The organism is Lysinibacillus sp. BPa_S21, from assembly GCF_023337795.1.
Classification (GTDB): domain Bacteria; phylum Bacillota; class Bacilli; order Bacillales_A; family Planococcaceae; genus Lysinibacillus.
The window spans coordinates 461,372-562,467 of the sequence record NZ_JALIRS010000002.1 but is presented as its reverse complement, the minus strand read 5'-3'; the positions used below and the strand labels follow the sequence as shown (position 1 = coordinate 562,467).

Annotated in this window: 82 protein-coding genes, 12 tRNA genes, 1 riboswitch and 1 other annotated feature (1 of these 96 cut by a window edge); of the genes, 65 read left to right on the top strand and 29 right to left on the bottom strand. The window is 38.0% G+C overall.

The features are described 5' to 3' along the window. Nucleotide 1: 1 nt before the first annotated feature. The 12 genes from MOK21_RS05930 to MOK21_RS05875 all read left to right on the top strand — a co-directional run bounded on the left by MOK21_RS05930 (nt 2) and on the right by MOK21_RS05875 (nt 1,072). A tRNA-Ala gene (locus MOK21_RS05930) sits at nt 2–77 on the top strand. 26 nt (nt 78–103) lie between these two features. After that, nucleotides 104–177, top strand: a tRNA-Met gene (locus MOK21_RS05925). A 7-nt stretch (nt 178–184) separates the two neighbouring features. Beyond that, nucleotides 185–261, top strand: a tRNA-Ile gene (locus MOK21_RS05920). Nucleotides 262–273: 12 nt separating this feature from the next. Beyond that, nucleotides 274–366, top strand: a tRNA-Ser gene (locus MOK21_RS05915). A gap of 54 nt (nt 367–420) precedes the next feature. Continuing rightward, a tRNA-Met gene (locus MOK21_RS05910) sits at nt 421–495 on the top strand. 3 nt (nt 496–498) lie between these two features. Beyond that, a tRNA-Asp gene (locus MOK21_RS05905) sits at nt 499–574 on the top strand. A 13-nt stretch (nt 575–587) separates the two neighbouring features. Continuing rightward, nucleotides 588–663, top strand: a tRNA-Phe gene (locus MOK21_RS05900). Nucleotides 664–666: 3 nt separating this feature from the next. Further along, nucleotides 667–740 (top strand) — tRNA-Gly (locus MOK21_RS05895). Between the two features lies 1 nt (nt 741). After that, nucleotides 742–818, top strand: a tRNA-Ile gene (locus MOK21_RS05890). A 4-nt stretch (nt 819–822) separates the two neighbouring features. Next, nucleotides 823–899 (top strand) — tRNA-Asn (locus tag MOK21_RS05885). An 8-nt stretch (nt 900–907) separates the two neighbouring features. Beyond that, nucleotides 908–998 (top strand) — tRNA-Ser (locus MOK21_RS05880). 2 nt (nt 999–1,000) lie between these two features. Then, nucleotides 1,001–1,072: transfer RNA gene (locus MOK21_RS05875), tRNA-Glu, on the top strand. A gap of 149 nt (nt 1,073–1,221) precedes the next feature. Here MOK21_RS05875 and MOK21_RS05870 read toward each other — a convergent pair. Continuing rightward, the gene (locus MOK21_RS05870; RefSeq protein ID WP_249073021.1) at nt 1,222–1,860 is read right to left on the bottom strand and encodes an NAD(P)H-binding protein; all 639 of its coding nucleotides are present in this window, start codon (nt 1,858–1,860) and stop codon (nt 1,222–1,224) included. 157 nt (nt 1,861–2,017) lie between these two features. On the opposite strand from MOK21_RS05870, the gene MOK21_RS05865 reads away from it, so the two are divergent. The 4 genes from MOK21_RS05865 to MOK21_RS05850 all read left to right on the top strand — a co-directional run bounded on the left by MOK21_RS05865 (nt 2,018) and on the right by MOK21_RS05850 (nt 5,733). After that, nucleotides 2,018–3,229 carry a diaminopropionate ammonia-lyase gene (locus tag MOK21_RS05865; protein ID WP_249073020.1) on the top strand — a complete coding sequence of 404 codons (1,212 nt, stop codon included), beginning with the start codon at nt 2,018–2,020 and terminating at the stop codon, nt 3,227–3,229. Between the two features lie 178 nt (nt 3,230–3,407). Further along, nucleotides 3,408–4,169, top strand: a complete 762-nt coding sequence (locus MOK21_RS05860; protein WP_249073019.1) for a MerR family transcriptional regulator — start codon at nt 3,408–3,410, stop codon at nt 4,167–4,169. A 139-nt stretch (nt 4,170–4,308) separates the two neighbouring features. Beyond that, a complete protein-coding gene (locus tag MOK21_RS05855; RefSeq protein WP_249073018.1) occupies nt 4,309–4,758 on the top strand; it encodes a TraR/DksA C4-type zinc finger protein in 450 nt (149 codons plus the stop codon). Nucleotides 4,759–4,806: 48 nt separating this feature from the next. Next, nucleotides 4,807–5,733, top strand: a complete 927-nt coding sequence (locus tag MOK21_RS05850) for a dipeptidase (protein WP_249073017.1) — start codon at nt 4,807–4,809, stop codon at nt 5,731–5,733. A 13-nt stretch (nt 5,734–5,746) separates the two neighbouring features. On the opposite strand, the gene MOK21_RS05845 is transcribed toward MOK21_RS05850, so the two are convergent. Continuing rightward, on the bottom strand, nt 5,747–6,667 hold the full coding sequence (locus MOK21_RS05845) for a 1,4-dihydroxy-2-naphthoate polyprenyltransferase (RefSeq protein WP_249073016.1): 921 nt from the start codon (nt 6,665–6,667) through the stop codon (nt 5,747–5,749). Between the two features lie 834 nt (nt 6,668–7,501). Between MOK21_RS05845 and MOK21_RS05840 the strand changes: the two genes are divergently transcribed. The 7 genes from MOK21_RS05840 to MOK21_RS05810 all read left to right on the top strand — a co-directional run bounded on the left by MOK21_RS05840 (nt 7,502) and on the right by MOK21_RS05810 (nt 16,146). Next, nucleotides 7,502–8,887: an isochorismate synthase gene (locus MOK21_RS05840; RefSeq protein WP_249073015.1), complete on the top strand. Its 1,386-nt coding sequence runs from the start codon at nt 7,502–7,504 to the stop codon at nt 8,885–8,887. Continuing rightward, entirely contained in the window at nt 8,880–10,604 is a 1,725-nt protein-coding gene (menD, locus tag MOK21_RS05835; RefSeq protein ID WP_249073014.1) for a 2-succinyl-5-enolpyruvyl-6-hydroxy-3-cyclohexene-1-carboxylic-acid synthase, read from the top strand. Before MOK21_RS05840 ends, menD begins: the two co-directional genes overlap by 8 nt. Next, on the top strand, nt 10,592–11,416 hold the full coding sequence (gene menH / locus MOK21_RS05830; protein WP_249073013.1) for a 2-succinyl-6-hydroxy-2,4-cyclohexadiene-1-carboxylate synthase: 825 nt from the start codon (nt 10,592–10,594) through the stop codon (nt 11,414–11,416). Before menD ends, menH begins: the two co-directional genes overlap by 13 nt. A gap of 228 nt (nt 11,417–11,644) precedes the next feature. Next, nucleotides 11,645–12,463, top strand: a complete 819-nt coding sequence (gene menB, locus MOK21_RS05825) for a 1,4-dihydroxy-2-naphthoyl-CoA synthase (RefSeq protein WP_249073012.1) — start codon at nt 11,645–11,647, stop codon at nt 12,461–12,463. Between the two features lie 98 nt (nt 12,464–12,561). Beyond that, nucleotides 12,562–12,825, top strand: coding sequence for a hypothetical protein (locus tag MOK21_RS05820; RefSeq protein ID WP_249073011.1), 264 nt, complete (start codon nt 12,562–12,564; stop codon nt 12,823–12,825). 79 nt (nt 12,826–12,904) lie between these two features. Then, nucleotides 12,905–14,332, top strand: a complete 1,428-nt coding sequence (locus tag MOK21_RS05815) for an o-succinylbenzoate--CoA ligase (protein WP_249073010.1) — start codon at nt 12,905–12,907, stop codon at nt 14,330–14,332. 614 nt (nt 14,333–14,946) lie between these two features. Then, on the top strand, nt 14,947–16,146 hold the full coding sequence (locus MOK21_RS05810) for a transglutaminase domain-containing protein (RefSeq protein ID WP_249073009.1): 1,200 nt from the start codon (nt 14,947–14,949) through the stop codon (nt 16,144–16,146). Here the strand turns inward: MOK21_RS05810 and MOK21_RS05805 are convergent. The 4 genes from MOK21_RS05805 to ytzI all read right to left on the bottom strand — a co-directional run bounded on the left by MOK21_RS05805 (nt 16,109) and on the right by ytzI (nt 17,820). Continuing rightward, on the bottom strand, nt 16,109–17,104 hold the full coding sequence (locus tag MOK21_RS05805; RefSeq protein WP_249073008.1) for a metal ABC transporter solute-binding protein, Zn/Mn family: 996 nt from the start codon (nt 17,102–17,104) through the stop codon (nt 16,109–16,111). The two genes, MOK21_RS05810 and MOK21_RS05805, sit on opposite strands and share 38 nt — an antisense overlap. Before the next feature lie 107 nt (nt 17,105–17,211). Beyond that, entirely contained in the window at nt 17,212–17,445 is a 234-nt protein-coding gene (gene yidD, locus MOK21_RS05800) for a membrane protein insertion efficiency factor YidD (RefSeq protein WP_053485074.1), read from the bottom strand. Further along, nucleotides 17,442–17,603: a hypothetical protein gene (locus MOK21_RS05795; RefSeq protein ID WP_249073007.1), complete on the bottom strand. Its 162-nt coding sequence runs from the start codon at nt 17,601–17,603 to the stop codon at nt 17,442–17,444. Before MOK21_RS05795 ends, yidD begins: the two co-directional genes overlap by 4 nt. Before the next feature lie 70 nt (nt 17,604–17,673). After that, nucleotides 17,674–17,820, bottom strand: coding sequence for a YtzI protein (gene ytzI, locus MOK21_RS05790; RefSeq protein ID WP_249073006.1), 147 nt, complete (start codon nt 17,818–17,820; stop codon nt 17,674–17,676). Nucleotides 17,821–17,960: 140 nt separating this feature from the next. Between ytzI and MOK21_RS05785 the strand changes: the two genes are divergently transcribed. The 4 genes from MOK21_RS05785 (at nt 17,961) to MOK21_RS05770 (ending at nt 20,812) form a co-directional block, all read left to right on the top strand. Next, the gene (locus MOK21_RS05785; protein ID WP_249073005.1) at nt 17,961–18,278 is read left to right on the top strand and encodes a transposase; all 318 of its coding nucleotides are present in this window, start codon (nt 17,961–17,963) and stop codon (nt 18,276–18,278) included. 291 nt (nt 18,279–18,569) lie between these two features. Further along, a complete protein-coding gene (locus tag MOK21_RS05780; RefSeq protein WP_249073004.1) occupies nt 18,570–19,034 on the top strand; it encodes an NUDIX domain-containing protein in 465 nt (154 codons plus the stop codon). After that, nucleotides 19,018–19,794 (top strand): alpha/beta hydrolase family protein, encoded by a 777-nt coding sequence (locus MOK21_RS05775; protein ID WP_374110116.1) that lies wholly within the window; start codon nt 19,018–19,020, stop codon nt 19,792–19,794. Before MOK21_RS05780 ends, MOK21_RS05775 begins: the two co-directional genes overlap by 17 nt. A 70-nt stretch (nt 19,795–19,864) precedes the next feature. Then, on the top strand, nt 19,865–20,812 hold the full coding sequence (locus MOK21_RS05770; protein ID WP_283164631.1) for an MBL fold metallo-hydrolase: 948 nt from the start codon (nt 19,865–19,867) through the stop codon (nt 20,810–20,812). A gap of 84 nt (nt 20,813–20,896) precedes the next feature. Here the strand turns inward: MOK21_RS05770 and MOK21_RS05765 are convergent, their stop codons facing one another. After that, complete coding sequence (locus tag MOK21_RS05765; RefSeq protein ID WP_249073001.1) at nt 20,897–21,853, bottom strand: alpha/beta hydrolase; 957 nt, start codon at nt 21,851–21,853, stop codon at nt 20,897–20,899. 707 nt (nt 21,854–22,560) lie between these two features. Then, nucleotides 22,561–24,147 (bottom strand): phosphoenolpyruvate carboxykinase (ATP), encoded by a 1,587-nt coding sequence (gene pckA, locus MOK21_RS05760; protein WP_249073000.1) that lies wholly within the window; start codon nt 24,145–24,147, stop codon nt 22,561–22,563. Between the two features lie 659 nt (nt 24,148–24,806). Then, nucleotides 24,807–24,925: riboswitch (SAM riboswitch) on the top strand. 380 nt (nt 24,926–25,305) lie between these two features. Here pckA and metK point away from each other — a divergent pair. Beyond that, nucleotides 25,306–26,502 (top strand): methionine adenosyltransferase, encoded by a 1,197-nt coding sequence (gene metK, locus MOK21_RS05755; RefSeq protein WP_249072999.1) that lies wholly within the window; start codon nt 25,306–25,308, stop codon nt 26,500–26,502. Between the two features lie 183 nt (nt 26,503–26,685). On the opposite strand, the gene MOK21_RS05750 is transcribed toward metK, so the two are convergent. After that, the gene (locus MOK21_RS05750) at nt 26,686–27,204 is read right to left on the bottom strand and encodes a gamma carbonic anhydrase (protein WP_249072998.1); all 519 of its coding nucleotides are present in this window, start codon (nt 27,202–27,204) and stop codon (nt 26,686–26,688) included. A 135-nt stretch (nt 27,205–27,339) separates the two neighbouring features. Between MOK21_RS05750 and MOK21_RS05745 the strand changes: the two genes are divergently transcribed. The 3 genes from MOK21_RS05745 to MOK21_RS05735 all read left to right on the top strand — a co-directional run bounded on the left by MOK21_RS05745 (nt 27,340) and on the right by MOK21_RS05735 (nt 30,999). Further along, on the top strand, nt 27,340–28,146 hold the full coding sequence (locus MOK21_RS05745; protein ID WP_249072997.1) for an alpha/beta hydrolase: 807 nt from the start codon (nt 27,340–27,342) through the stop codon (nt 28,144–28,146). Nucleotides 28,147–28,272: 126 nt separating this feature from the next. Next, nucleotides 28,273–29,781 (top strand): alanine/glycine:cation symporter family protein, encoded by a 1,509-nt coding sequence (locus MOK21_RS05740; protein ID WP_249072996.1) that lies wholly within the window; start codon nt 28,273–28,275, stop codon nt 29,779–29,781. Between the two features lie 579 nt (nt 29,782–30,360). After that, nucleotides 30,361–30,999 carry a superoxide dismutase gene (locus MOK21_RS05735; protein ID WP_249072995.1) on the top strand — a complete coding sequence of 213 codons (639 nt, stop codon included), beginning with the start codon at nt 30,361–30,363 and terminating at the stop codon, nt 30,997–30,999. 291 nt (nt 31,000–31,290) lie between these two features. Here MOK21_RS05735 and mnmM read toward each other — a convergent pair whose 3' ends face one another. Both mnmM and mnmL read right to left on the bottom strand, forming a co-directional pair. Next, nucleotides 31,291–31,869 carry a tRNA 5-(aminomethyl)-2-thiouridylate-methyltransferase MnmM gene (mnmM, locus tag MOK21_RS05730; protein ID WP_249072994.1) on the bottom strand — a complete coding sequence of 193 codons (579 nt, stop codon included), beginning with the start codon at nt 31,867–31,869 and terminating at the stop codon, nt 31,291–31,293. Continuing rightward, on the bottom strand, nt 31,866–32,822 hold the full coding sequence (gene mnmL / locus MOK21_RS05725; RefSeq protein ID WP_223556943.1) for a tRNA modification radical SAM protein MnmL/YtqA: 957 nt from the start codon (nt 32,820–32,822) through the stop codon (nt 31,866–31,868). The genes mnmM and mnmL overlap by 4 nt, the downstream gene beginning before the upstream one ends. Before the next feature lie 215 nt (nt 32,823–33,037). On the opposite strand from mnmL, the gene MOK21_RS05720 reads away from it, so the two are divergent. From MOK21_RS05720 to MOK21_RS05695, 6 genes are all read left to right on the top strand, one after another. Next, on the top strand, nt 33,038–34,216 hold the full coding sequence (locus tag MOK21_RS05720) for an MDR family MFS transporter (protein ID WP_249072993.1): 1,179 nt from the start codon (nt 33,038–33,040) through the stop codon (nt 34,214–34,216). Between the two features lie 142 nt (nt 34,217–34,358). After that, nucleotides 34,359–34,736 carry an ArsR/SmtB family transcription factor gene (locus MOK21_RS05715; protein ID WP_283164619.1) on the top strand — a complete coding sequence of 126 codons (378 nt, stop codon included), beginning with the start codon at nt 34,359–34,361 and terminating at the stop codon, nt 34,734–34,736. Between the two features lie 50 nt (nt 34,737–34,786). After that, nucleotides 34,787–36,553 carry a SulP family inorganic anion transporter gene (locus MOK21_RS05710; protein ID WP_249072991.1) on the top strand — a complete coding sequence of 589 codons (1,767 nt, stop codon included), beginning with the start codon at nt 34,787–34,789 and terminating at the stop codon, nt 36,551–36,553. A 189-nt stretch (nt 36,554–36,742) separates the two neighbouring features. After that, nucleotides 36,743–36,954 (top strand) — a binding site (T-box leader). 93 nt (nt 36,955–37,047) lie between these two features. Next, nucleotides 37,048–39,465 carry a leucine--tRNA ligase gene (gene leuS, locus MOK21_RS05705; RefSeq protein ID WP_249072990.1) on the top strand — a complete coding sequence of 806 codons (2,418 nt, stop codon included), beginning with the start codon at nt 37,048–37,050 and terminating at the stop codon, nt 39,463–39,465. Nucleotides 39,466–39,568: 103 nt separating this feature from the next. Beyond that, nucleotides 39,569–40,090, top strand: a complete 522-nt coding sequence (locus tag MOK21_RS05700) for a sigma-70 family RNA polymerase sigma factor (RefSeq protein WP_249072989.1) — start codon at nt 39,569–39,571, stop codon at nt 40,088–40,090. After that, the gene (locus tag MOK21_RS05695; protein ID WP_249072988.1) at nt 40,077–41,012 is read left to right on the top strand and encodes a hypothetical protein; all 936 of its coding nucleotides are present in this window, start codon (nt 40,077–40,079) and stop codon (nt 41,010–41,012) included. Before MOK21_RS05700 ends, MOK21_RS05695 begins: the two co-directional genes overlap by 14 nt. 39 nt (nt 41,013–41,051) lie before the next feature. On the opposite strand, the gene MOK21_RS05690 is transcribed toward MOK21_RS05695, so the two are convergent. The 7 genes from MOK21_RS05690 to MOK21_RS05660 form a co-directional block, all read right to left on the bottom strand. Continuing rightward, complete coding sequence (locus MOK21_RS05690) at nt 41,052–42,248, bottom strand: MFS transporter (protein WP_249072987.1); 1,197 nt, start codon at nt 42,246–42,248, stop codon at nt 41,052–41,054. 10 nt (nt 42,249–42,258) lie between these two features. Beyond that, nucleotides 42,259–43,527 carry a TRAP transporter large permease gene (locus tag MOK21_RS05685; RefSeq protein ID WP_249072986.1) on the bottom strand — a complete coding sequence of 423 codons (1,269 nt, stop codon included), beginning with the start codon at nt 43,525–43,527 and terminating at the stop codon, nt 42,259–42,261. Continuing rightward, a complete protein-coding gene (locus MOK21_RS05680) occupies nt 43,508–44,005 on the bottom strand; it encodes a TRAP transporter small permease (protein ID WP_249072985.1) in 498 nt (165 codons plus the stop codon). The genes MOK21_RS05685 and MOK21_RS05680 overlap by 20 nt, the downstream gene beginning before the upstream one ends. A 237-nt stretch (nt 44,006–44,242) precedes the next feature. Further along, complete coding sequence (locus MOK21_RS05675; RefSeq protein WP_249072984.1) at nt 44,243–45,286, bottom strand: DctP family TRAP transporter solute-binding subunit; 1,044 nt, start codon at nt 45,284–45,286, stop codon at nt 44,243–44,245. Nucleotides 45,287–45,343: 57 nt separating this feature from the next. Further along, a complete protein-coding gene (locus MOK21_RS05670) occupies nt 45,344–46,330 on the bottom strand; it encodes a DctP family TRAP transporter solute-binding subunit (RefSeq protein ID WP_283164630.1) in 987 nt (328 codons plus the stop codon). A gap of 427 nt (nt 46,331–46,757) precedes the next feature. Beyond that, nucleotides 46,758–47,426 carry a response regulator gene (locus MOK21_RS05665; RefSeq protein WP_249072982.1) on the bottom strand — a complete coding sequence of 223 codons (669 nt, stop codon included), beginning with the start codon at nt 47,424–47,426 and terminating at the stop codon, nt 46,758–46,760. Beyond that, nucleotides 47,423–48,910 (bottom strand): ATP-binding protein, encoded by a 1,488-nt coding sequence (locus MOK21_RS05660; protein WP_249072981.1) that lies wholly within the window; start codon nt 48,908–48,910, stop codon nt 47,423–47,425. The genes MOK21_RS05665 and MOK21_RS05660 overlap by 4 nt, the downstream gene beginning before the upstream one ends. A 951-nt stretch (nt 48,911–49,861) precedes the next feature. On the opposite strand from MOK21_RS05660, the gene MOK21_RS05655 reads away from it, so the two are divergent. Both MOK21_RS05655 and MOK21_RS05650 read left to right on the top strand, forming a co-directional pair. Continuing rightward, nucleotides 49,862–51,133 (top strand): L-lactate MFS transporter, encoded by a 1,272-nt coding sequence (locus tag MOK21_RS05655; protein ID WP_249072980.1) that lies wholly within the window; start codon nt 49,862–49,864, stop codon nt 51,131–51,133. A gap of 435 nt (nt 51,134–51,568) precedes the next feature. Then, nucleotides 51,569–52,261, top strand: coding sequence for an AIM24 family protein (locus tag MOK21_RS05650; protein WP_249072979.1), 693 nt, complete (start codon nt 51,569–51,571; stop codon nt 52,259–52,261). Nucleotides 52,262–52,438: 177 nt separating this feature from the next. Here the strand turns inward: MOK21_RS05650 and MOK21_RS05645 are convergent, their stop codons facing one another. After that, nucleotides 52,439–53,689 (bottom strand): BaiN/RdsA family NAD(P)/FAD-dependent oxidoreductase, encoded by a 1,251-nt coding sequence (locus MOK21_RS05645; protein ID WP_249072978.1) that lies wholly within the window; start codon nt 53,687–53,689, stop codon nt 52,439–52,441. A 567-nt stretch (nt 53,690–54,256) separates the two neighbouring features. Between MOK21_RS05645 and asnB the strand changes: the two genes are divergently transcribed. The 4 genes from asnB to MOK21_RS05625 all read left to right on the top strand — a co-directional run bounded on the left by asnB (nt 54,257) and on the right by MOK21_RS05625 (nt 60,515). Beyond that, complete coding sequence (asnB, locus tag MOK21_RS05640) at nt 54,257–56,104, top strand: asparagine synthase (glutamine-hydrolyzing) (RefSeq protein WP_249072977.1); 1,848 nt, start codon at nt 54,257–54,259, stop codon at nt 56,102–56,104. A 406-nt stretch (nt 56,105–56,510) separates the two neighbouring features. Further along, nucleotides 56,511–58,124, top strand: coding sequence for a putative polysaccharide biosynthesis protein (locus MOK21_RS05635; RefSeq protein ID WP_249072976.1), 1,614 nt, complete (start codon nt 56,511–56,513; stop codon nt 58,122–58,124). Between the two features lie 9 nt (nt 58,125–58,133). Continuing rightward, nucleotides 58,134–58,847 carry a pseudouridine synthase gene (locus MOK21_RS05630; protein WP_249072975.1) on the top strand — a complete coding sequence of 238 codons (714 nt, stop codon included), beginning with the start codon at nt 58,134–58,136 and terminating at the stop codon, nt 58,845–58,847. Between the two features lie 153 nt (nt 58,848–59,000). Continuing rightward, nucleotides 59,001–60,515, top strand: coding sequence for a GGDEF domain-containing protein (locus MOK21_RS05625; protein ID WP_249072974.1), 1,515 nt, complete (start codon nt 59,001–59,003; stop codon nt 60,513–60,515). A gap of 140 nt (nt 60,516–60,655) precedes the next feature. Here the strand turns inward: MOK21_RS05625 and MOK21_RS05620 are convergent, their stop codons facing one another. Together MOK21_RS05620 and MOK21_RS05615 are read right to left on the bottom strand one after the other, a co-directional pair. Then, the gene (locus MOK21_RS05620) at nt 60,656–61,831 is read right to left on the bottom strand and encodes an MDR family MFS transporter (protein WP_249072973.1); all 1,176 of its coding nucleotides are present in this window, start codon (nt 61,829–61,831) and stop codon (nt 60,656–60,658) included. A gap of 772 nt (nt 61,832–62,603) precedes the next feature. Then, entirely contained in the window at nt 62,604–62,825 is a 222-nt protein-coding gene (locus MOK21_RS05615; RefSeq protein ID WP_049667439.1) for a DeoR family transcriptional regulator, read from the bottom strand. Between the two features lie 355 nt (nt 62,826–63,180). Here MOK21_RS05615 and pepV point away from each other — a divergent pair, with 355 nt between their 5' ends. The 7 genes from pepV (at nt 63,181) to MOK21_RS05580 (ending at nt 71,089) form a co-directional block, all read left to right on the top strand. Further along, nucleotides 63,181–64,587, top strand: a complete 1,407-nt coding sequence (gene pepV / locus MOK21_RS05610; RefSeq protein ID WP_249072972.1) for a dipeptidase PepV — start codon at nt 63,181–63,183, stop codon at nt 64,585–64,587. A gap of 28 nt (nt 64,588–64,615) precedes the next feature. Next, nucleotides 64,616–65,470, top strand: a complete 855-nt coding sequence (dat, locus tag MOK21_RS05605; RefSeq protein WP_249072971.1) for a D-amino-acid transaminase — start codon at nt 64,616–64,618, stop codon at nt 65,468–65,470. Nucleotides 65,471–65,773: 303 nt separating this feature from the next. Beyond that, nucleotides 65,774–66,778 (top strand): nuclease-related domain-containing protein, encoded by a 1,005-nt coding sequence (locus MOK21_RS05600; RefSeq protein ID WP_249072970.1) that lies wholly within the window; start codon nt 65,774–65,776, stop codon nt 66,776–66,778. 3 nt (nt 66,779–66,781) lie between these two features. Then, nucleotides 66,782–67,720, top strand: coding sequence for a diacylglycerol/lipid kinase family protein (locus tag MOK21_RS05595; RefSeq protein ID WP_249072969.1), 939 nt, complete (start codon nt 66,782–66,784; stop codon nt 67,718–67,720). A gap of 83 nt (nt 67,721–67,803) precedes the next feature. Then, the gene (gene trmB / locus MOK21_RS05590) at nt 67,804–68,451 is read left to right on the top strand and encodes a tRNA (guanosine(46)-N7)-methyltransferase TrmB (RefSeq protein WP_249072968.1); all 648 of its coding nucleotides are present in this window, start codon (nt 67,804–67,806) and stop codon (nt 68,449–68,451) included. 12 nt (nt 68,452–68,463) lie between these two features. Then, nucleotides 68,464–69,327 carry a YtnP family quorum-quenching lactonase gene (locus tag MOK21_RS05585; RefSeq protein WP_249072967.1) on the top strand — a complete coding sequence of 288 codons (864 nt, stop codon included), beginning with the start codon at nt 68,464–68,466 and terminating at the stop codon, nt 69,325–69,327. A gap of 535 nt (nt 69,328–69,862) precedes the next feature. Beyond that, nucleotides 69,863–71,089: a carboxylate--amine ligase gene (locus MOK21_RS05580; protein WP_249072966.1), complete on the top strand. Its 1,227-nt coding sequence runs from the start codon at nt 69,863–69,865 to the stop codon at nt 71,087–71,089. 880 nt (nt 71,090–71,969) lie between these two features. Here the strand turns inward: MOK21_RS05580 and MOK21_RS05575 are convergent. Further along, entirely contained in the window at nt 71,970–72,284 is a 315-nt protein-coding gene (locus MOK21_RS05575) for a hypothetical protein (protein WP_249072965.1), read from the bottom strand. A 312-nt stretch (nt 72,285–72,596) separates the two neighbouring features. Here MOK21_RS05575 and MOK21_RS05570 point away from each other — a divergent pair, with 312 nt between their 5' ends. From MOK21_RS05570 to MOK21_RS05535, 8 genes are all read left to right on the top strand, one after another. Next, entirely contained in the window at nt 72,597–73,673 is a 1,077-nt protein-coding gene (locus MOK21_RS05570; RefSeq protein ID WP_249072964.1) for a M42 family metallopeptidase, read from the top strand. A gap of 72 nt (nt 73,674–73,745) precedes the next feature. Continuing rightward, nucleotides 73,746–74,267: a DUF84 family protein gene (locus MOK21_RS05565; RefSeq protein WP_249072963.1), complete on the top strand. Its 522-nt coding sequence runs from the start codon at nt 73,746–73,748 to the stop codon at nt 74,265–74,267. 468 nt (nt 74,268–74,735) lie between these two features. Further along, a complete protein-coding gene (locus tag MOK21_RS05560) occupies nt 74,736–75,560 on the top strand; it encodes a DUF1444 domain-containing protein (protein ID WP_249072962.1) in 825 nt (274 codons plus the stop codon). Further along, complete coding sequence (gene ytpR, locus MOK21_RS05555; protein ID WP_249072961.1) at nt 75,557–76,171, top strand: YtpR family tRNA-binding protein; 615 nt, start codon at nt 75,557–75,559, stop codon at nt 76,169–76,171. Before MOK21_RS05560 ends, ytpR begins: the two co-directional genes overlap by 4 nt. A 412-nt stretch (nt 76,172–76,583) precedes the next feature. After that, nucleotides 76,584–79,925, top strand: coding sequence for a DNA translocase FtsK (locus MOK21_RS05550; protein ID WP_249072960.1), 3,342 nt, complete (start codon nt 76,584–76,586; stop codon nt 79,923–79,925). A gap of 227 nt (nt 79,926–80,152) precedes the next feature. After that, nucleotides 80,153–81,466, top strand: a complete 1,314-nt coding sequence (murC, locus tag MOK21_RS05545; protein WP_249072959.1) for a UDP-N-acetylmuramate--L-alanine ligase — start codon at nt 80,153–80,155, stop codon at nt 81,464–81,466. Nucleotides 81,467–81,575: 109 nt separating this feature from the next. Then, complete coding sequence (locus MOK21_RS05540) at nt 81,576–82,082, top strand: DUF948 domain-containing protein (RefSeq protein ID WP_249072958.1); 507 nt, start codon at nt 81,576–81,578, stop codon at nt 82,080–82,082. 133 nt (nt 82,083–82,215) lie between these two features. Further along, on the top strand, nt 82,216–82,716 hold the full coding sequence (locus MOK21_RS05535) for a YtxH domain-containing protein (RefSeq protein ID WP_249072957.1): 501 nt from the start codon (nt 82,216–82,218) through the stop codon (nt 82,714–82,716). A gap of 52 nt (nt 82,717–82,768) precedes the next feature. On the opposite strand, the gene MOK21_RS05530 is transcribed toward MOK21_RS05535, so the two are convergent. Beyond that, nucleotides 82,769–84,922 (bottom strand): cell division FtsA domain-containing protein, encoded by a 2,154-nt coding sequence (locus tag MOK21_RS05530; RefSeq protein ID WP_249072956.1) that lies wholly within the window; start codon nt 84,920–84,922, stop codon nt 82,769–82,771. Between the two features lie 181 nt (nt 84,923–85,103). Between MOK21_RS05530 and MOK21_RS05525 the strand changes: the two genes are divergently transcribed. Then, a complete protein-coding gene (locus MOK21_RS05525; protein WP_249072955.1) occupies nt 85,104–86,189 on the top strand; it encodes a bifunctional 3-deoxy-7-phosphoheptulonate synthase/chorismate mutase in 1,086 nt (361 codons plus the stop codon). 364 nt (nt 86,190–86,553) lie between these two features. Further along, nucleotides 86,554–87,558 (top strand): catabolite control protein A, encoded by a 1,005-nt coding sequence (ccpA, locus tag MOK21_RS05520; RefSeq protein WP_049667456.1) that lies wholly within the window; start codon nt 86,554–86,556, stop codon nt 87,556–87,558. A gap of 106 nt (nt 87,559–87,664) precedes the next feature. On the opposite strand, the gene MOK21_RS05515 is transcribed toward ccpA, so the two are convergent. From MOK21_RS05515 to MOK21_RS05505, 3 genes are read right to left on the bottom strand one after another with little or no spacing between them, the layout of a single operon-like run. After that, complete coding sequence (locus MOK21_RS05515; protein ID WP_249072954.1) at nt 87,665–88,825, bottom strand: acetoin utilization protein AcuC; 1,161 nt, start codon at nt 88,823–88,825, stop codon at nt 87,665–87,667. Beyond that, entirely contained in the window at nt 88,825–89,472 is a 648-nt protein-coding gene (locus MOK21_RS05510; RefSeq protein WP_249072953.1) for an acetoin utilization AcuB family protein, read from the bottom strand. The genes MOK21_RS05515 and MOK21_RS05510 overlap by 1 nt, the downstream gene beginning before the upstream one ends. Before the next feature lie 24 nt (nt 89,473–89,496). After that, entirely contained in the window at nt 89,497–90,129 is a 633-nt protein-coding gene (locus MOK21_RS05505; RefSeq protein ID WP_197144858.1) for a GNAT family N-acetyltransferase, read from the bottom strand. A gap of 343 nt (nt 90,130–90,472) precedes the next feature. Here MOK21_RS05505 and acsA point away from each other — a divergent pair, with 343 nt between their 5' ends. Then, nucleotides 90,473–92,200: an acetate--CoA ligase gene (gene acsA / locus MOK21_RS05500; protein ID WP_374110112.1), complete on the top strand. Its 1,728-nt coding sequence runs from the start codon at nt 90,473–90,475 to the stop codon at nt 92,198–92,200. Between the two features lie 80 nt (nt 92,201–92,280). Here acsA and MOK21_RS05495 read toward each other — a convergent pair whose 3' ends face one another. Beyond that, nucleotides 92,281–92,652 carry a hypothetical protein gene (locus MOK21_RS05495; protein WP_249072952.1) on the bottom strand — a complete coding sequence of 124 codons (372 nt, stop codon included), beginning with the start codon at nt 92,650–92,652 and terminating at the stop codon, nt 92,281–92,283. Between the two features lie 459 nt (nt 92,653–93,111). Here MOK21_RS05495 and argC point away from each other — a divergent pair, with 459 nt between their 5' ends. The 4 genes from argC to MOK21_RS05475 all read left to right on the top strand — a co-directional run bounded on the left by argC (nt 93,112) and on the right by MOK21_RS05475 (nt 97,338). Then, on the top strand, nt 93,112–94,146 hold the full coding sequence (gene argC / locus MOK21_RS05490) for an N-acetyl-gamma-glutamyl-phosphate reductase (RefSeq protein ID WP_249072951.1): 1,035 nt from the start codon (nt 93,112–93,114) through the stop codon (nt 94,144–94,146). 21 nt (nt 94,147–94,167) lie between these two features. Further along, the gene (argJ, locus tag MOK21_RS05485) at nt 94,168–95,400 is read left to right on the top strand and encodes a bifunctional ornithine acetyltransferase/N-acetylglutamate synthase (RefSeq protein ID WP_249072950.1); all 1,233 of its coding nucleotides are present in this window, start codon (nt 94,168–94,170) and stop codon (nt 95,398–95,400) included. Further along, the gene (gene argB / locus MOK21_RS05480; RefSeq protein WP_249072949.1) at nt 95,363–96,133 is read left to right on the top strand and encodes an acetylglutamate kinase; all 771 of its coding nucleotides are present in this window, start codon (nt 95,363–95,365) and stop codon (nt 96,131–96,133) included. The genes argJ and argB overlap by 38 nt, the downstream gene beginning before the upstream one ends. Before the next feature lie 74 nt (nt 96,134–96,207). Continuing rightward, nucleotides 96,208–97,338: an acetylornithine transaminase gene (locus MOK21_RS05475; RefSeq protein WP_249072948.1), complete on the top strand. Its 1,131-nt coding sequence runs from the start codon at nt 96,208–96,210 to the stop codon at nt 97,336–97,338. 472 nt (nt 97,339–97,810) lie between these two features. Here MOK21_RS05475 and MOK21_RS05470 read toward each other — a convergent pair whose 3' ends face one another. After that, the gene (locus tag MOK21_RS05470; protein WP_249072947.1) at nt 97,811–98,692 is read right to left on the bottom strand and encodes an NAD-dependent epimerase/dehydratase family protein; all 882 of its coding nucleotides are present in this window, start codon (nt 98,690–98,692) and stop codon (nt 97,811–97,813) included. A gap of 93 nt (nt 98,693–98,785) precedes the next feature. Further along, a protein-coding gene (locus tag MOK21_RS05465) for a transglycosylase domain-containing protein (protein WP_249072946.1) crosses the window boundary here: on the bottom strand, nt 98,786–101,096 show its 3' portion. Its footprint extends 779 nt past the window's final position; only the last 2,311 of its 3,090 coding nucleotides appear in the window; its start codon lies beyond the right edge, outside the window — the gene reads right to left on this strand; its stop codon occupies nt 98,786–98,788.

Here is a 101,096-nt window from a genome sequence, read left to right as displayed (position 1 = left end):
TGGGGCCTTAGCTCAGCTGGGAGAGCGCCTGCCTTGCACGCAGGAGGTCAGCGGTTCGATCCCGCTAGGCTCCACCATAAAAGATAACCAGTATAAAGATCCTGGCGGCGTAGCTCAGCTGGCTAGAGCGTACGGTTCATACCCGTAAGGTCGGGGGTTCGATCCCCTCTGCCGCCATCTTAAAGGACCTTTAGCTCAGTTGGTTAGAGCAGACGGCTCATAACCGTCCGGTCGCAGGTTCGAGTCCTGCAAGGTCCACCATTTATATAGTACGGAGGTATACCCAAGTCTGGCTGAAGGGATCGGTCTTGAAAACCGACAGGCGGGTAACACCGCGCGGGGGTTCGAATCCCTCTACCTCCTCCAGTTTATATTTTTTATAAAATGGTGCTTAAAAACTCGAAAAGAATATCTTATTAACGCGGGGTGGAGCAGTGGTAGCTCGTCGGGCTCATAACCCGAAGGTCGTTGGTTCAAATCCGGCCCCCGCAACCAAATGGTCCCGTGGTGTAGCGGTTAACATGCCTGCCTGTCACGCAGGAGATCGCCGGTTCGATCCCGGTCGGGACCGCCATTTTTAAAAATATGGGTCAGTAGCTCAGTTGGTAGAGCATTAGATTGAAGCTCTAAGTGTCGGCGGTTCGATTCCGTCCTGACCCACCATATGCGGGTGTAGTTTAATGGTAAAACCTCAGCCTTCCAAGCTGATGTCGTGGGTTCGATTCCCATCACCCGCTCCAAGGGCCTATAGCTCAGCTGGTTAGAGCGCACGCCTGATAAGCGTGAGGTCGATGGTTCGAGTCCATTTAGGCCCACCATTATTCCGAAGTAGCTCAGTTGGTAGTAGCACCTGACTGTTAATCAGGTTGTCGCAGGTTCGAGTCCTGCCTTCGGAGCCATTTTTTTTGGGGAAGTACTCAAGAGGCTGAAGAGGCGCCCCTGCTAAGGGTGTAGGTCGGGTAACCGGCGCGAGGGTTCAAATCCCTCCTTCTCCGCCATTGGCCCGTTGGTCAAGTGGTTAAGACACCGCCCTTTCACGGCGGTAACACGGGTTCGAATCCCGTACGGGTCATACTAAAATGCAGTAGATGGTAACTACATCTACTGCATTTTTTTTTGATACTTTATCAAACTATGTACTAAGGTGTTATTATATTTTCCACTAAAGGTATTTTTAGCATTCACAAAGAAAGCTTTTCTCATTTATCTCCCATAACACCACTAATGGGAGATAAACGGTGCTTTGTGCACATATTTTGAATGATCTATATGATCAATGATAAAGGTAGCTATATCTTGATTCGTTATTTTTGTACCAGGCATATCCGTGAGGTTTTCTTTTATCTGATTGGATGTTAAGCTATCTTTTACAAACGGCAATCTAATTAGTGTCCAGTTAATCTGTTTATTATTTAATAAAAATTCCCATTCCAATTTCTTATCTTGCAACATTTTCGAAAAGAAAACTTCAAACATCTTTGCGCCAAAACGATTCATCATGCTTTTTTTGTCCTCTTTAATCGTTAAAGAGCCTCCGGAAACTCCTATATAGCGACTAATGTTTTGATCTTCCATCACATTAAAGATAGTAGTAGTAACTTTGCTATAAATAGGATCCTCTTTAGATGGTTGTCCAAATGTATTAATAACAACTTGGCAATCTTTAAGTAGTTCTCGGATGTTTTCTATATCCTGTACTTGCCCTTTTACGATTTCAATTGCATCATTTTTATACAGTAACTTTTCCGGATTTCTAACAAGCATTCGAACGTGATATCCTTTTTGAATTGCTTGCGTTGCTATATGCCTTCCTACTTTTCCTGTTCCTCCAATGATCGCTATCTTATAGGGGTTATCCATTATATACCTCCGAATAAATATAATGGTATATATACGAGTGATCTCATCAAAAAGATTCAAATTTTTGCTTTTTACTAAAGTTTGTAATATTTGTGGTATTTTGTTTTGTGATTCTATAAGCTAAGATGAAAATAGAGCAAAAACTAGGGGGATATGGATGGGAAAATTATTATGGACGAACAACCAACAATATTTGTTACAGAAGAACGTGGAACAAGCAGTATCTTTACTACATAACTTTTCACTGGAACAAGTGAATTGTGTTGGTAGATTTCAGCGTACATATGAGAAATTTGAAAGCACACCATTACATAATTTAAATGCTTTTGCATCGCTTGTTGGAGTACAAGGTATGTTTGTTAAAGATGAATCTTATCGATTTGGTTTAAATGCATTTAAAGTATTAGGTGGCGTATATGCAATTGGTCAGTACGTAGCGAAAAAGTTAGATAGAAAAATTGATGAGCTATCGTTTGAGCAGCTTAAATCACCAGAAGTAAAGGAGCAGCTAGGGGACTTAACCTTTATTTCTACGACAGATGGTAATCATGGTCGTGGAGTAGCTTGGGCTGCTAGAGAGCTTGGTTTGAAAGCACGCATTTATATGCCAGCCGGTAGTGCAGAGGAGCGCCTCCAAAATATTAAAAATGAAGGTGCATATGCTGAAATAACGACAATGAATTATGATGATACAGTTCGTTATACTTCACAGTTAGCAGCAGAAAATGACTGGGTCATTATTCAGGATACGATGTGGGAAGGCTATGAGGAAATTCCGTTATGGATTATGCAAGGCTATACAACTCTAATAAAAGAAGCTACCCTGCAGTTGGAAAAAGCACCTACCCATGTATTTTTACAGGCTGGGGTTGGATCTTTTGCAGGGGCAGTTGTAGCTTTTTTACAACAGTATTATGAGCAAGAGATTACAGTTGTCTTGGTTGAGCCTTTTGTAGCGAATTGCTATTATGAGAGCTTTAAGGCAGGAACTGAGCATTTTGTAACGGTTGGTGGAGAGATGCAAACAATTATGGCAGGTCTTGCTTGTGGTGAGCCGAATCCACTTGCTTGGGATTTATTGAAGACTTATACGAAGGTGAGCATTTGCTGCGATGAGGAAGTTGCAGCTACAGGTATGCGCATTCTTGGAAATCCATTAGCAACAGACCCACGAATTATTGCTGGGGAATCGGGAGCTGCCCCGGTTGGATGTTTTTATGAATTGATGACAAATGAGCACTATACAGAGCTGAAGGATACACTACAATTAGATGAAAATTCTCGGGTATTGTTTATTAATACTGAAGGTGACACAGATGTAGGTAACTATAGAAATATTGTGTGGCATGGCAAGTATGCAAAAAGGTAATTGAAGAAATAGAGCAAACTAGTGATTTAAAACGCTCTAGTTTGCTTTTTTCATTCATTCCATAGGTGAGCACTTAGTCGGAATGGAATCAATTCAACAATGAGTCAATTTTTTTTATTTTTTTCTTGACCTTCACGTTGCGTAAAGATTTACAGTAGTTTTACTGGAGGTGAAAAGTATGGAATATACAATTCAAGAGCTCGCTCAATTATCCGGAGTTAGCACAAGAACACTTCGTTATTACGATGAAATTGGACTACTGAAACCGGCAAGAACCAATGAGGTAGGCTATCGTTTTTATGGACAGTTTGAAGTTGATATGCTTCAGCAAATTTTATTTTATAGAACATTAGATATGAAGTTAGCAAACATTAAGGAAATTATACAGGCACCTGATTTTCAACAAACTGAGGCACTCAAAACTCATCGTGTCGTTTTACTGAAACGCAAGGAGCAGCTGGAAAAAATTTTACAAACAGTGGAAAAAACTATTCAATCTATTGAGGAGGAACAACCAATGACAAACGAAGAGAAATTTAACGGTTTAAAAGAGAAACTAATCGAGGAAAATGAAAAGCAATATGGTCAAGAAATTCGTGCAAATTATGGTGACAAGACTGTTGATGCATCGAATGCTAAGTTGATGAATATGACCGAGGAACAGTATGAGGCTATGCAGCAGCTAGAACAGCAATTATTTGCCCGTTTAAAAGAGGCGATGGCAATCGGTGATACAACCAATGATGTGGCGATGGAGGTAGCAGAGCTTCATAAACGTTGGCTTAGCTTTTCATGGTCACAATATTCTAAGGAAGCGCATGCAGGTATAGCACAGATGTATGTAGCGGATGAACGTTTTTCAGCTTATTACGATGAACGTGTTACGAAAGGAGCAGCACAATTTTTACATGATGCCATTCTCAATTTCACGTTGGCCTAATGATAGCTCGCTTCGCTTTCGCTACAGAAAACATTTGTGAATAAATAATTATACAAAAAAATAAGTGATTCCTTCTCATGCTTTAATGTTTTAGAAATATTAATTTAGGAAAAAATGAAAGCATGAGGAGGAGATTTTTTTGGACCCACAAGTATTAGAAAAATTCAGAAGGCAATTAGAGCAAGAGCTAAAGGAAATAGAACAACAAATTGAAGAATCAGAGCGTCCAGTAGCGACAGAGCTTTCTAATTATGACAATCACCCAGCTGACAATGCAAGTGATTTAACGGATAAGCTTACGGAAATGGTGATTGATGAGCACCGCGGTGATCATGCTGAAGAAATAAAACATGCATTGCAGGCGATGGAGGATGGTACTTATGGCAAATGCGCTATATGTAGTGAAGAGATTCCTATTGGTCGCTTAGAAGCTAAGCCGGAAGCATTGACATGTGTTGAGCATGCAGAAAAAATGGATGACGATTTAAGGCCGGTTGAGGAAGATGTGTTGTCTTCTACGCCAAAATCAGATGATTTCATAGAACTTGAGGAGTTTGGCTCTTCTGATACACCTCAAGATAAAAGTTAGTAAGCATTTTCACTCACAGGCAGTATAATAGCTGTATGAGGTGAGAGTATGGATATAATTGATTTACACTGTGATGCGCTATTGAAATTAACAACTTTAGAAGCAGCGAAATTTGAAGATGATGCTCGATTGCAAGCTAATCGGGAGAGATTACAATTAGGGCTTGTGAAGGCACAAGTATTTGCTATTTTTATTAATCCTAAAACCCCGCAAAGTATGCAGTTTTTAGAGGCAGTGCGGCAAATTGAAGCCTTCCATACGCATGTATTACAAACTGAGGGTATGGTGCATATTACGGATTGGTCGCAATTAGATACTTTAGCACCGCATGAAATAGGTGCAATTTTAAGCTTAGAGGGCTGTGGTCCAATCGGAGAGGATTTAGCAAAGCTCTCTGCGATATTAGATGCAGGTGTGAAGCTTGTTGGTCTAACGTGGAATGAAGAAAATGCTGCGGCCCACGGTGCTGAACAGGATGCACGCCTTGGTTTAAAACCATTTGGTAAAGAGGTTATAAACTTGCTCAATGAGAGAGATATTATTATTGATGTCTCACATTTAAATGAGCAGAGCTTCTGGGATGTCTTGCCATTAGCGAAGCATATTATTGCGAGCCATAGTAATGCACGTGCAATTTGCGATCATCCAAGAAATTTAACGGATGCGCAGGCAAAAGCGCTTGTCGAGCATGGAGGGCATATTCATGTCGTTTACTACCCGCATTTTATCCATGACAATGCTACGATAGATGATTTAGTAGCGCATGTGAAACATCTAGCGAATATCGTAGGGGTAGAGCACCTAGGAGTAGGTTCTGACTTTGATGGAATAGATGCAACTGTAAAAGGATTAGCACACGCTGGAGAGGCACAGAATTTGTTAGAGGCATTACGTGAGCATTTTTCAAATGAAGAAGTTCTTGGTATTGCAAGTAATAATTTTCGACACTATGTAAAAAATGTAGCAACCTGTTAAGGTTGCTACATTTTTAATAAAAGAAATATTGAATTAACAAACCAATTCCTAAGAGGAAGCCGAAGAATGTATTTGTTTGCGCTGTAAATTTCATCGCAGGCATCACTTCTTTCGCTTCTTTTTTATCGCGGAAAATTTGAATCGCACGAAGTGGCTTTGGAATACTTAAGAAAATGATTAGAGCCCAAAAAGTAATACCATCAATGGCTACAAGAGCAATGACCCATAAGTACGAAACGATAAAAAAGCCAGATAGCACAGAAATGGCATTATCTCGGCCTACTAAGATAGCAAGCGTTTTTCGACCACCCTCTGTATCGCCAACGATATCTCGGATATTGTTGGACAGCATGATAGCCCCTACTAAAATCATACTTGGTATTGAAAGTAAAACAGCATCAAGTGTCACAGTAAGCGTTTGAATATAAAAGGCGATTAAGACAATACCCATTCCCATAACAGCGCCGGATACTAGTTCTCCGAATGGTGAATAGGCTATTGGATAAGGTCCTCCAGTATATAAAAAACCAATTAGCATACAAACAAGTCCGACAGCAGCAAGCCACCAAGAGGTTGAGGCACATATGTAAATGCCAAGTAGCATGGCAATTGCATAGAAGCTTAAGGCAATCATCATAATTGTTTTTGGTTGAACACCGTGACGTACAATCGTTCCGCCGATACCGACAGAATTTTCATTGTCTAATCCTAGTTTGTAATCGTAATATTCATTGAACATATTTGTTGCTGCTTGTATAAGCATACTCGCAATGAGCATAGCAAAAAATAGTCCAAAATCAATTGGTTGTTTTTCAATTGCTAGGGCAATTGCTGTTCCTAAAAATACTGGAACGAATGAAGCGGTTAAAGTATGTGGACGTGTTAAATGCCACCAAACTTTAAAACCCCTATCAGCTTCAATGACTTTGGTCATAAGGTCTTTCTCTCCTTCAAATGTTGTAGACTATTCTTATTTTATACGAAGAATGAGAAATTGGGTAGGTTCACAGCTTATTACATACAGTTCAAGTGAAAAAAATGATACAATAGAACATGCATTTATGAACTGAAAATAATAATTAAGATAATAGCAACAGTACGAAGAATAGGCTAGCAATAAAAAAATGACGGCTATATTAAGAAAAAAATATGATGTGAAAAAGTACAAATGCTTATGTCAATATGCAAAGTTTTGGTCAATTTGTTTTAAAGAAAAGGTTCATCACCAAAAGTTTGGATTAAAACGTCTACTTTGTAAATAAGTTGATCTTCGTTACGACTGGGCGCCCCCAGGAAGCTCTGCTTTGTGCGACAGCAACAAATGTTTTATCTGTAGCGAAAGCAAAGCGGCAGCAACAAATGTTTTAACTGTGCGAAAGCGAAGCGGCAGCAACAAATGTTTTAACTGTGCGAAAGCGAAGCGGCAGCAACAAATGTTTTAACTGTGCGAAAGCGAAGCGGCAGCAACAAATGTTTTAACTGTGCGAAAGCGAAGCGGCAGCAACAAATGTTTTAACTGTGCGAAAGCGAAGCGACAGCAACAAATGTTTTAACTGTGCGAAAGCGAAGCGACAGCAACAAATGTTTTAACTGTGCGAAAGCGAAGCGACAGCAACAAAGTGCCCAGTTGGAATGGAAATCAACACACGTTTTGGTGATGATCCAAAGAAAAGCCAAAGCAGTTGATATTTATGAGAAAGTGTAGAACGAGTACAAAACATAACGTGCGTCATTCATTATGTACATTGCAACAACGGAGGTAATTTTCATGCAACAGAAGTGGTACCAAGCCACAGAGGTAGAAGTGGACTCTTTGGGCCAAAGCCTTCATTTTTATATGGAAACTATTGAGGTAAGTCGCTTATCGGCGCTTGCATTTTATGCGGCGGGTGAGGAGCACTATAAAGGTGAACGATTTTATTGGCAAAATAGAGAAAAAACAATGACATTAGTCGGGCTAGGACATGCCTATACAATTCAACATAACGCCAAAAATGATCGCTTCGATGCAGTTGAAGCGGAATGGAAAAATTTAACGAAAAACTGTGTTAAGGGACAAAGTGAGCTACAACCGATTTTGTTTGGCGGATTTACATTCGATCCACAAAATGATGTAACTGGGGAGTGGACAGACTTTCCAGAGGCTTATTTTGCACTTGCAACCTATCAACTTGTCATCCGTGATGACAAAGCGTTTGTAAGTATTCACCTTATTTCAAAAGATGGGCAGGCAGAATCTCAATTTGAAGCGCTTCGTAAAGAGCGAGATCATTTAATTCATGCTGCTCAGGTAAAAGAAGTAAAAACATATTCAAAGCCTGAAATCACAAGTTATTTTGAGCCATATAAAGAGCCATATTTAGCTTCAATCGAACAAGTAACAGCATTGATTAAGCAAAAGAAGGCAGATAAAGTTGTAATTGCACGCTCACTAGCATTGCAATTTAAAGAACAAGTTTCTTCACCACAGGTACTATCACAAATTATTCACGAGCAGCCAGAGAGCTATTTATTTGGTTTAGAGCATCAAGAATTATTGTTCTTTGGTGCGTCCCCTGAACGTCTTGTAAAAGTAGAAAAGGGCCGCGCCTTTTCATCTTGTGTTGCAGGCTCTATTAAACGTGGTAAGACAGCAGAGGAAGATGAAGCTTATGGACAAAGCTTATTAAATGATTCGAAAAATGGCGGCGAGCATCAATATGTGGTCGATATGATTGCGGAAACTTTCCGTAAAAATTGTGTCGAGATGACAATACCGGATAGCCCTCGTCTACTAAAAATTAGAGATATACAACACTTATATACACCTGTTGAAGGTCAGTTAAATAGTGAGGCGACAATATTACAACTGACAAAATCTTTGCATCCAACACCAGCTTTAGGTGGTGTACCAAGAATAGAGGCAATGGCAGCTATACGTAAATACGAGCCTATGAATCGTGGGCTTTACGCTGCTCCAATTGGTTGGGTAGATGCTGAAGGTAATGGGGAATTTGCAGTGGCCATTCGTTCGGCTGCTTTACTTAATGATAAAGCTTATTTATATGCAGGTGGCGGTATTGTAGCATATTCAGAGCCACAATCTGAATATGAGGAAACATTAGTGAAATTCCGTCCAATGCTTCGTGCGCTAGGAGGACAATTACATGAGTGAACGAAAAATTTTAACGGACTATGTTTATAAAATGGTAGCATCGCTAGTGCAAGCTGGTGTTGAAAACGTTGTTGTCAGCCCTGGCTCACGTTCGACACCTTTAGCGTATGCATTTGCTTCAACAAAGCAGCTCAATATGTATCGCCAGGTTGATGAACGATCTGCTGCCTTTTTTGCGCTAGGGATTGCAAAGGCTACAGCAAAACCTGTTGTTCTTTTATGTACATCGGGAACTGCTGCTGCAAACTATTTCCCTGCTATTGTTGAGGCAAGCTATGCCCGTGTGCCGTTAATTGTCATGACAGCTGATCGTCCACATGAATTGCGAGAGGTGGGAGCACCACAGGCTATTAATCAACCGAATTTATATGGGTCACAAGTCAAATGGAGCGTGGATTTCCCGTTGGCAGATGGTGCAGCCCCAACATTGCCGTTTATCGAGCGCCATATTGCACGTGCAGTGGCAGTGGCAATGAGCGCACCATTTGGACCCGTGCATATTAATGTACCGTTCAGAGAACCTTTGTTGATTGATTTTCGAGAGGAACTTCCAGAAGCGACATTCAAGCATAGTAGTATGGGGCAGTTAATACCTTCAATGGAAACTCAACAAGAGTTATCGAAGATTTTAAGTTCAACCAAAAGAGGCTTTATTATTATTGGTGAGTTAGCACTCGGTACAGATTTAACCGTTATGTGGGAGTTTGTTCGTCAATTAAAATGGCCGGTCATTGTCGAGAGTTTATCCAATATGCGCTCAGCTGTCCCAGAGGATTGTCTGCCATATGTAATTACGACGTATGATGCCATTATGAAAAGTGAAGATTTTAAAAAATTAGTTGAACCAGAGACGGTACTACGTTTAGGAGCACAGCCCGTTTCTAAATTTATCATGCAATTTATTACTAAATCTCAGCCAAAAGCTTATATTGTTGTCGATGAGGATCCAATGTTCCGTGATGCTACAGGTGTGTCTACTCATTTTGTGCATGCAAGTATTGGGGAGTGGCTCACGCAATTAGAAATCTCTGAAACAGCTCTAGAATCGGAGTATTTAGCTGAGTGGCAGGATGCTAATGATATTGCACTTGAATATATTGAACATTATGCTGAGGGTGCGATTGATGAGGGAGCAATGGTAAGTCGATTACTAAAAATGATTCCTAATGGCAGTGATATTTTTGTTAGTAGCAGTATGCCAGTGCGTGATATTGATACGTTTTTAATGGCAACACCAAAAGATATTCGTATAATTGCGAATCGTGGAACGAATGGTATTGATGGTGTCGTATCAACTGCCATGGGCTTTAGTCAAGGAAATAACCGAGAAACCTACTTGCTGATTGGTGATTTAGCCTTTTTACATGATGTCAACGGTCTCATTGCTTCAAGATATCAGGAATGCAATTTGACAGTTATTGTTATGAATAATGATGGCGGCGGTATTTTCTCTTATTTACCACAATCTACAGTTGAGGCACATTATGAAGATTTGTTTGGTACGCCAACTGCCCTGAAATTCCATGATATTGCCAATATGTACGATATGGACTATCTACGCGTAGATGATATTTCAGAGCTATCAGTAAGATTCACTACTATGAAAAAACGACCAATGCGCTTAATTGAAATTTTCACGAATCGAGAGGAAAATGTGTATGCGCATCGGGCACTATGGAATCGAATTAATGCAGGGTTAAAAGCATGGCAAAGCTAAGGATTCGAGGGCTTGAAACATACGTAGAAATCTGGAATGAAGAAGCGGAGCAAACGCTCGTTGCATTGCATGGTTTTACAGGTAGTTCGGCTACATGGCGAAATTTGGCGAAAGCTCTACCTAGTGTACGGGTTATTGCTATTGATTTAATTGGGCATGGTCAAACTGCAATACCTCAGCAAATAAGCCGTTTCTCTATGCAAGAACAAATCCGAGATTTGGAAGAAGTTTTTTGCCAGCTGCAGCTCAAAAAATTTACGCTGCTAGGTTATTCGATGGGAGGAAGAGTGGCATTATCGTATGCAATTTCTTACCCTGAACGCATTGAAAAGTTAATTTTAGAAAGCGCTTCGCCAGGTTTACGAACTTCAAAGGAACGTTCTGAACGTTGTGAGAGGGATAACGCTCTAGCTGAAAAAATAATGAATAACGGTTTGTTATCATTTGTTCATGCATGGGAAAACATTCCTTTGTTTGAATCTCAAAAGCGTTTACCAAACAATGTACAAGAGGCGATTCGGTTAGAACGTCTTTCTCAGAAGGAGGAAGGCTTGGCAGGTAGCTTACAAGGGATTGGTACAGGCAGTCAGCCATCAAATTGGATGTCGTTGGAGAAGCTTGAATTTCCTGTTCTTTTAATAACAGGTTCACTGGATGCGAAATTTTGTAAAATCGCACAAGAAATGAAAGCGTTATTAAAAAATGCCAAGCATACGACAGTAATTGACGCAGGGCATGCAATTCATGTGGAAAATCCCGCTGAGTTTGCTACAATAGTAGAGGAGTATTTAACTTCTTTCAACAGTAGCTGAAAGGGGAACTCAGGCTAAGAACTTCACATCCTGTGAAAACGCCTGAGTGACCAGCATCATGCTGGCCTAAAGCCTCCGGCGGATGTCACGGAATCGGAAAGGAATTCTCTGTGCTTGAACAAAGCCGATTCCAGACGCAATTATGCCGAGGCATAATTGTTGTAATAAAATTTTTACGTTATCGCCTCGATTTAGAACGAGACGAATTTATGATTAGGGGGCAATTCAATGACACGTCAATGGACTAGTTTACATACTTATGAAGACATTAAGTATGAGTTCTTTAACGGTATCGCAAAAATTACGATTAACCGTCCAGAAGTGCGTAACGCATTCCGACCAAAAACGGTTATGGAAATGATCGACGCTTTTTCACGTGCACGTGATGACAAAAATGTTGGAGTTATCATTTTAACTGGTGAAGGTGAACATGCCTTCTGTTCAGGTGGAGACCAAAAAGTACGCGGTCATGGCGGCTATGTTGGTGAAGATGAAATTCCACGTTTAAACGTTCTTGATTTACAACGTTTAATCCGTGTTATTCCAAAACCTGTAGTAGCGATGGTAGCAGGTTATGCAATCGGTGGAGGACACGTATTACACGTTGTCTGTGACTTAACAATTGCAGCTGACAACGCTCGTTTTGGACAAACTGGACCAAAAGTTGGTTCATTCGATGCTGGGTATGGCTCAGGCTATCTTGCACGTATTATTGGTCACAAAAAGGCGCGTGAAATTTGGTACCTTTGCCGTCAATATGATGCACAGCAAGCACTTGATATGGGATTAGTTAATACAGTTGTTCCTTATGAGCAATTGGAAGATGAAACTGTACAATGGTGTGAAGAAATGCTACAAATGTCACCAACTGCCCTACGCTTCTTAAAAGCAGCAATGAATGCAGATACAGACGGTTTAGCAGGTCTTCAACAAATGGCTGGCGACGCAACTCTTCTTTACTACACAACAGATGAAGCTAAAGAAGGTCGTGACGCATTTAAAGAAAAACGTCAACCAGATTTCGGTCAATTCCCAAGATTCCCTTGATTATCTGAAACGTTCAACGGCTCGTATCTTAATGAGATACGAGCTTTTTGTATATCTAAAGGGGCGAGACGGATAGACTCTTTAGAGTGATGAACAGAATGTTTAAAGCGGCGGAACAACATGGTTTGGCGGCGGAAGAGTCTGCTTTAGCGGCGGAAGATCTTACTTTAGCGGCGGAAGAGTCTGCTTTAGCGGCGGAAGCACCGGCTTTAGCGGCGGAAGATCTTGCTTTAGCGGCGGAACAACTTGCTTTAGTGGCGGACCACCCTGTTTTGACGGCGGAAGCCCTGACTTTAACGGCGGAACATCATACCGAAACGACAGAACCCATGCAAAGCAAACGGATTGCCTCATCGGAGTAATAAATAAATTTCGTAACTGACAGATAGACGGATGCTGTCATGAAACGGTAAGATTAAGGCTGATTGGAGGAAAAAATTGATGTATCTAAATTGGATTTTACAGCGAGCATATTTAACACCTTTACGAAATGGTTTAACATATAACGGGCAGACTTGGACATTTCAAGAATTAAATGATTTATCTTTAAAACGTGCTCGTCAACTTACAGCACTAGATATTAAGCAAGGCGATCGTATTGCAATAATGGGGCCGAGTAAGCCAACTCTTGTCATTATGATGTATGCATGTATGCATTTACAATGTGAAATGGTTATGCTAAATCGTAGGTTAACACAGGATGAAATTGCCTATCAGCTAGAGGATTCGGGGGCTATGGCAGTATTAATTGCGGACGAGGATATTGAAAAATTACCACCACATACATCTTATTATTTGTTTTCTACTATAGAAAAAAGTACAGAAACGGCTATTAATATAACGAAAGAATGGTCTTTAAACCAAACAACATCGATTATGTACACATCTGGTACGACTGGTTTTCCAAAGGGCGTTTGTCAAACAGTAGGAAATCACCAGGCAAGTGCAACTGCCTCCGTTTTAAATTTGGGTTTACATGTGGATGATACTTGGTTATGCGCTGTCCCACTTTTTCATATTAGTGGCTTTTCAATTTTAGTGCGTTCACTGTTGTATGGCAATAAAGTGCATTTATATGATCAATTTGATGCAGAAGCCATTTCTAAAAATATAATAGATGGCGAGGTTACGCATATGTCAGTAGTCGGTGTCACATTGGAAAGAATTCTACATACCCTTGAACAGAAACACGCACAAGCCTCACCGAAGTTTAAAATGATGCTAGCGGGTGGTGGACCTGTGCCAGTAGATTATTTAAAGAGAGCTCATGCATTAAATTTAGCTGTAGCTCAAACGTATGGTATGACTGAAACATCGTCACAAACTGCAACATTAGCAAATGAAGATGCGATGCGGAAAATTGGTTCAGCCGGAAAACCTTTATTTTTTAATCAAATTCGCATTGCTGAGCCAAATGACAATGGTGAAGGAGAAATTTGCATACGTGGCCCACATGTTACACCAGGGTACATTGGTCGTTTTGCCCAAAAAGATGCAACGATTGATGGCTGGCTCCATACTGGGGATATTGGCTATATAGATGAAGAAGGTTATTTGTTCGTCATTGATCGTCGGGCTGATTTAATTATTTCAGGTGGTGAAAATATTTACCCTGCTGAAATTGAAAATGTGCTACTTACCCATCCAGCTGTTAAGGAAGCAGGAGTGTGCGGCATCGATGATGATAAGTGGGGACAGGTACCAATCGCCTTTGTTGTATTAAAAGAAGAAACACAGGTGGACCAATTACAAGCATTTTGTCAAAAGAAGCTAGCGAAATATAAAATACCAAAAGAGATTATTGTTACGGACGAGCTCCCACGAAATGGCGCCAATAAGCTACTTCGTAGAAAATTAATGGACAAATAACAAAATGATTATGAACGTCTAGGCGATTTCCGTTGCAGGGCTACTCACTTTGTAGCTGACGCTTCGCTTTCGCTACAGAAAACATTTGTAGCTGACGCTTCGCTATCGGAACGAAGGCTAAGTGCGTCACGTCCTGTGACAATGACTTCGTGGGCGTAGAATTTTTAATTTGTGCAATTAAGAAAGAACGCTATATGAAAAAGTAAAGGGATTCACGCACAGTTTTGTGTGTGAATCCTTTTTGCTCTTTGGAAGGTGGATGTCGATAAAAATTAAAAGTTAGGTGATAAAACGTGAAAGTTGGTCGATAAAATTCAGAAGTTGGTAGATAAAACGTGAAAGTTGGTAGATAAAATTTAAAAGTTGGGCGATAACTCCTGAAAGCGAAGCGACAGCAGCTATAAAGCGCCCAGCCGGAACGGACATCAACTGCTCGTTTTGCATCTAAAAAATAGTTTTTTTCAACAGAATAAAGGGAAGCCTTCATTTATAAGAAGGCTTCTTTTATTCATTTTAAGAGTCATTTTTAGTAAACTTTTAGGATTAAATTAATCATTCATTAACATAATAAAAAATGACAGGCATAAACTAGTTAGTAAAGGAGAATGACTCAGATGAGAAAATATATATATAATGTTGTCATTATAGTATTTGTTCTACAAATGAGTCATGTGCAAGTATTCGCAAACTATGAAGAAAAGAATATTGCAACTGCCAATTCAATAGAATCACTACAATATCTAATTCAAGAACAAGTCATACAATTATCTACTAAATTTGACATTCGTTATACTGGTAAAACATCGGAAATAGAAGATGAACTATCAGAGCTTATTAAACATGCGATTCAGGATCCATATATTTATGCTAATATTTCTAGTTTTAAATGGAAATATGATGGCTATGCAAATAATATTGTCATTAGATTTGAGTTTACCTATCATATTTCACAAGAAGAGGAGGCAATTGTAGAACAGACTTTGACGAATATTATTGCGCCTATGCATGGATTAAGTGAATTGCAGAAAATACAGGCTGCACATGATTTTATCGTTTTAACTACTGAATATTCTAAGGAAACCAAAGGAAGTCAATATTCTCCCTATACATTACTTACAGAAAACAAGGGAGTTTGTCAGGCATATGCCCTAGTGCTTTATCGAATGTTAGAGGTGCTAGGCTTAGAGGTACAATATGTGCCAGGAAAAGTAGGGGAACAACTGCATGCCTGGGTGTTGGTGAAGCTTGACAATGCATGGTACCATATCGATGTTACTTGGGATGATCCATTACCTGATCGTAAGGGTGAGGTACGTTATAATTATTTTTTAGTTTCTGATCGCCAACTAGCACAGGATCACACTTGGGACTATACGAGTTTCCCAGCAGCTACAAGCGAAGCCTATATGGATTTACAAAAAACGAATAAGGTTGATGTTCTTTCTAAACCAATAATAGGTAGTCATTTTACCTTTGATAAAGGGCTAGCTGTTTTAAGTAAAAATAAACAAACAGTAATACAATTAATAGAACAGCCTAGATTGTTTTTCAAAGGTAATAAAAGCGATTATCCTGTTCAGGTCCATTTAAATGAATGGGATCCAATTATTTTAGAAAGGAATATAGCCCAAGTAAATCGAAGGATCATACAACATGCTATCGATAAGAAAAATGGGCTTAGTAGTATTTATAGAACGGAAAAACGAATGCCGCAAGAAAAGTACGTCATAATAAAGGAGGTACCCCAAACGATTTTCGGGGTACCTCCTTACTCATTTATTTGTGAGCGTCTAATGCGGTATTTAAAGTGTTAATATTTTTTTTCATAAGCGTGAAGTAAGTTTCATTATTCTTTACATCGTCTGCTGTTAAAACGCTTAAATTGTGTAAGACAAGAGACTCTGCTCCAACCTCTTTTTGGATAACCTCAGCTAGTTTAGAAGAGACATTTTGCTCGAATAAAATGTAGTGGACATGCAAATCATTTGCTTTATCAACAATCGCCGTAAGTTCTTTTTGAGAAGGCTCATTTTGTGAGTTTAAACCTGCTATTGGAACTTGTTTTAAGCCGTATTGTCCTGCGATATAGCCAAATGCTGCATGTGATACGAAGAACGTCTTCTCTTGCGCTTTATCCGCCATAGCTTTAAATTCGCTGTCTAAATCCTGTAGTTCTTTTACCAATGCCTCATAGTTAGCTGTAAATGTAGCTTTTTGTTCTGGCATTTTTTCAACTAGAGTGTTTTTAATGGAAAGTGCTAAGTCTTGACTGATAGTTGGTGATAACCAAACATGTGGATCTACATTACCGTGATCATGATCATCATGCCCATGTCCGTCTTCGTGATCATGATGTGCTTCTTCTTCATCATCATGTGTGTGACCAGTGCTTATAGCTAATTTTTCATCTGAAACCTGATCTGCAGTTGCCACCATGGTTACATCTTCATTTGCTAGAGTTTTTTTGGCATTTTCAACAAAGCCCTCTAGCCCTAAGCCGATATAGAAAAATATATTAGCATCTGCTAATTTCATCATATCCTTTTGTGTTGGCTCGAATGTGTGCTCATTGGCGCCGGCAGGGTAAATAGAAGAAACCTCTACAAAATCGCCACCGATTCGTTGTGCAAAATAACTTAATGGATAAACAGTTGTGTAAATTGTTAATTTATCCTTTGTCTCTGACTGTTTGGATGTAGATGATTTATCCCCACAGGCAGCAGTGAATAGGGCAAGAACTGCAACTAAACATAACAACAATACTTTTTTCATTTAATAGTTTACCTCTTTCAAATAGTAATCATTACGATTTATTATTTAGAACATTTTCTATGATAGCGCACATCTGAAAAAAGTACAAGAAAAATGACCTTCGAAAATTAATTCTTTTTCGAAGGCCACTTTTCAGGTACTGGATCAAAGCCTCCAGGATGAAATGGTTGGCATTTTGATATACGTTTAATCGTTAAATAGAATCCTTTAATGGCACCGTGTTTTTGAAAAGCTTCAAGTCCATAGGAAGAGCATGTAGGATGGAAGCGACAAGATGGAGGTGTCATGGGTGATATAAATTTTCTATAAAACTTAATGAGCCATATAAAGGGATATTTCATATTTGTTTATCCTTTTGTTGAGTATTTATTTGCTTAGGCTTCGCATCGATAGTTTGTGTAAAGAAATTGCTTTTTTTCTTTAACAAGACAATGACAGAAACGCCAAACATAAGCATCATCATTGCAATCATAATGATTATTGGTAATGGTACTCCCATTGTGTTCACTCCAAATTCTATTTGTTAATAATATTATAAAAGAATATCTTAAAAAATTGTAGAAATTGAACTAGTCATCATCTTGATGAAAACTTTGCTGAGGTTTTTCATCAACTGTATGTTTAAAAGCATACGCACGATTAACACTAATAATAGTCGCAACCGTTACTAAAATAACGATAATTGCAGCTACTATTAAAAGCGTGATTAAACTCATGGGCATTCACTCCGTTCCTTATTCATCACTACCTATTATAAATTAGATAATATGACTTAGTTGTGAAGGAAGTTTGACATTCCAGCGAATAAAACAGCACTTTTACCACCATACTATGGTAAAAGGAGTGTTTTGTAGAGATGGATCGTCAGCGTGTATATTTTTCACTTGCCAATAGAACCTATTATACAAATCCATATGCAGGACCGTGGAACTTTGAACTCAACATTGATCGCCAAGCATTAGATGTATTTGAAAAGATTTTTCAGCAAATGCAGATGTTGGAGATTGCCAATGCATGGCGTGCACAATTGCCATATATACAATATCATCTTGATCGGGAAAATGATGAAATTGATTTACGTTTAAAAAAAATCTATGCACTCGTTCATGAGTACGGGGATAGTGATACGAAAGCATTTGTTGAACAACTTCCGTATTTCAATAAACGTGTCTAAAAGTAGGGTCACTGAAAACATCAGTGACTCTTTTATTATGGATGAAAGCGAATTTATAAACTGATTAGCGATCACTCAATGGATTAACCATTGTCATTTGCGCACGTTGAAGTAGAGAAATTTCAATTTGTTGCGCTGTTGCTGTTTGTCATCGAATAAACATACTATTAGGTATTCATGCTTGCTATTACACTGGGGTTGGAAATAAGTAATTTTATTTGTTGATTGTAGCTATATGATTCCACTATAGTGAAATAAAAGAATATCGTTGTAATGAAGGAGTTGAAGAGCATGTTTTCATTTACAGATTTAAATGGTTTACAAGTGGATTTAAGTTTTAAAAGAGGGGAATTAGACATTGAGCCTAAGCATGTACTTGTTTTATTAAAACATGAAAATAAATGGTTATGTACGATTCATAAACGACGCGGTGTTGAGGTTCCAGGCGGAAAGCAAGAATCTGGAGAAACATTGGAGCAGGCAGCGATCAGAGAAGTATTCGAGGAGACCGGTGTTCATGTGAAAAAACTTAGATGGTTTGCAGAGTACGCAGTTTATGATGACATCTTATTTTGTAAAACGGTCTTTACCGCACAGTTTGCAGGGCAGGAGGACATTGACTTCGATTTAGAAACTTCAGGGATGACTTGGCTAACGGATGAAGAATTTACGAATCACCCAAATTTAAGCTTTCATATGAAAGATGAAGGTATGCAGAAAATGCTTGAGGAGTTGAAGCATTATGACCAATGGTAAGATCGTTGAAAAGCGTCCTTATCCATCTCCTAATCCAGCTATTCGTTTAACGGAAATCACGTATATGTCACAGGGGTTACGTGTAAAGGGATTACTAGCGGAGCCTAGGGCAGAGGGTACATATGATGGCTTTTTATATTTACGAGGAGGTATGCAAAGTATTGGTATGGTTAGACCTTCACGTGTCGCACAGTTTGCAGCTCAAGGCTTTATCGTGTTTGCTCCGTATTACCGCGGCAATCGTGGTGGAGAAGGTCGAGATGAGTTTGCAGGAGCTGATCGTTATGATGCTGTATACGCCGTAGACGTGCTAAAACAGTTTTGTAATGATAATATTCATGTCTTTGGTTTTTCACGTGGTGGTATTATGGCACTTTGGACTGCCATCTTACGCAGAGATATTACATCAGTCGTGACGTGGGCAGGAGTATCGGATGCTACAGCTACATATTGGGAGCGGACAGATATGCGTAGGATGATGAAGCGTGTTATTGGTGGAACGCCTAATCGTGTACCAGAGGCTTATGATACGCGAACACCACTTTTTGAGGTAGAGCATATTACAGCTCCAGTATTAATCATTCATGGATATCGTGATGAAAATGTAGATATAGAACATGCAAGACAGTTAGAATTCTATTTAAAGGATGCAAATAAAATATATGAGACATGGTATGATCTTCGCTATGCCCATCAGTATCCACCGGCTAAAAATAGAGCAACAGTACATGCACTTTGTGAGTGGATGAAACGTCAATAAAATATGAGAGGGGAGTAATGTGAAATACATAAGTAAAAGAAGCAAGATTATTATTATAGGATTCGTATTGATGATCTTCGCTTCCACCTTTGTTAAGTATTTTACACCTTCAGCAGATATTCAGCAATACAAGGCATATTACGCTCCAAAAACACAGCAAAAAACAATAAAGCAAGGTGAGATAAAGGTCACATTTTTAGGAACATCCTCTTTATTATTTGACGATGGTCACACACAATTAATGATTGATGGTTTTATTTCTAGGCCGCCTTTATTAAATATGTTGCCTTTCAGTACTGTAAAAACGGATGCAGATACTGTCAATAAAGCCTTTAAGAAAATGGGGATTGAAAATAATAAGCTTCGGGGATTGTTTATCGCTCATACACATTATGATCATGCTTTAGATTTAGCGTATATCGCTAAACAAACTGGGACGCATGTATATGGTTCGGAATCCGCAATTAATATAGGACTTGGTAATGGTATAAATATGAAACAGATGTCTGTGTACGAAGTAAATACGGCTATGCCGTTTGGTGATTTTACTGTTACTGTCCTTCAATCGAAGCATTCACCAACCTTTGACGAAGGAGAAAAAATTAAGGAACCACTTAAACAACCAGCAAAAGCTCTAGATTATCATGAAGATTCTTCATACGATTTTTTGATTACGCACAACAATAAAACATTCTTTGTTAAGCCAAGTGCTAACTATATAGAAGGGGCATTAAATGACATTCATGCTGATGTTTTATTTTTAGGTATAGGAGTATTAGGAGCTCAAGCTCAAGATTTTCAAAATATGTATTATGAGCAAACCGTGCGGAAAGTACAACCGAAGCTTATTATTCCAATACATTGGGATAACTTCAACAAACCTTTAACAGATGCTCTTGAAGCATTGCCTAAATTTGCAGATAACACAAAAGAAGGATTAGATTTTATCATTCAGAGAACAAAAGCAGATAAAATTGATTTACAAATACTTCAAGGTTTCCAGAGTATTTATTTCTAGAAATTGCACTCCATTATTTTGTTTGAAAAAACCGTTTAGGTGCTTTATGGAAGGCACCTAAACGGTAGTAAAAAGGATATTTATTTATTTTATATATTTTGCTAAAAAGTTATTAATAGTTTTCCAATAAGCGTCTCCAGCAACGCTTTCAGCATTACCATGTCCGGCACCTTCAACTATAAATTTCTCCTTCGGTACATTGGCTGCCTCATATACTTCGTTAAGCATCTCAGATGGAACAAATGTATCATTACTTCCATGAATGAATAGCATAGGTGTTTTCGATTTCGCTACTTGCTTGACGCTATCGGCTTCACCAAGTGTAAAGTCAGCTCTTAACTTCGTAACAATTGAAGAAAAGTACATTATAGGAAATTCAGGTAAATTAAAGATTGCTTGCAATTGATAAGAGAATTCATCCCAAACTGAGGAATAACCGCAATCCTCAATAATAGCCTTAACATTGCCAGGCAGATCCTCTCCTGAGGCCATCATCACTGTAGCACCTCCCATGGAAACACCATACAAAACAATTTCGGCGTTTTTATCAGAATGGATAACATTATTAATCCAAGAGACTACATCAAGCCGATCATGCCAACCCATACCAATATAGTCACCCTCACTTTTTCCATGAGCCCTTGCATCAGGTACGAGAACATTATAGCCTGTATCATAAAAATGCTTAGCATACTTTGTCATTTGAGAACCTTCAGATGAATATCCATGGAAAACAATTGCCCATTTATTTGTTTCATTTGTATTTTTAAGCGTATAGGCATGTAATTTCAAATCATCGAAAGACTGTATATAAGAGTCCTTGTTTTTCTCTTTAAACCACTTTTCGCGTTCTTCTTTTTCTTTCGCATCCTTAGGACTCTCAGCAATGGAATTGTGAGGAGCGTCAAGCACAGCGGATTTATCTGTATTAGGATTTAAGGCTAGGTTATAAAAATAATTCCCTGCAAAAAATCCGGCCCCAACAAACAATACTAATAGAAGACTGATAATGATAATAATCACTTTAAATTTTCTTTTCATATATTTCCCCCTAAAACTACTATTATGAATTATACACAAAGTTAACAATATGGAAAGTAGGCTTTTCTAAAATAGGGGAAGAATAGGAAAGGGAGTGACTTAAAAAGTCCACTTTTATAGTGTTAAAAATATGGTAAAAAGATATCTTTGGATTGTTGGACATGTTAAATGGGGAGATTTCCGTTCCAGGCTACTCGTAGCTTCAGAGCAAGGCTTCCTGTGGGCGAGCCGCTTCCTCCGCTAAAAGAACGAAGGCTAAGTGCGTCACGTCCGGCTTCAGATCTCGCCAGGTAGCCCTTCCACTCCAATTTGTGCGATTAAGAATGAACGCTATAGAAAGGGATTCACGCACAGTTTTGTGTGTGAACCCTTTTTGCTCTTCGGAAGGTGGATGTTGATAAAAATTAAAAGTTAGGTGATAAAACGTGAAAGTTGGTCGATAAAATTCAGAAGTTGGTAGATAAAACATGAAAGTTGGTAGATAAAATTTAAAAGTTGGGCGATAACTCCTGAAAGGTCCCGCTCAAACTAAAAAGTTGGATGTCATTTTTTAAAACGTAGTCGCGATAGGGGAAAGAAGGCTAAAACCATCACGGAAATCAACCCCTCGCTTTGCTGAAGAGCCATACTTTATTTGAAATAGAGGGTAATATTCTTTCAAAACAAAAAAAGGGAACGATTGAAATCGTTCCCTTTGTCTTAGTAAATTATTTTAATGGACCGCCAAGTTTAGTGATGGCTTCAGAAACATTTGAGAATTTCTTGAAGTTTTCGTTGAATAGTCCAGCAAGTTCAGCAGCTTTTTTATCATAAGCAGCTTTGTCCGCCCATGCATCACGAGGGTTAAGCACTTCGGATGGTACACCTTCAATAGAAGTTGGAATGTTTAAACCGAATACTGAATCTTGAGTTGTTTCGACATTAGCTAATTTGCCATCAATTGCAGCACGTACCATTGCACGAGTGTAAGAAAGCTTCATACGGCTACCAGTACCATATTCGCCACCAGTCCAACCAGTGTTCACTAAGAATACTTGTGCACCGTGCTCGTCAATTTTTTGACCTAACATTTCAGCATAAACTGTTGCTGGAAGTGGAAGGAATGGAGAACCGAAGCAAGTTGAGAATACTGGTTCTGGCTCTGTTACACCACGCTCTGTACCAGCAAGTTTAGATGTGAAACCACTTAGGAAGTGGTACATTGCTTGCTCTTTTGTTAATTTACTGATTGGAGGTAATACACCAAATGCATCAGCCGTTAAGAAGATGATTGTTTTTGGGTGACCTGCAACAGATGGATCAACAATATTTTCAATGTATTGGATTGGATAAGCTACACGTGTATTTTCTGTTAATGAACCATCATCATAGTCACAAATGCGAGTTTCTGGATCAACCGCTACGTTTTCTAAAACAGAACCGAAGCGGATTGCGTTGTAGATTTCTGGTTCTTTTTCAGCAGAAAGGTTAATTGTTTTTGCATAGCAACCGCCCTCAATGTTGAATACACCGTTATCAGACCAACCGTGTTCATCGTCACCGATAAGCTTACGGTCAGGGTCAGCTGATAAAGTAGTTTTACCAGTACCAGATAAACCGAAGAATAATGCAACATCACCAGCTTCGCCAACGTTTGCTGAGCAGTGCATTGATAGGATGCCTTGTTGTGGTAATAAGTAGTTCATAATACCGAAAATAGATTTTTTGATTTCACCAGCGTATTCAGTACCACCGATTAGGATAATTTTCTTTTCAAGTGATACAATGATGAATGTTTCAGAAGCAGTACCATCAACGACAGGGTCTGCTTTAAAGTTAGGAGCAGAGATAACTGTGAAATCAGCAACATGAGAAGCTAATTCTTCTTTAGTTGGACGGATAAATAATTGATGAGCGAAAAGGTTGTGCCAAGCATATTCATTGATTACTTGGATGCTTAATTGTGAATCTTTGTCAGCACCAGCAAAGCCTTTGAATACGAATAATTCGTCACGTTCTTTTAAATATTTTACTACTTTTACATATAAGTTATCGAACACTTCAGAAGAAATTGGTCGGTTAACTTTACCCCAGTCAATTTTATCCTTTGTGCTTTCTTCTTCTACCGTATATTTATCTTTAGGTGAACGACCAGTGTATTTGCCAGTTTCTGCACGAACTGCGCCATCTACTGTTAACATAGCTTCACCACGAGAAGTAGCTTTTTCAGCTAATTGTGGTACTGAAAGTTGAACATTAATGTTACCGCCGCTTAATAATTCCTTCAGTTCGTTTGCAATTTCTACTGAATTCATCGATTAAATACCATCCTTTTTTATAGTATTCCCTTGAGTCTGAGGGAGATTTTCTTAATTTCAAAAATAGTATAACACAATTGCTTAAATAATCTATACTAATTAAGAAATTATTTTTTAGATTTTATTACTTTTCAAGAAAACGACAAAAAGTATATTCATTCGTTTTGATCATGCTTTTTACCCTATATATATTAAGTGATCACACATTCACTTTCGACACAGCAAAATTGTGTTTAGAACATGAGGTTCGCACAGGATGTGAAGTAATTAGCGTGTTTTTAGTTGGAGCTTGTCTTCGACTGAAAAGGGGCTAAAATATCATATTCATCCACCACATGTTCTGTAGCTGATGCTCTGCGTTCGCTACAAAAAATGCTGTAAGGGGTTACACATATGTTAACACATGATGTGAGGTGGAGAGTAGGGATTATTTTGTTTAAATTTACAGCATAATCCAAATTAATTTCTTGATAAATCTCATAGTTTTTTTATATGAATACAAACAATTATGCCTCAGCAATTTTGCCAGGAATGTCTTTGTGCTTGCCTTAGGTGTTTTTTGCGCGAAAGCGTAGTGCAGACATAGCGGTAGTGCATAAGTGAAAAATATTTGACAATGTTCGACCTTTTACGTATTATGAGATATTGAACGGATACTCTTATCCCGAGCTGGTGGAGGGTCAGGCCCTGTGAAACCCGGCAACCTGCATGAACTATTTCACGACATGCGTTGGTGCCAACCTGATGCAAGGGGATACCCCTTGAACGATAAGAGTGAAAGGTTACGAAGTCATTATTCCTTTCCTCATGTTAAGTAAGCGTGAGAAAAGGATTTTTTTATTGTTAAAAACGAATTAAAGGTAAGTATATAGTCCTTTCCTTATTATAATGACGGATCTTTCGAAATCCTCGTGTTAAAAGCAGAGCTGTTTATTTGTGCGAAAGTGTAGCGACAGCAACAAATGTTTACTGTGCGAAAGCGAAGTGCAAACGTAGCGACAGCAACAAGTATTTACTGTGCGAAAGCGAAGTGCAAACGTAGCGACAGCAACAACGGCTTGAGGGTTCAATTCCTTAGGAGTGAACTTGACATGGGTAATGAGTACCGTATTAATTCGCAAATATTATTTGTAAAAGTAATAGGAGGAAAACCAAATGACAAACCGTCGACTGTTTACATCAGAGAGTGTAACAGAAGGACATCCAGACAAAATTTGTGACCAAATCTCGGATGCCATTTTAGATGCTATTTTAGCAGAAGATCCAAACGCACGTGTAGCGTGTGAAACAACAGTAACAACAGGCTTAGCATTAGTATCAGGAGAAATTACTACTTCTACTTATGTAGATATAAAAGGCATAGTTCGTGATACTGTAGCCGAAATTGGTTATACACGTGGGAAATATGGCTTTGATGCAGAAAATCTAGCAGTACTTGTTGCGATCGGTGAGCAATCACCTGATATTGCTCAAGGTGTTGATCAAGCATTAGAGGCGCGTGAAGGCTCAATGACAGACGCTGACATTGAAGCAATTGGCGCTGGTGACCAAGGTTTAATGTTCGGTTATGCATGTAACGAAACGCCAGAGCTTATGCCATTGCCAATTAGTTTAGCCCATAAATTAGCTCGTCGTTTAACGGAAGTACGTAAGTCAGGTGAATTAGCATATTTACGTCCAGATGGAAAAACTCAAGTAACGGTTGAATATGATGAAAATAATGTACCAGTGCGCGTTGATACGATTGTCATTTCAACACAGCATGATGAAGAAGCTACGCTTGAGCAAATTCAAGCAGACTTAAAAGAATTTGTAATTGCTCCAGTTGTTCCAAAAGAATTACTAGATGCCGATACTAAATATTTCATCAACCCAACAGGTCGATTCGTCATTGGTGGTCCAAAAGGGGATGCTGGTCTAACTGGACGTAAAATCATCGTTGATACATACGGTGGCTATGCACGTCATGGTGGAGGTGCTTTCTCAGGTAAGGACGCAACTAAGGTTGACCGTTCAGCAGCATATGCAGCACGCTATGTGGCAAAAAATATCGTAGCAGCTGGTTTAGCAGATCGAGCTGAAGTACAACTAGCTTATGCGATTGGTGTTGCTCAACCTGTATCTATTGCTGTTGATACATTTGGGACAGGAAGAGTTACGGAAAGTGAAATTGTAAAATGGGTACGCGACTTATTTGATTTACGCCCTGCTGGGATTATTAAAATGCTTAACCTTCGTCGCCCAATTTATAAGCAAACTGCAGCATATGGTCATTTTGGTCGTACTGATTTAAATGTACCTTGGGAACAAACTGACAAAGCTGACGCATTAAAAGAAAAAGCAGGTTTATAAACTATTCAGCTAAAGTGATGAAGTAGCTAGGAAACTATATTAAAATACTAATACAGAAAGGGGCTCAACATTGTAAGCCCCTTTCGCTGTTTTTTTTTACGAAAAAAAATAAACTCCTACTCCTAATCATGGATGGCTCGGTTGCCCAAGCAAACGTGGAGCTACTTAGTTTAGAAATAGCTATTAATGTTTTGGTTGAAGAGATTTATAGTATTGGCCTTTTTCTACATATTCACGTATGATGCGTTCCATATCTTCTTTATCTTCTTCATTTAATTCTCTTACAACCTTTGCGGGCCGACCAAGTGCTAAGCTATTTGGAGGAATGACTTTTCCTGGAGGTACAAGGCTACCTGCCCCAATGAATGCACCCTCTCCAATCTCCGCTCCATCTAAAACTATTGAGCCCATACCTATTAGGGCTTTTTTTCGAATCGTACAGCTATGTAAAGTTACTTGATGTCCTACTGTTACTTCATCTTCAATAATTAGTGGATATTTTGGGCTTTGATGCAAGCAACAGAGGTCTTGAATACTAACTCTTTTTCCGATAATTGTTGGTGATACATCCCCACGAATAACTGTGTTAAACCAAATTGTTGTTTCAGCACCTATTGTAACGTCACCAGTAACGGTTGCATAATCGGCAATAAAAACAGAAGGATCGATATTTGGTGTTTTCCCTTTAAATGGATAGATCATTAGAATCGCCTCTTTTCTTTCTATGATGTAATATTATCGTATCAAATACACAACTTGATGGAAATATAAAATTAAAATGATCAAGATATTCAGATATAATCAATGTGTAATTATTTTTTAGGAGGACTGTGTGAAATGTGGAAATGGGAAGCTGATGGACAAGCAAAGGCTGTGGTTGCTATTCTTCATGGTGCATATGAAAATCACCGTTGGTATGCATGGCTAATAGAAAAACTTAGGTTGGAAGGCTTCCACATAGTCATGGGGGATTTACCTAATCATGGAGTAAATATAGGGTTTTCTCGTGTTCACGATGAAGATTTTAAAGAATACAACAAATATACAAGGCATCTAATGGAGAAAGCTTTTTCGTATAATTTACCTGTCTTTTTAATAGGACATGGGCTTGGTGCAACACTAATACTACATACCATGCAAAAACGAAAATATGAATGTGCGGGAATTATTTTAACTTCACCGTGGCTTCATTTAAAGCTTTTGCCAGGTAAACTATCAAATGCTTTAACTAGTTTAAGTGCCCTGACGGCAAATGTGAAACTGACTCATGAAATCACATTAGAGTCTTTAACGCGTAGTTTAGAAGGTAAAGATGAAATGAAGGATGAGGTCCCTTTTTCGTCAGTCGTTTCAGTGAAATGGTACCGAGAGCTACAGCAAATGATGCGCAATTTAGTGTTGTTGCCTAAGGCTGAATTCCCTAATATGCCGATGTTAGTGATGACAGCTGAAAAAGATAATATTACTGAAACTAAACAAACGCGTAATTGGCTACATCAGATGGAATTTACAGAGTTTCAATTCAAAGAATGGGCAAACTGTTATCACAATCTATTCCATGAAGTAGAGCGTGACGAGATTTTTGTTTATATACGTGATTTCATTAACAATGCGCTTCGAAGAATTGGCTATATAATTGAATAGTGATTTACCTCTCCAATTAACTAGAAAATTACTAACTTTTTGTTACTTGAATATAATGTTGTAATTTTCTGAAAAGTGTAATACTATAATGACTTGAAGTAAGTTTTTTTAAATTGGAGGGGTAAAATGGAAACAATCGTTGGGAAAATTAATGAGATTTTATGGGGACCTTGGTTTATTTATGGCATTTTGTTAATTGGGCTCTTTTTTTCAATCATTACAAGGTTCCTACAAGTAAGACACATTAAAGATATGTTTGTTTTAATGTTTAAAGGTGAAAAGTCGGAAAAGGGGATTTCATCTTTCCAAGCGATGTCTATCGCATTATCTGGACGGGTAGGTACAGGTAATATTGCCGGTACTGCTACAGCAATCGGGATGGGGGGACCTGGTGCTGTTTTTTGGATGTGGGCAATCGCATTTATCGGGGCAGCAACTGCTTACGTTGAGTCGACGTTGGCTCAAATTTATAAAGAAGAGAAAGATACAGAATATCGTGGCGGGCCAGCTTTTTACATAGAAAAAGGAATGGGGCAAAAGTGGTTTGCAGTTATTTTTGCTGTTGCCGCATTAGCTGCCATGTTAATTTTAATGCCGGGTGTTCAATCGAATGCAATTGCGACAGCAGTTGAAAACGCTTTCGATGTTAAGACTTGGATTACAGGACTTATTATTGTTGTATTATTAGGTGCTATTATTATCGGTGGGATTAAATGGATTGCCAATGCTGCACAGATCATTGTACCGTTTATGGCATTAGCATATATTCTGATGGCCATCATCATTATTGCAATGAATATTAAAGAAGTACCAGCTGTCATCTCATTAATTTTTTCTAGTGCATTTGGCGCGCAAGAAATCTTTGGTGGTATTATAGGCTCCGCCATTGCATGGGGGGTTAAACGCGGCATTTATTCAAATGAAGCAGGTCAAGGAACAGGAGCGCATCCGGCGGCAGCAGCAGAAGTATCACATCCTGCTAAACAAGGTATCGTCCAAGCAGCTTCTGTGTATATTGATACTCTATTAATTTGTTCAGCTACAGCATTTATGATTTTATTTACAGGTATGTTTAATGTACAAGATGAAAAAGCAGCAGAAGGTACTGATCCATACGTTTATGTTGGTGAATTCAATAAAGGTGGATTAACTGGGGAAGAGCAAATCACATTTGCGAAAAGTATTAAAGAAGGTGCAGCATACACACAATATGCAGTTGATTCTTCATTACCAGGTTTTGGTGGACCATTCGTAGCGATTGCATTATTCTTCTTTGCTTTTACGACAATCATGGCGTATTACTACATTGCCGAAACAAACGTGGCTTATTTATTCTCCGGCACTTCAGAAAAAGTCGTCATATGGCTGGCTAAAATTGCAATTTTAGTTTCTGCATTTTATGGTACAATCCGCACATCCGATCTTGCTTGGGCAATGGGGGATGTTGGGTTAGGACTAATGGTTTGGATTAACGTTTTAGCGATTTTAATTATAATGAAGCCTGCCATAGTTGCATTAAAGGACTATGAGAAACAGAAAAAGGAAGGAAAAGATCCTGTTTTTGATCCTCGTAAACTAGGCATTAAAGGTGCAGATTTCTGGATAGATTATAATGAAAAACGTAAAAATAAATAGACAATAAAGAGAAAGCTATCTAATAGATTTTAATATTCTATTAGATAGCTTTTTTATTTCTATAAAAAAGGCTCATCATCATAACGTGTGGTTGATTTCTGTTCCGACTGGGCGCCACTTCGCTTTCGCGCAGAGCAGAGCTTCCTGGGGGCGTCGGGCCAACAGATGTCTTTTGCGCGAAAGCATAGTGCTAACGTAGCTGCAGCAAAAGGTTTTCATATGTGCGAAAGCGGAGCGTCAGCAACAGCATCGATGTTGGTTACGAAGGCGTTATCACAGGATGTGATGATTTTAGCTTTCGTTCCCCTATCGCTAATCCCCAAGGAGTCGCCCAGCCTCCACTCCAATCAACTTATATACAAAGCATATGTTTTAATAAGTGTCATCCACAACTTTTGGCGATGGGCAATAAAAAAGATTAATACTCTGTTCTTGTTTCCCGTTCAGTCGTTTACATATTTCGGTAAAGAGCTAAAAAAGAAAATAAAATTTTTATTGACGGCAATAGAAAAAGAAGGTATATTTTGTCTGAAGGAAATTAATTTTCCTTTAAGAAACATTCTGGGAGGGGGTGAAAAAATGACTGTGTTCCATTTACCGAAACTATCATATGATTATGATCAGTTGGAGCCATATATCGATGCTAGAACGTTAGAAATACATCATTCTAAGCATCATGCTACGTATGTAAATAATTTAAATGTGGCCTTAGAAGATCATCAGGATTTACAAAATAAGTCGTTGGAAGATTTATTAAGCAACCTTGATTCGCTTCCAGCTGACATACAAACAGCTGTACAAAATAATGGTGGAGGTCACTATTGCCACAGTTTATTTTGGGAATTGATGAGTCCCAGTGGCGGTGGTGAAGCAAATGCTGATGTTGGAAAGGCGATTGATTATTATTTTCAAACGTTCGATCATTTTCAGGATCAGCTTTCTAAAGCAGCGATTTCCCGCTTTGGTAGTGGATATGGCTGGCTAGTGCTAGATGGCGAACAATTATCCATTATGAGTACTGCTAACCAAGACACACCTTTAAAAGAAGGGAAAATTCCTTTACTCGTTATTGATGTATGGGAGCATGCCTATTATTTGAAATATCAAAATCGTCGACCTGAATTTGTTACGAATTGGTGGAATACTGTCGATTGGGATAAAGTCAATCAGCGATATGTGGATGCAATGAAACAACAAACACTTTTAAAATCTAACTAAGCTAAGTTAATAAAGGTAATTTGACATGAAAGTAATAATTAAGTACTCCTTCCTATCCCCCGCGCCATCGGGGGATATTTTCTTTTTACTAAAAAAGCATGATTCCAATAGCTATTGGAATCATGCCTTATATAAATTTAACTTCTTTTAGCAGAAGTCTCCCATCTCTAAAAGTGGTGAGAAAATGCGGTTTTAAGTCACTTTTCAGCAGGTGTCCAAACATCTGCTAAAAGAAGAACATTCTGGACGCAATAATGCCCCGAGGCATTATTGAATATGGAAACAATCTAACTAACTTAATGAATAATCTTTCATTTTTTCTAAAGCAATCACAAAGGGAGGGTCATTTTGTTGATTTAGAAACTCGTATTTTAATACATGGACATATTTTTGGGGAAGTTGACTAACATATTCTATCACTGCATCTCGTTCTTCCTTGCCACCCGGATGACCGTGATAAATGACAAGGACAATAAGTCCACCGATTTTGAGCAGCTTTAGCAAATCTTCAATTGCTTGAATCGTTGTATTTGGTTGTGTGACGATGTCGTGATCACTGCCAGGCAAGTATCCAAGATTGAAAATGGCAGCAGCTACCGGCTTGTGAACATAGTTGGCGACTTCTTGATGCCCCCTATGTAAAACAAGTGCACGGTGCTCTAATCCATTATCTAAAAGGCGATGGAGAGTTGCATCCACAGCGCTCTTTTGAACATCAAATGCGTACACTTGACCTTCATCGCCGACAAGCTGTGCTAAAAATAATGTGTCATGGCCGTTCCCTGCAGTGGCATCCACTACAGTGTCGCCCTCTTCAACTGCATCTTTTATTAGCTGCTGTGCATATTGTAAAACACGTTGTAGCTTCATTTGGCAACCTCAGCTTTATAAAATTTCCCTTGCCAGCTTCCACGGCGTTCAAGTTCAGCATCAATTCCATTTAAAACTTCCCATTTATTAACGCTCCACATCGGCCCAATCATTAAATCAATTGGTCCATCTCCTGTAATACGATGAATAACCATATCTGGTGGTAAAATTTCAAGCTGATCTGCTACTAGCTTTGTATAAACTTCCTGATCTAAAAATTCTAACATACCCTTTTCATATTGCTTCACCATTGGTGTACCTTTTAAAAGGTGCAGTAAATGAATTTTAATGCCTTGTACATCAAGCTTTGCGACTTCACGAGCAGTTTCCATCATCATGTCATAGTCTTCAAGTGGGAGACCATTAATAATATGCGAGCATACGCGAATGCCGTGCTTGCGTAGCTTTTCAACACCTTCAACATATGTTGCATAATCGTGGGCACGGTTGATAAGATTTGCTGTTTTTTCATGCACAGTTTGAAGGCCGAGCTCAATCCATAAATAGGTGCGCTCGTTTAATTCAGCTAAGTATTCAACGACATCATCTGGCAGACAATCTGGGCGAGTTGCGATTGATAAACCAACAACACCCTCTTGAGCCAATGCTGCCTCAAATTTTTCTTTTAATACAGGTAGCGGGGCATGTGTATTTGTATATGCTTGGAAGTAGGCCATGTATTTGCCGTCCTTCCATTTTTGATGCATTTTGTCACGAATTTCAGCAAATTGTACCTCGATAGGATCCACTTTGTTACCTGCGAAATCACCTGAACCGGCAGCACTACAAAACGTACATCCTCCAAAGGCAACGGTACCATCACGATTTGGGCAGTCAAAGCCTGCGTCTAGTGCTACTTTAAAAACTTTATGACCAAATTGCTCACGTAAATAACGATTCCATGTATAATATCTTTTCCCATCTGAAGGAAAAGGAAAGTTTGTTTCTGTCATTTGTTTCACTCCTCTAGCGTTATATTTTATCATGTGCTGGTGTTTCCGTCATGAGGGAAGAATTTAATAATATGACAATGTACGAAACGAAAGCGGAGTGAATCATGAGGAGGACGAAAAATATATGTAAAAAGAGTAAAATTATTTTTCTTGTGCTTTTGTATTTTTCAACATAAACTAACTATTTAGAGTAGCGAAATAATGGAGGTCATTCAATGCCAAAAAGTGTTTGGTTTTTAATTATCGGAATGCTTGTGAACACGACGGGCAATTCATTTTTATGGCCTTTAAATGCCATTTATATGCACGATTATTTAGGGAAGTCACTTGCGATGGCTGGCTTTGTGTTGATGTTGAATTCTGCTGCTGGCGTATTAGGGAATCTCTTAGGTGGTTACTTATTTGATAGAATAGGTGGCTATAAATCAACAATGTTTGGCATTCTTCTGACCATTGCCTCATTAATGGCTTTAACGATTTGGCACGGCTGGCCACATTATGTGTGGATTTTAACGATACTCGGCTTTAGCGGGGGGATTGTATTCCCAGGAATGTTTGCATTAGCTGGAACTGCATGGCCTGAGGGTGGACGAAAGGCATTTAACGCAATTTATTTAGCGCAAAATCTAGGAGTAGCAATTGGTCCTGCACTCGCCGGTGTTGTGGCTGCATACCAATTTGACTACGTCTTTAAGGTCAACTTAGCCATGTATATTGTGTTCTTTTTTATAGCGTTTTTTACTTTTAAACGATTAGAAGCGGGGAGCATTGCACCGAAAAATGTCATAAGTGAAAGTAAGCGCATAATTAATAAAGCACCTTTTTATGCATTATTAATTATCAGTTCTTCCTCTATACTATGCTGGGTAGCATATTCACAATGGAGTGCGACTATTTCTTCCTATACGCAAGACCTAGGTTTAGGATTAAAACAGTACAGCTTACTTTGGACTATTAATGGGCTACTTATTGTTTTAGGGCAACCCCTAATTGCACCACTAGTGAAACGTTGGGAAAATAAATTGAAGCGTCAATTAGTATTTGGTGTAACACTTATCGCAATATCCTTTGGAATCATTGCATTTGCGAGTGATTTTAAAATGTTTGGAGCAGCAATGGTTGTGCTAACTTTTGGTGAAATGTTTTACACACCTGCGTTACCTACCATCGCTAACCAGCTTGCACCTAAAGGGCGTCAAGGCTTTTATCAAGGGATTATTAATAGTGCAGCAACAACAGGTCGTATGATTGGCCCTCTGTTTGGTGGTATTATGGTCGATCAGTTTGGCATGATTGCACTTGTATTAATCCTCGTCATTATCGTATTGTTTGCGATTATTCCATGCCTTATCTATGATTATCCTTTACGAAAAAATAAAACAGTGACAGATTAATAGATTGAATTAACAGAAATATTTCCGAAACGAGCAATAAATGTGTGAGAAGCACGTTTTTGCTCGTTTTTTTTATGTTTGATATTGAAAGTTAGCCTATAGTAGCGTACAATCAATCGTACATATTCAAATATTTGAATATATGAATTCGAAGGTCTGTGGAGGGATTTATGTGGAAGAGGGCTTGCAGCAATTTAAGGCAGATTTTTTTAAAGCTTTAGCACATCCATTACGAATAAGAATATTGGAATTACTAGTAGACGGTAAGAAAAATGTCAATGAAATTCAAAGCTGCTTAGAAAAAGAGGGCTCAGCTGTTTCTCAGCAATTAAGTGTATTACGAGGCAAAAATATTGTGTATGGGACGAAAGAGGGGAAAAAAGTTTACTATTCTTTAAGCGATCCGATGATTGGAGAATTACTTGGTGTAGCAAAAGATATTTTCAACAATCACTTAATAAATACAATTACAAGATTAGAAGAAATGACTAGTAATGAAGATCAAGAAGAGGATATGTAAACTGGGGGTTTGATGAACCTTGCTTATTATTTTGAAGGGAAGATTTATAGATGAAGTCACTGTTTACAGGGCGATTTGAAGGATATTCTATTCATCATTTGAAGAAAGATTTAATTTCAGGGACAATTGTCGGGATTGTAGCAATACCACTGGCAATGTCCTTTGCTATTGCGTCGGGTGTTAAGCCTGAGTATGGAATATATACAGCTATTATTGCTGGAATACTAATTTCCCTTTTGGGTGGCTCGAAATATCAAATCGGGGGACCTACAGGTGCGTTTGTACCAATTTTATTGGGGATAGTCATTTCGTATGGCTACGAAAACTTACTTGTCGCAGGATTAATGGCAGGGATTATTTTATGCTTAATGGGTATGTTTAAACTTGGCTCATTAATTAAGTTTATACCTCGTCCCGTGACAATAGGTTTTACAGCAGGGATTGCTGTTATTATTTTTACCGGTCAAATCGCTAATTTCTTAGGTTTGACAGCTATGAAAAGACATGAGTATTTTATTGACAATGTAAAAGAAATTGTTATGCATATTGGTACGATCAACGCTTATAGTGTTTTAACGGCAGTCATTAGTCTTATCATTATTTTAATAACACCGAAAGTTTTACCTAAAGTGCCTGGTGCGTTAGCTGGTATTGTTGTTTCTACACTAGTTGCAACGTTCTTTTTTTCTGGACAAGTTGCCACAATAGCAACTGCCTATGGTCAAATTCCAAATACATTACCTAATTTCGCTATTCCTGAGATCACATTAGAGCGAATTCAGCTCCTTATTGGACCGGCATTTGTCATCGCGATGCTCGGTAGTATTGAATCACTTCTATCAGCAGTAGTAGCGGATGGAATGACAAATACAAAACATAATAGTAATCGAGAACTTGTTGGGCAAGGCATTGCTAATATTGTCACACCTTTCTTTGGAGGGATTCCTGCAACGGGTGCTATTGCCCGTACAGCGACAAATATTAAAACAGGTGCAGTATCGCCATTATCCGGTGTTATTCATGGTGTATTTGTATTAGTCACTTTATTATTATTAGCACCTTTTGCTTCACATATCCCATTAGCAAGTATGGCTCCAGTTTTAATGGTTGTGGCTTGGAATATGAGTGAGCAAAAGCATTTTGGGCATATTATAAAATTAAAATCAGGCGATTCTCTCGTTTTAACCATTACGTTTCTCCTAACCGTTTTTACAAGTTTAACATTAGCTGTAGAGGTTGGGCTCGTGTTAGCAGTCGTATTATTTGCGAAGCGTATGAGTGAAAAGCTTATCGTAACAAAAGTATTACCAGACCATTCGTTAAAGAGTGGAAAAGTGCAATCGCATGTTGTTCATCAGAAGCGTGACTGTCCTCAAATTAGTATTTATACAATTGAAGGTCCGCTTTTCTTTGGTGCAGCCCAAAATTTTGAGCATGTAATTGTAAGCTCTATTCAGCAACAACAAAAAGTTTTAATATTACGTATGAGTAAAGTGCCCTTTATGGATTCAACAGGAGAGGCATATTTTAGCAATATCATTCAAAATTTTAAAACACAGGGAGGTACTATTTTAGTTACGGGTGTTCAAGATGAATTGAAATCAGCGCTACAAAACAATGGCTTATATACTGCCATTGGTGAAGAGAATTTCTATCATCATACAGGAGATGCGATTAATGAAGCTTTAAGCTATTTAGATACAAATAAATGTATTGGTTGTTCGCATTTTGCTTTTCGTGAATGTCAGAAGTTATCCTCCTTACCAGAGGAAAAAGCGGATTTAATTTCTTTCAGCAAAAGTCTTCCACCTCTATAGTTGGTAGATGAATGCAGATGAATACCAGTACCTGTCGCTACGCTTTCGGTACAGAAAACACTTGCTGAAGGAAATGAAAGCCTACGAACGTAATTATGTAGGGGCATGATTAATTTGTTCAATAATGGGTAGTATGTAAACAAAGTCTTGTGCTTTTTAGTACTTTCCATTAGAATAAATGCAATACATGTAAAGACAGTGATGAGGAATAGTAAATTTGTGATTCTTTTTAGAGAGCTAGCGGTTGGTGGGAGCTAGTAAGAAAGCAAATTGAACTCGCCTTCTGAGTCTGCCCGCGTGAAACAGCGCGTGCCGTTACTTCCGCGTTAAGGAAGCTAGAGCCGAGTGTGATCACTAATTTGGGTGGTACCGCGGGAGATACGAATTCTCTCGTCCCTTTCTGATAAAGGAAGGGGCGAGTTTTTTTATTTTTTAAATATTTTGTCAATTACTACTGAAGTGAAAAGCATGACACATTTAAAGGAGGAATAATCATGAGTTTTAATCATCAACAAATCGAAAAAAAGTGGCAGCAATATTGGGCTGATCATAAAACTTTCAAAACTGAAAATGAAACAGAAAAACCAAAATTTTATGCGTTAGATATGTTCCCATACCCATCTGGTGCAGGTCTTCATGTAGGACATCCAGAGGGCTACACAGCGACAGACATTCTTTCACGCTTTAAACGTATGCAAGGCTATAACGTTCTTCATCCTATGGGCTGGGATGCATTCGGTTTACCGGCTGAACAATATGCACTTGATACAGGAAATGACCCAGCAGAATTTACAGCGAAAAATATCGCGACATTCAAACGTCAAATCCAAGAGCTAGGCTTTAGCTATGATTGGGATCGTGAAATTAACACAACAGATCCAGAATATTATAAATGGACACAATGGATCTTTATCCAACTTTATAAAAAAGGCTTAGCTTATGTAGATGAAGTAGCTGTAAACTGGTGTCCAGCACTTGGAACAGTACTTGCAAACGAAGAAGTTATTGATGGAAAGTCAGAGCGTGGTGGTCATCCTGTAGAACGTCGTCCGATGAAGCAATGGATGCTTAAAATTACGGCCTTTGCTGATCGTTTAATCGACGACTTAGAGGAAGTGGATTGGCCAGAGTCTATTAAGGATATGCAACGCAACTGGATTGGTCGTTCGGAAGGTGCAGAAGTAACATTTAGTATAGATGGTACAGATGAAAACTTCACGGTGTTTACAACTCGTCCTGATACATTATTTGGTGCTACATATTGTGTTATTGCACCTGAGCATAAATTAGTGGAGCAAATTACAACTGCTGAACAACGTCAAGCTGTAGAAGCTTATTTAGATAAAGTAAAATTGAAATCTGATTTAGAGCGTACAGATTTAGCAAAAGAAAAAACAGGCGTATTTACAGGTGCTTATGCAGTTAATCCGATTAACGGTAAGAAAATGCCAATTTGGATTGCAGACTACGTATTAGTATCATATGGTACAGGTGCAATCATGGCGGTTCCCGCACATGATGAGCGCGACTATGAATTTGCAAAAGAATTCGGCCTAGAGATTATTTCTGTCCTTGAAGGTGGAGACATTAGCAAGGAAGCATTCACAGGGGATGGTAAGCACATTAACTCTGACTTCCTTAATGGGTTAAACAAAGAGGACGGTATTGCTAAAGCAATTGAATGGCTTGAGGAAAAAGGTGTAGGAGAGAAGAAAATCTCTTACCGTCTTCGTGACTGGTTATTCTCTCGTCAACGTTACTGGGGTGAGCCAATTCCTATGATTCATTGGGAAGATGGTACAACGACGCCAGTACCGGAATCAGAATTACCATTAGTGCTACCTAAAACGGATAATATTCGTCCTTCAGGTACTGGTGAATCGCCATTAGCAAATATTGCGGAATGGGTTAATGTTGTTGATCCTGAAACAGGCAAAAAAGGTCGTCGAGAAACGAATACAATGCCACAGTGGGCAGGTTCTAGCTGGTACTTCTTACGCTATATTGACCCAACAAATAAAGAAGCCATTGCAGACCCAGAGTTACTAAAACGCTGGTTACCAGTTGATATTTATATCGGTGGGGCAGAGCATGCAGTATTACACTTGCTTTACGCTCGCTTCTGGCACAAAGTTCTATACGATTTAGGCGTTGTACACACGAAAGAGCCATTCCACAAATTATTTAACCAAGGGATGATTCTTGGTGAAGGTAATGAAAAAATGTCTAAATCAAAAGGCAATGTCGTTAACCCTGATGAAATTATTGCTTCACACGGTGCTGATACACTACGTTTATATGAAATGTTTATGGGTCCACTTGAAGCCTCTGTTGCATGGTCAACAAATGGTTTAGACGGGGCACGTCGCTTCTTAGATCGTATTTGGCGTCTATTTGTCAATGAAGAAGATGGTACAATCGCTGCAAAAATTCAAGCTTCTGATGATAAAACACTTGAAAAGTCATATCATCAAACTGTGAAAAAAGTAACAGAGGATTACGAGGGTATTCGCTTCAATACTGCTATTTCACAAATGATGGTATTCATCAATGATTGCTACAAAGCGGATGTTATTCCAACAGAATACGCTGAAGGCTTTGTGAAAATGCTAGCTCCAATGGTTCCACACCTTGCTGAAGAACTATGGCAGATATTAGGCCATGATGAAACACTTTCATATAAGGAATGGCCATCGTATGATGAGGCTAAACTTGTTGATGATGAGGTTGAAATTGCCGTACAAGTGCTTGGCAAAGTACGTGCAAAAATCATCGTAGCGAAAGATGCTTCAAAAGAAGAAATCGAAAAAGTAGCACTTGCAGATAGCAAAGTACAAGAGTATATGGCAGGCAAAAACTTAGTAAAAATTATTGTCATTCCAGGCAAGCTTGTTAATATCGTTGTTAAATAATAATGTAAAAAGTGTCCAATATTTGGGCACTTTTTTCTTTTCTACTGAAACCAACTGAGATTTCGATACGACTATAGTGTGAATGGGAACAGGAGGTGTTTGTTTGAGTGAGCATTTAGCAAGGGTTATGGAAGAGCATGGTGAATATTGTCTTCGAGTAGCTTATCTATATGTTAAAGATTGGGCTATTGCAGAAGAAATTGTTCAAGATGTATTTTTTGCTTATTATCGGCAACAGGAGCACTTTGAACAACGATCCTCACTAAAAACATATTTAGTCAAAATAACAGTACATAAAAGTCATGACTATCTACGAAGCTGGAAAAATAAGCGTCATATTTTATTTAAAAAGCTGCACATTGGAGTCAGTAAACGATCGGCTGAAACAAATTTACTTGAAAAGGATGAGCGAAGAATTGTAACAGCAGCTTTGCTTGAGCTTCCAATCATCTATCGAGAAGTCATCATTCTTTATTATTACCAAGAATTAAAGGTGCGAGAAATAGCAGAGGTTCTGGCATGTACAGAAAATACAGTGAAAACAAGATTGCGTAGAGCTAGACAAATTTTGCAGGAAAAACTGGACAAAAGCCATTGGGAGGTGCTAGAAGATGACATCTTTTAAGGATAAACTGGATAAAGAGCTTGGAGAAGCCCCGCGTTTCTCACAACAATTGCAGGACCGTATTTTGCTAAATGTATCTCAGGAAGATAAACAACCTCGTAGTTGGCAATATCCAACGATTTTCATTGGAGCAGTCGTGACAATCCTCTTCTTGATGGTAATTGGCCCGTGGAAGCAAGTAGATACATCTAGGCATGCGACGATTGTTGAGCTAGCTCAACATGAGGTTAAACAGTTTACGAGTGCGTATAATTGGGATGAAGATTCCTTTAAGGCTGGAAGAACTGGGTGGATCTTAGGGCAACAAACTTATAAAAAAGAGTCGGAAACAACGCTCATTGCAAATGCACTTCAAAAGGCAGTAATATCGAAGAAGGATAATGATTATTATGCATTTCGTGATGTATGGGTGGAGTTTGACAACGGGCAAGTTGTGCGGCTAAAAGTGTTCTTAAACGATGAGCAGCTAGCTTTTAGCGATCGACATACAAATCTCTTTTACAAAGTGGAAGATGGCGATACTGCGTCGTCATTTATTGCTCTTATGCAAAAAGATAAAAAAAATATTAGTTTCGGTGAGATGCTTACATTTTTATTAATTGTTCTCTTTCTAGGTTGGCTTTTAGAAAAAGCAATTCGGAAAAAGTATAGCATTCCAGAGGATCCGAAGTATATAAATACAGGCCATCAAAGTACAACGTATATTGCTAAGTTTATACAAGGATTGGCTTTAATTTTAGCTAATATATATGGGTGGTTTATATATACAGCTGCAATAGTCGGATTTTTAGCTGTCTCCATGATCAGCAAAATTGCCATTGACTATTATTATGGGCGTGAGGAAAAAAGACATTATACATCAATTGGTTTATTTATTGCACTAGTTCCACTAATCATCATTGTATTTATTATTTATTTTTAATGAAAAGGAAAGAGATGCTCGAATGATTACAGAGCATCTCTAATTTCTACCTTTCTTACGTAATGTGTAATGTAAAAAAATTATATACACGATAGGAAGAAAAACTGTAATAAAGACAATTCCCTGCCATTTGAAGAGTGGCCATATCGGACTGAGTAATGTACTTCCAGAAGCAACCCCAACATAATAGGATACAAGATACAAACTGGAAGCACTTCCCTTTTGATGGCTGGCTGTTTGACTAACTGTTGCAGAAGTTAAAGCATGCGCGGTAAAAAAGCCTAAGCATGCAATACAAAGCCCGACAATAATAATGAAAAGGGACGTACTTAATGTTAATAATATGCCACTAACTAATAACAACACCCCAAATGTTTGGATTACATTTATCCCCACTTTACCCGCGAGTGAATTAGCAATCGGTGAACCAATAATTCCTAACCCATACGCTAAAAAAATAAACGATATCGTTTTTAATGAAAGTAAGAATGGAGGTTCAGTTAAATAGTATGGAATAAATGACCACATGCCAGTAAATGATAACTGCAAAATAATACCTAGTCCAAAAAGAATAATTAAATTTGGATTTTTTAAATGAAGCCAAAATCCGTATAAATCGTTATGGATCGTACGATTACTCTTCGAAAAGTTTCGAGATTTTGGTAAGGTAAGCCAAACTATTATGAAAATAATAAAACCGAATAGCGCTAATGAGAAAAACGCTGTTTCCCAAGAAAATTGTTCTGTTATATAGCCCATCATGAGCCGTCCAATTGTCCCACCTAATGCATTACAAGAAATATAAAGGGCAGTAGCAAGACCCATTGATTGGTGATTGACCTCTTCACTAATATAGGCGAGTGCTGCTGCGGGAACACCGGCTATTGCAAAACCTTGGATAAAACGTAAAAAAATGATGAAATAAAAAGAATCTGTTAAAGGCATAAATAGAAACGGAATAATCGTTAGAATAACAGATAAACGAATAAATAATAATCTTCCGTGTCGGTCAGATAGAAATCCTAAAACGATTAATCCAATGATTACTGATACAGTAGTTACGGACATGGACAGACTTGCGTAAGAAACAGAGATTTGAAAGTGCTCTGTAAAGAAGGGGAGTAGGGGTTGTACCGAGTACATTGCTGCGAATACAAACACCGAAGCTCCTCCTAGACTAGTGACAATTATCCAAAATTGACGGTCTTTAATCGAATAGCCCTTTGTAAAGTCCATAAATAATCCTTTACTTCATGTGTTCTGGTAACCAGAGTGATAATTGAGGTATTAAAACAACGATTGCTAAAAAGATAATCATTAATACGATAAACGGAATTACACCTTTCACAACTTCTCCTAGCTTCTCTTTGGCAATCCCACTTACAACAAAGAGGTTTAGTCCAACAGGTGGTGTAATCATGCCAAGCTCCATGTTAATCGTCATAATAATCGCAAAGTGAAGTAGGTTGATATCGAAATGTGCAAGTATTGGTAAAAGGATAGGTAAGGTAATTAATATAATTGATACAGCTTCTAAGAACATACCCATGAAAAAGAATAGAATATTAACGATAATCATGAAGATCCACTTGTTTAAATCGCTTTCTGCAATCCAGGCACCAACTTGTTGTGGTACTTGTGCATTCGTTAAGTATAGTCCAAACAGGGAAGCGGCACCGATGATTAAGAATATCATCGCTGTAATGTTAATAGATTCTACTAAAACTTCACGGAAGTCTTTTAACTTCATTTCACGATAGATGAAAAGTGAAACGATTAAACCGTAGAATACGGCAATAACTGCTGATTCCGTTGGTGTAACAACGCCTGAATAGATGGTTCCTAAAATTAAGAATGGTAAAAAAGCGCCCCAAATAGCTTTTAACGATTTACGACCACGTTCACTCCAACTAGCTGGCTTATCTCCTTTAAAGCCATTGCGTTTAGCGTAAACAATTGCTGCAACAATTAAAATCCCTGTTAATGCTAGTCCTGGAATGATACCAGCAATAAATAATTTACCAATGGATTGCTCTGAGGTAATACCGTAAATAATTAACGGAACACTCGGTGGAATTAATATCCCTAGTGTACCACCAGCAGCAACAAGTCCCATCGAATAACGTTTTTTATAGCCAGCAGAAATCATAGCAGGGATCATGATAGAACCAATCGCTGCAGCAGTTGCAGGTGAAGAACCAGAAATCGCTGCGAAAATGGCACAGGCAATGATTGTCACAACCGCAAGTCCTCCTGGAAGATGTCCGATCCATGAACGTAACGCTTCAATCAAATATTTAGAAATCCCACCACGCGCCATTAGTACCCCTGCAAGGACGAATCCTGGAATCGCCATCATCGGGAAAGAGTCGAGAGCCGTAAAAATACGTTGAGGAATCATATTCATATTGAAATCGATTTGGAAAAACACAAGGATTGTCGATAGTGCCAAACTTATTGCAACAGGTACTCGTAAGAATAGTAATAGAAAGAAACTAAGTAAGAGGATTAGCATATTCTTCGTCCTTTCCTCGTAGAATATTGACTAATCTTTCTACGAATCTTAGTAAAAATAAAGCCCCTGAAATAGGTAGAACTAAGTAAACGATCCACATGGGTATTCCAATATCAAGTGATATCATGCCTGATGTATAACGATTTTCCACTAAGATAAAGCCGTAATACGTATAAATTAAACAAAAAACAATACTTAGTCCTGTGGCTACTAAATCTAATACACGTTTCATTGAAGGTTTTAATTTATCATATAAAATATCTACTTGAATATGTTGATTGTGACGAAGGGCTAAGCCAAATCCAAAAAATGTACCCCAAATTATAGAATAACGTGCTAATTCTTCTACCCATGCCTGTGGTTCATTAAAAATGTAACGCATGATGACGCCGTAAAAAATAAGAGAAACACCTGCTACAAAAAAAGTTCCCGCAAGAATCTCTTCTAAGTAGCCCCATACTTTATGCAAGGCTTTCATTCTTTTGCCTCCTTCATTTGATGCATGTACAAAAGGGTACGATTTTCTACTATAAGTGCAGATGAATTTTAAAGTGCATCCAAGCACCCATTTGTACAGGTTCAATGTTCAATGTAAGTAATTTACGTATTTTTATTAAAAAGAATCTGCGAGAATTCTGAGGGAGCTTGCGGCATACCCATAGGAATGAGCAGATTCTTTTTGTTTGAGTTATTCAATTCTTACTATTTAAAAAATTTATTTTAAATCTCGGATACCATTGATTAATTCTTCTGTAATAGAATCACTGAACTCTTCATAAACTGGTTCAAGTTTTGTTTTAATTGCTTCTTTTTGAGCGTCATCTAACTCAATTACTTCAATACCAGAGTTTTTAATGTTCTCAAATGATTTGGCATTTTCTTCAGCGGCTAAATCCCAAGCTAATTTTGTTGCCTCATCTAAGGACTCTTCAACTGCTTTTAATAAATCTGCAGGGATTTTGTCCCAGAAAGATTTGTTAACAAAGATTGCGTAGTCAAGGCGACCATGTTGAGATACTGAGAAGTACTTTTGGACTTCTTGATATTTTTGAGTATCAAAGTTATTGAATGTATTTTCTTGTCCATCAACTGTCCCTTGTTGTAGAGCAGCGTATGTTTCGCCGAACGCGATTGTTGCAGAACCAGCATTTAAAGCTTTGAATTGTGCTTCTAGCACTTTACCAGCTTGAGCACGGAATTTTAAACCTTTAAAATCTTCAACATTTACAAGTGGATGCTTATTGTTTGAGAAATGTTTAAAGCCATTTTCCCAGAACACTAAGCCTTTAATATCATTAGCTGCTAACTGATCAGATTCCAGAATTAATTTAGCAACGTCAGATTTAAAGAATTTACGTACATGTTCGTCGCTTTCAAAAAGATAAGGCATATCAACATATTGCCAACGTGGATCGATTTTCACCATTTTTGTTACCGAAGGGGCGATCATATGAACATTCCCAGATACTAGTGCATCTAGCTCGTCATTATCCCCATATAATTGTGATGAAGGATACACCTCAACTTTAACTTTACCCTCTGTCTTTTCATCTACTAATTTAGCGAAAGCATCTGCAGCTTTTCCTTTAACACTATCAATAGATGTTACATGTGAAAATTTAATGATAAGAGGTTTTTCTTTTGTATATCCACCGTCACCTTCTACTGGAGCAGAAGCGTTCCCTTTTTTGTCGCCACTACAAGCTGCAAGTGCGAGAACAAGAACAGCCATAAGTGACATAAAAAGCCATTTTTTCATTACATATCCCCCTAAAAAGTTTAATTATAGTTAAAAGGACAACCTTTTGAACCCAAGTTAATGATGTGTTTGATATTTAGGAAGTGCCTGTATATATTTTTCCCCGAAACTGTCTGTGTAATAGTCATAGACGGGATCAAAGGCAGACGCCCATTTCTCAATATCTTCATCAGATAAGTAGTGGATTTTAATACAATTGCAAGCTTCCATTTCTTTTAGCCACTGTGCCGTTAATTCTTCTGCAAGCTGCCATTCCCACTCCTGCACTTCCTCAAGTGTTTCGATGAGTAGAATTTGCACATCCTTTGGTAGAGAGTTCCAAAATTCGTGGTTCATCAGTGGTAAATAACCGAGATAGCCATGATTACTTATCGTTAAGTAGTCTTGTAAAGAGTATAAATTTTTGCTTGTAATATTAGTGAGCGTGTTTTCCTGACCATCTATTTTGCCTTTTTGTAGCTGATTGAAAACTGTATTGAAATCAATGCGTTTTGGGATGGCTCCAACGCTAGAGAATTGTTTTGCTAAAATATCACTTGGCATAATCCGCATGCGTAAGCCATTCAAGTCGCGGACATTTTCAATAGGGTGGATATTGTTGCTAAGCTGTTTAAATCCACTATCCCATATGCCCATAGAATACAAATTGTGTGCATTTAACTTTGTCATTAAAGATTGACCAATCTCACTTTCGACATATGTATGAACTTCGTCTGCGTTTTTAAATGCATACGGTAAATCCATGACTGACCATTCTGGTACAAGCGTTGTAATTTTTGAAATAGCAGGTGCAATCATTTGGGTATCACCACGTAACAGTGCATCCATTTCTTCACCATCTTTATAAAGAACACCATTTGGAAACACCTGAATTTCGACGTACCCACGACTCCGTTCTTTAATTAGCTCTGCAAATTTTACAGCTGCCATTCCTTTAGGTGTATTTTCACCAACTACGTGTGAAAAACGAATAACGATTTGTTCCTCGTGACTTAGCTGCTCATTGTCGGTAGGGTAAACCTGTTCTTGGCATGAAGCTAACAGAATTGTTAGGAAAATGAGAGCGCTAACAAAATTGAGCTTGAAACGATTACTTCCTATACAAATTCACTCCTGACCTTATAAGATATGAACGCTTATCATTGTAATTCATCTGAATAAATAAACAATATTTTGGTTTTAATGGACATTTTGGTATTTGTGGTATATAACAATTTATTATTTCAATAAACTGTTGCAAAACAGATGGCGGAGTAATATAGGGGATAAAATAGAGGGCATATCAGCATAACAACGGAATGATTTCCGTTCCAATTGATACTAGCAGATGATGAAATAAAAGAAAAAATCTGCCCTATTCCTTTAAAGAAGTTTTGAATAAGCTTTCAAGCCATTAGTATCTTTAAAGGAGGCAGATTCTTGATATTTAATTTAGGGAAGTTTAACTTATCTGTTTGGGTACAGCTGCATTTTATTTAATAGAATAGTATTTAGTTGGACGACCAACTGTCCCATATTGTAATTCGATTTTGACAGTTCCTTTAGTAGCTAAAAAGTCTAAATATTTCCTTACAGTTACTCTTGCCATTCCAACATTTTGTGCAAGTTGCTCTGATGTAATAGATGCTTGATGGGCTGTTAAATATGTAAGAATTTGTTGCATAGTTATCGTGTTAAGTCCTTTTGGAAGTTCTGTTGATTCGTGTTGAATGCCAAGCCACTTATCGATGTCCTCTTGCCTAAAAGCTTCTGAATTTGGTAGCTTCTTTGTTGAGTTTTTATATTGCTGTAAAGCCTTTTCGAAGCGTTCAAAGCGAAATGGCTTTATAAGATAATCGATTGCTCCAAGTCGAAGTGCCTCCTGTACGGTTGGTGCATCTTTTGCCGCTGTAATCATGATAATATCTGAAGGAATACGGTCTGCTCGAAGCTTTAAGAATAATTCCATTCCGGTCATATCAGGTAAAAACATATCAAGTAAAATCAGATTGGGTTTTTTGTTTTTAATTTTCTTATAAGCATCACGTCCGTTAACGGATTCACCTACTAGCTGAAAACCATTCAATTTATTTAAAAAACCTTTATTTACTTCAAGTACCATTGGATCATCCTCTACGATAAAAACTGAAAGATTACTCATTGTTCTCCAGTCACCCCTACTTCTATTGTAATAATTGTCCCAATATCAACTGTTGATTCTACTTGAATAACTCCGTTATTTGACTCTACAAGCTGTTTAACAAGGGCAAGACCGATCCCATGACCTTCTTTTTGTTTCGTACTAAAACCATAATCGAAAATTCGCTGTGGCATCCCATCAATCCCTTTACCACTATCCTGTACTTCAATAAATAAATGATGGTTATTGCCGATTATAGTTAAGTGAACATCTTTATGAACACATTCGAAACATGCCTCCATAGCGTTGTCCAATAAATTACCGATAATGGTTACTATATCGCCACTTGAAAAACCACTCTTAAAATCGATTAAGTTCGAGTCCTCGTCAATCGTTAGCTCTACTCCGAGCTCCTTTGCTCGAGAAAATTTACCAAGCAATAATCCTTGAATTGAATAATCATGAATTTTGTCATGTAAGCTTTGAATAATTTCTTCCTCAACAGTTATCTCATCAATTATAAGACTCAAGGCGTCATCATTACGCTCCAACTGAATAAGTCCTGCAATGCTATGTAGACGGTTCATATATTCGTGTTGCTGTGCACGTAAGGAATCTACGAGTATTTTAATGCCTGTTAATTCTTCGGCTAACATATTAGCTTCTTTCCGATCGGTTAGCATAATAAGGTAGCCAGCATTTTGCTCCATTATGCGAATCGGGAAGGTGCGTACTAAGTACATTTGCTCAAACAACAAAAGTGGTCGATATACTTCATGCTGTTGCAGGGTATCCTCTGCAAGCCAAGTCCCTTTAAACAAAGTTTTTCGTGTAATCTTTTGTCCGAAGAAATGAGTATACTGCCTTGCTAGTCGATTAATGAATGAAACATTTCCACTTTCATCTGTAGCTAATATTCCAATGTCCATCGCCTGGATAATGCCTGAGCGTTCTTCCAACAATCGTGCTATCTCAAATGGTTCCAAGTTAAATGTCTGCCGTTTTAAGTGATTAGCAACTAAAATGGAACCACCTAATCCAATGGCTAAACCCGAAAAAAGAGATATTAATATATCGAATTGATATTCGCCTAGAAGGTTGTACCACTTTGGTGCAAGTAGTCCAACAGTTATGACGCCAACTTGCTTTGTCCCTTCTTCATTCATAATAGGTGCAAACGCTCGTATGGAATAGCCAAGAACGCCATGTGCTTTCGATATGTATTCGTGCTGTGAAAAAGCTTCAATTTCGTCTCCACCTTCAAACACTGTGCCAAGCTTACTTTCAGATGGATGAGAATAACGAATTCGATTCATATCAATAATGACTATATAATCGACATCTGTTGATAAACGAATGCGCTCTGCAATAGGTTGAATAATTTCAAATCCCGATGGTTTGCCTACATTATTTTGAACATCGGTAAGCTGTGAGACAGTTCGCGCAATAGCGAGGGCATGTGCACCAAATTCTTTTTCTAATGCCCCTGCCAAATTATGAATCATAATGGCTCCACTTGTTGCGATTGAAAAAATAACAATAATGAATGAAAAAATAAACATTTTTAGACGTAGAGAAATATTTTTCATAGCAACGTAAAAGGAAAGACATATTAAGCTTCCTTCAATTAAATTAACACCTCTTTAATTAAGAAAATTTTGAATAATCATCTTCGAATTGAATAATAGCCGTATAAGAAAGCATCGAAAGTTACTTAAGTGACGACACTGGGAATTTCTCTCTATTATAAATTATTAGTTTACTGTAATACAATATGGTTAAATATTACTGTTTTTATTTGTGAACCATAGTAAATGTTTAATATAACTAATTGGTTTAGTTAGTTATACATTTAAAAAAGGTCTATTTAAAATAAAAATATATATATTTGAATAATAAAAATGAGAAGGTAATGATTATTCGCTTTTTAATATGCAAAATATATATTGGGTTTATTTAATTGGTTATCCATTAAAAGCAAGATATATCATTTGGAGGTGTTTTTTGATCACTTTTTACACGAAAGAAATTCGTTGATTTAAGTTTTAAAATTCTCTTTTTCTCAAGAAATTTCTACATAATGAATATTTGTTTGTAATCTTTTAAAGAAACATAAAAAAATAAGTGAGTTAGAAAGATCGGAATATACATTGATTGCATGTGAAAATATGCACAAAATTAATTATATCGAAATAATTTATGTAGAGTTTGATAATAGAGTAGAAAAATAATATTAGCTAAAAAATGTTGTGGTTTTCGTATAATAAACGGCTATTTACTTAGAGGGAGTAAGGTTTTCGTTATAAGATTATTAGGATGGAAAATAAAATACTTTTTCGAGAAATAATATTTTTTGAAAAAACATCTTGCATTTGAATAATTCTAAGTGGTAAATTATTTTCATGGACGTTCATAAAACTTTCACAGGTAGCAAAAGAGGGGAGAAAAGAGAATTTATGAATAAAAATAGATGGTTAATTGCATTATCCGCAATCGCTATTCATCTTTCGATCGGTGGAGCATATGCATACAGTGTATATAAGCTACCGATTGTCACAGAAATGGGATGGAGCGAAACAAATGTAACGGTTGCCTTTACAATAATGATGGGGCTTGCTGGTTTTTCCGCAGCATTATTTGGTAACTTAGTAGAAAAGATGGGACCACGTAAATCCGCGATGGTAGCAGCTGTTCTATTTGGAGCAGGACAAGCTGGTGCGGGTGTAGCGATTTCAATGGATTCCGTAACAATGTACTGGTTAACATATGGTTTACTAAGTGGATTGGGTATGGGTATTGGTTATATTGCGCCTGTATCGACATTAGTAAAATGGTTCCCGGATCGCCGCGGATTAGCAACAGGTATGGCTGTACTTGGATTTGGTTCAGGAGCACTTATTACAGCACCAGTCGCAGCTAACTTAATGGAGGCTGTTGGTATTTCTACAACGTACTTTATTTTAGGGGCAAGTTATTTCACGTTAATGATTTTAGGGGCTTCATATATAGCACCGCCTAAGCCTGGTTATATGCCAGCGAATATGAAGGCTGCTGCAGATAATGGTAAAGAAGTAGTGAAGAAAGATTTAGCTGTCATGTCAGCACGTGAAGCTGTAAAAACTAAGCATTTCTGGATGCTTTGGTCGATGCATTTAGTAAACGTAACAGCAGGTATTATGATGATTTCTGTTGCATCTCCAATGGCTCAAGAAATTGTAGGATTATCAGTTGCGGGAGCCGCAGCAATGGTAGGGATAATGGGATTATTTAATGGTGGTGGTCGTTTAGTATGGGCTGCTGTGTCTGACTATATTGGTCGTTCGAACGTCTTTGTAATTTTCTTTATCGCACAGCTAGTTACATTTATCGTCTTACCGCATACAACAAACGTTATTATTTTCCAAGCACTTATTTTCTTAGTTGTTAGTTGCTATGGTGGAGGTTTCTCGAATCTACCAGCATTTGCAAGTGATTTATTCGGTACGAAACAACTTGGAGTTATTCATGGTTATTTATTAACGACTTGGTCATTAGGTGGTATTTTTGGTCCGCTTTTAGTAAGCACTATTAAAAACTCTTATGGAAGTTATATTCCAGTATTCTATGTGTTTACAGGGTTAATTGCTGCTTCATTAATTATTTCATTAACTTTACGTGCAGATGTACGTAAACGAACAGCATTAAAAGAAGCTTCTGAAAAGGTTGGAGACGTCTCCGCAACACAATAAATTATACTTTCAATTCGCACTTGAAGGTATTGGCCATATGAGTGTCATTTCGCACATGACGCTTGTATGGTCTTTTTTTGTGCAACTGTTGTTATATAACACTTGATCAATCTCTGTTTAATGTATAACAGTTGGTATCGGATGTCAATATCATTACTGGAAATAAAGTGATTTCGCTACTAAAAGAGAAATTTTGTAACGGAAAGCAAATGCGAGGTTCATTAATTGATTTTCAAGAGGGTGACCGAACAACTGACGTTTTTAGTCATTTCGCCATGAACGAAACGATTCATAATGAAAGCGTAAATTGGTTACCGTTTCATGAATAAAAGATTCAACTGTTTTATTCAATTATTCGTTTTTTTACTTCTTTGATTTGATTGAATCTTTTCGAAAATTAAAACGTATATAAAATAAATAAGGAGGCAATGTGATATGGGGAAATTTTCTTTAAACGATTTTATTAATAAAACACAGCAGGACGACAACGAAAATGAATATTTCGAGTTAGAAACTGAGCGTGTATTAGAGGTCAACCTAAATGGCGAGGTTTGGTCGAAAATGGGCGCAATGATTTCTTATGTAGGAGATATTAAGTTTGAGCGTGAACGTGTACTGGAGCATGGCCTTGGTAAAATGTTCAAAAAGGCATTAACAGGTGAAGGTACGCAACTTATGAAAGCGAAAGGTAAGGGACGACTTTATTTAGCGGATCAAGGGAAAAAAATAACGGTCTTCGATTTAAAAGATGAAAGCATTTGCGTAAACGGTAATGATTTACTTGCCTTTGAGCCAAGTATTGATTGGGATATTCACTTAATGCGTAAAATGGCAGGCGTCATGTCAGGTGGATTGTTTAATGTAACTTTACAAGGAAAAGGAAAGGTAGCCATTACAACTCATTTCGAACCGTTAACATTGTTAGTGAAGCCTGGTGAAACGGTCTATACTGATCCGCATGCCACAGTAGCATGGTCAGGTAATTTGGCACCAGAGTTTAAAACAGATATTAGCTTCCGAACATTTATCGGTCGTGGTAGTGGTGAATCCATTCAAATGGCATTTTCAGGTGAAGGATTTGTCATCATTCAACCATACGAGGAAGTCTATATGTCTAAAGAAGGCTAAAAAAAGCGTGTCCTTATTTTCGGGACACGCTTTTTATTAGAATCGCTGATAATTCGTTGAATATCGCTGATAAAGGACTTAGAATCGCTGATAAGCCATTGGAATCGCTGATAAGCCGTTCAATATCGCTGATAACTCCCGAAAAATCGCTGATAAAATTCTGAGATACCGAGTATATTACAGTCCTGCGTTCATCCCTGCAATTCGTCCTGTCACAAGAGCAGATGTTATATTATAGCCACCTGTGTAGCCATGAATATCAAGAATTTCTCCGCAGAAAAATAAACCAGCCTTTTTCTTTGAAGCCATTGTCTTTGGTTCAATTTCTTTAACAGAGACGCCGCCTCCAGTGACGAATGCTTTTTCAAGGGACTGCGTACCACTAACTGTCATCGTGAAATTAACGAGAAGTTTAGCTAAATTGCGGATTTTTTCCTGTGATAATTCAGTACCTGTCAATTGTACATCGATGTCTGCGCGCTCACATAAAAATAGAAGCCAACGTTCAGGTGTTATTCCTTTCCAAACGTTTTTTACCGCTTTTTTGGGATCTTCTTTAATGAGTCTGTTTAAATATTGCAGACATGTTTCTTCATTATAATCAACAAGTGCTTGAATACGCATTGTCACAGGCTCGTAACCTGTTTTCATTAATTCTTTCACGACAAATTGACTACAGCGTAAAACAGCAGGACCGCTTAATCCAAAATGAGTAAAGAGCATGTCCATTTGATGTGTTACGAGCACTTTGCCTTTTTTGTTTAAAACAGAGACAGCGACATTCCGTAACGCAAGTCCCTGTAGCTCACGTGCTTGAATAAAATCTTCTTTCGATAGAACAGGAACCTCAGTAGGGAATAGTGTAGTAATTGTATGGCCAGCACGCTCTGCCCATGGATAACCGTCTCCTGTTGAGCCAGTTTGTGGAACAGCTTTCCCACCAACTGCCACGATTACTGCTTCACTACGAATTTCTGTACCATCCGAAAGGCGTACCCCGAGAATTTTTTCCTCATCCATTAGCAGTTTATTGACGGGGGTATTTAAGCGTACTTCTACATGCAGCCTCTGAAGCTGACGAATAAGTGCATCTACAACATCTTGCGCGCGGTTCGATACAGGGAACATACGCCCATGATCTTCCTCTTTTAATGCTACACCGAGTCCTTCGAAAAATGTGATAATATCCTCATTATTGTAAACTGTGAATGGGCTGTAAAGAAAACGGCCATTTCCAGGTATGTGTTTAACTATTTCTTCAACTGGCAATCGATTTGTGACATTACAGCGACCGCCGCCTGAAATGGCTAATTTTTTGCCGAGCTTCGTCCCTTTTTCTAATAATAATACTTTCTTTTTACGCTCTCCAGCAGCGATAGCAGCCATTAAACCAGAGGGGCCACCACCGATAACGATAACATCGTACATATATTTAAACTCACTTTCTTTTCAAATTAGGAATCTTTCCTATTATACATGAAGTCTATATAGAGGGGCTTCTTTCACATTGAAAATACAACAAAAGTATTTTATAATTTCTTATCTTCTACTTTAAGTAGCTCGTCACCATAACGTGGAGTTGATTTCCGTTCCGACTGGGCGCTTTGCCGCTGACGCTTCGCTTTCGCGCAGAGCAGAGCTTCCTGGGGGCGTCCGATGAGCCGCTTCGCTTCGCTGCAGGGTCTCATCTGTGACGCTAATCCCCAAGGAGTCGCCCAGTCTCCACTACAATCAACTTATACACATGACATACTTTTTATCACAATGTCATCCAAAACTTTCGGTGATGAGCTATCAGGTGTGAATTTTAGATGGAAGATTGAAAATTGAAGTGTTTTTAAGAGAGATAAAGTGCTCATTGGTTGGACGAATAATCAGTGTTGAATAACCTCACTGATGAAAGTTTTGCTTTATCTATATTGTCAGTATGAAATGAATGTCTTTTCATGCTATTATGGTAAAGGTTATGCACTAAATTATGAGGTGAAAAATAGAATGTGCGGATTTATAGGCTATATTAATGGAACAAATGTCATCGATCATCATCAAACGATCGAAAATATGATGAATACAATTATTCACCGTGGACCTGACAGCGGCGGGATTCACAGTGATGATACAGTAACGTTAGGATTCCGTCGATTAAGTATTATCGACTTATCAGACGTGGCAAATCAGCCATTGTACAGCGCTGATGGTAACATCGTTCTCGTATTTAACGGAGAGATTTTCAACTTCCAAGAGCTACGTGCTGATTTGGTTGAAAAAGGTCACAACTTTAAAACTCAGTCTGATAGTGAAGTTATTATTTATGGTTATGTTGAATACGGTGTTGAATTTGTGAAAAAACTACGCGGAATGTTCGCATTCTGTATTTGGGATAAAAAGAATGATTTACAATTTATCGCTCGTGATGGCTTTGGTATTAAGCCGCTGTATTACACAGAAAACACAACGGATGGTACTTTTATTTTCGGTTCAGAAATTAAATCATTTTTACCACACCCATCATTTATTAAAGAGTTAAATAAAGATGCGTTGCGTCCATATTTAACGTTCCAATATTCTTCAATGGATGAAACTTTCTTTAAAGGTGTGTACAAATTACCACCAGCACACTATATCCTTATTAAAAATGGACAAAAGCAAATTGTGCAGTATTGGGATAAAAAATTCCATGCAAAAGAAGCTCCAATTGAAAAATATGTTGAAGACATTCGTACGACAGTGAAAGAATCTGTAGAAGCTCATCAAATAAGTGATGTAAAGGTTGGTTCTTTCTTATCAGGTGGTATTGATTCAAGTTATATTACTTCATTATTACGCCCTGATAAATCCTTCTCTGTTGGTTTCTCCGACTACGAGGATATGTTTAATGAAACAAATCTAGCAAAAGATTTATCTGATACATTAAATATTCAAAATGAGCGTAAATATATTTCGGCAGATGAGTGTTTTGAAGCATTACCAAAAATTCAGTGGCATATGGACGAGCCGCAATCAAACCCATCTTCTGTACCACTTTACTTCCTTTCTGAGTTAGCATCGAAGGATGTAACCGTAGTACTTTCAGGTGAAGGTGCGGACGAAATATTCGGTGGCTATGCATGGTATCAAAACTCTGGCAAAATGCAAAAATATGAGAAGGTACCTTTTGGTATCCGTAAAGCGTTACGTGGCCTAGCAGAGGCGTTACCTAAAAATCAATATACGAACTTCCTTGTTAAAGGTGGTCAAACCGTAGAAGAACGCTTCATTGGGGAAGCGGTTGTATGGGATGAAGAAGATGCATTAAATGTCTTGAAGCCAGACTATAAAAATGGTCCATCTGTAAAATCGATTACTAAACGTATTTACGATGAAGTTCCAGGTGATGATGATGTTACTAAAATGCAGTATCTTGATTTAAATCTTTGGATGCCTGGCGACATTTTATTAAAAGCGGATAAAATGAGTATGGCTCATTCGATTGAATTGCGTGTACCGTTTTTAGATAAAGAAGTGATGGAATTAGCGAAAGACATCCCATCAAGATATCGTGTCAATGATATTGATACGAAATATGTTCTTCGTCAAGCTGCACATCAGGAATTACCTGAAGAATGGGCAAAACGTCCAAAGCTTGGTTTCCCAGTGCCAATTCGTCACTGGTTGCGTGAAGAAAAGTATTATAAGTTGGTAAAAGAAATGTTTACAACTGATTTTGCCAATGAATTCTTTGATACAAAACAATTAGTAGGCTATCTAGATGAGCACTATGAAGGTAAGGCAAATCGTGGACGTTATATTTGGACAGTCTATGTGTTCCTAGTATGGTATAAACAATTTTTCGTAGATATGTAATAAAGAAGTAGCTTTAATCGGTGGGGGTTTTCTTAATCTCCACCGATTATTTTAAGCCTTCTATTTCCGTAGGGGACATAACCGTTATTTTTATTGATTCTCTAGAACTTTTTCATGTATTTATGCGTCTGTTTACCTATAAATATGTTAAGATTACAGTTGGTTTACTTATTTAATATTTTACTAGGAAGTGCTTTTCTTGCTGCTTTGCTGAATTTGGTTAAGATAGTGCGGTAGTTTTAACAATGAATAAGAACCGTTTTTTATATGGCAGCGTTTGCAAGTTCTTAAAAGGGCCCAGGTAGTAGAAGAAACCTCAGAGGCGCCTTTTAAACGGAAAAGTTTTACAATTTTTCCTAAGTGTTACGATAATGAAAATTGATTTTACGATGAATGGATGGGTACAATGTCCAATTTAATGAAAGGTACTGCGATATTAACAATGGGGATGTTTTTATCGAAGGTACTCGGATTAATTTATATTTTTCCGTTTTATGCGATTGTGGGTGAGGAAAATGTTGCCCTCTATCAATATGCATATATTCCCTATTCTATAATGCTAGCAATAGCTATCTCGGGTGCACCAATTGCTGTATCCAAATTTGTTTCTAAATACAATGCATTGGGTGATTACCAATCAGGCCGCAAGCTAATGAAATCTGGCATAGTTATAATGATGTGTACTGGGTTCGCGGCGTTTATTGCTCTCTTTATACTAGCTACGCCAATAGCGGGTCTAGTGATAAAAAGTGATGAACAGGCATTTACGGTAGCGCAAATAGCCTCAGTTATTCGCTGGGTTAGCTTTGCATTAATTGTTGTGCCATTTATGAGTCTTTGGCGGGGCTTTTTCCAAGGTTATGACAAAATGGAGCCTACAGCGGTTTCTCAGTTAGTTGAGCAAATTGTTCGTATTGTTGTGTTATTGGGTGGTTCTTTCTTAGTTGTGGTAGTTTTCAAAGGGAAACCAGAAACAGCTGTTTCCTTTGCAGTATTTGCTGCATTTATTGGGGCAATTGGTGGGTTGCTAGTACTTTACTATTATTGGAAGAAGTATCAACCTGAATTTGATTTACTGCGCAGTCAAAGTGTGACGTCTACACAGCTACCAATGTCCAACATATATAAAGAAGTAATTACGTATTCAATTCCGATGGTATTTGTAGGCGTAGCCAATCCGTTGTTCCAATTAGTGGATATGCTAACATTTAATGGAGCTATGATATCTATAGGCTTAGCTGAAGTAACGGATAAGTATTTATCAATGATTAACTTTACAACACAAAAGGTTGTCATTATCCCAGTAATGTTAGCTACAGGTTTTTCGTCGGCACTAGTACCAACGATTACAAAGTACTTTACGCAAGGTGAATATTTATCGCTACGACATGCAATGGATAAAACATATCAAATATTAATTTTTATTACATTGCCTGCGGTAGTTGGAATTTCATTATTATCGAATGAAATTTACTTTATGCTCTATACTGAAAGTGAGATGGGGGCTATGATTTTAGCCCATTATGCACCTGTTGCTATTTTATTTGCTTTATTCCAAGTGACAGCAGCTCTTTTACAGGGCATTGACTTCCAAAAGTGGATTGTCTTAAGCTTATTAACTGGAATTTTCGTCAAGCTAGCGATTAACATTCCGTTAATTCGTTGGATGGAGGCAGATGGCGCACTTCTTGCTACAGCTATTGGCTATAGTGTTTCAATTATCATTAATATGCTTGTGCTACGACATACACTGAACTACAAATCAGAAATGGTTATTCGTCGTGTCATGCTCATTTCTCTTTTGACAGCGGCAATGGCGGTAAGTGTACTAATCGTTCATAAACTTTTAGAATTATTAATGGGTCCTGTAGATGGTAAATTCTCTGCATTAGTGTATTCTGTTATTTGTGCTGGAGTAGGTATAGCAGTGTATGGCTTCTTGTCTTTACGTCTAGGCTTAGCACAAAAACTTCTCGGTGAACGCTTAACAAGAATTACGAACAAACTGGGATTTAAATAGGAGGTACGAATGCGATTAGATAAATTACTGTCGAATATGGGTTATGGGTCACGCAAGGAAGTTAAGCAGCTTCTAAAGCAAAAAGCAGTGACAGTGGATGGTGCGTATGTGAAGGATGCAGCATTACATGTTGATCCTGAAAAGCAGGAGATCTCCGTATTTGATGAACGTGTGATGTATACAGAATTTGTATACTTCATGATGAACAAGCCTCCTGGGGTTATTTCTGCAACGGAAGATTTACGAGATGAAACGGTCATCGATTTATTAGATCCTTTACATCAACACTTCCAGCCTTTCCCTGTTGGTCGTTTGGATAAAGATACAGAGGGATTATTGTTGATAACAAATGATGGCGTTTTAGCACATAATTTATTGTCTCCTAAAAAACATGTACCGAAGGTTTACTATGCTCAAATAGAAGGAATTGTGACTGAGGACGATTGTGAAAAATTTGCTCAGGGTGTTGAGCTTGACGATGGCTATGTAACAAAACCAGGAGAGCTTATTATATTAAAATCTGCTCAGCAATCAGAAATTGAGTTAACGATTCAAGAAGGTAAGTTTCATCAGGTGAAGCGTATGTTTGAGGCAGTAGGAAAACGTGTAACCTATTTAAAACGCCTATCGATGGGCAGCCTAAAGCTAGATGACAGTCTAGAATTAGGTGAATATCGAGAATTAACTGCTGAAGAGCTAGCCTACTTAAAAAATAGGGAGTAATGGATGCCTCGATGCTAACGAAGATTAGCATCGAGGCATTTTTTATATACATACATATACCAGTAACGGTATAATTAAAATAGTCTATCATACTAATTAATCTCTAAATGTTTCTGAAAAAAATGATGGTGAAAATAAGTAGAGGACAAGTTAATGAAAAACTTAAGAATTAAATTACTAATATCTTTAATTGCTTTTGCATTAATACTCGTTGCTGTAATTTCTTATGTCAACAGGCAAATACTCGTAGCTGATATAGAAAAACAAGAAGTTTTGAATAGAACATTAATAGAAAATCATATTCTGACAGATATGCAAACAGTAGATAATGCCCATTCTTATTTTGATAAGAATCTTTCTAACAAAATGGAAGAAGTACTACAAAAATTAATTACATCATATGAAGAAAATCCATATTTAGCAAAGTGGGATTTACAGAAAATAAAAAACGAGTATGAAATGGATGTATATATACTCGATCAATCAAATACCGTAATTTATACAACCTTTGAAAAAGATAAAGGCTTAAATTTTTCCCAATGCTGCCATCGTTTTTCTGCTTTACTAGACGAACGTCGATCAAGTGGGGAATACTACACTGATGGTATTGATATTTCAACAACTACTGGGGGATATCGGAAATTTGGATATTTGGCAACTCCTGATAAGAAATATTTATTTGAGGTTGGTATAGATTTACTAGAGGATCCTGTATTTCAAACCTTTAACTTCGGAAAGACGGCTGACTATCTAATTGATAAATATCCTGATTTATTAGAAGTACAAACGATAAATGCGGGAGGGGTTTTCTTTGACGATTCTCGTAAAAAAACTGTAAATGATCAATCGGAAATATTTCAAGAGCATTTTATGTTAGCAAAAAAAACGATGAAGCCAACGGAATATCAAAAGAAGTTTAAAAATGGCTATATCGAGAGATATCGTTTTTTACCATATCAAGCAGAAGAAAATCGAGGAGAGTCCTCTAAAAGGGTTGTTTATGTAAAGTATGGCAATTTAACAGAGGTGAGAGCGCTAACTAAAAATACAAAGCAGTTTCAGATTCTGCTTTGTATTGCCTTAGCAACTTCTTTCATCATGCTATTAGTCATCAACAAACTTCTATCTAAAACATTTCAACTCGCAACCTATGATCCATTAACGAATGTTTATAATCGTGCTACCTATATTAGAAAAATGGATGATTTAATAAGAAAAAGGAAGACAAATCAACCTGGCTTATTGCTGCTAGATTTAGATAATTTTAAACAAGTAAATGATCAGTTTGGCCATGTTGAAGGGGATAAGATCCTTATTGAAACAGCAAAAATTTTAAAACAAGAAGTAGGGACAAACGGCTTTGTTGTTAGATTTGGAGGGGATGAATTCGCAATTGTTTTATACGATACGAGAGATGAATATATGGAAAAATTAGCGAATTCGATTTTGGAGAAAATTCATCACTTGAAATATGCGGATCAAGTTTCTATTGATAGTTGGTCCGTACTTTCAGTTAGTATGGGTGGTGCCAATTGCATACATCCAGATGAGACAGAAAGAAGCCTATTTGAACGTGCAGATAAGGCGTTGTATCAATCAAAGAATGCGGGTAAAGACCAATATACTAGTTATAAAGAGATTGCTGAAGAAAAAAGCAAAAGCTATTAAAAAAGTTTAAAAAAATTATATGTTCGCTCCATTCCTACTAGTGAGACTAAGCAAGTATTTCAAATGCTTGATGTCGCTGATGGAAATGGAGCAATTTTTTTGTCTGCAAATAATGCCTGGAAAAACGCATCGGGTACACTTTATGTTTGTTGCGGCTTAAGCTTTGATCTATAAAATATACAACTGCATAAAACAAGAACAGCTATAACCGCAAACATTGCGTTCATATAATGTGTTAGTAACCACCCACCAATAATTGGTCCAATAAAGCCACCTAGATTTTTAAATTGAGCTGCTCCCAAATAGATTCCCTTTTGTGTATCAGGGGCAATCTCATCAATCATGATACTCATAGTCGGAAAGGCGAAGATTTCACCAATCGTGAATATAATCATAGCGATCATATATAGGGGATAGTTATTGGAGAAGCCGAATAATAAAAGACCAAATGCCAAAAACAGAATCCCTACTAATAGAGTAGCTGTCGATGAAAAACGTTCAGAAAGTATACTTATCGGTAATTGTAGTAATAACACAACTGCTGCATTTAGCGAAATGAGGAGAGAATAGAGCTTCGCACCATCTTCAATTTTAAGTTCAATGATTTGTGGCAGTGTTGAGTCAAATTGAGAGTAACCAATATTTATTATAATCGCCCCAAAAATAAAACTTAGTAGTACACGATTCGTCAATAGAATCGTAAAGGTTTGCAGTATTTTAGTTGGGGCTGAAGCTTTTTGTTGTTGCATTTCATAGCGATTTAAAACGAAAAATAAAAATACGGCATAAATAATATACATTGCCCCTGTCAGCATGAATGGAATATTTGGACTGGACAATTGAGAAATATAAACACCAATAATAGGACCGATTACAGCCGCTATGTTAATCGCTGTGTAACGAAGTGAAAACAATCTTTTTCGATTTTCGGCAGGAGTAAAATCAATCATTAATGCTTGTGTCGAGGGTTCAAAGAAGGAGCGACATAAGCCATTCAGTGCGTTTAATATGACGAAGAACCAAACTGTATGGGCTGTTGCAAAGCCAAAGAACACAAAGCTCCAAACAACAATAGTCAGTAAAATGACGCTTTTCCTACCAAATAGGTCAGTCAAATAACCCCCAAAGAACCCTCCAACAGTGGAGATTAACGGTGCAATACCAATTGTCAAACCTATTTGTAAAGGGGATGCTTCAATTTCATTATGTAAGTAAATTGCTAAAAAGGGCATTGCCATTAAACTTGCAATACGTGTGAAAATAGTTCCCCCTAAAATAATCCAAACTAGGGGATGAAACAGTTTAGGAAGTTTCATAGAAAATCCTCCTCTCAAAAAGTAGAATGTTTCGATTTTAACGGATTGTTAATGAATTGTAAATAGTCGGAAAATATCTGGGGAATGAATGTTATAAAAATGAATTTAGCAAATATAGGGGGATTTAGGGAGATGCTTAGTGTAAATAAGGTTAATCACCATAACGTGGGGTTGATTTCCGTTCCGGCTGTGCGCTTTCCTGGGGGCGTCCGATGAGCCGCTTCACTCGCTTTGCTCGCTCCAGGGTCTCATCTGTGACGCTAATCCCCAAGGAGTCGCCCAGCCTCCACTCCAATCAACTATCTCAAAGCATACGCTTTAATAAAAATCATTCCTAGTTTTAGTGATGAGCAAAAAATGATTTCATCAATATAGTAATATAGTTCATAACAATAACGTGGGGTTGATTTCCGTTCCGGCTGTGTGCTTTGTAGCTGCCGCTTCGCTTTCGCTGCAGAAAACATTTGTTGCTGTCGCTACGCTTTCGCACAGATAAAACATTGTAGCTGCCGCTTTGCTTTCGCGCAGAGCAAAGCTTCCTGGGGGCATAGCATAAGTTTTAACAAATGGCATCAAACAACGAAAGATTAATTAATGCAAAAGGTTAAGTCATCAAAAAATTGAATGACTGAAATGGAGGAACAGAATTTTATAAGAAACTAATGACAATTAAACATAATGCCTACAAAATAGTAGAGAACAAAAAAAGAATGACCACGACGAAAGGTCATTCTTTTCCCATTCAAAATGCTTTACGTATTATACGTAAAAACTAAGACGTCAATTTTACTTTTTTCTTCGTCGTTGTCCATTTGCCTCGACTTGGACTCATCACCAAATCGTTAAAGGCTAACACGTTCAAATCTCTTTGAACGGTGCGAGGAGTGATACTAAACTCTTCGACTAAATCCTGTGTAGACACGGTTCCTTTGTCTAAAATAAACATGTACACATCTTTAATACGATTAAGCATTCGATCAGTAGTTGGTTTCATAAATGAACCACTCCTTCATCTTAATTCTCTTGGCAAAGACTAGCGGACGACAATATGTGCGGAGTGCACTTAGGCTAATAAGTAGCTGCCTTAGACATCCCCTTTTCTAATTTTATATTCAGAAAAATTATTCTGATGACTTCATTATATAGAAAAGCTAGCCATTTTTCTAGTGAATGCAAGGGAAATTTACAATTAAAACATAAAATTTATACTGTATTTTGTGGGAATAAGTGAAAAACGTGCTATATGTGGTAGCGTTAGTAATATGATTTTGAAAAGTTGTAAGAAAGACGATTGTAATTTATGTTGTAAAGAGTAGAATAATGTTAATACATTGAAGGAGGTCCATCGTATGGATTGGTTACAAGCTGCAAAGGAAAGGCAAGATGAATTAATACAAGAGTTACAGGAGCTTGTGCAAATTAATAGTGTTCTCGATGAGAATACGATTACTACTGAAGTACCTTTTGGGGATGGTCCACTGAAGGCTCTTGAATGGTTATTAGCAAAGGGCCAAGCTGAAGGACTGCAAACTAAAAATATCGATAATTATGCAGGTCACATACAGATGGGTGAAGGTGATGATTTATTAGGTATTTTATGTCACGTTGACGTAGTACCAGTTGGTGATGAAGCAGATTGGACATACCCACCATTTAGCGGCACTGTAGCAGATGGTAAGCTATTTGCTCGTGGCGCAATAGATGATAAAGGCCCAACAATTGCGGCATGGATGGCCATGAAACTTGTCAAAGATGCAGGCATTGAGCTTAATAAAAGAGTGCGTATGATTATCGGGACGGATGAAGAAACAGGCTTCCGCTGTGTCGACCACTATTTTAAACATGAGGAAATGCCGGCGATTGGATTTGCACCAGATGCGGATTTCCCGCTCATCAATGCTGAAAAAGGCATTGCAGAGCTAGTGTTCTCTCAAAATAAAACAGGCGATGCTTCGAAAGAACAGCTATTACTATTTAATGCTGGAAAGCGACCAAATATGGTACCTGATTTTGCAAAAGCAACAGTGCAGTTCGTTTCCTCACAATTCGAACAGAATTTTCACACATTTTTAAGCAAAAATCAGCTAGAAGGCTCTTTATTAATCGAGGGTTCTCGCTATATAATAACTATCAAAGGTAAGGCAGCCCATGCAATGGAACCGGAGAAAGGTGTCAATGCCGCTGTTTATCTTACAGCATTTTTACAACAAGAGTTGACGACAGAGGTAAGTAAACAATTTGTCGACTTTACCGCAGATGTTTTTTATCAAGACCATTATGGTAATAAGCTTGATTTACAATTTGAGGATGAAATGTCTGGTAAAACTACATTGAATCCAGGCATTGTAAACTATGATGTCTCTAAAGGCGGCAGCATGGTTATTAGCATGCGCTATTCTGTCACATATCCGTTTGATGAAAAAATCACGGAAGCACAACGTTTAGCTGTGGCAAAAGGATTTTCATTGGATATTCAAGATGACTCAAAGCCTCATTATGTAAGTGAGGATGATGCATTTATCCAGACTTTAGCAGGTATCTATAGACGTCAAACAGGAGATTATGAAACGCCTTTACTTTCTACAGGTGGTGGTACGTATGCACGTGTGATGAAAAAAGGTGTGGCATTTGGCATGCTGTTCCCGGGTGAACCTGACGTGGCGCATCGTGCGGACGAGTTTGTCGTCATTGAAAATCTCATTAAAGCAACAGCTATTTATGCTGAAGCAATTGTTGAACTTGCAGGAAACAAATAAATTATATATGAAAAGGATGAATTTAAATATGGCATATTCATTATGGAATGATCAAATCGTTGAAGAAGGATCAATCGCAGTATCTCCAGAAGACAGAGGTTACCAATTTGGTGACGGTATTTATGAAGTGATTAAAGTTTATAACGGAAACATGTTCACAGCACAAGAACACATTGATCGTTTCTATGCAAGTGCCGAAAAAATTCGTCTTGTTATACCTTATACTAAGGATGTATTACACAAATTATTACACGAACTTATCGAAAAAAATAATTTGGAAACGGGCCATGTTTACTTCCAAATCACACGTGGTACAACTGCTCGTAATCATATTTTCCCTGATGCAAGTGTTCCAGCTGTATTAACAGGAAATGTTAAAGCTGGCGAGCGTTCATATGAAAATTTCGAAAAAGGTGTTAAGGCTACCTTCGTAGAGGATATTCGATGGTTACGTTGTGATATTAAATCATTAAACTTATTAGGTGCTGTACTGGCAAAACAGGAAGCATCTGAAAAAGGCTGCTACGAAGCTATTTTACATCGTGGTGACATCGTAACAGAATGTTCATCAGCAAATGTTTACGGCATTAAAGATGGTAAGCTTTATACACACCCTGCCAATAACTTCATTTTAAACGGTATTACACGCCAAGTTATTTTAAAATGTGCTGAGGAAATTAATTTACCAGTTATTGAAGAACCAATGACTAAGGCTGATGTATTATCAATGGATGAGGTAATTGTCTCATCTGTATCTTCTGAAGTAACACCTGTTATCGATGTTGATGGAAACAAAATTGGTGCTGGAGTTCCAGGAGAGTGGACTCGTAAATTACAACAAGCGTTCGAAGCGAAATTACCGCTTTCTATTAATGCGAAATAAGAATCTTCTAAGAGAACTACCTTAAACTTGGGTAGTTCTCTTTTTCTATAGAACAAATTATGGATGTTTTCTCCTGAAACGTCATGTAAAATAAATAAGATGGACTACAGAATAATTACTATCGGGATTTAAAGAAAAAGTCCAAATGTCGATGTAATGAATGCAAATGTCTATTTATCTATAATTCAACAACGCGACAGCTATAAGGCGAAATTGATATTGCGATTGGTTTGCCTTCCAAGCAATAGTGGCAAAATAAGCAAATTAGATATAGGGCGAGTAAGATTGGAGTGACCAAAACACATGGCACAATTGGTGAAATTACAAGATTATATTTCACGCTATCAAATTGATTTAGCAAGATACCCAACACAATTTGTACGCTTAAAGCAAAGTCAATGGGAGCGTGTTAAGCGACAGTGGGAGTTGGGAGAAGAAATTAGTGAGTGGCAACATACCGACGACGATTCAGAAAATGATTCTTTCGCAGAAAAAAAGAGATTCTCTTTATTCAAAAAAATATTCGCTGGTCGTCAGAAGGAAGAAAATGAAGACGTTGAACAGATAGAAATATCGAATGAACTAGTGAGTGATGAAGATATCATACCGGAGGAAGAAACGACTTTAACATTTGAACCTAAAATTGTCTATACACCGCAATCTATTCATGAATTAAAACGAATGTTTATCGATCAATTTTTCCATTTCCAAATGAAGTGGGCAAGTTCAACACTACGTGAAAAGTCGTATGTAGATCCTCGTTTTATGCGTGATCCCTTACTACGAAATTTGTTGCAAAAATTACCAGATAACTATTTGCTTTTTTATTATCCTATTTTACAAATTAGAAAAGCGCCTATAGAGCTTGATGTTGTGCTAATGTCACCGACAGAATGTATTTGTATAACAGTGCTACAAGCGGAAAATCAAGCAGTTTATGTGGGAGGCAGTGAACGATTCTGGATTAAAAAAGTAGGGACGAAGGATACGAAAGTCCTTAATCCGATGATAAGTTTAAATCGAATGGAGTCTGTTTTAACTCAATTATTTAAGCAGGACAATATAGATATGCCGATACGGAAGGTTATTTTAACACAGAATGGCTATTTCGATTATCCAGGGTCTCCTTACGGAATTCAATTTGTTGATCGTCGAAATTATGGAGAGTGGATGGAGCAATTAAGGAAAGTTTCCTCTCCCATGAAGCATATGCAAATTCGTGCTTCTCAAACGATTTTAAACAATGTACAAACAACATCCTTTAATCGTGATATTTGGAAGCAATCTTCTCAAACAGCTGGGGATTAGTGAATGCAAGTATTATTTATTGTGAATGAAGCAGCGGGACATGGAAAAGGTAAGAAAGTTTGGTATCGCCTTCAACAGCATTTAACAATTAACTATGAAGTTGCTTTTACAGAGTATGAGGGACATGGACAGGAACTTGCAAAAAATTGGGCGCAAGATGCTCAAACAAAAAAATTAATCGTTATTGTTGGCGGTGATGGCACAATACATGAGGTTGTTAGTGGCATTGTACATAATAAATTTATAGTGATTGGTGTAGTCCGTGCTGGCTCTGGGAATGATTTCGCACGATACTTTACTACATTTAAAAATGCTTCTCAAATTGAAAGCTATCTTTCAAAAGAAATGGCTAGCCTCCCGATGGATGTTGGTACTGTTCAGTTTGAAGATCTACAGCAGGAGATATTTGTCAACAATGCTGGTGTGGGCTTTGATGCGTATGTTACAAAACGTATTAATAAATCACGTTTGAAGTTTTACCTCAACAAAATAGGGCTCGGTAAGCTATCCTATGCAGCGGCTGTTGTAAGAGGGCTATTTAGCTTTAAATGCTTTAATGTTACTATCCGTACTGGCAATCAAGAATGGCAATTTCAACAGGCGTGGTTTGTTGCGATGAGCAATCAACCTTTTTTCGGAGGAGGGATGAAAATTTCTCCCTCTTCAAAACCTGACGATGAACAAATCGAAATAACAATCGTTCACGGTATTTCACGCCTCAAATTGCTACTAGTTTTTGTTACAGTGTTTTTTGAAAAGCATACAAAATTTAAAGAAATTACTTTTTTGCAAGGCAATCAATTTACTATTTTCATGCACGAAGATGACGTGGATTGTCATACGGATGGTAACTATATTGGAGAAATTAAAGAGCGAACTAGGATTCATTGCGCAGTGCAACGTAATGCTTGGCAGGTTAAATCAGAGGAAAATATTGAATGAAATTATTTCATGCGAATTTTATGGTAATAAGTTATACTATAAAAAATCAATAATATTTCACAAGAAAGAAATGAGGAAAAAAATTGAGATTAAGAAATAAGCCTTGGGCGGAGGAAATGATTACGAATCATCCAGAGGTGATTGTTCCAAATCCTGAAGACTTTAAAGGAAATTGGAAGGCTATTTTCGGAAATGACAACCCACTACATATTGAAGTAGGTACTGGGAAAGGACAATTTGTCACAGGTATGGCCTTACAAAATCCGGATATAAATTATATTGGTATCGAGCTTTATGACAGTGTCATTGTTTGTGCATTGGAAAAAGTTTTAGAGGCTAAATCTCCAGCGAATTTACGACTATTAAAAGTAAATGGCGCAGATTTAAATAAATTTTTTGAAAAAAATGATGTAGATCGTGTGTATCTGAATTTCTCAGATCCTTGGCCAAAAACGCGCCATGCTAAGCGACGTTTAACGCACGGGGATTTTTTGAAATTATATGAGTCGATTTTAGTGGATGAGGGGGAAATCCATTTTAAAACGGACAACCGTGGTTTGTTTGAGTATTCGTTAATGAGTATATCTGAATATGGTATGTTACTTAAGTATGTATCACTCGACCTACATGCGAATATGCCTGAGGATAATGTTATGACTGAATATGAGCAGAAATTTTCAGCTAAAGGACAGCCAATTTATCGTCTAGAATCGCAATTCTTATCTAAATAGGGGGAGTATGGGATGGATCAGTTAAAATTTCACAGTATGTCATTATCATGGCTAAACGGGGGTGTCACTTGCCTTGATGGCGGTGCTATGTTTGGCGTTGTACCAAAACCACTTTGGTCACGCAAATATCCAGTCAATGAAAAAAATCAAATCGAGTTACCAACTGAGCCGATTTTAATTCAATATGGAGGCAAAAACTATATTGTTGATACAGGCGTTGGCTTTAACAAATTAAACGAAAAACAATTACGTAACTTTGGGGTAACTGAAGAATCAACATTAGCGGCTAGCTTACAGGAGCTAGGATTAACAACAGCTGATATTGATGCAGTATTAATGACGCATTTACATTTTGATCATGCTGGAGGTTTAACGCAATGGGAAGATGATGTGCTTGTCCCAACATTCCCAAATGCTAAAATCTTTGTAACGAAAATCGAGTGGGACGAAATGCGCGAGCCAAATATTCGCTCGAAAAATACGTATTGGAAAGAAAACTGGGAGCCAGTTCAGCACTTAGTAGAAACGTATGAAGGTACATTAGAGGTAGCGCCAGGCATCGAAATGATCCATACGGGTGGTCATAGTGATGGACATGCCATTATAAAACTGACTCAAAATGGTGAGGTATTATTGCATATGGCGGATATTATGCCAACACATGCCCATCAAAATCCACTATGGGTTTTAGCGTATGACGATTATCCAATGACGAGTGTCTATGCGAAGGAACGTATAATGAAAGAAGCACTTGCGAATGGCTACGGCTTTATCTTCTACCATGATGCCTATTACCGCATGATTAAATGGGATGAAACAGGTAAAGAAATTGTAGATAAGCTAGAACGCAGTAGACAAGCTGTTATTACATTTTAATTAATAGAACGTGTGAACCGTATGTGTTCACACGTTTTTTTATTGCTGTGTAGAAAATTATTGAACAATGAAATTAAGGTAATGAAACAGGTGTATTTATTGGTAAAATATAGGTTTATTATTGACTGATAAAAGGGATACTTTTGATATTTTGTTAATGTATGATTATTTTAACTGATTGTAGCGTAGGGCTACTCGACTCCCGCGGGAAAGCGAGACAGACGAGACCCTGGACAGAGCGAAGCGGAGGAAGCGGCTCGACGCTCGCCCGCAGGAAGCTTTGCTCTGTGCGAAAGCGAAGCGACAGCAACAAAGCGAGTAGCCCGTAGCGGAAATCAGAGCCTTTTAACTAATTAGAGTAGATAAAAATGGTTAATCAACAAGCTTGGTAATTAAATAAAGTATGGTACTTTGGCAAAACTCTGTTATGGTTTATAGCCTAATACTCCATTTTTTTGTCACTTTTTTCGTGAACATTTTGCAAAATATGATACACTAAAAGCTATACTAAAACACAAAAGAGAGTTGAAATTACATGGCAACTGAGCAACCATTTTTACCAGTATTACTAGGATCAGATATGAATGCATATGGTATGGCACGTGCATTTTATGAGGCATATGGTATTAAACCACTTGTATTAGGGCGTTCACATTTAACGGCAACGCAAGACAGTCATATCATAAATTTCCAAGAGATTGATCGCTTAAATGAACAGGATGTGTTTGCACCTGCACTTGCAAAGGTAGCAAAACAATATTCTGATAAAAAACTATTATTGTTAGCTTGTGGAGATGATTATGCAAAGCTTATTATCAAAAATAAGCCAGCACTACAGGAACATTTTACAGTGCCATATATTGACGAATCACTAATGGATGAAATTTTATTAAAAGAAAATTTCTATAAAATGTGTGATAAGTACGATTTTAAATATCCGGGTACGACGACTGTAACAGCAGACAATTACGAAAACTTTACACCACCATTTGATTACCCAATTATTTTAAAGGCTTCGAATTCGGTAGAATACTGGGCATGTAAATTCCCAGGTAAGAAAAAAGTGTTCATTGCAAATGATGAAGCTGAAAAAACAGCTATTTTAAAAGCAATCTATAGTTCAACTTATCAGGATACTATGATTATTCAAGAATTCATTCCAGGTGATGATTCGTATATGCGTGTATTAAATGCGTATGTAGGGAAAGATGGCAAAGTGAAGCTAATGTGTCTTGGAAACCCGATCTTAGAAGAGCATTCCCCTGAAGGAATCGGTAGTTATGCAGCAATTGTTACAACATACGATAAAGAATTAATGGATCAAGTACGCTTCTTCTTAGAGGATATCGGTTATACAGGATTTGCTAACTTCGATATGAAATATGATATGCGTGATAAACAGTATAAGCTGTTTGAAATTAATTTACGTAATGGACGTTCTAGTTATTATGTAACAGCAAGTGGTCATAATTTAATGAAATATGTAGCTGATGACCATATGTTAAATATTGAACAGGAAGTAACTTATGTTCAGGACAAGCATTTATGGATGGTCATTCCTAAGGGTGTCCTATTCAAATATGCATCCAATGAAAAGCTTAAGCTAGAAGCAAAAAAATTGATTCGTGAAGGGAAATACACAAACTCTCTTTACTATAATCAAGATATGAATGCGAAACGTTGGATGAAGCTAACGTTAAATAATTTAAATTATTATCGAAAGTATAAAAAGTACTTTAACAATAAAGGATTGACTGAGTAAAACAAAGAAGCCATCTCCAATAACAGAGATGGCTTCTTTCTTATGGTGTCAATGAGATTAACAAGTATATTAAATATAGCTATGGTTATTCGGCAAAGCGAGAGGGTGATTTCCGTTCAAGGCTACTCGCTTTGGCTGACGCTTCGCTTTCGCACAGAAAACATCTGCTCCGTGCAGGGTCTCGCCTGTCTCGCTTTCCCACGGGAGTCGAGTAGCCTTCCACTCCAATTTGTGAATGAACGCTATATGATAAAGTAAAAGGATTCACGCACAATTTTGTATGTGAATCCTTTTTGCTCTTCAAAGGTGGATGTCGATAAAAATTAAAAGTTAGGTGATAAAACGTGAAAGTTGGTAGATAAAATTCAAAAGTTGGTAGATAAAATTTGGAAGTTGGTAGATAAAATTTTAAAGTTGGGCGATAACTCCTGAAAAGGTCCCGCTCAAACTAAAAAGGTAAATGTCATTTTGTTAAAACGTATGTCACGCGGATAAGTTGATTGGAGTGGAGACTGAGCGACTCCTTGGGGATCAGCAATAGAGGAACGAAGGCTAAAACCATCACATCCTGTGATAACGCCATCGTGACCAAATCCTGCTGCTTCCGCTGCGCACCTGTTGGCCCAAGCGGCTCATCGGACGCCCCCAGGAAGCTCTGCTCTGTGCGAAAGCGAAGCGACAGCAAATGTTTTATCTGTGCGAAAGCGAAGTGACAGCAACAACAAAGCGTCCAGCCGGAATGGAAATCAACCCCTATTGCAGAAGGACCAACTTTAATGTGACTTTAATTTGATTGAAATAATAGTCTTTCAACAACATGAAAGAAACCAGCTCAAATAACTGAGATGGTTTCTTTTATATCGCTTATTACTGAGTAAGGTTATACTTCTTGTAGATCTACTACTACTCCAGAGCGAGCGTCAGCGGCAAATTCAAATGTTTGCATTTCGCCCTCATTCATACGAGAGATACCTCCACGGTATACTGGAATATTCATAATGCCGTTTGAGAAATTGTCTGTTTTCATAAAAATCCAAGAACCGTCAATCGGTGAATCTTTTTTAAATTCCTTTTTTATGTTTTCGAGTACTTGTCCTGCAGGTACATACGGAGAAACCTTTTCACTTGCTTCTTTAACAATGACTGCGGCAGCTAAGCCAGTAGCAACACCAATTAAAAAATCGCGTAATTTCATGCTTTTTTCCTCCTTTTTCTATAGCTTCATTTTACCATAGCATACAGAGTGAATGCACGTTCACACTTTAGTACTTTTTAGGAAAGTATCAATATTTTGAATGTAGAACTCAATTCCTCCTTCTCTAATTTGCTCTGGTACGTCGCTTTCGTATAATAAATATTTCAGCAAATTTAGGATAACCTTTGAAGATGAACGATACTCGCATTTATCTCGCTAGTCATTGGAAAATGGGAGTTTTCTGCTGAATATAGATAAATATGTTACAATTGGGCAAGGAAGAATATTCTACTTCGTGGGGAGAGAGTCATCATGAATGAGGAAACATTACAATTATTTAAAACATTAACAGAATTACCGGGCGCGCCGGGTAATGAACATGCGGTACGTGCGTTCATGCGTTCTGAATTGGAAAAGTACTCGGATGAGATTGTTCAGGATAATTTAGGGGGTATTTTCGGTGTGAAGCATAGTGAAGTTGCTGATGCACCAAAAGTGTTAGTTGCTGGTCATATGGATGAAGTGGCATTCATGGTTACATCTATTACCGATAACGGGATGATCCGCTTTCAAACATTAGGTGGCTGGTGGAACCAGGTTATGCTCGCGCAACGTGTTGAAGTATTTACTAAAAATGGTGCGATTCCTGGTGTGATTTCATCAATACCACCACATTTATTAACAGATGCAGAACGTTCTAAACCGATGGATATCAAAAACATGCTAATAGATGTAGGTGCAGACAATAAAGATGATGCTATAGCACTTGGCGTTCGTCCTGGTCAATCAATTATCCCTGTTTGCCCATTTACACCAATGGCCAATCCGAAAAAAATTATGGCCAAAGCTTGGGATAACCGCTATGGTTGTGGATTGGCAATTGAATTGATGAAAGAAGTAAAGGATGAGAAGTTGGCTTCACATTTATATGCAGGTGCGAATGTTATGGAAGAGGTTGGTTTACGTGGCGCACAAGTGTCTGCCAATATGATTAAACCGGATTTATTCTTTGCTCTTGATGCATCACCTGCAAATGATATGTCAGGTGAAAAAAATCAATTTGGTCAGCTTGGAAAAGGGACATTATTACGTATTCTTGACCGTACGATGGTTACGCATAAAGGCATGCGAGAGTTCATCTTAGATACTGCCGAAACGAATCATATACCGTATCAATATTTTGTATCACAAGGTGGTACGGATGCCGGACGTGTACATACGTCAAATGACGGTGTTCCTAGTGCAGTAATTGGAATTTGCTCACGCTATATTCATACATCTGCTTCTATTATTCATATTGATGACTATGCTGCTGCAAAAGCATTAATTGTGGAATTAGTGAAAAAAGCAGATCGTTCGACATTAGCAACGATTCGCGCAAACGTGTAAAGTATACCGCCAAAAGAAGTTAAAAGGTGCCTTTAGGGGCATCTTTTTCTATGCGAAGAAAGAGGGATAAAAATGAACATCGCTATTGGTACAACAAACAAAGCAAAAACAGAGGCAGTTGAAGTTATAGCTAGAAAATATTTTGATAAACCAAATTTCACGCACATAAAGGCTGCCTCACAAGTATCTGATCAGCCGATTACTCATGAAGAAACGCGATTGGGAGCAATAAACCGTTCGAAAAACGCTATCAAAGAGACGGGTGCGCAATTATCGTTTGGGTTAGAGGGTGGTGTGACTGAAATTGATGGTGTTATGTACGTCTGTAATTGGGGAGCACTTTCAGTTTCAAATGGCACAACTTTTACAGCTGCTGGCGCACAAATTATATTACCAGAAGAAATTGCCCAGGAAATAAGAGCTGGGAAGGAACTTGGGCCCGTAATGGAGCACTATACACAACGCCGAGATATTCGACAAGGTGCGGGAGCTGTGGGTGTTTTCACACAAGGGTTAGTAAGTCGTCAAATGATGTTCGAACATATAGTTTCGCTTCTTATTGGCCAATATTTATTCGCAGTAGCACATGAGTAGTATCTATTGATTCATGAGAATGGCATAGTGAAGTTGCAACTTTAAAAAAATTTTTTTAAAATAGAAAAAGCAAGGGACTATATCTTTGCACTTTCGATAGGTCTTATATGCTCAATTTTAGAACTTGCTGTAATCAAACGATCAAATAAACAAGAACGTCCTTTTCAGACGAATAAATGAAGATAATTTACGCAAGATGACGAAAGTCGATCATTCGGTTAAGATTAAATAATTGGATAGTTTTGAACAGAACGGTTCACAAACATGTGAGCCGTTTTCTCTTCATTCAACAAATTTTACGCTACAATAGACTTCTACCTTAATGGTGGGCTGAAAAAGGTGTTATTTATTTTCGAAAGGCTTAAAACTGTTGGAATAGTGGTACGTCACGACCAGTAACAATATATCTCTGAACGATTCAAAAATTATACCAAAAAAAGTTAATTTAGAAGAAAGGATGTGAGCTAGGTGAAACAAATTAAATCAGAACAACTTGTGTCCCTATTAAAACAACAATTAAATGAGGAAAAGTTTGATTTTGAGTTTGATAAAAAGCACGATAAATTACGCCTAAACCATAAAAAAATTGGTAAAGGAATGGAGCTATCACTACCAGGCATTTTAGCAAAATATAATGATAAGCAAGGGGCTGCAATCGATGATGTTGTTTATACAATCGAGCAAACCTTTAATGCTATGGAACAAGAGATGGAGCAAGGATTCCAAACGACTACACAAATTTATCCAGTTATTCGTGCAACATCCTACCCCCAAGCCTCAAAGGAGGGGCATGCATTCATCACAACTGAACATACAGCTGAAACACGTATTTTTTATGCACTTGATTTAGGAAAAACCTATCGTTTTATTGATGAATCCATGTTAGAAGTACTACAATTAACAATAGAGCAAATTCGTGAAATGGCACGATTTTCTGTAAAGCAACTACCAACAGTTTATAAGAAAGATGAAGTTGCAGGGAATATTTTTTATTTTGTTAATGCAAATGATGGCTATGATGCAAGTCGCATTTTAAATGAAAGCTTTTTGAAGGAAATGCAGACTAACATTGAGGGGGACATGACGTTATCTGTGCCGCATCAGGATGTATTAATAGTAGGTGATATTCGTAATGAAACAGGGTATGATGTATTAGCACAGATGACGATGCATTTCTTCGCTGTCGGTACCGTACCGATTACGTCATTATCTTTTATTTATGAAGATGGAGAGCTAGAACCAATCTTTATATTAGCAAAAAACAGAGTTAAAAAGGAGCAAGAGAAAAAATGAATGTATTTTACAACAAAGAGCATGTAGGAGATGTATTGCTAGTACAATTAGCAACAGAATCAATCGTGAAAACAAAGGTGGAACGCGCGGGTGATATTGCTATTTTAAAGGAAGCCCAAACAGGAGAAATTAAAGCATTTAATTTATTTAATGCCAGCAACTATATCCAAACTGATGCAAAAGGTCTAGTTGAAGTTACACCAGAATTAGTAGCACAGCTAGATGCTGCTATTGCAAAAAACGGAGCTGAAATCAGCCTTGATGTAGATTTTTCTCCGAAATTTGTCGTGGGCTATGTAGAAACAAAGGACAAGCATCCAAATGCTGATAAATTAAGCATTTGTTCTGTAAACGTAGGGGAAGAAACATTACAAATTGTATGTGGTGCACCAAATGTAGAAGCTGGTCAAAAGGTTGTCGTAGCAAAAATCGGTGCAGTAATGCCTTCTGGAATGCTTATTAAAGAAGGTAATTTGCGAGGTGTTGAATCATACGGTATGCTATGTTCGGCACGTGAACTAGCAATACCAAATGCTCCTTCTGAAAAAGGAATTTTAATATTATCAGAAGATGCGATCACTGGTAGTGCGTTTGAGACGCCAACTAAATAAAAGCTCTCTGGAAGCACTGTCTAGCTGTTAGACAGTGGTAATTAACACCAAGACTAAATTGATTATATATACTTACAATCGTTATGCTACTAATATGCTAGTAACATAACGATTTTTTTGTCTAGAATGAGCCTCTAAATGCAAGTTTCTATAACATTTTTATGGTATGCTTTTTATTATAGACATTTAACTTCTTCAGCAAGTGTTTTCTGTAGCAAACAGCGACAGCAACACACGGTTTTATCTGTGCGAAAGCGACAGCAACAACACTTGACTGAGTGACCAACTGCCGCTGTGTTAGCATTACGCTTTCACACAAAAGTTGGACAAAGTCTCCGGACGCAATTATGCCGAGACATAATTGAATTAGTTAATGCTATAAATGAAGTGTAAGAGAAATGAGTGAAACAATGTGAATTGGTTAAAAAAACAAATGAATAAATTTTTAAATAAAGATGAATATGAGTATGAAGAGTTTTATGAAGAAGAACAATCTGCACAACAGGACTCATTTAAAGAAGAAACTGTAGCAAAACAAAAAACTTTTCGTTTTCCGTTAATTGAGGATGAGGAAATTTCAGCTCCACCAGCAAAAGAAGCATTCCATCAAACGGACGATGCGTACTCTGGACAAATTGAAGATTTATCGCTACCGAGGCATTTAAATAATCATATTGTGGATTCGAGTGTTTATGATATTGAGGTTTCAGGTATTCGAGATCTATTGGCAAATCGATCGAAAAGAACCGGAAGAACGACAATTACAAGAAGTCAGCCTGAACAGGTGAATCGTTCAAAAGCCAGTCTTGTTTTTCGAGATGCCAAAAATGAGCAACCGCCTTCGCATAAAGATACGAATTATCAATCCAAAAAAATAGAAGAGCCAACAATTGAAAATAGTTTATCTGAAAATCGCAAGCGTTTTGTACCAAGTGATGTTCCGTCACCTGTCTACGGTTTTGCCAAGCCGAGCCCGATTGAGCAATTATTAGAGAAACGGCAGGAAGAGCACGGCAAGAAAGAGTTAGAAATACCTGCAGCATCTAAGCCATTAAAAGAAGCGACAACAAATGAGGCTATTGAAAATATACTAGAAGAAAAAGAGCCTATTAGTGCCGTTCAGAAAGATGAACCTGAACAGCTTGAAGTCATTGAAACAATTGAAGTACCTGTAAAGCAACCGATTACTTTTGATGATCAATTAACAGACGAAACAAATCACCCTAGTGATAAAATGACAACTGAATTACCTGTACCGCAAACAACTTCTTTTGCTGTAGAATTCGAAGATCAGGTGAAAGAAGCTGTTCAGCATGAGTTGAATGTAGAACAACTTTCAGCCGAGCAATCAGACATCCATGTAAAAGAAGTAGTGGTCGAACAAGTACAAATCGAAAATTCTACCATCCATATTGGTGAAGTGACAGTAGTTCAGCCGCCAGTGAATGCAGATGACCAGCAAGAACAGTCTTTAGAGGAACTTTCGATGGAAGAACAATCTGTAGAAAAGAAAGAAAAAAGTGGCATTCCATTTAATGTTCTAATGCTAAAAACTGATAAAGAGAAATGGAAAATCCAACAGCAATTCAAAAATATGAAGCCGACATCAACAATTGTTGAAATAGACCAAGAGGAACAGGAGCCCTCTTCTGAGCTTATTATTTCGGAAGCAGAACAACAACTAGCGCCATCCGAAAAAGAACATACCCAACTATCAGTAGAATCAGAGATTAGCGATTTAGAGATGGATCATGAAACAACGCCACAGTTGGCGGAGGAAAACGGGGTTTCTATTCAAAATATTGCACCATCCGAAAAAGAACACATTCAACAATCAGTAGAATCAGAGATTAGCGAGTTAGAAAGGGATCATGAAACAACGCCACAGTTGGCGGAGGAAAACGGGGTTTCTATTCAAAATATTGCACCATCCGAAAAAGAACATATTCAACAATCAGTAGATTTAGAGATTAGCGAGTTAGAGATGGATGATAAAATAACGCTCCAATCGACGGAGGAAAACGAGGTTTCTATTCAACAAAATACTGCTCCATTTAAAGATGCAACAGAAAGTGTATCGGTCATTACAATGGCACCAGTAACATCGATGTCTAACGTTTCTACATTAGAAAAGACAGTGATTGATATCGATAGCGCCGATGAAATTTCAGCAACTACCGAAATGGAAGTAGAAGCAACTACTGAACAAGAGCTTACTACCGAAAATATAGTTGTTCCTGAGGAGAATTTTATTGATATAGAGAAACTCCCCGAGCAACCTTCTATATCAGATAAAAAAATAGTGGAAGACCAAGTAGAGGAACTACCTCAAAAACCTGTTCATGTGTATCAAAAGCCAGATGATGAGTATTTAGAGCCACCTGAGGAAAAAACACAGGATACTGAGTGGATGGAGCAACAGGGAGATACGTTGGTCGAAGCTTTGTCTTATTTCCAAGTCTCAGCTCAAATAGAATCCATAATGCAAGGACCTGCCGTGACACAATTTGAAATTACAGTGAGTCATGGTACAAAGGTTAGCAAAATCCGCAATCTATCAGATGATTTAAAACTTGCATTGGCAGCGAAAGACATCCGCATCCAAGCACCGATTCCTGGAAAGAGCTCAATTGGCATTGAGATACCGAACCGTGTATCTCGCGCTGTTCGATTATCGGAAGTGACAAATAGTGCTTCTTTCCTCGAGTCAGATTCACCGTTAGAAGCAGCATTGGGTCTGGATTTAACAGGGAAGCCTGTAACCATTGATTTACGAAAAATGCCACATGGTTTAATTGCCGGAGCTACAGGTTCTGGTAAATCAGTTTGTATTAATTCAATTTTGGTTAGTTTATTATATAAAGCTGCACCACATGAATTAAAGCTGATGCTTATCGATCCTAAGATGGTAGAATTAGCACCGTTTAATCATATTCCACATTTAGTGAGCCCGGTCATCACAGACGTTAAGGCTGCTACAGCTGCATTGAAATGGGCAGTGGAAGAAATGGAACGTCGTTATCAGTTATTTGCACATGCGGGTGCACGCGATATTACACGTTATAATGCTATAGCGGATAAAAATAATGAACATAGCTTAAAATTACCGTATATTCTCATTGTCATTGATGAATTGGCAGATTTAATGATGATGTCTCCTGCAGATGTAGAGGAGGCGATTTGTCGTATTGCGCAAAAGGCACGTGCTTGTGGTATCCATTTAATTGTTGCAACGCAAAGACCGTCTGTTGACGTAATTACAGGGCTTATTAAATCAAATATTCCTACACGTGTTGCCTTTGCGGTATCTTCACAAATCGATTCACGTACTATTTTAGATGGGCAAGGTGCGGAAAGATTACTTGGACGAGGCGATATGTTATATTTAGGTAATGGTATGTCTGCTCCGGTGCGTTTGCAAGGTACATTTGTGACAGATGATGAAATTGAAGCGATTATTGAGCATGTTCGAGAGCAAGGAGAGCCTGATTATATTTTCGATCAAGAGGAACTTTTAAAGAAGACAGAGGTTTCTGCTGAGCAAGATGATCTGTTCGAAGATGTATGTCGATTTGTTTATGAGCAAGGAGGAGCTTCAACTTCCTTGATTCAGCGCAAATACCATATTGGCTATAATCGTGCTGCTCGTTTAATTGATATGTTGGAATCACATGGCTTTGTTTCTGAGGCAAGAGGCAGTAAACCACGAGAAAGTTACATTACCGAAGAAGATTTAATCGCTATGTTTGAATAAGAATTACATTGTTTTCGTATAGATTATCTTATTCACGTCAAAATTAGTATTTTTAGAAAAGTTACACATTTATCCTTATGCATAAATAGTGCTATAATAGACGAGATGTGTTGATTAGTACGTATTTTTTAGTACTTACAAAGGTATTAATACCTAATAATTAGTGAAAAATACGATACACCTAATAGATGATAGAAGGGATATTGAATTCCCGGGGGGTTTAATTAATGACAGTTTTTCATTTCACAGGCATTAAAGGTTCTGGCATGAGTTCACTTGCACAAATCTTATTTGATGCTGGTGAACAAGTACAGGGCTCAGATATTGATAAATACTTCTTCACGGAACAACCGTTACGTGAGCGTAATATTTCAATTTTTTCATTTAATGCAGATAATATTAAAGAAGGTATGACAGTTATTGCAGGGAACGCATTTCCTGATGATCATCCTGAATTAGAGCGGGCTCGTGAAATCGGTGTAGAAGTGATTCGCTACCATAAGTTTTTAGGTGAATATATCGGTAATTATACGTCGATTGCTATTACGGGTGCACATGGTAAAACATCTACAACAGGCTTAATGGCTCATGTTGTAGGAGGTTATAAACCAACTTCTTATTTAATCGGTGATGGAACAGGTGCTGGGCATGAAAATGCTGACTTCTTTGTGATGGAAGCATGTGAATACCGTCGACACTTTTTAGCTTACAATCCCGATTATGCTGTAATGACGAATATTGATTTTGACCATCCAGATTACTTTGCAAACATAGAGGATGTTTATTCAGCCTTTCAATCATTAGCTTTGCAGGTTAAAAAAGCAATTATTGCTTGTGGTGATGATGAACATCTACAACGTATTCAAGCGAAGGTACCAGTTGTATATTATGGATTTGGGGCTGAAAATGATTTTGAGGCTCGGAATGTTGAAAAAACAACAAAGGGTACAAAATTTGATGTATTTGTTCGCAATGAATTTTATAGTACATTCTTTATCCCATTGTTTGGAGATCATGCAGTATTAAATACTTTAGCTGTTATTACACTTTGCCAATATGAAGGTATTTCACCAGACATCATTCAAGAACGTTTAAACACATACAAAGGTGTAAAAAGACGTTTTACAGAAACGGATATTGGGAATAATGTTTTAATAGATGACTATGCGCACCATCCAACTGAAATCCGTGCAACTGTGCAATCAGCACGACAAAAATTCCCGGATCGTGAGCTAGTAGCTATTTTCCAACCACATACATTTACACGTACGCAAGCTTTTTTACAGGATTTTGCAGATAGTCTAAGCCTTGCAGATACAGCTTACTTATGCGATATTTTTGGCTCTGCAAGGGAAACACAAGGTGCACTTTCAATCCAAGATTTAGCGTCTTTAATTGAAGGCAGTGCAGTGATTACCACTGAAGGAATTGAAGTGTTAACAAAGCATGAGGGCGCAGTATTTTTATTTATGGGCGCAGGCGATGTTCATAAATTCCAAGATGCTTTTGAAGACGTGCTAAAGAACAACGAAACAGCTTAATCCGCAAGGAATAAGCTGTTTTTTCTCAAAATGAGGAGGAATTCAGTTTTTTTTGTCGAAAATAAGGTAAAGAATAGTAAAGAGAATTTTACTTGCAGGAGGACTAGTTATGGAAGTTATTTTGTATATTGCAGCAATTATCGCAGCAATCGGTTTTTTAATTTTTTGTGTGAGCGTTGGCATGACATTATTTTCGCTTAAACCAATCCTTAAAAGTTTAGCTGGCACATTATCGGGTATTGAAGGACAAATGGAAGGCATTACACGTGAAACGACTTCCTTACTAGAAAAAACAAATAGCTTGGCAGAGGATATTCAAGAAAAATCTGAACAGTTAAATTCTGTTGTTCATGCAGTCAAAGGGATTGGCGACTCTGTGAATGGTTTAAATACATCTGTACAGCAAATTACTTCTTCAATTTCTCATAGTGTGGAACAAAATGAAGAAAAAATTGCACAAGTTGTTCAATGGAGCAATGTCGCAATGGGCATTGCAGATAAGTGGAAGAAACGTAAAATTATCGATCAGGCCAATGAAGTGATCCATGATGATGCTTATTCTTTTGAATCAGAGCAATCGGAAAAACCGAGAAGAAAATGGGGCCGTAAAAAATAATAATTGTTCGGTAGGCATTCAATGTCAACGGAATAAAAATAAAGTCTTAAGCATATGTTGTAGAATGCATCCGCGAAAGCAGATGGACAACCAGTCTAGGTAAATTAGATAACAAAATGGGGAGGAATTGTGCATGACAACAAAAAAGCCAAATTTTAATGAAGTGAAGGAACAACAACTTGAAAGTTCATTGCCACAGCTTTATCATCCGCAGGAATCGATTTATGAAGAGGAGCGAGTGAACATGAAGGATTTTGTTATTGGTGCATTAGTTGGGGGTATAGTAGGTGCAGCAGCAGGCTTATTACTAGCTCCGAAATCAGGCAAAGATTTACGCAGCGATGTAGCTGTACAAGCTGTTAACTTAAAAGATAAGAGTGCAGATTTCTCGACATCTGCTAAAGATAAAACGGTTCAATTATCTAAACAAATTCAAGAACAATCTACACAATTAGTAGAGAAAGTAAAAACATTGAAATCAGCAAAAGCACCAACTGTTTTTGACGATGGTACCGTTTCTTTTGAGGGTGAAGAGCCACTAGAGGATTTCATTCCTAGTGAAGAACCTAAAGCAGAGGATGCTAGTGAAGAAAAGGGACAAGCTGAAGAAAAAAGTGAAGAAGTTCGCGCATAATAGATAAAAGGGATACGCTACATCTTACTAAAGATGTAGCGTGTCCCTTTTTTTAAGATATAGGTGCATTTTCAAGTAAAATCTCTAAATGATCCCCGCCGAAAATCTCCATATCGAAGCTTGCTGGTTCACCATTTCGCAAAATCGTAAAATGTCCTTTAAATGTAGTAGGTAGTTGCCAATTCGAGAAGCGGAACACATCCTGATATATCCAACGACTTTGGTCTTTTTCTTTAAATGAAATAATGGCTCCATTTGGAACAGTTGAAAGCGGAGATACCACTACATGATTAACGAGAACTTCGTTGGCCATCTTTTTCAGCTCTAACACCTCGTTTTGAAAATGGATGATGATTTTATCCTCAAGTAAAACATTCATTTGGTCAGCAATCCTTTGAACAGTAGGGAGTGTTTGTTGCTGAAATGTAAGTACATCACCATCTTGGACAGTATATGACATTTTAGATGGTTTACCATTAATCATTAATTGAGCAGAAAACTCAGGTAAATAAAGTGGTTTGCCGTCCACTTGAATATAAAAAGACTCGAATTGTTTTAATAGCTCCCAATTATTTGTGTGTTTAAATATAGCCTCAACAGTTTCAGCTATGTCAAACAACACAACATCTCGATCATTTAATGCACTATCGAGTGATGAAGGGGAACCATTAACAGTTATTTGTGGTTCAATCACATATTTAGTCTGTTGAATTGTAATTGTTTTAATGGCAGCATCATCTACAATATCTCTTACCGTAGCATTAGCTGGCTGACCGTCTTGGCCTTCAATTAGCTGGATGGCATCGCCTGTTTTAATCATCGTTTTTGTAGATGCCTGATGACCATTCACTAAAATCTCCGCCGGTTGCCCGTGTCCACCAGGGATGAAAATATCTTGTCCATTAACATTCACTGATAAACCATGCCCTGGTTTTCCATACAACTGCTTTGCTCGAATATTGGCTGCTAAAAATGCATCGGCAACAGTCATTTCTTTTAATTCAAATAGGCGAACTACTTGTTCATTGACAGTTAGACTCATATATTGAATAGGCATTTTTTTTGCCGCGATAGCGATACCGATAGGGGTTACCAATTCAGGAGTTGCTTTAATATGATCTTCCCTCGTTAAGTTTTGAATGGCGTCAATCCCTCGAACAGCAATGCGATTAGCAGGCAAATCTAGTACTAGTCCAAGTTCAGTTGTTAGATTTGGTGTTAAGCTACCCCCACCAACAAGCATTACCGCCTTTGGAGCTGTTTGATTATTAAGACGTAAAATTTCTTCCCCAATAGATTTTGCAAGTTGCTTCACAGCAGGATCAATTGCTTGAAGAACTTCCTCTTTCGGATAATATTGATCAAAGCCTAAAATATCGCGAATTAAAATGTCTTCTTCTGTTTGTAGTTGACGCTTCGCTTCTTCGGCAACCGGGAAGTCGAGTAAGTAGTGGTCACTTAAAGCCTCTGTTATTTCATCACCCGCTGTTGGTACCATGCCATATGCGACAACAGTGCTTTTATCGGTAATGGCAATATCAGATGTACCTGCACCAATATCAACAAGCGCCACATTTAAACGACGCATAGTTGGAGGGATCAAGACATTAATAGCAGCAATAGGTTCCAATGTTAGTGCTTCCATTTCTAAATCCGCGCGTTTAAGAGCTGCAATAAGTGATTCTACGACAACTCGTGGCAAGAATGTAGCAATAACTTCAATCTGTGCTTCATCCCCTTGCTGATCAAGGAGGCTGCCGATTTCTTCTCCATCTAAACGATAGTATAAAACTGAATAGCCAACACAATAATAGTGGCTTATTTTCGCGTCTTCTTTGTGCTGAAGGAGCTGTTGCTGTGCCTGTTGAACAGCTTGTAGTTCTAAACGGCTTATATCTTCTTCAGTAAAGATTGGTCGATTACGTATATTGACTGTCACACTTGCTTGTTCTGTTTTCAATGAGCGGCCAGCCGCAGCGACACTCACTTTTGTTAAAGGACCATGCTTCTCTTCTAGTTCATGTTTAATTTCATTGATTAAATCTGCCACATACATGACATTATGTATTTGTCCATCAACCATGGCACGTTCTTTATGTTCTTTTACTAAAATGTCTTCCACGTGAAAGCGGTCATTATCTTCTGCTAAAATAATGCCTACTACAGAACGTGTACCGATATCAAGTGCAAATAATTTTGAACTCAATGTACTCGCTTCCTTTCTCGAAGTATGTTAATATAATAATACAATTTAGCGAGTTGAAGCGCTAAATTAAAAATGCGTGACATTCTGTACAACATTGATTATAATGTTGCTAATATCTAAAAATGTAACATACATTTCAGAGTTCTGAAAGTGTCTGTCATGGGGAGAGGAGCAAGAAAGCATGAGCCAAAAAGATTTAGAAAGCTTACGTAGTCAAATAGACGGTTTAAATTTAGAAATTCTTCGTCTAATTAACGAACGTGCAGCAGTAGTTGATGAAATCGGTAAGATTAAAGAAAAACAAGGTGTGAATCGCTATGATCCATTGCGTGAACGACACATGCTTGATCTTATTAAAGAGCACAATCAAGGTCCATTAAACCAAATGACGGTTGATTATATATTTAAGCAAATTTTTAAAACAGCTTTAAAACAACTTGAAGCGGATAAGAAAAAAGAATTACTTGTATCTCGTAAGAAAAAATCAGAAGATACTGTCATTAATGTAAATGGTGAGCTAATTGGCCAAGGAAAACCATCTTTCGTATTTGGACCTTGTGCAGTAGAATCATACGAGCAAGTTGCAGCAGTAGCAGCATCTATTAAAGCAAAAGGTGAAAAATTAATTCGTGGCGGTGCTTATAAACCACGTACTTCTCCATATGACTTCCAAGGTCTTGGTTTAGAAGGACTTAAAATTTTAAAACGTGTATCAGAGGAATACGGTCTAGGTGTTATTACGGAAATCGTTACACCAGGTCATTTAGAAGAAGCATTAGATTACATTGATGTTATCCAAATCGGTGCACGTAATATGCAAAACTTCGAATTATTAAAAGCTGCGGGTGCAACAAACAAACCTGTACTTTTAAAACGAGGCTTAGCAGCGACAATTGATGAATTCATTCATGCAGCAGAATACATTATGTCTAAAGGAAATGAGAACATCATTCTTTGTGAGCGTGGTATTCGTACTTACGAAAAAGCAACTCGTAACACATTAGATATTTCTGCTGTACCAATTTTAAAACAAGAAACGCATTTACCAGTATTTGTAGACGTAACGCATTCAACAGGTCGTCGTGATTTATTATTACCATGTGCTAAAGCAGCAATTGCTATTGGAGCTGATGGCGTCATGGCAGAGGTGCATCCAGATCCATCTGTAGCACTTTCTGATTCACAACAACAAATGGATATTCCAACATTTGATGCTTTCTACGAAACACTACAAAATTTCATGAAGAGCCATGAAATTAATGCTTAACTTCTTTCAGCAATTATTTTCTGTACCGAAAGCGTAGCGGACGGTACAGAAGTCTCCCACCTCTATAGGTGGTGAGATGAATGTAGATTTAAGTTACTCTTCAGTGGGTGTCCAAACACTCGCTGAAATAGAGGAACTCAGTCTAAGAACGCCACGTCCTGTGGATAAGGGTATAATTGATGATGTGTTGATAAACACCGCTTGCTTTAACCAGCAGGCGGTGTTTACTATATAGTGACAAAATAATGTCTAGAATAGTACTATTAGTACTTGGTTTTTCTTTTCATGTACATACTGCTTCTTGAAAAGAATATTAAAATTATCGTATGATAAGGCTATAAAAGGAAAAAGGGAGGCACGTACGATGACTGTTACAATTTATGATGTTGCAAGAGAAGCAAATGTTTCTATGGCAACAGTCTCTCGTGTAGTCAATGGTAATCAAAACGTAAAACCGGCAACACGAAAAAAAGTATTAGAAGTAATTGAACGATTAGAATACCGTCCAAACGCAGTAGCGCGTGGATTAGCAAGTAAGAAAACAACAACAGTTGGCGTGATTATCCCAGATATTGCAAACAATGTTTATGCGGAGCTGGCACGTGGTGTAGAGGATATTGCAACCATGTATCGTTACAATATTATTTTAGCCAACTCAGACCAGCATGAAGATAAAGAGCTTCAGCTACTGGATACAATGCTAGGAAAACAGGTTGACGGTATTGTTATGATGAGTGATGAAGTGACTGAAAAAATGCAACAAACTATGGATCATTCACCTGTACCGATTGTGCTTGCAGGTTCAGTAGATGAATCGCAAACAATTGCGACTGTTAACATTGATTATTACCAGGCAGCTTATGAGGCCATTACATTACTCATTCAAAATGGTCATAAGCGAATTGCTTTCGTAACAGGTCCGCTTACGTACACTATTAATGGAAAATTCAAACTTGAAGCGTATAAAAAAGCTTTACAAGACGCAGGTTTACCTATAGATGAATCACTAATCGCTGCAGAAGAATCAAGCTATGATATGGGCTTAGAGGCGTGGGAAACATTATCCTCACTTGAAAACCCGCCAACTGCATATTTTGCAGGGAGTGATGAACTAGCAATTGGATTGATTCACGGTGCACAGGATGCAGGGAAAGATGTACCTGAGGATATTGAAGTAATCAGCTTTGAAAATTCAAAATTAGCACGCATGGTTCGCCCACAGCTAACAAGTGTCGCGTTACCACTGTATGATATCGGAGCTGTCGCAATGCGCTTGCTAACAAAATTGATGAACAAAGAGCCTGTTGAGGATGAAGCGGTTATTTTACCTCACCGCATTGAACATCGACAATCTGTCAAAAGTAAATAACGATACTTCACACGTAAATCTGTTCAAGGTTTACGTGTTTTTTATCTAGACGGATAAATGACCAAGAACAAACAAAAATACCTCACGATTGTCGTGAGGCATTTGGTTAAGCGCGGTTCTCATTGCGAATAATATGTAGCGCTTTGGTTAGCATTTGCGTGTTTTTTTCTTCAATTTCAGTCTTTCTAGGGATTGGCTCATACAATGGATTCGGATCCTCCCATGTTGGGATGAAAGGCACTGGTGCTTCAGGCTGCCATCGATCTAACCATGCCTGAGGGAGAGGGCCTGTCGGTAATTGCTGCTCTGTCATTTCAAGCCATAGCATAGACCATGCGCGAGGTACAACACGCCAAATATCGTAACCGCCACCACCAACGGCAATCCATTTCCCTCCACAATATTCATGTGCTAATTTATGGGCAAGCTTTGGAATTTCTCTATAAATTTTCATTGTTCCATATAAATGTGTTAATGGATCAAAATAATGTGCATCTGCACCGTTTTGCGTTAGCACAACATCCGGCTTGAAAAATTCAAAGACTTCTCGCATAGCCTTTTCATATATTTCTAGAAAACTCTCATCTTCTGTAAAAGCATCAATTGGAAAATTAAAAGAAGTGCCATAGCCTTGTCCATTTCCACGTTCCGTAATGTTACCAGTTCCAGGGAAAAGATAACGACCTGTTTCATGAATAGATAATGTACAAACATCTGGATCTTCATAAAAACTCCATTGCACCCCATCACCATGATGGGCATCGGTATCTACATAAAGTACACGAGCATTGTACTTTTCCTGTAAATACCGAATAGCTACTGTACTATCGTTATAAATACAAAAACCTGATGCACGGCCACGGAAGCCGTGATGAAGCCCCCCGCCTAGATTGAGGGCGTGCTCGGCTTTTCCTTCCATAACATAATCGACAGCTGTTAACGTTCCACCAACAAGCTGTGCACTTGCTTCGTGCATATTTTCAAAAATGGGTGTATCTTCGGTGCCAATGCCGTAGCTTTCACACTGTGCCTCTGAAAGCTCACCATGCCCTGCTCTTTTAACGATATCAATATATTTTGGATCATGTGCAAGTAAAAGCTCTTCTTCTGTTGCGACACGAGCTGGAACGATATCCACATCATCAAGAGCATCAATATTCTTTAACAAATCCATTGTAAGCGTCAAGCGTTTATGATTGAAAGGATGGGTATCTGAAAATTTATATCCGAGTTGCTCTGGCGAGTACACAAATACTGCTTTTTTCATTATAATGAAACACCTGGTAAATTAGGCCATAATACATCAAAGCCCTCTTTACGAAGTTCTTCAATCATAGCTAGTGGATTCAGAGTTTTTACTCGGATACTTAAAATTTTATTTTGTGTATTTTCAGAGTCGGGATAAACTAAGACGCTTTGGACATTTGCATGATGTTCACGGAAGATTTTCGTAATTTCAAATAATATTCCTGGCGTATCGGATACACGAATTTCAATTTTTGAGCCAGGTTCAGTGGCACCAGTTAACTCTATGTATGTATAGAGTAAATCTGTGGTAGTGACAATCCCAACTAATTTTCCTCCGGAGACAATTGGTAAACAGCCTACTTTGGATTCATAAAAAGTAAGAGCTACTTCTTCTACGAAATCAAGTGGATGCCCGACAAGTGGATTTTTAACCATAATCTCTTCCACTTTTGCGTTAAAAACTGGAGAATTAGGCTCATCCCGTAAAGAGGAGGGCAATGCCTCCTTAATATCTCTTTCAGTGATAACCCCAAGAACATGATGCTCCTCATCTATTACTGGTAAATGACGAACTTTTTTCTCACGCATTAACTTCAGCGCTTCAACTACTGTATTTGTTGGAGCTAGCGTGTAAGGCTCATCATTCATAATTTCTTCTACGATCATATACTCATCCCCTTTGTGTTGATATTAATACATGAAGCGATTTCTAAAGCGAAGTCTATCAAATCTTTCCATTGTCTCAGGAGGTACGCGTTTTCCTTCACGTGCCATCAGGCAGTTTGCAGGATGTGAAGTAATTTCAGGGTCATCGGTAGCGAAATATTCGAAGTTGGCAGAGCCCATCATTTTCTCCATCATTTTGCGATAGTCCCAAACATTTAAACCAGTACCTTTTAGGTCCCAATGCCAATAATATTCGGTAGTGATAACAAGATAGTCTTCCATTTCATCCCCCATAAAAGACACAGCTAATAGTGCTTTACCAGCACCTGTACCACGATATTCAGGAATGACTTCAATAGCACCTAGTTCAATCATGTTATCAATTCGATCCTCTGCCCAACGTTCGAGTGGATCAGGATATAGATAAGTGACGTAGCCCACAATTATGTTTTCATTTCGAATAATAATTATTCGTCCTTCAGGAAGTCCTGCAATTTCTATGATGGCTTGCTGCTGTTGCTTTGGGGGCCTAAAAGCAACCAAGCCTTCGTGGAATGAATATGTAGCTAATTTTTCTGGAGGAACAGGTCCTTCCACATACACAGTACCATGCTTAGTTTCCTTTGTGACAGAAAAAAAAGTTTTTTTATGTTCCATAATTACACCACCTGAGTTTAATAATTCCATTATAGCTGATTTCCTGCGGAAAAACGCTATCTTTTGCAAAATATACCTGTGTTTTTGGAAAAATAAAAATATTAAGACATTCTTGGTGAATTCATGTAAAATATAGTTATATTGCATCTGTTATTAAACAGATAAATGTAGTGTGGGTAGGAATTCACTAATTCCGTACTAACTAAACTGTTCTATAACAATTGCTGCAAAACGTATTTGTCTTTAGAGAAAGTGGCGGATTTTGAAGGGGGAAATAATGAAATTACAATTTGAAATTTGCTTACTAATATACTAAAGCAATAGCAAAGAGAGGGGTAGTTTCATGGGGATGAAAATGTTGGAGAAGTTAAATGCTGTAGCGGGGCAATACAATTTGCCTGATTATGAGGAAGCTGCGGCGACACATGATTGGGCAGAAACAGAAAAGGGATTTAGTTGGTATGATACAGGACTTGTGAATATGGCATATGAGGCAATTGATCGTCATGCAGAAACGCATCGAAAAAACAAAATTGCACTTTATTTTAATGATGGAAAGCGCAAAGAGGCGTATTCTTTCAATGAAATGAAAAAACTGACGAATAAAGCAGCAAATGTGTTTAAGGCAGCAACAAATTTAGAAAAAGGTGATCGATTATTTATTTTCATGCCGCGTTCACCTGAGCTTTATTTTTCTTTATTGGGCGCATTGAAAATGGGTGTTATTGTAGGTCCGTTATTCGAGGCATTTATGGAAGGTGCTGTTTATGACAGACTTGCAGATAGCGAAGCTAAAGTATTAGTCACAACACCAGAGTTACTAGAGCGTGTACCTTTAGAAAAGCTACCACATTTGCAGCACGTCTTTTTAGTAGGGTCAGATATAAAGGAATCACCACAAATTTTAGATTTTAATAGACTCTTGAAAGAGGCATCTTCTCAATTTGATATTGAATGGGTGGACAGGGAGGATGGCATGATTCTTCATTATACTTCTGGATCGACAGGAGCACCAAAGGGCGTTTTGCATGTTCATAATGCAATGCTTCAACAATATCAATCAACGCAATGGGTGCTTGATTTGCGTGAAGACGATATTTACTGGTGTACGGCTGACCCAGGATGGGTAACAGGCACAGCGTATGGCATTTTTGGTCCATGGTTGAATGGCGTCACAATGTTAATTGTTGGTGGTAGATTCTCCCCTCAAGCTTGGTACCAGGCAATTGAGGAATATAGTGTAACAGTTTGGTATAGTGCACCAACAGCTTTCAGAATGTTAATGGGTGCTGGTAGCGGTATGCTTGAAAATTATGATCTATCTTCGTTACGTCATATTTTATCTGTAGGTGAGCCGTTAAACCCAGAGGTAATTCGTTGGGGAATTGATGAACTAGGTCACCGTATTCATGATACATGGTGGATGACAGAAACGGGGGCACATATGATTTGTAACTATCCTTCTATGGATATTAAGCCAGGATCAATGGGGAAACCATTACCAGGTGTTCATGCGACGATTGTTGATGATGCTGGCAATGAAGTACCGCCTTTTACAATGGGAAATCTAGCAATTCGACGTGGTTGGCCAGCGATGATGCGTCAAATCTGGGGAAATCCCGAGCGTTACGAATCCTATTTCTTAAAAGGTGAATGGTATGTGTCCGGGGACTCTGCCTATATGGATGATGATGGTTACTTCTGGTTCCAAGGACGTGTGGATGATGTGATTATGACAGCTGGTGAACGAGTAGGTCCATTTGAGGTAGAAAGTAAGCTATTAGAGCATCCTGATATAGTCGAGGCGGGGGTAATCGGAAAGCCAGATCCTGTACGAGGTGAAATTATTAAGGCCTTTGTCTCATTACGTGAGGGTGTAGATCCTTCAGAGGCATTGATTGAGGATATTCGTAATTTTGTGAAAAAAGGCTTATCTGCACATGCTGCACCACGTGAAATCGAATTTAAGGATAAGCTACCAAAAACACGCAGCGGTAAGATTATGCGTCGTGTGTTAAAAGCGTGGGAATTAAATTTACCAACTGGTGATTTATCTACGATGGAAGATTAATTTGTAGTATAAAAAGCAGGAATTTATTCGGTCGACGAAAAATTCCTGCTTTTTTAATGGCCAGTTATCTCGGGTTAGGATTAGCCCTCAACAAGCGCCGTATATAATATTTGTTTACCATCTATTACGGCAATAATCGTGTAAGTGTCATGATCATTTGTAGCGAAAATTTCAGATCCAACGGGCAATTTAGTAGCATAAAAATCTTTGAAAAATAAAGTGGAGGTTGTCGTCTTTTTAATTTCTCCGATTTTGTCTTCTTTTATAAAATCACCCTTTTTTAGAGATTCTTGATTCGACGCTTTTATATAGATTAATTGATCCATTTGTAAAATATCTGCTTGGGAATTTTCTTTAAGGATAGTTTTTGATGTTGGATTTCCCGGAATAGCTGTAGAACATCCTGCTAGTACTAATAAAAACAGAAAGGAATATACTAAAATTTTCTGCATAATAAAACAACTCCTTTTAAAGAACATCTTACTTTTTATATTACTAGAAAAAATCGTATTGCTATTATTTAATACAATAATATTAAAAAGATAAGTAAATATAATTATTTAATTTGCTTGGAACTTATCATCAAAAGCTGGATATGACATTTGTTAAATCGTATGCCATGGATATTAGTTGATTGGAGTGGAGACTGGGCGACTCCTAGGGGATTAGCGTCACAGATGAGACCCTGGAGCGAGCAACGCGAGTGAAGCGGCTCATCGGACGCCCCCAGGAAGCTTTGCTCTGTGCGAAAGCGAAGCGTCAGCTACAAAGCGCCCAGTCGGAACGGAAATCAACCACACGTTATGATGATCAACAAAGTTTGCGAAAAATTCAATTATAAATAAAAATTCAGTTGACTTAATAAATATGCAGACGTATACTAATTTTAACTTATTTCAGAGGTGAGAGCATTGAAAGTAGGAATTGTTGGTGCAACTGGTTATGGTGGATTAGAGCTTATTCGATTTTTACATAATCATAAAGCGGTGGAGCGGATTGATTTATTCACATCTTCAGAAGAAGGTGTTATTTTTTCTTCTAAGTTTGGTCATCTCGTTCATATTGCCGATACACCTTTACAAAAAATTGATTATGGGACTTTAGAGCAATTTGATGTTGTTTTTACAAGTACACCTTCAGGGGTGACAAGTGAGCTTTTACCTCCATTGGTAGGGAAAGGTCCTAAATTAATAGACTTGTCTGGTGACTTCCGTTTACAAGATCCAGCAAGCTATGAAACATGGTACGGTAAAAAAGCGGCGCCACTGGAAATCATTCAACAAAGTGTATATGGCTTAACTGAATGGAATGCAGAAAATGTTCAACATGCTCCTCTTATCGCAAATCCAGGATGCTATCCAACAGCCGTATTACTTTCGTTGTTACCATTACTAAAAGAACAATTGATTGATCCGAGCTTTTTGGTGATTGATGCGAAAAGCGGGATTTCCGGAGCAGGAAATAAACCATCGCAAACTACGCATTTTAGTGAGGTAAATGAAAGCTTTTCAATCTATAAAACGAATACACATCAGCATATACCAGAAATCGAGCAGGCCATTTCAATGTTTGCGGGAGTCGATACAACCATTTCTTTTAATACTCATTTAGTACCAATGACTAGAGGAATCTTATCTACCTCTTATGCACCTGTTATGTCTGGTGTTACAGAACATCAGTTAGTAGCATGTTTACAGAGTGCCTATGAAAAGCATCCGTTTGTACGGATTGTTACAGATGTAAATAGTCTAGGTACTAACCGTGTTAAAGGTTCGAACTATTGCGATATTTTTGTGAAAATGGATCACCGTACGAATCGTGCCACAATCGTTGGTGTCATCGATAATTTAGTCAAAGGGGCTGCAGGGCAAGCCATTCAAAATATGAACGTTCAATTTGATTTACCACAAACGACAGGATTAGATGTCGTTCCGTTCTTTATTTAAAAACAAAGGAGGAAAGATTTTATGACATTAATAGCATCCGCAAGCATTATGAAAAAATTATCAAGTAAAAATATTGTTTCACCAAAGGGATTTAAAGCTGCGGGTTTACATTGCGGTTTAAAGCATAAGAAAAAAGATTTAGCTGTATTAGTTAGTGAGGTGCCGGCGAGTGTAGCAGGTGTTTTCACAACGAATGCCGTGCAGGCAGCACCGTTAAAAGTTACGAAAGAGGTTGTGTACACAACGAAGAAAATGCAGGCGATGATTGTCAACTCTGGAAATGCTAATGCATGTACGGGGAAGCAAGGGGTGAAGGATGCCCAAACAATGCAAGCCCTAATGGCAGAAAAGCTGGGCATTGAGGCAAATTTAGTTGGAGTCTGCTCAACGGGTGTCATCGGTGAAATTATGAACATGGAGCCATTAACAAATGGGATTAATCAATTAGAGCCAAAGGATAATTTGGAAAGTGCGATTGATTTTGCCCAAGCGATTTTGACAACAGATACGGTTATGAAAAACACAAGCTATAGCACAGTCGTTGATGGCAAGGAGATTATTATCGCTGGAGTTGCAAAAGGTTCAGGTATGATTGAACCAAATATGGCTACGATGCTAGGTTTTATTACGACGGATGCAAATATTGAATCAGATATCCTACAGGCTACATTAGCTGATATAACAAATATGACTTTTAATGCAATTACGGTAGATGGGGATACATCTACAAATGACACAGTTGTTGTGATGGCAAACGGCTTAGCGGGAAATGAAACTCTGACCTTTGACCATCCGGATTGGCAAAACTTCTACTTAACATTGAAAACAGTAGCTCAAGATTTAGCAAAAATGATAGCTAAAGATGGTGAGGGTGCAACGAAGCTGATTGAGGTTGAAGTTGAAGGAGCAATTTCAGATGAAGAGGGGCGAAAAATTGCTAAAACAGTAGTTGGTTCACCGCTTGTGAAAACGGCAGTATTTGGCTGTGATGCAAACTGGGGACGCATTATTGCCGCTGTAGGCTATAGTGGCGCAACGGTTGATCCAGAAAAAATTACGATCCAAATTGGCGGTGTCACTATGGTTGAAAACGGTGAGCCACTTCCATTCCCTGAGGATGAGTTAATTCAAATTTTAAAAATGCATGAAGTGAAAATCTATGTGTCACTTGGTATTGGGGAAGGCAAGGGGCATGCTTGGGGATGTGATCTAACTTATGACTACGTTCAAATCAATGCCTCGTACCGCTCGTAAAAGAATGGTCATTAAGCTTGGTGGAAGTACACTAGAAGGCTTAGATGAATCGTTTTTTAAGAATTTTAAAAACCTGCAAGAGAGCGGAGTTGAGCTTATTATTACCCATGGTGGTGGACCGGCCATTAATCGTGAACTTGCGGCGTACGGGATAGAATCACATGCTTTAAACGGTATTCGTGTAACGAATGAAGCGGCTATTGATATTGTACAGTCTACGTTAATAGGAAAGGTCAACCCTGCGCTTGTTCATGAATTAACTACTGCGGGAATTGCTGCCATTGGATTAAACGGCTTCGATGGTCAGTTAATTGTAGCGGATTATCTAGATAAAGATGTATTCGGTTTTGTTGGTGATATAAAAAAAGTCAATACATCTTTGCTGGAAGCATTAATAAATGCCGGGGTTGTACCGGTTATTGCTTGCGTCGGGGTGGATGAATTTGGTCAGGCATTAAATATTAATGGGGATACTGTAGCAAGTGAAATAGCACTAGCTCTAGATGCAGATAGTTTATTACTTGTAACGGATGTAAATGGAATCCGCATTAATGATGAATATCAATTGAAAGCAACACCTGCCATCATCCAACAATGGATTGAGGACGGTTATATTTATGGTGGGATGATACCAAAAGTTCAAGGAGCTCTCGAATGCTTAAGGGCAGGTATTCCATCCGTACAAATTGTTGGGGGATCTTTAGAAGGTACAACGATTTTAGCCAAGGGATGAAGTAATGGCATAAAGGTAGCAATATAGTTGTTTAGAAAAGAAGATTTAAGTTTTACTCTGGAGGGGTTGAAAAAATGAGTGCTTTATTTGAAAACTATGGCAAACGACGCGCCAAAATTGTCAAAGGGCAAGGAACGGTAGTAGAAGATTCTGCTGGGAAAAAATATTTAGATTTTACAAGTGGAATCGCTGTTGTGAGCCTTGGTCATGCGCATCCGGCCATTGTGAAGGCAATTCATGATCAAAGTCAAAAGCTTTGGCATATTTCTAATTTATTTGATATTCCCGGTCAGGAGAAGGTTGCGCAAAAATTAATAGCAAATACACATTTCTCTTATGCATTTTTCTGTAATAGTGGTGCAGAAGCGAATGAAGCGGCTATAAAGCTTGCGCGTAAGCATACAGGGAAAAATCATATTATTACTTTTGAAAACTCTTTTCATGGGCGTACTTTTGGAGCGATGTCTGCAACAGGTCAGGATAAGGTACATAATGGCTTCGGTCCACTTGTTGAAAAATTTACGATTCTTCCTTTTAATGATGTGGCAGCACTTGAAACAACGATTGATGATTCTGTCGCAGCAATTATGCTGGAAATGATTCAAGGTGAAGGCGGTGTTAACAGTGTATCACCAGAATTCGCAGCAGCAATCGCTAAAGTCTGTGACGACAAAGGAATATTACTAATTATCGATGAAGTTCAAACCGGTATTGGACGAACAGGAACAAAATATGCTTTTGAGCAAACGATTTTAAAGCCAAATATTGTGACATTAGCAAAAGGGCTAGGTGGTGGTTTCCCTGTCGGTGGGATGCTTGGAACAGCCGAGTTATATGAGACATTTAGTCCAGGCACACATGGCACAACATTCGGTGGGAACCCGCTTGCGATGAGTGTTGCTGAAACCGTGCTTGATCATGTCTTTGCAGCGCCTTTTTTACAAAATGTACAGGAGCTATCTACGTATTTTGTTAAGCAATTGAAAACGCATCTTCCTTCAACGTATACAGTACAGGGCCAGGGCTTACTTCTTGGTATTGGCTGTGGGGATATTGAGGTAGCCTCGTATATAGCAGCAGCGGAGGAAAAGGGCTTATTATTAGTGGGTGCAGGACCTAACGTTATTCGCCTATTACCTCCATTAACCGTGTCAAAAGCAGAAATCGATGAAGCAATTGCGATTTTAAAAACGATACTGCTGTAGTATCTGATCAATTAAATACGATAAAAATGAATCTGCTAGATTTCTTGCTAAAAAAATCTAGCAGATCTTTTAATGCTTATCTGTAAAAATTAAGATGAAATTTTGGGGGAATATGCCAAGTATATTAGTTGATTGGAGTGGAGGCTGGGCGACTCCTTAGGGATCAGCGTCACAGATGAGACCCTGGAGCGAGCAACGCGAGTGAAGCGGCTCATCGGACGCCCCTAGGAAAGCACCCAGCTGGAACGGAAATCAACCCCACGTTATGTTGATAAGTCTATTAGTATAGTAAAATCTTGTCCCGTATTAATGGGCAGTAATTTATCTGTATCAAAAGAGAAGCGTCAGGTCCTCCCGCTTTAAATTCAATGAGAGCAAAGAAATTAGGGGAGGCAAACTGCCCGTAAATACCCGATTGGTGAAGACTAATAATCAGTGGGGTAAAGAACACCACACTGATTAAAGTTTCGATTTATCGCAGCTCATTTACTAATGTTTTCACTAGAGAAGGGAGCCAATCATGGAGTTGACTGAATGTAAAGCCTGCTGATTCTGCCTTTGTAGTGGACATATACCAATCTGCTGGAACCCCATATGGCGACTGCGACTTGTCATCGCCACCTACAAGGGAAATTTTTGCATGCTTTCCGGTTGTTTCTTCAATAAGACCTAGTAAATCTTTTAATGAAATTGCACCTGCTGCTGTTGCATTATAAGGTCCTTCAATAGGTGTAGTGCCTGCAAAATACAAAAATGCAGCTGCTTCATCGTCCGTAATAAAGCTCATCTTTGCATCAATATTTGGTAATGAAATAGGCTGTTCTTGTAAAATTCGTTCAACATGGAAATGTAAACGGCGTGTATAGTCGTTCTCCCCCATAACAATCGGGAAACGTACAGCGACAACAGGGAATGTGGCCTCTTTGAAAAGTACTGCCTCTGCTTGACGCTTACCCTCACCGTACGAAAAATCTTCGCGGTTTCCCATCCGAACTTCATAATTATATGGATTAAAATCTTCTTCTGTTTTGATAATGCCGTCTATTTCGTAGGTTGATAGAGTAGATGTAAAAACGAGCTTTTTCGTTTTACCTTCTAAAATTTCACATATGTTGAGAGCTTCGTTAGGAGAATAGCAAATATTATCATAGACAATATCCCACGTAGTGCTTGCTAGTGCCTTCGACAACGAATCAGCGTCGTCTCGATTAACAATTAGCTGCTTCACTTTAGTACCAAAAGGATTTCCACTTTGTCCACGTGTTAATATAGTTACGCTATGGCCATTTTGAAGACAGAGTTCTACAAGCTTTTTACCAAAAAAACGGGTACCTCCTAAAACTAAAACGTTCATAATATTTCCACCCCTTTAAATTAGTAGTCCTCTTAATAATGACAAAAAAACAGGCATACTACAATTCAAAAATAATTGTAGTATGCCTGCATATTATCGGGTAGGTGGATTAGGCGGTGGAGTTGTATTTCCGTTTTCTCCTCCGTTAGAGCCGCCATTCTCAGTGTTTTCGGAACCGTTTCCGTTATTTGAGCCATTTTCGTTATTTCCGGTACCATTCCCGTTATTCGAGCCGTTGTTCCCGTTATTAGAACCATTTCCGTTATTTGACTCATTTCCAGTGTTTCCAGAACCGTTGCCGTTATTCGAGCCATTCCCGTTATTTCCACCAGTCCCATTGCCATTTTCTGTGCCGTTTTCATTATTGTTCGGCTCATTGCCGTTAGTAGGTGGTGTAGTTGGTGGAACTTTTTCTTCTTGTTCTTTATCAGGTTGTTTTTCATTCGCACTGCCACCAGTAGAAACGATATTGGATTGCGCTGAAGTTAAACCTGTAATATCTACTGCAACAACAGCATAGGCTTGACCACTTGCTACCGTCATACTTTGGGATGATTCAAGCACTGATCCAACAAGAGTCTTACCACCGTTTGTTACTTTATATATTCTATAACCAACTACATCATTTGAAGACCCTGTCCAAGATAATGTATTGCCATTAATAGAAGCTGTTACTGCTGCTGGTGCACTGTTATCAGCTGGGAAATCAACAGCTGATACCGATGAATTCGATAATGACGAATTTTTCGGTAATAGGCTAGCAGGGTTACCGCCAAGTGGGCCAAGCATTCTTTTTATAAATGCCTGATTAATACCTGCACCACCTGCTTTTACAAATTCTGACGGTGTGCTAGGAAGTGCATTATAAGTTTTACCTTTTATCGTCACAACACTTGAAGAAGCTAAGCTATCATCAGGTTGTGAAGGTAAAAATACTTTCGCGTTAAACAAATCAGAGCGCACGAGACCAGCATTAGCACATGCTGCAGAAGGCGCTAAACCAGAAATACCACAGAATGATGCAGTCACAACGTTTTTCGGTTGCTTAAATCTAGTTTTAGGGGCAATTAATTGTGGATCGACATCATACACAGAATTCATTAATTTTCCCCATAGCTTGTTAATTCGCTCACTTGGCTGTTGGTACGTATTATTAAATGCATTAAGTGATTGATTTTTATCATAACCTATCCATACACCAAGAGAAACATTCGGGTTATAACCAACTAGCCAAGCATCTTTGTAATCTTGTGAAGTACCTGTTTTAGCAGCAAAGTCAGCAGAGAATTTTAAAGTATTTCTTGCAAGTGTACCTGTTCCTTTTGTTAACACATCTCGTAACATATCTGTAATGATATAAGAGGTTTCAGGACTAAATACTTGTTCAGGTTTAACTTCGTGTTTATAAATGATATTGCCATTTTGGTCTTCAATTCTATCAATCATATAAGAGTCTATAAATTGTCCACTATTTGCAAAAGTTGCAAAGGCATTGGTGTTCTCTTCAACCGTAATACCATCTTCTACCGCCCCAAGACTAGCAGAAGGGTTAGTGAAATCATTAGGCTTTAGGGTTGTGATTCCCATCTTTACTAAATAATCGGCAGGACGTCTGTTAAGAATACTATAATATAGACGTGCAGCTGATAAGTTTTGTGAACTCGCTAATGCCTCACGTGCCGGGATAAGCCCTCGTTCATCATTAGTATTATAGTTTGTTGGGCTCCATCCGGGAATAGAGAATTTTACGTCAACTAATGGGCTTCCGGCACCGATTACACCGTATTCTATTGCAGGTGCATATACAAGTAATGGCTTCATAGTTGAGCCATTTGAGCGTTTTGCCTGTGTAGCATAGTTATATTTTTTTAATTCAAAGTCACGACCACCGACAAAGCTTAAAATACGTCCAGTATTATTTTCAATTAAAATACTACCAACCTGTACAGGCATTTGAACATCAACTTGTTCACCTGTTGTAGGATCCTTTTCTTTAACTGTATAAGTATGACCGTAATTTTTAAAGTTGTCCGCTGCTTTTTGCATCGAATCGTACATATCTTTATTAATAGTTGAATAGATACGATAACCTTTTGAGCGGACATCGCGATCTGCTAGAATCGTATACTTTTCTTTTAATTTTTTCTCATTTTTTAAGCGTTCTGGATCAATACCATCTTTTTCTGCTAGTTTTTCTGCAATAATATCTTTCGCTCGACTTTCAAGCTCATATGTTAGCCATGGGTAGCGATCTTCTGCACGCATCTCTGGTGAACGGAAGTCAGCAGTGATATCGTAAGCAACTGCTTCTTTATATTGAGCTTCGTTAATATAACCAGCGTCTTTCATACGATAAAGTACAGTTTTCATACGATCAATACCCGGTTTCAGAGCTTCTTTACTT

Coding starts and splice junctions, on each gene's coding strand:
- MOK21_RS05870 (WP_249073021.1), bottom strand. CDS start 1,860: ATGGATAACCCCTATAAGATAGCGATCATTGGAGGAACAGGAAAAGTA.
- MOK21_RS05865 (WP_249073020.1), top strand. CDS start 2,018: ATGGGAAAATTATTATGGACGAACAACCAACAATATTTGTTACAGAAG.
- MOK21_RS05860 (WP_249073019.1), top strand. CDS start 3,408: ATGGAATATACAATTCAAGAGCTCGCTCAATTATCCGGAGTTAGCACA.
- MOK21_RS05850 (WP_249073017.1), top strand. CDS start 4,807: ATGGATATAATTGATTTACACTGTGATGCGCTATTGAAATTAACAACT.
- MOK21_RS05845 (WP_249073016.1), bottom strand. CDS start 6,667: ATGACCAAAGTCATTGAAGCTGATAGGGGTTTTAAAGTTTGGTGGCAT.
- MOK21_RS05840 (WP_249073015.1), top strand. CDS start 7,502: ATGCAACAGAAGTGGTACCAAGCCACAGAGGTAGAAGTGGACTCTTTG.
- menD (WP_249073014.1), top strand. CDS start 8,880: ATGAGTGAACGAAAAATTTTAACGGACTATGTTTATAAAATGGTAGCA.
- menH (WP_249073013.1), top strand. CDS start 10,592: ATGGCAAAGCTAAGGATTCGAGGGCTTGAAACATACGTAGAAATCTGG.
- menB (WP_249073012.1), top strand. CDS start 11,645: ATGACACGTCAATGGACTAGTTTACATACTTATGAAGACATTAAGTAT.
- MOK21_RS05820 (WP_249073011.1), top strand. CDS start 12,562: ATGTTTAAAGCGGCGGAACAACATGGTTTGGCGGCGGAAGAGTCTGCT.
- MOK21_RS05815 (WP_249073010.1), top strand. CDS start 12,905: ATGTATCTAAATTGGATTTTACAGCGAGCATATTTAACACCTTTACGA.
- MOK21_RS05810 (WP_249073009.1), top strand. CDS start 14,947: ATGAGAAAATATATATATAATGTTGTCATTATAGTATTTGTTCTACAA.
- MOK21_RS05805 (WP_249073008.1), bottom strand. CDS start 17,104: ATGAAAAAAGTATTGTTGTTATGTTTAGTTGCAGTTCTTGCCCTATTC.
- yidD (WP_053485074.1), bottom strand. CDS start 17,445: ATGAAATATCCCTTTATATGGCTCATTAAGTTTTATAGAAAATTTATA.
- MOK21_RS05795 (WP_249073007.1), bottom strand. CDS start 17,603: ATGGGAGTACCATTACCAATAATCATTATGATTGCAATGATGATGCTT.
- ytzI (WP_249073006.1), bottom strand. CDS start 17,820: ATGAGTTTAATCACGCTTTTAATAGTAGCTGCAATTATCGTTATTTTA.
- MOK21_RS05785 (WP_249073005.1), top strand. CDS start 17,961: ATGGATCGTCAGCGTGTATATTTTTCACTTGCCAATAGAACCTATTAT.
- MOK21_RS05780 (WP_249073004.1), top strand. CDS start 18,570: ATGTTTTCATTTACAGATTTAAATGGTTTACAAGTGGATTTAAGTTTT.
- MOK21_RS05770 (WP_283164631.1), top strand. CDS start 19,865: ATGATCTTCGCTTCCACCTTTGTTAAGTATTTTACACCTTCAGCAGAT.
- MOK21_RS05765 (WP_249073001.1), bottom strand. CDS start 21,853: ATGAAAAGAAAATTTAAAGTGATTATTATCATTATCAGTCTTCTATTA.
- pckA (WP_249073000.1), bottom strand. CDS start 24,147: ATGAATTCAGTAGAAATTGCAAACGAACTGAAGGAATTATTAAGCGGC.
- metK (WP_249072999.1), top strand. CDS start 25,306: ATGACAAACCGTCGACTGTTTACATCAGAGAGTGTAACAGAAGGACAT.
- MOK21_RS05750 (WP_249072998.1), bottom strand. CDS start 27,204: ATGATCTATCCATTTAAAGGGAAAACACCAAATATCGATCCTTCTGTT.
- MOK21_RS05745 (WP_249072997.1), top strand. CDS start 27,340: ATGTGGAAATGGGAAGCTGATGGACAAGCAAAGGCTGTGGTTGCTATT.
- MOK21_RS05740 (WP_249072996.1), top strand. CDS start 28,273: ATGGAAACAATCGTTGGGAAAATTAATGAGATTTTATGGGGACCTTGG.
- MOK21_RS05735 (WP_249072995.1), top strand. CDS start 30,361: ATGACTGTGTTCCATTTACCGAAACTATCATATGATTATGATCAGTTG.
- mnmM (WP_249072994.1), bottom strand. CDS start 31,869: ATGAAGCTACAACGTGTTTTACAATATGCACAGCAGCTAATAAAAGAT.
- mnmL (WP_223556943.1), bottom strand. CDS start 32,822: ATGACAGAAACAAACTTTCCTTTTCCTTCAGATGGGAAAAGATATTAT.
- MOK21_RS05720 (WP_249072993.1), top strand. CDS start 33,038: ATGCCAAAAAGTGTTTGGTTTTTAATTATCGGAATGCTTGTGAACACG.
- MOK21_RS05715 (WP_283164619.1), top strand. CDS start 34,359: ATGAATTCGAAGGTCTGTGGAGGGATTTATGTGGAAGAGGGCTTGCAG.
- MOK21_RS05710 (WP_249072991.1), top strand. CDS start 34,787: ATGAAGTCACTGTTTACAGGGCGATTTGAAGGATATTCTATTCATCAT.
- leuS (WP_249072990.1), top strand. CDS start 37,048: ATGAGTTTTAATCATCAACAAATCGAAAAAAAGTGGCAGCAATATTGG.
- MOK21_RS05695 (WP_249072988.1), top strand. CDS start 40,077: ATGACATCTTTTAAGGATAAACTGGATAAAGAGCTTGGAGAAGCCCCG.
- MOK21_RS05690 (WP_249072987.1), bottom strand. CDS start 42,248: ATGGACTTTACAAAGGGCTATTCGATTAAAGACCGTCAATTTTGGATA.
- MOK21_RS05685 (WP_249072986.1), bottom strand. CDS start 43,527: ATGCTAATCCTCTTACTTAGTTTCTTTCTATTACTATTCTTACGAGTA.
- MOK21_RS05680 (WP_249072985.1), bottom strand. CDS start 44,005: ATGAAAGCCTTGCATAAAGTATGGGGCTACTTAGAAGAGATTCTTGCG.
- MOK21_RS05675 (WP_249072984.1), bottom strand. CDS start 45,286: ATGAAAAAATGGCTTTTTATGTCACTTATGGCTGTTCTTGTTCTCGCA.
- MOK21_RS05665 (WP_249072982.1), bottom strand. CDS start 47,426: ATGAGTAATCTTTCAGTTTTTATCGTAGAGGATGATCCAATGGTACTT.
- MOK21_RS05660 (WP_249072981.1), bottom strand. CDS start 48,910: ATGATTCATAATTTGGCAGGGGCATTAGAAAAAGAATTTGGTGCACAT.
- MOK21_RS05655 (WP_249072980.1), top strand. CDS start 49,862: ATGAATAAAAATAGATGGTTAATTGCATTATCCGCAATCGCTATTCAT.
- MOK21_RS05650 (WP_249072979.1), top strand. CDS start 51,569: ATGGGGAAATTTTCTTTAAACGATTTTATTAATAAAACACAGCAGGAC.
- MOK21_RS05645 (WP_249072978.1), bottom strand. CDS start 53,689: ATGTACGATGTTATCGTTATCGGTGGTGGCCCCTCTGGTTTAATGGCT.
- asnB (WP_249072977.1), top strand. CDS start 54,257: ATGTGCGGATTTATAGGCTATATTAATGGAACAAATGTCATCGATCAT.
- MOK21_RS05635 (WP_249072976.1), top strand. CDS start 56,511: ATGTCCAATTTAATGAAAGGTACTGCGATATTAACAATGGGGATGTTT.
- MOK21_RS05630 (WP_249072975.1), top strand. CDS start 58,134: ATGCGATTAGATAAATTACTGTCGAATATGGGTTATGGGTCACGCAAG.
- MOK21_RS05625 (WP_249072974.1), top strand. CDS start 59,001: ATGAAAAACTTAAGAATTAAATTACTAATATCTTTAATTGCTTTTGCA.
- MOK21_RS05620 (WP_249072973.1), bottom strand. CDS start 61,831: ATGAAACTTCCTAAACTGTTTCATCCCCTAGTTTGGATTATTTTAGGG.
- MOK21_RS05615 (WP_049667439.1), bottom strand. CDS start 62,825: ATGAAACCAACTACTGATCGAATGCTTAATCGTATTAAAGATGTGTAC.
- pepV (WP_249072972.1), top strand. CDS start 63,181: ATGGATTGGTTACAAGCTGCAAAGGAAAGGCAAGATGAATTAATACAA.
- dat (WP_249072971.1), top strand. CDS start 64,616: ATGGCATATTCATTATGGAATGATCAAATCGTTGAAGAAGGATCAATC.
- MOK21_RS05600 (WP_249072970.1), top strand. CDS start 65,774: ATGGCACAATTGGTGAAATTACAAGATTATATTTCACGCTATCAAATT.
- MOK21_RS05595 (WP_249072969.1), top strand. CDS start 66,782: ATGCAAGTATTATTTATTGTGAATGAAGCAGCGGGACATGGAAAAGGT.
- MOK21_RS05585 (WP_249072967.1), top strand. CDS start 68,464: ATGGATCAGTTAAAATTTCACAGTATGTCATTATCATGGCTAAACGGG.
- MOK21_RS05580 (WP_249072966.1), top strand. CDS start 69,863: ATGGCAACTGAGCAACCATTTTTACCAGTATTACTAGGATCAGATATG.
- MOK21_RS05575 (WP_249072965.1), bottom strand. CDS start 72,284: ATGAAATTACGCGATTTTTTAATTGGTGTTGCTACTGGCTTAGCTGCC.
- MOK21_RS05570 (WP_249072964.1), top strand. CDS start 72,597: ATGAATGAGGAAACATTACAATTATTTAAAACATTAACAGAATTACCG.
- MOK21_RS05565 (WP_249072963.1), top strand. CDS start 73,746: ATGAACATCGCTATTGGTACAACAAACAAAGCAAAAACAGAGGCAGTT.
- ytpR (WP_249072961.1), top strand. CDS start 75,557: ATGAATGTATTTTACAACAAAGAGCATGTAGGAGATGTATTGCTAGTA.
- murC (WP_249072959.1), top strand. CDS start 80,153: ATGACAGTTTTTCATTTCACAGGCATTAAAGGTTCTGGCATGAGTTCA.
- MOK21_RS05540 (WP_249072958.1), top strand. CDS start 81,576: ATGGAAGTTATTTTGTATATTGCAGCAATTATCGCAGCAATCGGTTTT.
- MOK21_RS05535 (WP_249072957.1), top strand. CDS start 82,216: ATGACAACAAAAAAGCCAAATTTTAATGAAGTGAAGGAACAACAACTT.
- MOK21_RS05525 (WP_249072955.1), top strand. CDS start 85,104: ATGAGCCAAAAAGATTTAGAAAGCTTACGTAGTCAAATAGACGGTTTA.
- ccpA (WP_049667456.1), top strand. CDS start 86,554: ATGACTGTTACAATTTATGATGTTGCAAGAGAAGCAAATGTTTCTATG.
- MOK21_RS05515 (WP_249072954.1), bottom strand. CDS start 88,825: ATGAAAAAAGCAGTATTTGTGTACTCGCCAGAGCAACTCGGATATAAA.
- MOK21_RS05510 (WP_249072953.1), bottom strand. CDS start 89,472: ATGATCGTAGAAGAAATTATGAATGATGAGCCTTACACGCTAGCTCCA.
- MOK21_RS05505 (WP_197144858.1), bottom strand. CDS start 90,129: ATGGAACATAAAAAAACTTTTTTTTCTGTCACAAAGGAAACTAAGCAT.
- acsA (WP_374110112.1), top strand. CDS start 90,473: ATGGGGATGAAAATGTTGGAGAAGTTAAATGCTGTAGCGGGGCAATAC.
- MOK21_RS05495 (WP_249072952.1), bottom strand. CDS start 92,652: ATGCAGAAAATTTTAGTATATTCCTTTCTGTTTTTATTAGTACTAGCA.
- argJ (WP_249072950.1), top strand. CDS start 94,168: ATGACATTAATAGCATCCGCAAGCATTATGAAAAAATTATCAAGTAAA.
- argB (WP_249072949.1), top strand. CDS start 95,363: ATGACTACGTTCAAATCAATGCCTCGTACCGCTCGTAAAAGAATGGTC.
- MOK21_RS05475 (WP_249072948.1), top strand. CDS start 96,208: ATGAGTGCTTTATTTGAAAACTATGGCAAACGACGCGCCAAAATTGTC.
- MOK21_RS05470 (WP_249072947.1), bottom strand. CDS start 98,692: ATGAACGTTTTAGTTTTAGGAGGTACCCGTTTTTTTGGTAAAAAGCTT.